Source organism: Motilimonas sp. E26 (assembly GCF_021278025.1).
Classification (GTDB): Bacteria; Pseudomonadota; Gammaproteobacteria; order Enterobacterales; family CBDFNC01; genus Motilimonas.
Map to the genome: position 1 here is coordinate 155,508 of NZ_JAIBHJ010000001.1, position 115,343 is coordinate 270,850.

Below are 115,343 nucleotides of genomic sequence, written 5' to 3' on the forward strand. Positions count from 1 at the left end.
CCTGCGTGGCAGTGAACATGAAGAAGTTGGAGAAATGTTTGCTGCAACTTTTCTAAGCTGCCTGCGTGGCAGTGAACATGAAGAAGTTGGAGAAATGTTTGCTGCAACTTTTCTAAGCTGCCTGCGTGGCAGTGAACTTGGCTGTTATACTTCGCCCAAATCCGGAAGCTTTCTAAGCTGCCTGCGTGGCAGTGAACCTTTTACTTCTGATGGAGCTGGTTCCGCCGCTTTTCTAAGCTGCCTGCGTGGCAGTGAACTTGTGAAAATAACTGTCCTGAAAACACACGAGGTTTCTAAGCTGCCTGCGTGGCAGTGAACTGTAAACAAAAATCAAACAAAGGGGCGGTTATTTTCTAAGCTGCCTGCGTGGCAGTGAACTTGAATAGATACGAACTAGCCGAGCGGTATCGTTTCTAAGCTGCCTGCGTGGCAGTGAACGTCATTGAATACCGTATCACTGGCACACTTGATTTCTAAGCTGCCTGCGTGGCAGTGAACTTTTAGCTGGTCGATTAAAACGCCCTCCATTATTTCTAAGCTGCCTGCGTGGCAGTGAACCACGCTTTAATGAAAGAAGGTTCACAGTCAGATTTCTAAGCTGCCTGCGTGGCAGTGAACGCTCTATGTTATCCGATATAACTCCCGTTGCTTTTCTAAGCTGCCTGCGTGGCAGTGAACTTTCGTATGTACGAAAGAATGAGGGGGTTAGGTTTCTAAGCTGCCTGCGTGGCAGTGAACCGGTGCATCGGTGACACGCTACAGCGGTGAAGTTTCTAAGCTGCCTGCGTGGCAGTGAACTTGACGGCTTTATGACTGGGGCTGTTCTCTACTTTCTAAGCTGCCTGCGTGGCAGTGAACTTTTGAATGCGCATGGTTTGAGCGAAACATAGTTTCTAAGCTGCCTGCGTGGCAGTGAACTTCACTCTCTTTGGTCTGTTTCTGAGCGTTTATTTCTAAGCTGCCTGCGTGGCAGTGAACAAGCAGATCCTGCGTGGGTGCCTGACGAGTACTTTCTAAGCTGCCTGCGTGGCAGTGAACGATAGAGTCTAATTACATGGTTGGCGCACACTTTTCTAAGCTGCCTGCGTGGCAGTGAACGAAATTATAGATGGAGTTTGTAGCACTCCAGATTTCTAAGCTGCCTGCGTGGCAGTGAACACGCAAGCTCATTCGCTAAAAATAACCCATGGTTTCTAAGCTGCCTGCGTGGCAGTGAACATCATTGATAAGCCCGTTGATTTGACTTGGCATTTCTAAGCTGCCTGCGTGGCAGTGAACTTTAACGTACTGCTTCATATTTGAACCTATGCTTTCTAAGCTGCCTGCGTGGCAGTGAACATTGTGTGTCTGCTCGTTTAGAGCTGTCTGTATTTCTAAGCTGCCTGCGTGGCAGTGAACATGGGGGCTTTTTTTGACCCATTTGCCCCATGTTTCTAAGCTGCCTGCGTGGCAGTGAACAACCAGAACAAGGAATACCGCCACCCGTTGAATTTCTAAGCTGCCTGCGTGGCAGTGAACTTTGAAATGTTCTCTGATTTTCTCGATTGTATTTTCTAAGCTGCCTGCGTGGCAGTGAACTACACCGATACGTTAATGATTTGATGGATAGTTTTCTAAGCTGCCTGCGTGGCAGTGAACCAGTAAGTAGATAAATCATGATTTGTCCTTTGTTTCTAAGCTGCCTGCGTGGCAGTGAACTATGAGTGGTTCAACTACTTTACTTCCCAACATTTCTAAGCTGCCTGCGTGGCAGTGAACAGCACTGTTTCAATCGCTTCATAGCGCTGGTATTTCTAAGCTGCCTGCGTGGCAGTGAACACATAGAATATCAGGCAAAAAATAAGTTACAACAGGCAATTAGGTAAGAATATCTATTTTTACCTAATTTTTTAGTACTGTTGTAACTTATTGTTTTAATTTCTAATTTTTAAAGAGCAAAAATAAAGGTTAAAACTGGGGTATACTTGCCAGCTTTTCTTTATTGCAGTGATTTACACTTAAACCATAACAATTAAACGTACCAAGTTGCTGCTCAGTAATTTCTACCTTTTTGATAAACAGTGGAAACTTTCTACTATTAGCTGCATCACGTAGTTTTGTTTCTTGGCTTTCTAACCAAATAAAAGGTAATGAGTTATCTGCTTTAGGTCTGGTTTTTTCAAGTTCAGCTAAGCAGGCATCAAGCGGTTGCCCTGATTTTTCAGCCCAACGTTGTGCTTTACTTAACATATCTTTTTCTATCCGCGCTTCACCTTTAACTTGTTGGCGAACAAATGCAACGTGAGTGGCATTGTCGGGCACTGCTTTAACTGACTTAATATGCACGTAGTCTTCTAAACGATTTAACCATTTTGAAATGTTGAGTTGAGTGAACTGCGATTCCTCATTTGCCAGTAACCTTAATTGATTACCGAGTGGAAATGCATGCTCACTACTTTTTTCAGTACTATAACGTGGAAAACTCACCGCAATTGCCGATTCGTTTTCGGCTACTTTATTATCAACAAGTGCAATATGCACTTGTTGGTAAACCTTTTGCCAGAGAAAGCCGAGAGTAATGTCCGCTTCTGGTAGTAAAGTTATGTCGAGATAATATTTCATTTTCTTTTTACCTATATGAAGTAAAAGACTATTTATCGCTTTCGCCAAAAACACCACCACGCACCAAAATTGCCATAACATAATGCTCGTCTTCTATACGATCTAATTTTGTACCACGTGCCCATTGGTCAAAGAAGGTGTAAAAATCTTGTTTGTCTTTTGGGGTTCTATACGCTTTGCCTAAATTAGTTACTGCTCCATAAGGTTCTATTGCAATTGGACCAGCGGTTTTCTCACTATCGTCAAATTCTGGATACCAAGTATCGATACTGCGTAGTGCATTCCCTACTTTTTGCGAATGCATAGCGGCAATTCCTTGGTTATCGTATAAAATCTTACTTTTTTTACCCTTGCCTTTATCTAGCACTAATTCTTCACTTGGGTAAACTTCTTGCGCCTTGCCAATTTGTACAAAACAATTAACTTCTAACATTAAAAAATCATCATCGCTTGATAATGCCGCAGCAATACGCTCGCCTAACTCGATAACTTGCTTATCTTCATTATCAAAATGGCGCGTACTAAATTGTGTTGCATCAAACACCCAAGACTGTTTGTTGTCTTTATTAAGCGCATTCACTTGTACTTCTATGTTTTCAGCGCCAACACGGTTGCGCCATAAAAAACGAGCATTAGCCAAATTCAATGCATAGCGTTTACCTAACTCTTTAAAACCCTCTCTACCGATGTAATCATGCACTGCGTTACTGTAACTTTGTTTAAATAGTGCATTGTTACACGCGGAAGGTTGATGAACACCACCAAGTACTTTTAATGTAAAATGTAGCTTTAAAGTATCTTGCTCAGGCGCAAGTGCGCAGCTATCGACCGTTTGTAAGTTGGCTTTTTCGACCTCCGCATTTAACTTTACTGGATCACTTTTAATCGCCGCTTTTAAGCGATTTGAAATAGTACCGCGCACCGACTTTTCAATGAGTTTTAGCGCTATTTGGCTAGCGCCATTATTTCGTTCTTCCCATTGGGTGCCATACATATAGCCGTCTGACGGTACTAATTTCTTTTCAAATGCCAATACTGATGCGGTGTCTTGATTTTTAGCCATGATAATTTTCCTTTAATAAATTAAGTTATGCGTAATAAGCGTCTTCAATTTCTTGTTCGGTTTGAATAATTTTTTGAGTTTGAGCACAAAAATATAAGTTATTGGTTTGATCTGTTTGATAACGCCAGAATATTTCATCAATTGATTTAATACTGTGTGGCATTTTAAATTCCCCAAGCGTTACTACACTTTCAGCAAAGCGGTGCGGGGTGTTTGGATCACGTTGGTTTTTAGCTTCACCTAGCTCTGTTAAACCATGAAACCCTGTCGCAATAGGCACAAGCCAACCTTTATTTTTCCGTTTACTTGTCCATATCACTTTTTCTTCATTCATTTCATCTGCTACTTTTTCACAGTGATGATGAATAACGAGATTATCTAATAAAGCATCCATTGCATCTTGCCCCGCTGCCATTGCCTCAACCATTAAGTCTCGGCGTTCAATAATGGCGTAACCGGGCATAAGCTTTCGTGTTAATGCACTAAGATCGGCTGTATTTCCATTTTCAACTTTGAAAAATTGTGGTGCTTTAAAGCTTAAAATATCGCCCCCCGCCATTTTCATCTTACTGTTAAGTAAATGGGTTATTTTTCCTTGTAAAACTTGTTCCTCATCTTTTTCTACTCCGGAGCATTCAAGCACTAATGACACATCTAAATGACAGCGTGCTTCTTCGATAAAAGCACTTCTCGCCCCAGTTTTATCTAATGGATTACCAGTGCCGATAATTGAGTGAACAAAATCATCTGCACCTTTATGGGTTTGTAAATCACATTGGTGACTAATTACGGCAGTACTATTAAATTGAATATCGATATAGCCTTGCGCATTTAACTTACGCTGTAACGCATGCACCGCACCAAGCCATGCTGTCATAGCAGGAAAACCAATTGTAAACGGGCTAGAAAGTGCATTTGCGTTATGTACTTTTATATGGGGTAATAATAACAATCGCTTTATGTTGTTCATTTCAAAAACTCCCTGTTACGTTCAATCACTTCTGCAAAGTGCAAACGCTCAGCATCACCTAATTTGATGGCTTTTTTATCTAGCACCTTTTCATAACTACGTGTTAACCATGCGGATATTTCTGTGATGAGTGAATTTAACCATTGTTCTGACTTTTCTCTTTCACCAGCGTAATCATTATGTAGCCAAGTCAGTTGCACGCTTGACAGTGAAGACGTATCAGCATGGAATTGTGCTTGTGAAACAGCACGCACAGACCACATTTTTTCAATGAGTAAATCGATTATTTGCTGAAGGTTACGGTCTCTCGCATTACGAAGTTTGATATTGTTATAGTCAGTCTGAAATAGTTTATGCAATGCTTTGAAATTATCGGCGTATTCATATTTTTTAAATGACTCGGTAAAAAAATCACTTTTCGGAAAATGTATACTGCGTTTTTCAATACTCGGTGGTAACGATGATAAAAGGTGTGCTTTACCGCCATTTTGATTATTCAAAACACTAATATTTTGCGGTTTAGTTCCACCGTACCCTATTGTGGTTAAGCCATAGATCTCACTGAAATCCTGCTCACTAAATTCATTTTTACGCTTTTTATCACGACGTTCTTTTACTTCGTCTGAAAAACGTAATTTATCTAAACGAGAACGCAATTGATAAACCATGCCTGAATTCGTCAATAGTGATAATTGGTGGTAGCCACCATCAACGGGAAAGTAAACCTGTTTGATTTTAGAGCTGGTTATGCTTTCTGATGCACTTTCAATCATAGCTAAAAAGCCATTTCTCAGCTCTTGATAATTAGTCGACCGAATAGTTAATAATGTTTGAGCTAATTCTGTTTCTTGCTGAATGTGAGTCAGTAAATCCACACCATCTTGCATAGACAAGCTTAAAAATTTATAGACATCTAATGCAGCAGCATTACCTAACGCATCTATCGTTACAACCACATTACCCGTTTTTAAAAAGCCATCTTCCGCTCTGTCTATATCAGCTAAAACAGACGACACATAACCGTTTTTATTTTTTCGGGCACTTGGGTGACTAAAAGTACATGGGTGAGTAGATATAGATATTTGGCCCGCTCTTTTTGCAGCATTAGGTAGCCACTCATCTGATGAAAATAACTTTTCACACGACAATTCCAATTCTTTTATTTCATGCAGTTGCATTCCTGCTTTTACATTCTTTTTTAACCATGCTTCTTTTCGCTCAGAAAAGTAATTTTCTATTGCGGGATCTAGCATTACTGACCTCCTTTGCTATTTACTTTAACCAGACCAAACTGGTCGTTATATTCGTATTGAGCATTTTCACGTTCTACCATATTTATTTCTCCGTAACGTAATGACACCCGCTTAGGTGTAACCAACCACGGCTCACTGAGGTACTTGGTTAACAAGTTTTTATAATTACGTTCAAACCATAAATTTTGTCGTTGTTGTTCTGTTAATTCTATTTTCTTGATGTTTAGCATCGTTTCTCGATTAATCACTTGATCATTAATATCTAGCAAAGCCTTACCCTTTTCGTCTTTTTCAGTGAAGTAGCATTGGTCTGTATTTTCGTTATAAAACAAAAATAAGTTAATACTCGGCTCACTGTTTCTAAACGGTGCTAATACTTGTGGTAATGCCGTTAAATACCATGTTTCATTTAAATAACCCTGCATGGTATTTGCGCCAAAAGCTGAAAAATTTGTCAGTTGCGTTGCAGTAACTTGATGCTCAATAAACGCTAATAATTGCTTATCTTCTTGGGTTGGTATTTTTATACGTGGAATGGCATTTAATCTTTCGCTAATGGACTGTTCGTTTACTAATTTAGTAAGATCATGATGATGTAACTTCTTATCCCAACCATCTTCATAGCCAGGTCTAATAAAATACTTTTCATCTGGTTTATCATTTGCTTGAAAAGCTTTGAAGTTATATTGCATTAATCCAATATTTGGGAGTTGTGTTTCCTCTGTCCTATGGCGACGCACACGCCCAGCTAATTGCACAATTGAGCGATAAGATGAGGGTTCTATAATTGCCCAATCAAAATCATGGTCACGCCCTACTTCTTCTACAGGCGTTGCGACTAAAATAAAAATAATGTTTTTTATTTTAGTCGCCTTTTGGCTAGCAAAATCTAAATGTTGACGAATAACAGAGTCTGAAAATGCTTGCTGTGGTTCGCCAGCTTGCTCTTTACGTTTTAACACTGCATCTAAGTGTTTTTCTTGTTCATGTCGAAGTAATAATACTTGCTGACTATGGTAAGCCATGACTTTTACTTGAATATCTTCAGGGTAATCAGTTTGTAAAAGATGTTTAGTGAGCTCAATACAGGGCGTAATGTTAGCAACACGTACCACCCCAAAAGACACATTTATTTGTGTTTTTGGATCAACACTATGATGTTGTTCATGTTTTGTTAAAATGGCTCGTTTAATGGTTGAAAAATAAGTCGTTTGCTTTGTTTCTGTCGTTAATTGGCTGTTCAAATCTAAATGACAAGTCACTATTTCAGCCTTATGCTTTACAAGCTGTTTAATTAAATTACCACCTCGCTTATTAATAAATTGATTATGACTTTCTTGATATTGCTCGCGTGCAATTTCACTTTTTTGTGTGTTTACACTGCACACTTGCGTTATGAATTCATCTATCCAAGCACAGCCAATTTCAGCTTTTGCATCATCGCGGCTTTTAGCAAAAATTTGCCAACCCTTTTTGTAAGCATTGAAATAACCAAGCGCTAGAGCAGGGGGAATTGTTGCCGATGAGATCATAACTTTTCTACCTAGCATGCCCGCTAAATGAATCAGCCGCCCGATAGCGATTAAATCACTCCCAGTAAAATCGTCTATTTCATCAATTACCAAGTCTGACGACATTAACCGTAAACTAGGTAAAATATAGCGCCCTCCTCGTTTGGTTTCTGTTGCCGCCATTAAATGATCAATGGTGCATGCCAGTACTGGCGCATATAAAAACTGTTTATCTTTAGTGTTTGTTAATACCGTACTTAGCCCTTCTTCTGGTATTTCACAGTCATAATCAATGAATTCCTCTAGTAAGCGTTCTTTAGATTCGGAACCAAATATTTCTTCGCTTATTTCATCTTGTTTAAGCTCACGTTGATTATGCAGCTCAGCGACAGCTCTTGAACCAATTAATACAGCTAAGTCCGCTTTTGTTAAACCAATTCTATCGCGATATTCATCACCTGTTTGCAACGTTAATGTTCTTAAACCGAGAGCAAGAATATAACGTAAACTTTTACCGTCAGCCGATAACGCACGCATTACTTTTGCGTTGGCAAATGTTTTTCCGCAGCCAGTACTTGCCATGTTCACCGCAAAAAAACCTGTAATTCTTTTATCTTGCTGTGTTTTCCATTCATTAATTTTGGCTACGGCTTTGTCTTGCCATTTGAATGCTGTGGGACTTGCTTTTCTTAGTACTTGAATGTCAGTTGAAACTGGAGGCTCTTTTTCAAATGCAGGTAATAAATGCGCGGTATTAAGCGCATTTTTTGCGACACCAACTAAGTGTTCATCAAGTTTTTGCTTTAACTCATTGGTATCCCGATCCGTATTAGCGAATAACCCTGTGTTATCTTGCCAGTTTTTGGCGGCATCTTGTGATGAATAATAGTGATCACCTAACATTAAACATAAACGCGCATGGTGTAACACTAAACGATAACTACCGTCTTTCATCGCAGCTTCAAGTAAAGGTAAGTTGTTTATTAGGCTAGTTGCCCAACGTTTTACTTGTTTGCACCATTCTTTCGATTCAGATAACAAGCCATTAGGGAACTCAAAACAATGTTTAACACGTTTATTGTATTCTCTAGGATCAATTTTGTTTTCATAGCCCCATTCTTGAGTTATGCGCTTCAGCATTGAAGATAAATCAGGTGATTTTTCATCACGCCAGTCACTTTTTATATAGGGCAAGCGGTGATGCGAGACTATTAACCAAGCCAATAGTTTAGCTGCATTGGGCAACATATCTAATGGTGTTAAATTTTGTACTTTAACACTTTGTTTTAATTCGCCTTCACTTAAGCCATTGTCTATCAAATCATTTAACCACATCACATCCATTTTATTGTTTACCAATGAACTCAGTAATAGAACGGAGATCCATTCGTGCCTTAACGGATCACCTTTAAATTTATTTTTACTATTAGGGTTTAACTTCTCTTGAAATAAGCAAGACGCTTTTCCCCAGTCATGAAACAACGCTGAAAGTGCAGTAAGTGACTTAATTAAGGGTAGGTATTTCCAATCATTTTCTATTTCACTGTTTAACAAGTTTCTTCTTGTACTATTAACCGGCACTAGGCCCTCACAATTAAATTTACTTTTATTACCAACCACCCACAAAAACTGGCTTCTTGAACGACTTCTGATCCAGTGGCAACTGACGGCACTGCTTTTGCTGGCTGTTTGACGGAGCATTTTTTTAACGGTCAGTAGGCCGTCTTCAGTGATTAATGTTTGCCATGTGTTATCACCTATACGATTGGCGAAGGCGTCGAGTACACGGCGGGTTTTCTTTAAGGCTTTTTTTTCGCATTGTGAAACGAACGTAACCATCATAGAGGCATTGCTCCTATTGCATAAATCTCGCCACGTACTTCTACACCTATAAAAGGTTTCAATAACGGAAAATAATGTGATTCAATTTGCCAGTAAGGATCCATTTCTTTCAGGGTGAAAATAGCCATGCTGCCTTGCTCGACTTTTGCATGCTTACTACAAAGCCAGAGGTCTGCTGATGGGTCATTGCTTAGCAGTAACATTGCATCTAATAGATATTGCTTACCTTCGAGCTTTAACTTACCCGCCCACATACAAGACGAAGGCAGTTGATAGATTTCTGCAAGCTTAATTGAGTGGCTAGGCATGCAATAACTGGTCATAGGTTTTGTGCTTTAATGTCTGAATTTGGATAATCTTGCAAAGCAATGTTTTTGACTGTTTCAAACATAAAGTCGAGCGCTTTGTGATCGGTAAAGGCTTGCAATACCTGCTGGCGAAACTCTTGTTCAGTTGCGTTTTCTTTGGCACAAATAAACGCCCAAGGCAGGACGATGGCGTCTTTAATTAAATCAGCAACATCAAACACCAAAGCGCCTCTTCTGGTTTTACCGTGCATTACTGCGAAACCATGAGGAATGCCCAGTACCCATAAGCAACTTGCGGCTAGGCCGTAGGCTAAATAATTGCCATGATTAAGAAAATCATTCGCTAGATCTGTACTTTGGTGTTGGCGAGTAAAATGAGTAGTATTGGTATTGTTCGCCGCGTATTTGTATAACACTTTGGTTAGTTGCGCTTCAGTAAGCAGTAAATCAGATTGTTTGGTAGCGGCATCTGTTCGGGTATGGAATGTATCTAACGCGCTTTGTATCTGTTTACTATTAAAGTCGAACCCTTCAGCTTTTAAGTCACGATCTTTTTGCCACACACTTTGTAAGTAACTTATGCGAGCTTGCTGAAATGTCTTTGCAGCTTCCAGCCGCTTTTCATCGTCAAACCAAAACTGCAACCAGCCGTGTAAATATTCTGTTGGCCGATACTCACTTTGTGGTGTAAACCATTCTACTTCACATCCCATGTATAACGGCGTTCCACCGCCACCCGAAAAGCCTACTAATACGCCTGCTTGTGCCAACATTCTCATGGCCGCTTGAGTAATTGATGTACCATTACCTAGTAATAAAACTGTGGTGTTCGCTATGGGAATATTAAAGTATTGGTTTTCATTTTTGGCTTCAGTTAAGTAAAGAACACGGCCATCTTTTTGCATCACCCGGCAGTATTCGAGGTAATAAATATTGGCCCGCTTTGAGTGCAAAATTGCTTTTAAATCACTCGGACTGAAATTATCCATTACTTACCACTCCCACTGTTTAATGATTTGCCTGCAAGCAGGTTCAACAACGATTTGTTGTACTAGCGGATCTTGATGAATGCTATTAAGGCGGTATAGCTGCAATGCATAATTTACTAACGCTTTACGCAGTGGAACGATTAATTTGGCCTGACTCATGCCATAGTCGGTAGCGATAATATGCTGCTGCTCTGGTGTTAAGCGCGGATCAGGAATGATCACTAATTGAGTAGATTCATTCCATAAGCTATCACTTTCGATGGTTTTGGACGCGTGGCCTTCGACATCAGCCACACTGCGAAAACGGCTTAATACAAAATCACTAAAGCGCTTGCTTTGTTCACACCATGCTCTCACGTGCCAGCGCATGCCAGTGAAAACGAGAGTATGCGGGCAAATTAGGCGGCCATCGGTGTTTTCTGGTTGCTGTAACGAGGCATAGTCCACCTCAATACATTCTTGGTTTCGACAAGCTTTAACCAAGCGTTGCAGCATACTAGGCTCAATATTTCTTAATGGTGGCGCAAGGCACTCAATATTGGGCACAACTATATTTAAGCGCTCAAACGTAACGCTTAGTTCTTCATTTTGACGGATCAGATTAAGATATTCCGAGGCTGTGCCTTGGGTTAGTTTCGGTTGAAAAGTATTGCTCGGGCAGTAGCCTTTTTGATTGGCGTCATAAACTAGGTTTGAATGGCTAACTTGCTCTATGTAGGTGTTAATGATCTTTGAAGCTTGTTGACGTCCAATGCCAAATGCCATTTGCAGGTGGTTGGTAATCAAGCGACCTTCCCATAAAGTAATTATTTCGATAAAACGAAACCGAGTGAGTAAGTCAAATTTATAAGGCCAATCGTTTACATGGTTATTCATAAGTCTCCATCACAAGGTGATTGTTATATTTTTTTCAGCGTATAAACCGAACAATATTCACGGTAAGCTTTTCCCATTCTGTTGTCGATTATGTATAAATACACATGTCGCTTTTTCGAGCAGGTAATTGATGTGTATCATGAAAGCATTCCTACCATTCCCTCAGCTGCTGCATTTCCCTTAGCCTTCCCCGTTGCAGCAATAGCGCTTCAAATAGATCATCCACAGAGCTGTTATTGGCATTTAAGCCGGGTAAGGCAATGTTGGCTTCGGCAAAAAAACGTTGTTGGCTGGCGATATCGTTGCCATCAAGCCAAGCATCGCGCCACCAATGGGTAATGCGCAATTTGGCGGCTTTCATTTTTGGCTCTGTCGGCAGGCGATCGCTTTTCTCACCATTTGCTTTGACATCGGTGGGTAATAGGTTCCATAAATCATTATTGGGCCAGCGAGCAAACGGCATGCAGTGATCGATGGCGTATTGGTGTTTTAAGCTTTTGTTGGTCCATACGCAGTTATGAGTATTTCCTTGGCTTTGTTTGAGGGCGTCAAAGCGGCTGCGCACCTCGCTAGTATTGCGCTTTGTTTCTAACCAATTAAGGGCGTTGTATAACACATACTGTTGCGCTGGCGTGTGGTATGCCTGATTACCCGCATAGCTCGCCATGGTTTTCACCCATTCTGAAATTAACACAGGCTCAATCCAGCAAGCGTAGCGGCTGAAAGCTAACCATAAGTGTTCCGGCAGCGAAAATTCGCCCCATTGATTGAGTGTGGTAAGGTCTAAAAACAAGCTGTCAGTGGCTCGTACGCTTTTGCTGTTAACTTCAAACACGCCTTCATCGCTGTTTGGATAAGTAATAAAACGGCAAGGCATGGTTTTAATATTGCTGGCGCTGGCAGATAAAACCTTGTGCATGGCAATGGCGGTTGCGCCTGTGAACAGGTTACCGATGCGGTAGTCCGAACTCTGTAAATGAGTGAGTTTATGCCAGCCATCTTGTTTCATAAAGCCCATGTTGGGGTTGTGGCCGGGGCGCTGAAACAGTTGATGTTTGTCGATTAAGTCTTTGTATTGATGCGCCCAGTATAAGGCGACTAATCCCATGGGTAAGATCACGCGATTGTCTTCACGGCGCAGCACTGCGCCGGGGTGACCGTCGGCAATGCGCAATAACACTCGCATCAGGGCAAGTTTATGGGTGGCCGATTTGCCATCGTTAAGTGCGACATGACGGATAAATGGAAACGCACCTGTACCATCGTCAGGTAGTTGTAATACGACTGTTTGCCATGCCACGCTTTCGCGGCCAATCACGTCTTGGCCTTTATCAGTCACTAGCAATGTGGTTAAACCAAAACGTGTGGCTAATTGCGTGAGTTGATCGCTGCACACGTCAAACATGTTGCGCGCGTCGCCACTGGGGCCATGGCGCAATGAGATCACAAGTTTACCACCGGGTTTAAGTAAGTTGGCTAACTTGCGCAACGAGCGCTCACGTTGCGACTGCGGAATGTGCATCCACACGGCACTGAGTAAAATAAGATCAAAGCTGATTTCTTGCTTAGTGACGGCGTGAAGGTCGGGCAAGGAGTCTTGTAACCAATTAACGTTGAGGCCAAGGGTATGTTGTTTGCCTAGTTCTGCTAGGGTTAATGCTGGCTCAATGGCGGTTATTTGTACGCCATTGGCAGCACCTTGTTGGGCAAGGTATTTACTGTCACGCCCTGCCCCCGCACCAAGATCTAAAATACGCGCATTGGCTTTGTTTAATACAGGAGTTAAATGGGTCAGCCACGGCTGGTGCACCTGTTCAAATGTTTTTGAAAGATACACTTGCGCGAGTTGCTCTGCGTGTTGATTGTAAAAGTCGACAGACATTAGTTAACCTTAGCGTTAAGACTGATAAAGCTTGCGTTTGTGGTTGCTATAAAATCAATCATAACGCTATCAGATAGTATCATTTGATTTTTATAATCCTATTCTAATCATCTGATTTTTAGAGCAATGTCTGATTTAGTTCCAAAAATATACATTGATGTCGTTATTTGCCGGCGGCGCTTACCATTCGCGGTTTAAAACCCACTGCTACGGGTATGTTGAATACGGAGAAGGTTGGTTATGGCGCACAAGTTATCGCAGCATAAATCACAGATAAATGCTGCTTCTACGCTTACTGGCGGCCTAAGCTTATTTGCCATAACACTGGTGTTAACTGCTCAACCATAAACGCTTTACCAAGTAGCTGTTTAATCACTGCTATGTTGGTCAAAGTATGTAAGCTTGGCTTAGTGGTGGTAAAACGGCCACTGCCTGCTAGGGCTATCGGCAACAAAAGTTGATCTGCCAAGTATTCCTCAACCGCTGCTTGCGATTGGATAAATTTTCGTACCCGCCCTGCCGTTCGCTTTGCCACTCGTTCAGCTGATACGCCATATTCGCCCACTCTTTCAAATAGGTTTGTGTGCGTGTCAGCGCGAATGCTCAATTGTAAGCTGTTGCCCGGACCGGGTGATGAAACCTGCTTAACTCGGCTTGTTGCTTGCTGCCAATTAAGCAGTTTTTGCGCGGTCTCAACTTCGCGTTGGCCGATGCTGTCGGGTAATTGACTAAGTAACGCCCTAATGCCGCAGTTTTCCTGTGTTACTGCAAAGTCAGCCCCTGCTTGGCTTAGCTCAATATGCGCCAACTGTAAGCTTGGCTTAATGTTTAGTTGCCATTTACCGCCACCAGCAGGGTAAAAACCATAACCATGTTCAGTCACCTGACAAACCACGCCCATGTGTTGCAAAATGGGTAAGTAAGCATGTTGCAAAAAACACAATGACGGTGATAAACCGTTGTGGGTGCCACCCGAAAACGTTACGTTTGACTCACCCGTAGCCAACGCTAAGGCAGGTAAAACCGTTTGACACACTAATACTGTGCTGCCTGCGGTGCCAATCGCAAACTGATAGTTACCCGCCTTTACGTTACCCGGTGCAAACCGAATGCGCGTTGAGCCCAGCTCAACGCCATCGGTTACGGCGCCACATATTTGTTGTGCCGCTAACACGCAAGTTAAATGCTGGCGTAATAAACCCGGTTTTTTACGCCCTGCGCGAATGTTAATTATCTCAATGTTTTGCTGCGTTAACATGGCTAGGGTAAGGGCACTGCGCAGCACTTGGCCGCCCCCTTCTCCTTGGGCCCCATCAATAATTAAATAGTGCATATTATTAACCTGTCTCACCTGTTAACCTTTTACGCAAACAATTTGCTTTAATGTGTATACCACTTCTACTAAGTCTTTTTGTGCTTCCATTACTTTTTCAATGTCCTTGTAGGCATGAGGAATTTCATCTATCACCGACGCATCTTTACGACACTCTACGCCTTGGGTTGCCGCAATTTGATCGTCTATGTTGTAAACCTTTTTCGCTTGGGTACGTGACATCACTCGTCCAGCGCCATGGCTACAACTGTTAAAGCTTTCAGGATTACCTAAGCCTCGCACAATAAAGGAGCGCGCGCCCATGCTACCTGGAATAATGCCTAATTCTCCTTTTTCTGCTCGTACCGCACCTTTACGCGTAACAAAGCAGTCCTTACCAAAGTGGTGCTCACGTGAGATGTAGTTATGATGGCAGTTCACCGCAAGCTCTGCCGTTGAAAAAGCCACAGGTATCTGCTTTTTAAGGGCGTTAATGGCATTGAACATCATAATTTCTCGGTTTTTCGCGGCAAAGTCTTGTGCCCATTCTACGGCTTCAACGTAATCATCAAAATAATCGCTGCCTTCTTCTAAATAAGCTAAGTCCATATCTGGTAAGTTAATTTGATGGCGCTGCATTTCTTTTTTTGCTAATTCAATAAAGTAGGTGCCAATGCGGTTACCCACTCCACGACTACCGGAATGTAACATGATCCAGACGGCGTCGTGCTCGTCTAAGCACAGCTCTAAAAAGTGATTACCCGTTCCCATCGTGCCAAGATGCTTAACATTGTTTGAGTTTTTTATGGCTGGGTGTTTTTCACAAATGCGGTCAAATCGAGTTTGCAATTTCATCCATTCTGCAGCCACTAGATCTGGGATATTATGCCATGCTCCGCGATCAGCACGACCACGCCCTGTGGTGCGACCATGAGGAACGGCAGATTCAAATCCATGACGGATAGCAGCTAAGTTATCCGGTAATTGACTGGCGGTTAACGTGGTTTTGGTTGCAACCATTCCACAGCCAATATCCACCCCAACGGCGGCGGGGATCACGGCATTAACAGACGGGATCACGCTGCCAATTGTTGCGCCTTTACCTAAATGCACATCTGGCATTACCGCTATGTGTGAATGCACTAAAGGCATACTGGCAATGTTATTTAACTGTTGTTGGGCTTGCGCTTCAAATGGCACGCCTTTGGTCCAAGCTTTAATGGTGGCGCGGTTTGGATGTTCGATCTCATTGTAATTTTTACACATATTTTTTTGTCCTTATGATGTTGATGAAAGCGTTATTCTCTGCTGTTTGTGGCTTATCCTAGCCAAGCTTCACTGTGCCTTTCATTAGTTCTTCTATGCCGCCATAAACGTTGAGGTTGTTGATTTTTTCTGCCACTTTTTCAAGCGCTTCTAATTCTTTCAAGCGCAATAATGTTGGGTTGTTTTCCATCACTTTTGCGGTGTTATGTAAGCTGCGGGTAGCCGATGTTTCTTCACGGCGTTTAATCACATTGGCTTCTGCTGCTTTTTGCGCTTCAACAACCTGATTTAATATGGCCTTCATCTCGCCGGGTAAAATAATGTCTTTCACGCCAACGCTCAGTAAACTCACACCAATTTCGTTTATCTGAGTTGTTACCAGCGCTTTAACGGTTTCATTGATGTATAACTTGTCCAATAAAATGTCATCAAGTGACTGGGTTCCAACCGCTTCGCGCAGCGCCAATTGCAACGTTTTATAAATAAAATCATTCACATTTTCGACGCTACTGGCGGCGCGCTCAACGTCGTTAATTTTGATACTGGCGCTTAAGTTAATTCGTAAGCTAACGCGGTCTTTACTTAAGATTTCTTGTCCCGAAATATCGAGTAACTGCGCTCGGCAATCATAAGTTTTAAGCTCAACATTATGATTAAACTGCCAGAAACCATAGCGTCCTGCAGCTAATTGGTTCATTAACTGGCCATTGATATACAACAAGCCAATGTGGTCTTGAGCAACTTGAAACTCTGCAATGGGCTGTGTTGCCTTATTGTGTTCACTGCGGATCAAACGATTTGCTTGATTGGCACCGGCGCGATTAATTGCGCGCAGCAATGACTCATTCACCGCTATGTTTTCATCTAAACTTACCTTTTCGACGCGAAAATCTGCAGCATCTCGCCATAGGATCATTTGCTCACCAGGTGCTACTACGCCATGTAATAACCCGTTGGCATAAAATAGGCCCACTTCATTTTCGCTTAATTGCCACTGCTCTAAGTGCTGAGCCAAGATTGGATATAGCTTAAGCAAACGCTCTGCGTTAGGCGCAGAAAAGATAAAATCACTTAGCTCAAAGCTGGTAAAGTCCAATTCATTTTTGATATCCCAGAATTGATATTTACCGGTTGTTAATACATCCACTAACTGCTGGTTTTTAAACATCAATACGCGTTGGTTATCAGCAACTTTGATGATTTTTTTGATCCCTTTTAACATTTTATTTCCTTTCACTTTTTCTTTTATATTGTTTTGTTAGCCAGTGTGACGACTTAGTAGATAAGGGCTACACCTTGCACAGTGTTGGGGAGCATCCAGCTTGCCAACACTGATTCTTGTTAAGCGTTTATCAACCATTGGTCGCCTCTGCTGGCTAACCTGGGTACGACTTAATTGTTTTGATTAGGCGGGACTCGAACCCGCAACAAACGAAGTAAAGTTCGTTGCTCTACCATTGAGCTACTTGGTTGGTTGGCATACACAGTCACAATGTTCAGTGCACCGGCGTGATAGATGAATCACAGCCCTTAACCAGACATTGAGATAATTGCAACGGGAATGCCAGAAACGAAAAAAAGAGAAAATTAATTTTTAAGCAACTGTTTTATAATGATAAATAATTATATGAGATATTATTTCTTATTTTGATGCGCTTCATGAAAAACTAAAAAAATATCTTTTTGGATAGGTCTTTATCTATTTGGATTGTGTATTATGAGCCTGAATGTACATTTTACGTTGGATAAGATTGAGGTGTTTGTGAATAAGCCCACCGTTATTGTCAGCTTAGTTGGCACACAGCTAGATTTTGTTGGTAAGCGCATTGACCGCTGGTCACGTTGGCGACCAAATGTAAGCTTATGTAGTCAAGAAGATTTGTTAGTCAGTGAGCTGCATTTAATTCACGATAATCACAGTAAACGCCTTGCAACTAGTGTCAGCGCAGACATCACCTTAGTCTCACCTGAAACCAAGGTGAATTTACACGCCATTAATTTTGCCAATCCGTGGGATTTTGAAGAGGTATATGCCAAGTTATTTGATTGGTGCCAACAACAAGTATTTGATACCGATAAGTTTGATTATTTGTTCCATATCACCACGGGCACCCATGTGGTGCAGATTTGCAGCTATTTGCTGACCGAAAGCCGCCATTTCCCTGGCCGTTTGATCCAAAGCTCGCCGGATCATAACAACAGCAACAAGTCGGTCGGCCGAGTACAAATCATTGATTTAGACTTATCCAAGTATGATCAATTAGCCACTCGCTTTGATGTTGAACATCAGGCTGGCAGCGCCTTTCTTAAAGGCGGCATAGCCACCAAAAATACTAGCTTTAACCATTTGATTAACCAAATCGAAAAGGTAGCAATTCGCTCACTGGATCCAATATTACTGACTGGTCCAACCGGTGCAGGTAAAAGCCAACTAGCAACGCGCATTTATCAATTAAAACGTAAGCGCGCGATGTTAAAAGGCCCGCTGGTATCGGTTAACTGCGCCACGCTAAAAGGGGATAATGCGATGGCCGCATTATTTGGTCACACCAAAGGGGCGTTTACTGGTGCGCAAAAGCCCCGTGATGGTTTTTTACTTTCAGCTCATCATGGTGTTTTGTTCCTTGATGAAATTGGTGAGTTAGGGCTAGAAGAGCAAGCGATGTTATTACATGCCATTGAGAGTAAAACCTTTCACCCTGTTGGCAGTGACACTCCAATACAAAGCGACTTTCAGTTAATCGCGGGCACTAATCGCGACCTAAAAGCTGAAATAGCAAATGGCCACTTTAGGGAAGACTTGTTGGCGCGAATTAATTTATGGACCTACGCCCTGCCCGCCTTGAAAGAAAGAAAGGAAGATATTCCGGCCAATATAGATTATGAATTAGAGTTGTTTAGCCAAAAAAATGGTCGCCGAGTGCAGTTTAATAAAGAAGCTAAACGCGCATTTATTGAATTTTCTATGTCACCAAAGGCTTATTGGACCGGCAATTTTCGTGATTTAAGCTCGGCGATCACCCGGTTATGCACATTAGCTGACAGCTCGCGCATTACAGTAGCAGATGTTGAGGATGAAATTAGTCGGTTACAACAAAGCTGGGGGGAGCCCGTGCCGCTTGGCTTGCAAAGCAATGTACTTGAATGTTTAGCTGACGTTTTGTCTGCTGAGCAAATGGCTACCCTTGATCAGTTTGATTTGCACCAGCTTGGCTTTGTGCTACAGACCAGCCAGCGTCACCCTACTCTTGCTTCCGCTGGGCGCGAGTTGTTTGATAAAAGTCGGCTGTTAAAATCTCAAGCTAATGACTCAAGTCGATTGCAGAAATACTTGGCTAAATTTGGTTTAAAGTGGGCCGATCTGGGCCATTAATTTTGCCTTGCTAAGTTCTATTTATTCGAACATATCATTAGATATTTGGCGTTATTATTTCACTTAACCGCACGATAAACTGGCTTTATTGAATAACGATACCCAATAACTTTGCTGTTTCGCCCCGATGTGGTCGGTTAAGGAGTTGTATTATGATCACAGTGAGAAAAGCCAGTAACCGCGGTCGTGGCGATTATGGCTGGCTTAAAACCCGTTACTCTTTTTCGTTTGCTAACTATTATGACCCGCGCCATATGGGGGTGTCGTCACTGCGAGTGATTAATGATGATGTGATTGCGCCCGGCGCAGGCTTTGATACCCACGGCCATCGCGATATGGAAATAATCACTTATGTTACCTCTGGCACCATTGCCCATAAAGACAGTATGGGCAATGTGACTGAGCTGCCAGCTGGCGAGTTTCAGCTTATGTCGGCGGGCAGTGGTATTCGCCACAGTGAGTATAATGCCTCAGATACGGACGGCTTAACCTTACTGCAAATTTGGATTGAGCCGAATAAATTTGGTGGCCAGCCAAGTTATCAGCAAAAAGCGTTTGGCCGTCGCCAAGGCTTACATGCGGTGATCACGCCTGATGGCAGTAATGAAACCCTTAAGATTAAGCAGGATGCACGTTTGCTGCATTTGTTACTTGAGCCACAGTCAGCAGATAGCTTACTACTCCCACCTGATCGCGTGGTGTATGTGCAGTTATTGTCAGGCTTGCTCACGGTGAACGACGAGCCGCTAACCCCCGGCGATGGCGCGCGCCTTGATAACTTAACCAATATTCATTTTATTAGCGGGAATAAACAAGCCGTTGAGGCTTTGGTGTTTGACTTGCCCGCCTAGGACCTGTTTTAAACATAAGGCTACAAGGGGTAAGGTTAGTTACCCCTTTCAGGCTGAAAATTTTAGTCTTTTTGCCTGATTTCGCGATTCAAAACAAGACTTCTCAAGCGCTTAACAGTAACATTGTCTCAGTTGTTTCAGGTGGATAGCTTTTTCAAGGCTGACCACTTGTTTGTGTTACTACCATGGACTTGGCCCTTGAATAATTCGTCTGTATTGCTGCCCTCTTTTTCTTTTGATAGCCATTGGTATGGCGGTTTTTTCGGCAACAAAATTATCCGTTTGGTATTTTGTGATAAAGGGTTAACCGTCCAAGATAAGCTGATCCCTTGGCAGCAGATCACTGCGCCATTAAGCCTGATCCATGGCACCTTGTTTGATACTTTATGTGTCGAGCAAGGTGACGATACGTTATATATTCCTTGGTTAGCTAAGCGCACGTTTAGCCAGGTTTTTCGTCAAGGTATACAGCATTGGGCCAATTATCACCGCGGCCATTTAATTAATCACGGCAAAGTCTGTGCGGCTTTATTCAAACAAGGCTATTTGCGCCGCCATGACACCCTTACAGCCGTTGCGCAGGCTCAAGCTATTTTAGCGCCTCTGACACAGCCTGAGCGTGATGATCCCCATCAACCGGTACGCCATTTTGTGTTGCTACCTGCATTGCTTGATGATGCCGGTAACCATGCCCTTAAGTTACTTCAAGTTATCGCAGGCTGGAGCGAAGATGATTTGGCTCAGCACCAGCAAACTTTTATCGATCAGCAAAAAATGTTGCATCGTCATTATTTTAATACCGTAGAAAGCAATCCCCTCACGCCACTTCAACAAGATGCGTGTGTGATCAACGAGCGCAGTAACTTAGTTTTAGCCGGCGCGGGAACCGGTAAAACCAGCACCATGGTGGGCCGCGCAGGCTACTTAGTTACCAGTGGCCAGGCGCAAAGCGAACAAATTTTACTGTTAGCATTTGGCCGCAAAGCCGCCGATGAAATGGATCAACGCTTGGCAATGTGTTTGCCTGAACAAACCATTAAGTGCAGCACGTTTCATTCACTGGGGCTGGCGATCATTGCCCAAGTAGAAGGTGAAAAACCTGCTTTGTCGGCGTTTGTGGAAGACAGCACGGCAAAACAAACTTGGCTAATCGAGCAATTTGAACACTTGTTAACGCAGCACGAATATCGTCAACAGGTATGTGATTATTTTGCCGAGCACAGTGTGCCTTGGGTAACGCCGTTTGATTTTGACCAAGCAGGTGATTACTTAAGCTTTATGCAAAAACAAGATATAAGAAGCTTAAAAGGCGAAACCATAGTTGGCCAAGGTGATTTGTTAATTGCCAATTGGTTGTTTCAACAAGGGGTGGAATACGAGTATCAAGCCAGCCCGAATACTGGCCAGCAAGCTTTGATGTCGCCTGCACGTATTTATTTACCCGAGCATCAAATTACGTTGATTAATTGGCTACTGGATGAGCATGATTCTCCGCCTGAGTATCTTGATAAACTTGAATACTTAACTGACAAACAGCGTATAAGCCAACAAACCTTTAAACTTATTTCTCACTACTGTTGCGATCTGCAAAAAGAGAACTTTTTTGATAACTTATCGCAGCAACTCACCGCTCAAGGGGTTATTTTAAAACCCTTGTCGCAGCAAGCCTTGTTTGAGCATTATACCCATGTCGGACTGGTCGATAATTTAGCTGAGCAGTTAAGTCAAATGCTGAGTATTTATAAAGCCTGCTGGCTTGAGCAGTCACAGTTAAACCTACGTTTGGCGGGCCATGATCATCAAGACCAAGTGCGCGCAGCAGTAAACCTATTGCAGCCTCTATTAATGGCCTATCAAAGTTATTTAGCCAGCCGCAACGAAATTGATTTTGATGACATGATTGGCCGTGCCATTAACTATGTGACTGAGGGTCGTTTTGTATCACCTTGGCAGCATATTTTAGTGGATGAGTTTCAAGATATTTCCGAGCCGCGAGCACGCTTATTAAAAGCGCTGCGCGATCTGCATCCACAGGGCTCGTTGTTTTGTGTCGGTGATGATTGGCAAGCCATATATCGTTTTGCTGGCGCAGACGTAAATTTAACCACGCGCTTTGCCAATTATTTTGGCGACAGCGCGATCACCTCGCTGGATAAAACCTTTCGTTTTAATAATAGTATTGCGCAAGTAAGTAGCGATTTCGTTTGCCAAAACCCTGCGCAAATTAAGAAACAACTGGTGACTCACGCCTTAGTGAATGAACCGGCCATTTCCCTGCGCAGCGCAAGCCCAATTGCATTACATGAGGTATTTGAGCAAATTCAGCAACAAAGCCAAGGCAAAGGGAATGCCAGCGTGCTTATTTTAGCGCGCTACCATCACTTATTACCTCAAGCTGGTGCACTCGAGCAGCTTAAGCGCGATTTTTCGCCCCTTGCTATTCGTGCCATGAGTATTCATGCCAGTAAAGGGATGGCAGCTGACTATGTCATTGTGGTGGGCTTAGAGCAGGGCTCGGCAGGTTTTCCGGCCACTAAGAGCACGCCGATATTATTAGATGCGATGTTGCCAAAAGCGGAAACTTTTAATGATGCCGAGGAGCGTCGTTTGTTTTATGTGGCTCTCACACGCGCCAAACATAAGGTGTTTTTGCTGGCAAATATGCAGCGCCCTAGCCCCTTTGTGGTTGAATTGTTAGAGCAAGATTACGACGTATGCACTGAGCACCTCAGTGCCGCACCTGTTACGCCGCTCGCACTGCAAAGCCATCCTTGTCCTACTTGTGGTACGGGGGTGTTGCAAGCTAAACAAGGACCATTTGGTGAGTTTTTCGGCTGTAGTCACTTTCCATTTTGTAGTCACAGCCAAAAGAGTCTAGATATATCGTAAATAAACGGAAACAGGGCTAGTTTCATTAGCCCTGCCTCATTAAAAACTCCATCACTTGGTCCATGTCTAATTCAAAATCATCGGGCCGTACGCCTTTGATAATAAAGTCATCCTCTTCACTTAAATCCATCGCTTTAGATGGCTTATAATCATGCTGCTGCATGCTGAAGAAGGGCCTGACTTTCGGGCAAATAGGATCCTTTGGATTGCTGCTTTCGACAATTGCAAGTTGGTTCGAGTTTAATTCTACTAAGGTACCTACGGGGTAAACCCCCATGCACTTTATAAAGCTATCGACTAGCTCGGCATCGAGATCTTCGTCCTGCGCCATGCGGCGCAATATATTAAATGCCTTGATATGGGCGAAACCATCCTTATAAACCCGGTTTGCCGTGAGTGCATCAAAGATGTCGCAAATAGCGATCATTCTGCCGTACTTAGATATATTTTGGCCACGCACTTTATACGGATAACCTGTACCATTTATTTTTTCATGGTGCAGCGCTGCCACTTCTAAACTGAGCTTACTGATATTTGGCGTTCGCTCAATCACATGTATTGAGTGATTAACATGGGTTTTCATGATGGTAAATTCGTTATCAGTAAGCTTGCCCGGTTTATTTAAAATAGCATCGGGCACCATAATTTTACCCACGTCGTGTAAAAATGCGCCAATAGCCAGCTGGTGAATAATGTTTCGTTCTAGTTTTAAAAATTTGGCGAAAATGGCAATTAACACCGACACTGAAACCGAATGCTCAAGCAGGTATTGATCTTTTTTACGAATATTAATTACGCTGGCCAGGGCATCAGAGTTTTGAAAAATCTCATCAATAACTTTGTTGGTCGCTTCCATCACTGGCGCTAAATCTAATTCACGACCACTTTGCGCATCGTGAAATATTTTCTTTTGTAGCTGTTTTGACTCTTTAAAAATTTCAGTGGCACGCGTCATCCGCTTAATGAAGCCAGCCTGTGATTTTTCGCCTGCGCTGTCTGGATTTTGTACTTCCGGTTCATCATCGTCTATTGCTGTAGGATAACGCGTTTTACTGGTGTCGATCATCACACTAACTACGCCTTTATTGTGCAATGTGGCAACTGTACGCGGCGTTTCTACATAGCAAGCATGGGTAATTTTATAATTTTTGGCTTGCTCAATAATATCGACTATGTAGTGACCTATTTCTAGCTCAGATAGCTTTTTTTCAACGAGCATGGCTCACTCCAAATTAAGTGCGTTTGAACGGCTGGTTTAACGATTGCTACGATTAGCTATATTATGGCGTTTTTTTAGCGGATTGTATGAGGTTATTTGCGGTTTTAACTTATTTGTTTTAATTAAATTGTTAACTAACTTGACACATTTGTACGGGCTCTTGTTGTACACGGCACACTCGGTCGTTCATTACCTTGATAACGTCAAACTGTTGCAGTGCTTTTTGGTGGCTAAATTCATGTTTAGGATCCACCAGCATACATAAACTAACTTGTGAATTGGACTCTAACACCAAGTAACGGGCGCGTTGCTGTGCATTACATGCAAGCTCAATCATTTCGCCCTGCTCTGGTCGGTAACACCCTGCTTGTACTTCAAAAAACCAGCTTTTCGGCATCATAGGTTTATGGAAACGGATCGCGGTAATCGCATTTAAAATCCAATATACTTTTACCGCACTAGGTAGATCATAATCAGAAAGCTGCTCTAACAATTGGTAATATATCGCCGCATCATCAACGGTAAAAGGCATAACAGATTTAGGAAATGCCACCATTTTTTTACGGTTCAAATAAGGCTGAAAAACCAACTCATCACCCAATTCTAAACAGAGTTGGGATTGAGTTTTATCAAATTTCCATAACCAATTATCGTCAGGCTTTAAAATCATAATCTACTCTTTAGTTATTGAATGACTATAGCTATAAAATAAATATGATTATAAATCAAGTGTATTATTTAAAAATCAGTGTTAAGCACTAGTAATTTTCAACAATATTCTTAATTAAGCCTGGACCGTGATAAATAAAGCCAGAATAAACTTGAACCAATTTAGCACCCGCTTGCATTTTTTCTTTCGCGGCAATAACTGAATCAATACCACCAACACCAATAATTGGCATTGCGCCGTTTAATTCTTTATTTAGTATGCGAATAACTTCTGTGCTTAAAGTTTGCACTGGGCGACCACTTAAACCACCCGCCTCACCCGCATGAGGCATACCTTTAACCATGCTGCGCTCTAAGGTGGTGTTGGTGGCAATGACACCATCAATTTGGTGGCGAATAAAACAATCTGAGATTTGCACGATTTCTTCAACGGTTAAATCAGGGGCAATTTTTACAGTTAGCGGAACATATTTATTATATTTTTCGGCTAGTTTTAGTTGGCGATCTTTTAGATCCTTTAATAGATCATCTAACGCTTCACCGTATTGTAGTGTTCTTAATCCTGGTGTATTTGGCGATGAAATATTAACCGCAATGTAAGATGCATGATCATAAACTTTGTCCATACAAATTAAATAATCGTCTTTGCCTTGCTCAACGGGCGTATCAAAGTTTTTACCAATATTAATACCAATAACGCCTTGGTATTTTGCCGCTTTAACATTTTGCACTAATTGATCTACGCCGTGGTTATTAAACCCCATGCGATTAATAATGCCTTCGGCTTCTTTTATTCTAAATAAACGCGGTTTTGGGTTGCCATCTTGTGCACGTGGCGTGATGGTACCTACTTCAACAAAACCAAATCCCATGGCGGCAAAGGCATCAATACATTCACCATTTTTGTCTAAACCAGCCGCAAGCCCTACCGGGTTATCAAAGGTGATACCCATTACTTCCACTGGACGCTTTCTTAAGTGTTGGCGATAAACCATTTCAAGTGGTGTATTTTGAGTTCTTTTAAAATTGTTTATCGCAAGATCATGAGCTTTTTCAGCATCTAATTTGAAGAAAGCTTCTCTGGCAAGACGGTATAACATGTTGACCTCAATATTTTCGTTAAACAAACTTGTGCACTTAGCATGTTGTTACGCCGCACTATGGGCAATAACATTTTTTTCGCACACAATAAAAGGGGCATAAGCCCCTTTATCTTCCCTTTTTAAGTTTGCTAGGCTTTCTCTATACCTTAGTCTAAACCTTTATTCTTGTTCCGTATTGGCCAGACAGTTTAGGTTTAGCAGATTAAGCTCTCGCAGTGCAACCGAGAACTTGGCAAATTCATGAGTTGAGCTAGTTTTGAAATCCGCTAGCATGTGATACCAGCGCGCCAGTAGCCCTTCATGCCTTTGCAACCAAGCGTCGAGTATGTTACCGCAGAAATCACTTTCATGACAGGCAGATAATACCGCAGAAGCAAGGGATCTTTGTTGCCAATCAAGTTCTTCGCGAAATGATGCCCGTGCCAAAGCTTGCCAATGGTTGTCAACGACCAAGCCATTAATTTGCGCCAAGAACCAATGTAACTCCAGTTTTGCCCCTAGGCTGAAGTAAATTTCCGCACACACCATCACGGTGCGCTGATGTTGCTCGGAAATTTGTGCCAGATCCAATGCCGAGAACAACAGTTTTTGCTGACACATAAGTTGTGCTAGCTTTTCTGGCACACCTTGTTCAACCAAGCCATCACTTTGCTCTTTAAGTGTCGCTACTTCATCCTCTACGAGAATATTCAGCAAATTTTCTTGTAGCTGTTCATAAGCCGGTTTGTAAAACTCAATGTTCTCGGAGATGGTCCAATTGCGATTGCGCAAACGCAAGAACCAACGGGTAGCACGACGTATTGTGCGACGCGTTTCACTCATCATGGCAATTTGTGTGGCGGCAGGCACTTTATTATCTAATGCTTCAATGTCACGCCATATAGGATTTAATGAAAACACTTCTCGCGCCATCACATAGCATTTAGCTATTTCAGCATCTGAAGCACCGGTTTCATCCTTTAGCCGCGCAACAAAATTTAGCCCCATGTCGTTAACAATTTGATTGGCTATTTGAGTGGCTATTATTTCACTGCGCAGTGGGTGATTACCCATTTGAGCGGCGTATTTTTGTTGTAACACTCTCGGGAATGCCGACACTAAACTGTTCGCTAAATAACCGTCATCAGTGATTTCAGGGCAATTTAAACTTTCTTTGAGTACCATTTTGCCATAGGCCAGTAGCACCGAAAGCTCAGGACGTGTTAAGCCTTGGTCATGGGCCAAACGCTCTGAAAGCTCGTCTTCGTTAGGTAAGTATTCCAATGCGCGATCAAGTTTTTTCTCTTTTTCCAGACTATGAATAAAGCGGATCTGTTCTTTTAAGCTCTCTGCGCCAAGGCTTTGGGTCACAGAAATTGACTGCGCTTGACGATAAGCATTTTGCAATACTATTTCGCTAACATTAGCGGTCATATCCACTAACAATTTATTACGCTGTTTTAAGGTTAATTCACCATCGCTGACCAGTCCGTTAAGTAGAATTTTAATGTTCACTTCATTGTCTGAACAATCTACCCCACCAACGTTGTCGATAAAGTCGGTATCAATGCGGCCACCATTGGCGGCAAATTCGATTCGGCCTAGCTGAGTACACCCTAGGTTGCCACCTTCGCCCACCACTTTGGCATTAAGCTCACAACCATTGATGCGCACGGCGTCATTGGCACGATCTCCTACTTGGGCGTCAGACTCTTTTGCTGATTTAATGTAAGTACCTATGCCGCCATTCCACAACAGATCAACGGGCATTTTTATCAACTCGCGGATCAATTCATTAGGTGCCATGGCGCGCTGGGTAGTGCCTAACATGGCTTTAATTTCAGGGGTTAAAGTAATGGACTTGGCGCTGCGCAAAAAGATGCCGCCACCTTTGGATATCAGCTTGTTGTTATAGTCTGACCAACTTGAGCCAGCAAGCTCAAACAACCGCTTACGCTCATCCCATGAGCGAGCAGCGTCTGGCTCGGGATCGATAAAGATATGCATGTGATTAAACGCGGCTTGTAACTTAATGTGTTTCGACAACAGCATGCCGTTACCAAACACATCCCCTGCCATGTCGCCAATACCTACACAAGTAAAGTCGGTGGTTTGGCAGTCAATATCCATTTCTTTGAAGTGACGTTTAACAGACTCCCATGCCCCTTTAGCTGTAATACCCATTTTTTTATGGTCATACCCTTGGCTGCCACCCGAAGCAAAAGCATCACCAAGCCAAAAGTTATATTCGGCGCTAATTTCGTTAGCAATATCTGAGAAGGTAGCAGTGCCTTTATCGGCAGCAACTACTAAATAAGGGTCATCTTCATCAAGTCGAACCACTGCTGGTGGCGGTACTATCTCACCATTAATGATGTTATCGGTTATATCCAATAAGGCGCGGATAAAGATGCGGTAGCAGCGTTGCCCTTCAGCAAAAATCGCACTGCGATCACCGTCATCGGGTAGCTTTTTACAGACAAAGCCACCTTTAGCGCCAACAGGCACGATCACAGTATTTTTAACTTGTTGCGCTTTCACTAAGCCCAACACCTCGGTGCGAAAATCTTCTCGGCGATCTGACCAACGCAAGCCGCCTCGCGCAACTTTACCACCGCGAAGATGCACCCCTTCCACGTCTGGTGAATAAACAAATATTTCAAATACCGGACGCGGCCGTGGCATGTCGGTAATTTTGTTCGGTTTGATCTTCATTGATAGATAAGACTTAGCTTTGCGCTTGCCATCAGTTTGGAAATAGTTGGTGCGCACCGTGGCTTGGATCATTTCTAAGAAATGGCGGATGATCCTATCGTCATCTAAATTAACCACGTCGTCGAGTTGCGCGTTAATGGTTTCAATTAGCTTTTCTTGGTTAACGGATTTTTTCTGCTTGGGATTAAACTTAGCGTCAAATAACGCGACAATTAAACGCGACAATTCAGGGTAACGATTAAGGGCTGCTTCAATGTAATTTTGGCTGAATGTGGTGCCGGTTTGGCGCATGTATTTAGCATATGCGCGAAGTACCACGGTTTGTCTGCCGGTTAAGTCTGCCCCCAGCACTAAACGGTTAAAGCCATCATCTTCAAGCTCGCCCGACCATATTTGGGCAAATGCATTTTGAAAATCTTGCTGACGAGTGTCCATGTTCAGCGAGCCTAAGCCTGCATAAGTCATAGAGAAGTCTAAGATCCAGCCAACCGAGCCGTCGCTAATTTTAACCGCATATGGCGTTTCACCTATCACCCGTAGCCCCATATTTTCAAGCATGGGTAATACATCAGAAAGGTGAATGGGGTTATTTTTATGAAACAGTTTAAGTTTAACATTCAGTGAATCGGAGCTTTCTTCTTGGGCACGATAAAACTGCATACCAAGGGGATTATCCTCATTGAGCGCTTCCAGTGCTTGAATATCAGCAAGGGCGCTGCCAGCTAACATGTCTGCTTTGTACGCTCTTGGAAAACCTTGAATATATCGGCCCGCTAAAGTATTACCTTTGGCTTCGCCAAAATGGGTAAATAAGGCAGATTGCACTTTGTCATCCCATGAGCGCGCTGCTTCTATCAGGTTGTTTTCGATTTCTTTCACGTCTACCGGCATCTCACTATTACTCACTCGTACTAGGTATTGTGTTCGGGCTAATACCCCCTCGGTAAAATAGGTATTAAATTCGACTTCGCTATCGGTTTTAAAGTAGCGAGCAAGAATTTCTTGGGTCTTCATCCTTAACGCGGTATTAAATCTGTCTTTAGTGACAAACACCAGACAAGACATATAACGGCCAAACGCGTCTTTACGGATAAAGAGACGGGTCATGTCACGCTCTTGCATTTGCAACACGCCAGTGCCCGTGCTTAGTAGTTCTGACTCTTTGGCTTGCAGTAATTCGTCACGCGGGTAAGTTTCAAGCACATTTACCAAGGCTTTGTAGGCATGAGAGCCTTTTATTAGCCCTGATTTGGCCATAATACTTTCGACTTTATGGCGTACCATAGGAATTTGAGTGGCACTGCTGTTATATAAAGACGAGGCATAAAGGCCAATAAATCGATGCTCACCAACGACTCGGCCTTGTTTATTAAATTGCTTGATGCCGATGTGATCGATATAGGCTGGACGGTGAACGCGGCTTTTGACATTGGTTTTAGTTAAAATCAGCAGCTCTTCACTGGCCGCTTCTTCTTGCGCGGTTTTGGGTAACTGCGATAACAGATGAATTTCTTGACCTTGGCCTTTTTTCATCAAGCCTAAACTGGTATCCATTTTCGGGTTAATTTTATAGTCGCCTTTGACCGCTTCAATGGCGTATTCGCGATAGCCCATCATGGTTAAATTATGTTCAGCTAACCAAGCTAAAAATGACAATACTTGGGTTTTATGCTCTGGGTCGCCATGATAAGCAGACTCTTTTAGTTGCTTGATCACTTTATCCAACTGCTTGCACATAGGTTGCCAATCGTGCACCACAAGTGCGACATCTCCTAGCACGGCTTGTAGATCTTCAGCGAGACAAGACAGACAACTGTTATCGGATTGACGGTCTATTTCAATTAAAAAGACGGTTTCAAGTTTTAACCCTGCAGGATCGCGCAAGCTACTGCTGTCAACAATACTCTCAATGTGGTGATCTTTGCCTCGAACCAAACCCATAGGTTGATGTAACACTAAGTGTGAAGCGATGTTTTGTCGTTTCAAGGTCATTTGCACTGAGTCGACTAAGAAGGGCATATCGTCGACAATAATTTCAATAATACTGTGTGCTGATTGCCATCCGTGCTTTTCTAATGACGGGTTATATACTTTGATGTATGGCTCACTGCTCTGCCTTTGGTTAAGGGAGTTCCAAAGGCCGATGGCGGCTCCGTACATATCACTGTCGTTTCGTTCGACTAAATCATGCTCTGAAATGTGCTGGTAAAGATGTAAAACAAACTCTTGTGCTAACTTAGCTTTAGCAGCAGGTAGTTTATTTTTAACTAAATTAATGACGTTTTGCAGGATAACAGAGCTGGGAGAATCGGGTTTTACCATAATAAACCTCTAAGATATGAATACAGTCAGACACTTACTATTGAATAATAGCCAAACTAATCTTACTTCATAGGGTTTTGTGGTGAATTTATTTGAAAACGGTTAAGAATCGTTTTGATTTGTTAAGTTAAGCAGTTTTTTCTAGAGAAACAAATTTATTGTCTGCGGTTAGGGTCAATTTAAAGCGACCACGTATACCAAGCTGACTCAGCCAAGGAATGAATTTTACAGCAGGTAAGCGAATCGATTTCCCGTTATCGGCGATCACTTGTACATTGCGCACACTGCCGCGATAGAGGGCTTCAAACTCTTGGTAGGTTACGTGAATTGAAAAGTAAAATTCTTGCATCTTATGCTCACAACAAAGACGATAGCTGCGTTAACAGCTATCGTCTAAATGGTTTACTTTATTTGATCTAGACCACGGGTTACTTTCTCGTAGAGATCTTTAGCGAGTTCTGGCTCAGCTAACAGTCGTTGTAATTGCGCCACCATCAAGCCTTGGCGTGTTGCATCAAGGCGTTTGAATTGGATCAGCGGCGTGATCAAACGAGCAGCCACTTGCGGGTTGATCTTGTTAAGCTGCAGTAATACATCGCCTAAGAATGCATAGCCAGAGCCATCTATCGCGTGGAAAGTTGCAGTATTGGCCGACACAAAACTGCCCACTAATGAGCGTGTTCTATTCGGGTTTTTAATGCTAAAACTTGGGTGAGCCATTAACGCTTTTACTTGCGCTAAACAATCTGGCGCAGGGCTGGTGGCCGCTAAAGCAAACCACTTATCCATTACTAGGCCATCATGACGCCATTTACTGTCAAAATCCGCCATCAGTTCAGCAAGACAGTCTAATTGGGCTACATTTGCCGCGCTAAGGGCGGCAAAAGTATCGGTCATGTTATCGCTTTGCTCATAATGCGCTTTTGCCAATTCACTAGCATGCGCTTGCGCGACACGGCCATACAGGCTTAAACAGATGCCCGATAAGTTGCGTTTTTCAACGGCTTGCTGAGTCAGCTCGTATGGCGATTGGCTGCGATTTGCAAGATACAAACACAATAGCTCATCTGACAAGGCGCCAGCCAAGGTATCTAGCATGTCTTTACGCGCTTGTGCAATTGCATCCACATCAACTTGCTCAAACAGCTGCCACAGTGCGCTTTGACTTGGAAATGCCAAAATTTCTGCAATCAGAGCTAAGTCAGGCGTTTCATCGAGTAATAGACTGCGATAGGCATCAATCACAAAATCAGGCAGTTCAATTGCTTGTTGCTGCTGTACCCGAGCCACGTTCGTGATGAGATATTTATTAAATAAGTTTTGCGCGGCATCCCAACGCGCAAACGCATTGGTTGCTGTTTTGATTAGAATAGCTAGCTGTTGGTCACTGTAGCTATAGTGGTATTTAACGGGCGCCGAAAAATCTCTGAATAAGGCTGGCACTGGCTTGTTGGCTACCTGTGTAAACTCAAAAGTTTGCTCAGCCTGGGTGAGATTTAATACTTGGCTAGTATTGCCGTTTACTAAAATGCTCTCGCCCGCTTCACTCACCAGTTCAATATCAACCGGAATGTGCTGCGGTTGTTTTTCATCTTGATCCGCTGTGGGGTCGGTTTTTTGGGTTAAATGCAAACGGTAAGTTTGACTGGCTTGATCGTATTCATCGGTCGCGGTGACCACTGGCGTTCCCGATTGGCTATACCAACGGCGGAATTGCCCTAAATCAACACCTGAGCCATCTTCCATTGCTTTAACAAAGTCTTCACAGGTGACTGCTTGACCATCAAAACGTGACACATAAAGCTTCATACCGGCTTGGAACTTTTCTTCGCCCAACAAGGTATGGATCATACGGATAACTTCCGAGCCTTTGTTATAAACGGTTACTGTGTAGAAGTTATTCATTTCTATCACAGACTCAGGGCGGATCGGATGTGACATTGGGCCAGCATCTTCAGCAAATTGATGGCTACGCATGATTTTTACATTATTAATGCGATTAACCACGCGGCTACCTAAGTCACTGCTGAATTCTTGATCGCGAAAAACGGTTAAGCCCTCTTTTAAACTTAATTGGAACCAATCGCGACAGGTAATACGGTTACCCGTCCAGTTATGAAAATATTCATGACCAATCACTGCTTCAACGCCATCGTAATCGGCGTCAGTCGCTGTTTTGCTATTAGCCAAAACAAATTTTGAGTTGAAAACGTTGAGGCCTTTGTTTTCCATTGCGCCCATGTTGAAGAAATCAACCGCAACAATCATATAAATGTCTAAGTCATATTCGAGGCCAAAGCGTTGCTCGTCCCATTCCATTGAGCGTTTCAATGCGCCCATGGCGTAATCTGCACGATCAAGGTTACCTTTATCGACAAAAATTTCTAGTGCAACATCGCGACCAGAGACGGTTTTGTAGCTGTCTTTTAAAACATCAAAGTCACCCGCAACCAGGGCAAATAAGTAACACGGTTTTGGGAACGGGTCGTGCCATTCCACCCAGTGCTTATCGGCGCCGACTTCACCCTGGGCCATTTTGTTACCATTTGAAAGCAAGAAAGGATAACTGGTTTTATCGGCGGTGATCTTAGTGCTGAATTTTGCTAACACGTCGGGACGGTCTAAGTAATAAGTGATACGACGAAAACCCTCCGCTTCACATTGCGTACAAAGGGCATCGCCTGATTTGTACAAGCCTTCACCTGAAAGATTTGCCGCTGGATCAATTTGTGTTTGGATTTCTAAATCGAACTCTGCAGGTACATTAAATAAGGTGAGGCCCAATTCATTAACTTGATAGTCGCTGTAGTCTTGGCCATCAATTTTAAGATTAAGTAAGGTTAAGTGCTCACCATTTAGGAAGATTTGATCCGCTTGGCTTTGGCGCACAAAGTGCGTTTTTGCGGTAACAATGGTTGCACTGTCTTCAAGCTGAAAATCTAATGCGATCGTGGTGATGGTGTAATCAGGAGATTGATAATCTTTTAAATGCTTAGCTTGAGGTTGCTGTTCCATAACTTGACCTAACAATGAAAAATGGCCTTAAGGCTGACAAAAATTACTCACTGGGTCAATTTTATTTAAGTGTTACTAAAAAAGGGCCAATTTATGGCCCTTTTAGTGTTACCGGTTTCACATTAACCACTCAAAGTTAGAGGGAAATAATGCCAACTAGTTGTGCAAACACAATAGTGATTGCAACGGGAGCGATGAATTTCAAGCAAATGTAAAATACGTTAAACGCAGCGCTGTTAAGCTCTACTTCTTGTTCAATTATATGGCGCTTTACTTTCCATCCAACAAAGATAGCAGTGAATAGACCCGCTAATGGCAACATGATTTTAGAGGTTAAGTAATCGAGCACATCAAAGAAGTTTTCGCCATGTCCAAACAGTGACATTTTGGTCCACTCTGCGCCAGTAAACGAGTAGATAGAGCCTAAGCTTAATACCCAAATACCTAAGCCAGAGACGATAGCTGCAGGCCAACGGTTCATGCCTTTGCGCTCAACTAAGTATGCCGTTGCCGATTCAAGCAAAGCAATAGCCGATGTAAAGGCCGCGAAAACTATCATAACAAAGAAGACAGTGCCAAACAGATCACCCATTGGCATTTTACCAAATGCGATTGGCAGTGTTTGGAACAATAAACCAGGCCCTGCATTTGGCTCCATTCCATTGGCAAAAACAATTGGATAAATTGCTAGGCCAGCCATCAATGCAACCAAGGTATCGCAAATCGCAATCCAGATAGATGTACGCGCAATAGAGACACCTTCAGGAAGGTAAGCACCGTAAATCATCATGATGCCAGACGATAAACTCAAGGTGAAAAACGCATGGCCAAGGGCTTCCAGCACACTTTGAATGGTTAATTTGCTAAAGTCAGGCGCAAACATAAACGCAGCTGCTTCGCCAAAGTTACCTTCAATGGCCGAGTAAACCATGATAATGGCAAGGAGGATAAACAAAGCTGGCATGAGTGCCGTTACCGCTGCTTCTAAGCCCTTATTTAAGCCTTTACCCAAGACAAGCACCGTAGCAACAACCATTAAGCTAGTGCACAAGATAAGCTTGAACGGGTCACTTAGCAGACCGCCAAATAATGCGCCAACCGCATCAGCGTGGGCTGTGCCTGTATCACCCGCCGCGAGCGCCATTGCCGAGAATTGACCATCGCCGGCAAAGAACACGTAAGCAAGCGCCCAGCCTGCAATGACCACGTAGAAGCTCAAGATCAAAAAGCCCGCTAATACGCCAGATGTACCGAGTAAAGACCAATGTGTAGTATGGCCAGACTCTTGAGCAACTTTCGCCGCTGCGTTTGCTGGTGTTGATCGACCACGCTTACCTATAAATGTTTCTGCCATCATCACTGGGATACCAATGAAGAGAATGCAAAGTAAATAAACGATAACGAAAGCGCCACCGCCATTTTCACCCATGATATACGGGAACTTCCAAATGTTTCCTAAACCTACCGCTGCCCCTGTTGCTGCCAATATATAGGCAAAGCGGCTAGACCACCTTCCTGTGACACTCGTATTTGTATTCATTATTTTAATAACTCTTTTTTAATGTTGTGTTTGCAGGCGCAATATAATCATAAAGAACAAACACCTGACAACTAACAAAAAGCTACCAAATAGCAAATTTTAGCTATTTATGCTGATTTATACCGACTTTACCGAAAACTGATTCACTTTAACTGAATAAGTATTCCTTAGTGATATAACTATCATGCTGGTACACGGTGTTTTCTTGCATCATAAGCTAGATATATTATTAAAATGCAGACCATTAAACTACTTTTACCTTTAATTACAGTTTAATATTTCTGTTGAAAAATATTCAATAAGCCGTTATTTCATGCATATTTGCTGAATTAACACTTTAAACAAATATGAGATAAATTTTACATCTGAGTTTTGTTAAATATTGTTAATTTAGTTAACACAGCTTATTAATTATGTTTACTTGGGTATAAACAGTGTCTATGACTAACATAAAACTAAAATACAAAACTATTGTTTATATCAATATTAGGCTTTATAAGCTCACTCAGCTTACACTTTGTCATTCAAGGCAACGTTCTTAAGACATAAAAAAACCCAAACACTAGTTTGGGTTTAATTAGGCACATTTGAGATAGTTGCTAAATTAAGACTTAGCTAAATCTAATGTGATTGCAGCCGCTTCATCTAGATAAGGATCGGGGAGTTCAATATCATCTGGCACATCATCTAACTTAGTCACAGGTTTCTTACCAAGACGCGCAAGACGTTCATTTACGCGTTGCAGCTCTTGAGCCTCTTTTTCTTCGCGTAGACGCACTCGCTCTGCTTCAATTAGGCTGATGGTTTTACGATCTTTCTCTTTTTTATATTCTTCAATGTCTTGGTAAATGTAAGCAAACTCAGGCGATGCTTGCATACGTGCTTTATGATCTTTATCTAGTTTAGGTATCAATGCACTAAAGCTTCCTAACTGACTGTAGTTAGCTGGCTTAATTTGGTCCCAAGGTAGTGCATTATCTTCAACACTCTCCCCTGTTTCAGCGGCATCGATTGCCGTTGGGAAAAGTATGTCTGGTACGACACCTTTATTTTGCGTGCTACCACCGTCAATACGATAAAACTTAGCGATGGTGTACTGCACGTTGCCCATCGGCTTTTCGTAAAAGTCATAAATACGTGACACTTTACGGTGCTGCTGTACGGTGCCTTTACCAAAGGTATTTTCACCTAAGATAAGCGCACGACCATAGTCTTGAAGCGCAGCGGCAAAAATCTCTGATGCTGATGCACTGTAACGATCAACTAAGACAGTTAATGGCCCATCGTAACTAATTTCGCCATCTGTATCGGCATTGACTTCAATACGGTTACGGTTATTGCGCACTTGGACTACTGGACCAGAATCAATGAATAAGCCGGTAAGCAGTGTTGCTTCCGTTAATGCACCGCCGCCATTACTACGCAGATCGATGACGATGCCTTTTACGTTCTCAGCTTTTAGCTTTGTGATTTCTTTGTCAACATCTTGGCTGAGGTTGACATAAAAGCTTGGGATATCAATAACACCAATTTTTTCGTTATTTAAATTGATGACTTCCGATTTGGCGGCGCGATCTTCTAAATGCACTTTTTCACGTACGATAGGAACAATTTTAGTCCCAGCATCGCTGCCTGCTTTCGCGGGTAATACTTCAAGTCTTACGGTTGTGCCTTTAGGGCCTTTAATGAGATCCACTACGTCATCAAGACGCCAGCCAATCACATCCACCATTTTCTCATCACCTTGAGCAACACCGACAATTTTGTCATCGGCGTTAAGGTTTTTCGTTTTGTCAGCTGGACCGCCAGGAACAAGGCTGCGCACAACGGTGTAATCTTCTTCACCTTGTAACACCGCACCTATCCCTTCGAGAGATAGGTTCATTTCCATGTTAAAACGATCAGCGTTACGCGGTGATAAGTAGCTAGTATGTGGCTCAATTGTGCGCGCATATGCGTTCATCACAGTTTGGAACACATCTTCACTTTGCGTTTGAGTTAAGCGTTTGATGGCATTGTCGTAACGTTTGGTTAAGATCTTTTTAATTTCAGGCCATTTCTTGCCAGTTAATTTCAGATTTAATGCATCATGCTTAACTTTTTGACGCCAAATTTCATTCAATTCTGCGGTGGTTTTAGGCCAAGGGGCTTCACTGCGGTCGAACACATATTCATCTGGCGTATCGAATTTGATTTCTTCATCAAGCAACGTCAGAGCGAATTGAAAGCGCTCATAGCGACGTTGCAAGTTAAGGGCAAACATATCGTAAGTCGGCGCAAGTCTGCCTTTACTTAGATCTTCATCTAACTGCAGGCGAAACTTTTCAAATTGCTCTAAATCCGATTCAAGGAAAATATTACGATTATAATCAAGTTGCTTGATGTAACGGTCAAAGATTTCAGAAGAAAGTTCATCGTCAAGTAACATCGACTTATAGTGATTACGACTAAAAAGTTGCGTTACTCGCTTACTTACCGTGGCGTGTTGTGCCTCTTGCTCTAGCTTTGGCAATTGTTCAACTTTGATATTTGGCTGAACAGCAAAACTTAAACCAGCAACACATAAGCTTGTAGCAATCAGCGTTAAGTGAAAAACTTTCTTCATAGGGTAATCCTTGTATTAAAGAATCAGATGTTGGGCTTTCACTTTTAATGTCATACCTGACATTAACTGCACTTGCACATCGTCTTTATTGATATCAACTATGGTAGCAGGTACCGGCGCTTTACCCACAATCACCTTCACTTCTTGTGCTACTTTTAGCTGACCAATTTCTGCTGGCACATAAGTGACTTTTTCAGCAGGTTTTTCTGCTTTTGGCTTACTGCTACGGGCTGGTTTAGCGCTTTTAACCGGCGCTTTTTTAGCTGGATTTTTCGCAGCTTTCTCTTTTTCAGCAGCTTTACGCTCAGCAAACACTTTCGCCTTGCTTTCTTTTAGCGCTTTTTGAGCGTGTTCAATATGCTCAGCTTCAAGTTCATCACCTTCAACGCCGTCAAGATCAACACGTTTTGCACCCGGTTTAACACCGTGCAAATAACGCCAGCTTGATGTGTATTGGCGTAAGGCCGAACGCAATTGGGTTTTACTGACTTTGTCATCTTCGCCTAAACGTTCAGCTAAGTCTTGGAATATACCAATTTTGAGGGGCTTTGCCTCGCCTTCGGCGATAAAGCAAAGAGGGAACATTTCTACGAGATAAGCAATAATTTGCTTGTTGTTAGTCAATTTTTCAGTGTTTTCCATGTAAAACCTAAATCTCACTACGTTTCTATAATAAGCTGTTAGCCAAAACCACATTAGAGCGGCCGTATTTGTGAATGCTAACAAAAATATTCACATTCGACCATGCTTGCGCTGAAGTTCGCTAACCCTATCTCATCCCGCCTCGTAAATCGAACAATAATTAAACTTAGTGACGTGATTATCCCGAAATTGATTCAATCTTAAGCATTTTTTAGTTGCTTGAACTTTTTTTGTGCAATCGACAAGCAACCAGTCATACATTGAACGCTGTTTGAAGATGCATAATTTGTTACGTTTCGTTTCGGTATTAGGCTCACTTTTTTGCTCAGGCTTGTAATAAAGTTGCGTGATTCAGCGCACTCGCTAAAATGTCACTCTTTTTATCTTAAGCATAATCATGATCCTTAACTCTTCTCAGCAATTTAGTTGGCGCAGCATTTTTAACAGCGCAAAACAGTTTAAAAAAGAAATTGTCATTGCTCACATTATTGCCATTTTAGCCACCCTCGCCTCCGTGCCAGTCCCATTATTGATGCCGTTAATGGTCGATGAAGTGTTGCTCAATTCACCAGGCACAGCCATTCGCCTTATGGATCAACTTTTACTCCTTGAATGGCAGCAACCAGCGATATACATCGTTTGTGTATTACTGCTTACCATTTTTCTGCGCACCTTGTCGGTGGCTTTAACCGTTTTTCAATCACGTCAATTCACCATTATAGCTAAACATGTCACCTTTCTGGTACGCCGAGTGTTAGTGAAGCAGATGAATAAGATTGCTATCAGTGAATATGAAACCATTGGCTCAGGCAGTTTAAGCTCGCACTTGGTCACTGATGTAGAAACCTTAGACAAGTTTATTGGGGATACCTTAAGTCGATTTTTAGTCAGCGTACTGGCAGTGCTGGGAACCGCCGTTATTTTACTCTGGCTAAACTGGCAGTTAGGTTTATTTATTTTGCTGTTAAACCCCGTTGTTATTTACTTTTCGACTAAGCTGGGCAGCAAGGTTAAGCACCTCAAACGAAATGAAAACAGCGCATTTGAGCTGTTTCAGCAAGCTGTAGTTGAAACCTTAGACAGTATTTATGAAATTCGCGCAGCCAATAAAGAACGCCATTATATTAATCGCATTACCGATCGCGCTAAAGGTTTACGTAACAGTGCCATTGATTATTCCTGGCGCAGTGAAGCAGCTGGCAGGGCCAGTTTTTTAATTTTTCTCATTGGTTTTGAAGTCTTTCGCGCAACAGCGATGATCATGGTGCTATTTACGGATTTAACCGTTGGAGAGATTTTCGCCGTATTTGGCTACCTATGGTTTATGATGGGGCCCGTTCAAGAGCTACTTAACATGCAATATTCTTATTTTGCTGCCTCAGCCTCTTTAAAACGCCTTAATTCGGTATTAGCCCTTAATACTGAGCCTAAGTACCCGATGACAAAAGACCCCTTTACAAAGGCTTCTGAGCTTTCCCTTTCGATCCGTGACTTGCATTTCTCTTATAATGAAGAGCTAGAGGTGATCCGAGGAATATCATTGGACATTAAGCCCGGTGAAAAAGTTGCTTTTGTGGGTGCCAGTGGCGGCGGCAAATCGACATTGGTCCATTTGTTACTTGGCCTTTATCCCGTGCAGCAAGGGCAAATTTTATTTAATGACGTGGATGTGACCGAATGTGGTTTCGAGACCATTCGCGATCATACCGCTACGGTGCTGCAAAGCCCTAGTCTGTTTAATGACAATATTCGTAACAATTTAACCTTAGGGCAAGAAGTTGACGATGAACAAATTTGGCAAGCCCTAGCCGTGGCTCAGTTAGATGATTTTGTCCGTCAGTTAGACGAGCAACTTGACACTCAAGTGGGTCAACGCGGTGTAAAACTTTCCGGCGGTCAAAAACAGCGGATCGCGTTAGCGCGTATGGTGCTATCTGATCCCAAGTTAGTGATCATGGATGAAGCCACCTCGGCCTTAGATACTAAGACAGAAGCAAATTTACACGGAGCTTTGACTGATTTCCTCAAAGATCGCACCACGATTATCGTTGCTCACCGTTTATCATCGGTAAAACAAGCCGACCGGATATTTGTATTTGAAGACGGTAAAATCAGCCAAACTGGCCAACATTCGGCCTTGGTTAGTCAGCCCGGTTTATACCAAAGCTTGTATGGCAATCACTAATCTCGTGTCATCTAAAGCCAAAAAACTGTACGCGAGAGCTTCATTGGAATTTCCAGTACTTTGAAGTTTTGAGTAATACCACTGCTCAGCGTTTTTTGTTTAGGCATTTACGCTCCAAATTGAGATCAGAGCTGTACTTAAATCAATCTAGATCTTCAACAGAGAGGTGTGGGTAAGTCAACGCCTACGGTACTTCGAGCGAGAATTAATCATTTAAAAAGAAAGCAGCTTATAGCCACTTCCTTTTATCATTTTCTCTTCTTTCCATCTTTTTTAGGTGGCCAGTGCTCGCCAATATAAGCTAATTTTATATATTTCCTATCAGTTAAATCACAGTACTTCATTGCAAAATACGCTCGATTATAATCATCACTATTATCTATTTTTATACTCTGGTCATTGAAGTTTAGTTTTAAATGATATTCAGCATTTATATTATCTTTAGGATACTTTTTAATTTTATTTCCGTGTTCATCCTCTACTATTTCTTCTCGATTTAGGTCATCAAAATCAAAAAAAGGTTTCTCACTTCCTTGTCTTGTACAAGTTAACTTCCGTCCCTTTAATTCCGGCTCTGCAGATTTCTCAGAAATAATTTTCAAATCGTTTTGATTCCGATTCTTATCTTTGGATATATCAAAAAACGCTTGATTCAATGTATTCAAGCCGTGACTAAACTCACTGAGGTAATCCATAAATGTTCCTCGTTTAATAGTCTTAAGCTTATCTTCAAACTGAGGATGGAACTGAATATGTTCATATGTAATTACTGCTTTTTCCGTGAACTCCGCCCTAGTTGTCACACCATTTTTAAAATTAAACGAGTTCTGGTTGCATAAATCAAAGTAGGACGAAATATGTTTTTTATCAGCAATCATAGGCCAATTTACGTTAACCTTATAAGCATATTCAAAAGGTAAATCCTGCAACGGGTTAGCCTGGATAGCACTAACAATTTGTGTTGTATCAAGATACGACTTATGCATGCCTATTGCTTTTTCAAACTCCCCAAGGAAATGAATTGCTGCAGAGGGATCACCCGTTATTTCTAGTAATCGAGTCTGTAAGTCTGAGCCATTAACTGGAAATTCAGAATAATCCGTTGAAAATAATAAACTATGATTCTTTGAAACAGAAAATGAATCGATAACCTGCTCAATATCAGACACATGCGCTGCAAGGCTGTCATAATCTAGTGTATTATTAACATCTATATGATTAAATGAGTATGCACTTGCGTATGACTTCGAACCTTTCATTATCGATCTACACCTTTCATTAAGGTTCGAATATCTTCAGCTTGCTGATCAAAAAAACCTTTTGGCCAATTGGAAAGTTCACCTTTATCACCGATCTCAATCGACTCTACATTACTTTGCTCTTCACCTGAAGAAACAAAGAAAACTCGAGACGCTCCTGTTTCATAGGTTTCACTGAGACGAGCAGCGACTCGAATACCATTAAGCAAATGGTCACTGTGAGTTTCGATAATAACCTGAACACCAGCTTCTGCCGTTTTCTGAATCAGTCGCCCCATATAACTCTGCCCTTTAGGATGAAGGTGCGCTTCTGGATTTTCTATAATCACGAGACCACCAGGTCTAGCCATAACTAAAGAAAGAACTACAGGCAGTGCATAACTCAAACCAAATCCAACATTTGTTGCTCTATAGGTATGACCATCAAATACAAATTGATTCGTTGATATATTAGCATGTGTTATTGAATCGGATTTTACAAAAGTGTCTGGAGATATTTCTCCCATCCATTCTGTAAAGTTATCAATGACTAATCTCGATGTGATTTTATCATGTATTCTCAGGTCACCTTCGCCCAAAGATTTTGATGACTCCAACAAGTTAGTTAAGACTTGAGCTGTATATTCACCATGAATACCCAGCCAGCTTCTTGAACGACGTTGGTTTGAATATGGGTAATTATCGCGAGGCCCCCAACGTTCAGCGCATAAAAAATTAAAGTTGTTCTTATATTTTTCTCTAACTTTATTTGCAACTGAATCAGCCCAGTCTAAGTCCATAGATTCAGAAAACGGTAGTAGGTTTGAATCTTTCTCATACTCTGATAGCGGATCTTGCTCATAGCCCCAAGATAACCTGTGACCATCTATAACCGCTTCAAGTAGTAAAGAGTCTGTATTTGCATCCATATTATGCACTTCTTTATAACTACCCAGCTTTATAAAATCACCGTCAAGCCTCAACGAGCTAGAAAATCCATTTTGTATCAGCAATAATATTGACTGTATAGCAGTACTTTTTCCGACTGAGTTATTTCCACAAAAAACAACTAAATCTTTCATCTTGAATTGAGTATTTTTATAGCATTTAAAATTCGTCAAGTTGATACGTTCAAACATATTATTTACCAATAAATTTTTTGTTAAAAGTTTCTAATATAGGCTCTGCCGTAAATTGCATTCCAGGAACTTCATTTATCATTTCAACGATACTTCTAAACCTATACAACACAGTAATCCTTTTACTTGTAGAGTTAGTTATCGCATATTCAAAACCTCGATTATCCCAGTTATCATTACTTGATTCCCATTGAGAGGTTTTTTCATTATTGACGATTGCTTTCAATAATCGTTCCTTAAAGTATCTAGCGTTATCTACATTAACCATTTTTTGTTTTTCTTCATCTGACATCATTGCAAAAAGAGAAACTAGTGTTTCGAATAATACCTTATTAACTCTACCACCTGACTCTTTTTTATACGTATCATCACCAAAAATTAACGTCAATATTTCGAAAGATGAGGTTAATCTAACCATCAAATCAGAATAAATAGGATCTGCATCTTCAATTCTAGAATTTATAGGATATTTATACTTATTTAAAACTTTCATTGCATGGCTTAAAAAGTCGTCCGTTGTATTATAAGTATAATTTTCGTATCCAAAAATAAGAAATGCCACAGCTCTCAATACATACTCAAGATCAAGCATCCTATTAGAACTAATACTCGCTGGAATTGCACTGAGGAATTCATCTGAATCCGCAACATATTTCAAAAAACGATTAGTAGGACCTTGGTAAAGTGCTGACCTAATCTCTTGTGGACTCAATGTCTTCCCATAAGTATTTATCCTATGGAATATTTCCCTTATCATTGCGTCGCTATCATTAGACATTGGAATTAAGTGCCCAAACAATTGATACTCCCGAATTTTTCGTTGTTCTTTTCTAGGCAGCTCATTAAACGTCAGGTCGTTATAAGCTTTTAGACGCTTTAACCCTTTTAATTCGTAGTCCCCTCTCATGTAACCAATCAGTGCCGTTGTACGCTGTAAACCATCTATAACGACCCATATATAATCCGCATCTACATCTGGATCCGTATTTTCTTTTTCAGCGAAATAAAGTACAGGAATTGGTAGTCCCAAAAGTACCGATTCAATTAGTCGTGATTTATCAGGAACAGGCCATACCCTGTCTCCCCTTTGGAACTCAGGTTGTAAATCAATTTCATTATACTTCACACGGTCAAACAATAAAGAGACTGTTGGGCTAACTTGATTAATCCTGGACATTTCAAAATGAGTAATAATTGAGTCATCATCAGTACTGCTACCTTCATCAGAGTTATCATCTTCATCAGAATTATCATCTTCATCAGAATTAGTACCTTGCTGATAATCACTACCACTTCGCTCATTATCATCTCTATTTTGGTTATCGGAAAAATTATTTTCTGAGACATTTGACAAGTCTAATGTCACAATTGACTCAGATAGCTTAACCTCAAGATCTTGCAACTCCTTTAACACATCGGAAATAGTTTCTACATCACTCTCACCAGGATATTTAGTGAAGATATTAGATAATTTATCCTCTAATATACAAATCTGTTTATTATGTAAAAAGTAAAATTGAGATATGTCGAAGTCTCTATATCTATCAATTCTCCTCTTTAATTCTCTCGTTTCAGAGTTTGATAATTCTTTTAAAGTCCCAATACTATGAGTATTAAAATTTCTTAAATAGATGTGCTTTTTTTTATCGTATTTAAAGTGTTCAACACATGGGAAGTTGGCAAAAATTGTTTCCGGTTGATGACGACTCGAACCAGCTCCATTTAGTGCTTGCTCCACGCTAGCATAACTTTTTTGATGTAATACACTTAGAATTTTTCTAAGTTCAGAGAAAGGACGAGTGCGCTTCCGTGTACCCGTCGTTTTATCAACAATATAACGATTATTATCACGGTCGACTTCAAGGATAACTAATGATTCATTCGATTCATTTATTGGTTGCAGATTCAAACCAATCATTTGTTCTAGATAATCTAAAACGTCTTCAAACTTCATACAAATTCGCCAACTATCAAAGTATTGATTATGTGGACGATATTAGCATGGGTTGACAACTAGGGTAAACGTATGAATGTTTTTTGAGCAATGAGCTGTATTATCTTAGACGAATATCAGCCACTGGGAAGTGGCAGTTAAGCCATCAAGGATGATTTCACGGCGTTTCGTATAAGAAAATATTACTTGGTTCGCTAGGTTGAATACATTTTGTACACTCGTTTGCTTGCCCTTGGTTGACAACAAATAAAGAGTAACTTAAAGAGACGTTGTGAACGTGTATAAAAAGGAGCGGTTAAGCTCCTTTCTTTAAAGTGTTTTGAGGTATATTCGAATGGTTGTGGCTAACCCTTCCGCAGCTAAGTAAGGCACACCATTGCCAATAGTCTTGAACATATCCGACAGAGTCATGGTCGGTGGCAACTGGAAGTCTCTCGGCAAGGATTGGATAGCCAAGGCTTCTGCTGCACTCAGTCTTCGCGATTTGTAAGGGTGCAAGTGCACCTCATTATTACCATAAGCAGCAGTCGGTGAGTACCTAAACCGATGTAATCTCTTGAAAGATTTTTTACTATCATCACCTTCTTGGATAGTTTTGAATTTGTCTGAATACGGTTTGAAATGATGTTTACTATTAGGGTGTTTGCTTACTTCGTTTTTCTTAAACCAATGTTCAACCGTTAGCTCACTAAACTTTGCAAGATGTTTAGGCATCTGACGCTTAGAGTTCTCTTTGTATGCAGAAATTTTCGGCCAAACAGACTTGTCCAGAACCTCTACTTTAGCGAACTTAACTTCACGTTCCCAGTGAAAATCCGCCTTTAGTTGATCATTAGATAACTCAGGGACGACATGCTTTCGGTGTACCCCAAACATCAAAATACGATCTCTGTCTTGAGGAACCCCAAATTCAATACAGTTGGTCAACCTTTCCGTAAGAACATAGCCGGATTCTTGAAGCTTCATCTTCATCACCTCGTAAAACGCTCTATGCTTAACCGTTCGCCAAAGACCCTTTACGTTTTCAAACAAAAAGAAATCTGGTTGATTCTTAATAATTGAGTCGATATAGACCCTAGTTAACACTCCGTTATCACCGTCAGAACCTTTGTTCTTACCCGCAACAGAGAAATCAGGGCATGGGGGCCCGCCAATGAACCCAGTAAGAGCTTCTTTCTTAGCTTTTGTTACCAGTTGAGTTAGGTGGCCTGCCTCCTCACCAGTTACGAGATCATCTATTGAACCATGGTAGTAACCATATTTGGGCTCAGGAATGCCCATTTGTTCTCTGGAGTACTTATATGCGTCCAGAAAAGGCTTATGAAATTCGTTGATAAAACGCACGTCAAAACCGGAGCGTTCGAAGCCCAAATCTAAAAATCCACTACCAGAGAAAAAAGAGAAAATTATTGGTCGTTGTTGAGGTGACAAATGAAAGCCTTTCTAATTGACAACACTATCGGTAAATACTGCCCAGCCTGTCATAATAAATCATAGATACGACGGCTAAAACATGATTCTACTTTAGATAGCGTGTTTCGCGACTGTTACAAGTAGCGACATAAAACATTAGAGAACATATTAACACATTCACACTGTTTTTATATACAGAAAAATAATCCTGCTATGTCTATCCGCAACTAAATTGATGGCTCCAATAAGCCATGATGATAAGACTGCAACCCAAACTGACGTTAGGGTGGTAATCCCTACGAAGCATTAGGTTATTCCATCTGTTGCTAGGTTACCAACTCTGGGTTGGTCCTATTATCAGCCGATTTCTGTTCATCACAGCCAATTTTGCAATTTGCTTCCTTCAGATTTCACCTCACGGTGAGCTCCCTTGCATAGACTAAAAATTCTCGCTCGTCAGAGCCTGTTGAGAACTTTTCCCCTAGACCAACCCCATACTCGGGGCAACAACAAAAAAACCCAGCTCGCGCTGGGTTTTAACTTATTAAGAAAGGTTAACTCTTAGTGGTCTATTGCAGCGCCCGCTCCTTTCGGATAACGAATGCTTTCAACCATGTCTTGCACATCTTGTGGTGTTTCTGCTGTCACTTTGTTCACCGCAATGGCTACTACAAAGTTCAGAATCATGCCAAGGGTACCAATACCTTCTGGCGAGATACCAAACCACCAGTTATCTGGCGTGTTCATTTCAGGGTTAATGAACTTGAAGAACACGATGTAAGCAGTAGTGAATACGATACCTGAAATCATACCCGCAATGGCACCTTCTTTATTCATCTTTTTATAGAAGATACCTAAGATGATGGCTGGGAAGAAGGACGAGGCCGCCAGACCAAACGCAAAGGCAACCACCTGTGCCACGAACCCTGGTGGATTGATCCCCATATAGCCCGCAGCAATAACAGCACCTACAGCACTTAATCGCGCGGCAAGCAGTTCTTGTTTTTCCGTCATATCAGGCTTGAGGCCTTTTTTCAGTAAGTCATGGGCCACCGAAGTTGAGATAACCAATAACAAACCTGCAGCTGTTGATAATGCCGCCGCTAAACCACCCGCAGCTAAGAGTGCAACCACCCAATTTGGTAAGTTTGCTAGCTCTGGTGAAGCCAATACAATGATATCGCGGTTAATGTCCATTTCGTTGCGGGCATCACCTGAGTAGAACATGCGGCCATCACCGTTTTTATCTTCCCACTTAACGAGACCTGTTTTTTCCCAGTTAGTTACCCAACCAGGAGCTTGCTCAGCAGAAACGCCTTTTAAGTCTGGTCCATTGATTGAATCAATCATGTTAACTCGAGCAAACGCTGCAACAGCTGGCGCGGTAGTGTAAAGGATGGCAATAAAGATTAATGCCCAGCCCGCAGAGATGCGCGCATCTTTTACTTTCGGTACAGTGAAGAAACGAATGATTACGTGTGGTAGACCCGCTGTACCCACCATTAGCGCCGCAGTAATAAAGAACACGTCAACCATGGATTTGGAGCCATCGGTATACTGGTTAAAGCCGAGCTCAGCAGACAGTCCATCAATTTTATCCAGTAAGTACATACCAGATCCATCAGCCATGGTGCTACCAAAACCAAGTTGTGGCACTGGGTTACCTGTCATCATAATTGATGTGAAGATTGCAGGTACCATAAAGGCAAAGATCAACACACAATATTGAGCAACTTGAGTATAGGTAATGCCTTTCATGCCACCCATTACCGCGTAGAAAAACACGATACACATACCGATGATGATACCCATGTTGATATCAACTTCGAGGAAGCGTGAAAACACCACACCCACGCCACGCATTTGACCTGCAACGTAAGTAAAGGATACAAAAATTGCACAGAAAACAGCTACCATACGCGCAGTTTGCGAGTAATAACGGTCACCTATGAAATCTGGCACGGTAAATTTACCGAACTTACGTAAGTAAGGAGCAAGACACAAAGCGAGCAGTACATAACCGCCGGTCCAACCCATTAAGTAAACGCCGCCATCATAACCGATAAAAGAAATGATACCGGCCATTGAGATAAACGATGCTGCTGACATCCAATCAGCCGCCGTCGCCATACCGTTTGCAATGGGGTGAACACCACCACCTGCAACATAAAACTCGCCCGTTGAGGCTGCACGTGCCCAAATGGCAATACCGATATATAGAGCAAACGTAATGCCGACTAATATAAAGGTCCAGGTTTGAATATCCATATGTTAACCCCTACTCTTCTACGTTATATTTTTTATCGAGCTGGTTCATTTTTGCTACGTACACAAAAATCAGAACCACGAAGGTGTAAATTGAGCCTTGTTGTGCAAACCAAAAGCCTAACTTAAAACCGCCTAGTGAAATTTGATTGAGTGGCTCAACCAATAAAATGCCAAAGCCATAAGAGACTGCAAACCAAACAGCAAGCAGGATCCCCATGATTTTTAGGTTTTCACCCCAATAGCGTTTTGCCATGTCTTTATTTTCGAAAGCCATTGCGCTCTCCTTAAAATGTTAATAGGTTGTTGCATAAATAACATTAAATGTAAAAACTCAATAAGAAACTTAGACTTTAGTAGAAATTATGTTTTTTCAGTTGCTTATGGCCTGAATTTGTAAAAATTCGTTAGCTAGATCGCTTTAGAGCTCGATGATAAGGATGTTTTTTATTGTAAGAAGGGAGGCAAGCATCTTTTTTCAGGCATAAAAAGCAGAAAAGCCAGCAATCAGCTGGCTTTTCATCGTTTCAAGGTTGTAAAACCTAGAGTAGTTTCTGCCAATCTTTGACCTTAGTATTAAAGAAACCAGAGTCTTCATAAGCTTGTTTAACAAGTCCCTTATCTTTCATTATTGCTATACCGCGATCTAAGGCCTCCGCAACTGCTTTGCCTTGTGGGTGACGTTTTGATATTGCAAAATGACGTGAGCCTTGCAAACCTATTTTTAAATTTGGAATAGGGATGAGCTTGACACCTTCGGGATCAAATGACATGTCAGGCGTGGGTTGAAATGGCGCAAGCAAAAAATCTGCGCGTCCAATATTGACCATTTTAACCATCGACGACCATTTAACCGTGTTGATGAGCTTACGCATTTTCATCGCATTTAAAGTTTGCCAATCAATGATCCAAGCCTTACTTGATACCGCTATCAAACTACGAACTTCGTCCATCCCTTTTGCTTTCAGGGCTGTTTTGTTGCTTTCTATGGTGTATAAGCCTGCCTCAAACTGACCATTTTCTATAATAGGCTCTGACACATACAGTAGCTCTTCACTACTGGTCAGTAAATCTAGCCAAATTGAGTTACCGGCGAGTACTGCACGACCAGCCAATACTTGCTTAATAATACGAGCATGCGAGTCTGCGGTGATAAAACGAACTGGTGTATCAATCCCACCAAACTTAAGCGCTTGTTGTACTAAGACTACTTCGACGACATCACGTCTTGCACCATTACCAACATAGCTCGTCATTGTTAACGGATTACGCCCGGCAATATAGCTTTCGTAATCTGCTTTTACGTCTGCGGGCAACACGATGATCAGTTGGTCAGACTTTTGCGGTGCCGCCCACACTTGTAATGAAAATACACTGAAAAACAGGGAAACAAGTATCAAAAAGGTTTTCACTCAAATCACTCCATATTACCGAAGAAGAAACGCGCTAATAATCTCTAGTGTGACTGTATTTACTCTCAAGTTAAAGACAATAGGTCATTCTTTATGATGGATCTCATATATTTCCCTTAGCCACGACTAGTTAAAAGTTCTGTAAAATACGTAAAATAACATTAATTTCAGTATCTAATGCTACCGTTAGATAAAAAACAGACTGGAATGAAAATATGTTGCACAATATTGAATTTCAAAGCCAAATAAACAAATATTCATCAAACTTTTAAAAAGTGTGGGTTATGCCAATTAGCAAAAAATTCAATGGCTTAATTCAACCCTTTTCAGACGATTTTAGTTCCAGTTTTACTCAACAAATTGCTAGACGAGTTATTTAAAAATGAGCAAAGAACAGATTTTTGAGATTATATTTGGCACCCACAGCGCAGCTGGTCGCCGGTTTGATATCTGCTTAATTGTGGCAATTTTTGCCAGTGTGCTAGTAGTTATTCTCGACTCTGTCCCCATGCTCTCACTACAATATCATCGCTACTTTTATTATGCAGAATGGTTCTTTACACTGCTGTTTACCCTCGAGTACGCGGTACGTCTCTATGTCTCACCTAAGCCTAAAGTATACGCTTTTAGCTTCTATGGCATTATCGATTTGTTGTCTATCCTACCGGCATTTATTTCTTTGTTGTTCCCTGGCGCCAACTATTTGATGATCATACGTATTATGCGTGTATTGCGTATATTCCGTGTGTTAAAGCTGTTTCGCTACCTGCAAGAAGCAAATACCTTATTTCGTTCTTTGATCGCCTCAAAACGGAAAATTTTAGTTTTTCTTTTTTCGGTGGCGTTATTAATCGTCATTTTCGGTTGTTTGATGTACCTCATTGAAGGGCCAGAAAATGGCTTTACCAGCATTCCAAAAAGTATTTACTGGGCCATCGTCACCATCACGACGGTTGGCTACGGTGATATCAGCCCGAGTACTCCGCTAGGACAAACCCTAGCCTCCATTACCATGTTAGTGGGCTATGCCATCCTGGCTGTGCCAACGGGGATTATAACGGCTGAGCTTGCACAAGAAATTCACCGTGAGCGCCACCTTATTCATTGTGATCATTGCGATCGTAGTGGGCATGATCTTGACGCAAAATTTTGCAACCATTGTGGCACTGAACTACCGCCGAAAGGAGTTAATAATTGACCAGCTTAGATACTTTAAGGGGACAGGAACAGCAAGTGAAATAAATAACCGTTAAGATTAGCAAACATTATTACGAAGACAAAAAAAATACTGTAAATAGAAAAAATTGCTTTAAAAACACTCCTTTAATAAGGCAATTTTCAAACTTACAGCTAGGCTTATAAACAGAGCATTCCTCTGGCTACAAACTTCGCTGGGTAAACGGAATCTTTCTTGAATCAGGGATCCATTTTCATATGGGCAGGCAAATAACAGTCTTATAAACGAACTTTAATGGTGTCATTGGAGTTTGCATAACTGAGGGAGTGTAGGTTATGAGCATTTTTGAGCATTATAAATCACGTTACGAAGAAGCAAGAGAAGAAGAGTTCAGCATTAGCGAGTATTTGGACTTATGCCGCGAAGACAGAAGTGTTTATGCCTCTGCGTCCGAACGCCTGCTCATTGCAATTGGTGAGCCAGAGACCATAGATACCGCAAAGGACCCAGTCTTAAGCCGTATTTTTTCCAATCGGTTAATTCACCGCTACCCCGCGTTTAAAGACTTTTACGGCATGGAAGAAGCCATCGAGCAGATAGTTTCTTACCTTAAACATGCTTCACAAGGCTTAGAAGAGCGTAAGCAGATACTTTATTTACTCGGCCCTGTCGGTGGCGGTAAATCATCTTTAGCTGAGAAGCTCAAGCAATTAATGCAAAAAGTACCTATTTATAAACTCAAAGGATCGCCCGTTAACGATAGCCCATTGTGTTTATTTGACCCCGCTGAAGACGGTAATTTACTTAAAAGTGAATACGGTATTCCGCCACGATATTTGCAAAATATTATGTCCCCATGGGCAGCAAAACGCTTAAAAGAATACGGTGGCGACATTAGTCAGTTTAAAGTAGTTAAAGTTTACCCTTCTATTCTCAACCAGTTAGGCATCGCAAAAACTGAACCCGGCGATGAAAATAACCAAGATATTTCATCATTAGTCGGCAAGGTAGATATTCGTCAGTTAGAGCACTACGCGCAAGACGATGCCGATGCTTATGCCTATTCCGGCGCTTTATGCCGTGCCAACCAAGGCTTAATGGAATTTGTCGAAATGTTTAAGGCGCCGATCAAGGTGTTACATCCCCTATTAACTGCGACCCAAGAAGGTAACTATAACGGCACCGAAGGCTTATCTGCCTTGCCGTTTGAAGGTATTATTCTAGCCCACTCCAATGAATCAGAGTGGACAGCATTTAGAAATAATAAAAATAACGAGGCGTTTTTAGACCGCGTATATATAGTTAAAGTCCCTTATTGTTTACGTGTTACTGAAGAAGTTAAAATTTATAAAAAACTCCTTAATAACAGTGAATTAATTGGAGAAAAATGTGCTCCCGGCACATTAGAAACCTTGGCCCAATTCTCTATTTTGTCACGGATAAAAGAGCCTGAAAACTCCAGCATTTACTCTAAGATGCGGGTGTACGATGGCGAAAGCTTAAAAGACACCGATCCTAAAGCAAAGTCTTATCAAGAATACCGAGATTTCGCGGGTATCGACGAAGGCATGACAGGTTTATCGACTCGGTTTGCGTTTAAAATACTGTCTCGTGTATTTAACTTTGATGAAACAGAGATTGCTGCCAATCCGGTGCATTTATTCTACGTACTAGAACAACAAATAGAGCGCGAGCAGTTTTCCAATGAAGTTGCTGAACGCTACTTAGAATTTTTAAAAGGCTATTTAACGCCTAAGTACGTTGAGTTCATCGGTAAAGAAATTCAAACCGCTTACCTTGAGTCTTATTCCGAATATGGCCAAAACATCTTTGACCGTTATGTCACTTATGCCGATTTTTGGATCCAAGACCAAGAGTTCAGAGATCCTGAAACAGGTCAGTTATTTGATCGCGCCGCCCTAAACAGTGAATTGGAAAAAATTGAGAAGCCCGCGGGGATAAGTAACCCGAAAGATTTCCGTAACGAAATCGTCAATTTCGTGTTGCGTGCGCGGGCGGGTAACCAAGGCAAAAATCCCAATTGGACCAGTTATGAGAAACTGCGCACCGTGATCGAGAAGAAAATGTTCTCCAATACGGAAGACTTACTACCTGTTATTTCCTTTAACGGTAAAACTTCTGCCGATGATCAGAAAAAACACGATGATTTTGTTGCCCGTATGATGGAAAAAGGCTACACCCGCAAACAAGTTAGGTTGCTGGCTGAATGGTATTTACGCGTGCGAAAAGCGTCGTAAGCACCATTATTTTAGGGGGACGTTTATGTCACATTTTATTGATCGGCGGTTAAATTCAAAAAATAAAAGCACAGTTAATCGCCAACGCTTTATGCGACGATATAAAAAGCAAATAAAACATGCAGTATCTGAGGCGGTAACCCAAAGAAGTATTCAAGACGTCACTTCGGGTGAAAGTATCAGTATCCCACAAAAAGATTTATCGGAACCTTTTTTTCACCAAGGTACTGGTGGTAAACGTGGCCGAGTTCACCCGGGCAATGACAGTTTTGTCACTGGCGACAAAATTAAACGCCCGCCGCCCCAAGGCGGCGCAGGCAGTGGCGAAGGCGAAGCGAGCGACCAAGGTGAAGGGAGTGATGACTTTGTTTTTCAGATTTCGAAAGATGAATATTTAGATTTATTATTTGAAGATCTTGCTTTGCCTAATCTTGAGCAAAAGCAATTAGACAAACTGATTGAATACAAAACTTATCGCGCGGGTTTTACCTCCGATGGTGTTCCCGCCAATATAAACATTGTACGTTCATTACAAAATTCTTTGTTACGTCGGACTGCGTTAGGTGCGGGAAAAAAACGACGCATCAATGAACTAGAGCAACAGATAAACGAGCTAAGACAAGTAAAAAAGCCAAATCTGATTTTAATAGCAGAATTAGAACAGGAGGTTGAAACCCTTAAAAACAGGGTCCGTCATTTACCTTTTATCGATACCTTTGACCTTAAATTTAATAACTTTGTACAACGCCCGGTGCCCAGTAGCCAAGCCGTTATGTTTTGTTTGATGGACGTATCAGGCTCGATGGATCAAGCGACAAAAGAAATGGCAAAGCGCTTCTACGTTTTACTCTATTTATTTCTCACCCGCAGTTATCAGCATATTGAAGTGGTTTTTATTCGCCATCATACCCAAGCTAAAGAAGTGGATGAGCAAGAGTTCTTTTACTCACAAGAAACGGGCGGCACTATCGTATCCAGCGCGTTAAAGTTAATGCATGAAATAGTGCAAGAGCGCTACCCCGAAAATCAATGGAACATTTATGCAGCCCAAGCATCAGATGGCGATAACTGGGCAGATGATTCGCCAACTTGCAGAGCGCTACTGGAAGATAAGTTACTTCCTTGGCTGCGCTATTACGCCTACATTGAAATTACTAATCGCCCTCATCAGTCCCTATGGCGTGAATATGAGAAATTAACTCAAACACACCCTGAATTTGCGATGCAACATATCCGCAGCATTAACGATATTTTCCCTGTATTTAGGGAGTTATTTAAGAAGCAAGCTGCTTAGGAAGGGAATATGAAAAAAACCAAACATTTACCCCATGGACCGGACTGGGATTTTGATTTGCTTGCCCTTTATGATAAAGAAATTCAACGGGTTGCTAACATTTACCGGCTAAATACCTATCCGAATCAAATCGAGGTAATTACCGCTGAACAAATGATGGATGCCTATTCAAGTGTGGGCATGCCTATTGGTTATCGTCATTGGTCATTTGGTAAGAAATTTATTCAAACCGAGCAAACCTATAAACGAGGCCAAATGGGCTTGGCTTATGAGATTGTGATTAACTCAGATCCCTGCATTGCCTACTTGATGGAAGAAAATACCTTGCCTATGCAAGCGTTAGTCATCGCGCACGCCTGTTATGGCCACAATTCATTTTTCAAAAATAATTATTTGTTCAAAACCTGGACCGATGCCAGTTCAATTATCGACTACTTATTGTTTGCTAAGCAGTATATTGAACAATGTGAAGAAAAGTATGGTATCGATGAAGTAGAAGACATTCTCGATTCATGTCATGCCTTAATGAACTACGGCGTTGACCGATACAAGCGGCCGCAAAAAATATCTCTAAGTGAGGAAAAGCGCCGCCAACAAGAGCGTACGGATTATATGCAAAGCCAAGTTAATGCTTTGTGGCGAACCATACCGATAAAACCCGAAAAAACCAATCCAACCACCGAACGCTTTCCCAACGAGCCGCAAGAAAACATTCTCTATTTTATTGAAAAACATGCACCATTACTGCAGCCGTGGCAACGTGAAATTGTAAGAATTGTACGTAAAATCAGTCAGTATTTTTACCCACAGAAACAAACTCAAGTGATGAATGAAGGTTGGGCTACTTTTTGGCACTACACTTTAATGCAACATTTATACGATGAAGGAAAATTATCAGACAAATTTATGCTTGAGGTAATACATAATCATACTAATGTAACCTTACAACCGCCTTATAACGCCAGTTATTATTCCGGTATTAACCCTTATGCATTGGGCTTTGCAATGTTTACCGATATTAGACGCATTTGTGAACATCCCACCGCGGAAGACAAAGAGTGGTTTCCAGATATTGCAGGTAGCAACTGGCTAGATACCCTGCACTTTGCTATGCAAAACTTTAAAGATGAAAGTTTTATTGGCCAATATTTATCCCCTAAGCTAATACGAGACTTTAAGTTTTTTGGAGTGATTGATGATGACAGTAAAAACTACATTAATGTTGAAGCGATTCACGACGAATCCGGTTACCAGAAAATTCGTCAACAGCTCGCAGAGCAGTACAATTTGAGTAATATTGAACCCAACATACAAGTTTACAGTGTGGATTTAAATGGTGATCGTTCATTGAAATTACGCTATGTGCCGCATCAAAAAATCCCACTTGGTGACAGTACTCAGGAAGTGCTTAAGCACCTTCATCGACTATGGGGGTTTGATGTGTCGCTAGAGCAAGAACAAGATGATGGTAAAGTGCACATTCTGGCCAAGATACCACCAAACCCAACGCTTTCAGATGATTTAAACTGAAACTCATCTAAAAGCTAGGTTGTTGGGTGCTGATGAGGTTAGTCGTTAAAACTCTCAGGCAGCTGGCTTTTTACTAAGCCCCAAAGCTGCGCGCTTTGTTTACCATAATCGCGCACATATTGATGCACGCTATTGTGCTTATCGGCTGCAATGAAATGCTCAAGACCAAGGTAAAAGTCTAACGCCAATTGACGGGCCTGGGGCAAGTCGAAATAGAAAGCACCTAATTTTTGGTATAAATTTTTAAAGCCATTTAGGACTAAAACATAAATCATATTGTCTGAGGCCAATGCCAGCTCATGATAGAAGTAATAATCATATTCAACAAATTGAGCACTGTTTTCATCCACTGAGGGACGTCGCTCAATAATTTCTAGCACTTTCTTTGGGTTACGCTTTAACGCACTACGAATAAAAATGGCACTGATATTTGTACGAGCGGATAACAGCTGATCAATAAGCTGTGGGAATTTGTCACCATCGAGTCGGGCCAATGTTTCCAGAATATTCAACCCTGAAGTTTGCCAAATATCATTTACTTGCGTTGGTTTACCATGTCGAATTGTCAGCCAACCGTCACGCGCGAGTCGTTGTAAAACCTCTCTTAACGTCGTTCTTGTTACGCCTATCATTTCCGACAGTTCACGCTCTGCCGGCAAAATTGAGCCCGGTGGGAAACGTTCATTCCAAATGGAATCGATCAAATATTCTTCTGCTACACCGGCAGGGCTCTGGGCTTTAAATACCATTCTATCCACTCTTGAATAACTTAATGACCTGAGTTAAAGCTGTCATCCTTAAGACCCAAAAGAAAATGGAAATCTAAAGAAAAAATGAACCATTACTTGCATCCATTACTTCGTGACGTAGATCACGTTATTTTTTGTTATCAACTACATCAAAATTGCACCAATCTGGCTACAATACGCGCGATTTAATAAGACGCATATATTGTGCCATCAAATCGGACTGGCAAAAAAAGAATTTTCCCACCAGGACTGAATTCATAACTATACATGCTAGCCGCACCTATTATATTGGACAAAGGAAGTTAATAAAACAATGTCAGACTTACTGATCGCAGGTTGCCGAAATTTCCTCGGTAACGCGCCTAAATGGTACAAATGGACCATTATTACTTTTCTAATAATCAACCCTATCATTTTTGCCATTAACCCGTTTGTAGCTGGCTGGCTGCTGGTGATCCAATTTATTTTCACCTTGGCTATGGCGCTTAAATGCTACCCACTGCAACCTGGCGGTTTGTTGGCCATGGAAGCAGTTTTGGTCGGGATGACCTCAACTAAGGACGTGCAGGAAGAATTAGTGCATAACTTTGAAGTAATATTACTGCTTATTTTTATGGTGGCAGGGATTTACTTTATGAAGAGCTTGTTGCTGTATATCTTCACAAAGCTTTTAATTAAAGTGAAATCGAAAGCATTACTTTCTCTTTCTTTTTGTTTCGCAGCGGCGTTTCTGTCAGCTTTCCTCGATGCGTTAACGGTTATCGCCGTGGTGATCAGTGTCGGTGTTGGTTTCTATAGCATCTATCATAAAGTAGCATCAGGTAAAGATAACAGCGTACTTGACCATGACCATACTTGTGATAATAGCCTACAAGATCAACGTCGTGAAGACTTAGAAACTTTCCGAGCATTTTTGCGCAACTTACTTATGCATGCGGGTGTTGGTTCAGCATTGGGTGGTGTATGTACTCAAGTTGGCGAGCCACAAAACTTGATTATTGCTGAGAACGCTTCTTGGCAGTTCATTGAATTTGCGCTGCGTATGGCCCCAGTGACTGTACCTGTATTTATTTGCGGCATGCTTACGTGTTATATCGTAGAAAAAATGGGCTGGTTTAGTTATGGAGCACAATTACCTGCTGCAGTACGTCAGATCATGGTGGATTACGATAAACAAGCTGATGCAAAAATGAACGAGCGTGATATCGCTAAATTGCTCATTCAAGCCATCATCGGTGTTTGGCTGATTGTTGCATTGGCGCTTCACCTTGCACCTGTTGGCTTGATTGGCCTTTCTGTCATTGTACTTGCGACTGCTTTTACCGGTGTTATTGAAGAGCATGCGTTAGGTAAAGCGTTTGAAGAAGCCTTACCGTTTACTGCCTTATTAGCGGTATTTTTCACTATTGTATCGGTGATTGTAGAGCAACACCTATTCAAACCAGTTATTGAGGCAGTATTAGCACAGGATGGCCATGCCCAGCTTGCGCTCTTTTATGTCGCTAACGGATTATTATCAATGTTAAGTGATAATGTTTTCGTTGGTACAATTTACATAAAAGAAGTAAAAGCGGCTCTCGTTGACGGTCAAATCACTCGTGATCAATTCGACTTGCTAGCGGTTGCCATTAACACAGGTACCAATCTACCTTCTGTGGCAACACCAAATGGTCAAGCAGCTTTCCTATTCCTACTAACTTCAGCAGTAGCACCACTCATACGACTTTCTTACGGCCGAATGGTATGGATGGCATTACCTTATACGATTGTATTGGCAGTAGTAGGTATGGTTGGCATTATGTTTTTCTTAGAGGGCACGACTGATTGGATGTATTTAAATGAACTAATCCATCATCACTCAGCCAAAGAGGCTATCGATGCCGCTGTTAGCGCGCATTAATTCTATTTAGCACCATTAGATGAACGTCTAGTTGTGTAAAGATCATAGTTTTAGTAAATAAAAACCCAGTATAATCACTGGGTTTTTTACTATTCAAGGAACGAAACTTTATGCAGTACCTCAATCAGTTAGCGTCAACACGTGGCCCTTGGTTACTGTTGGCCTTTTCCGCCCTTTGTCTTGAACTCACCGCCCTCTTCTTTCAACATGTAATGGAATTAGAGCCTTGTGTGATGTGTATATATGAACGTATCGCCATGATGGGCATCATCGCTACTGGATTGGTTGGCGCAATCAAGCCTGATTTTTATGCCACTCGCTGGTTAGGTTTTATATTATGGGGTACTAGCGCGTTTTGGGGCTTACAACTTGCACTTGAGCATGTTGATTACCAAATGAACCCTTCTCCTTTCTACACTTGTGACTTTATTCCAAACTTCCCTGAATGGATGCCCTTACATCAATGGGTACCTTGGCTATTTAACCCAACCGGTGATTGTGCCGATATTGTTTGGCAGTTCCTCGGTTATAGCATGCCGCAATGGTTAGTGGTGTGTTTCACCATTTACAGTGTCATTTTCTTAGTGGTGCTGGTAGGCCAATTTGGCAAAAAGAAGTGTTGTGAATAGCAAAGCTTATTAGGAAAAATACCTAATAAAACAAGTGGTAGGGTGCTGCTTGTTTTATTAGTCAGTCTTATCTAGAACAGAGCGGCAACGATAGCCAATTTAAACACTCACCTTTGGGTGTTTCTGAGTTAACACTAAAGTGATTGATGACAATGTTGGCTCTAATCAGCTATCCCTCATCTGTGTAGGCTTCATGACCTAAGCTTTTCTTTCAGAATGAGTGTAGCCTCGTCGTATATTATTATTTTACTCTGCTGGCCAAGTCGCTACGTGATCTTCTAAATCAATATCATCATATTCGGTGATCACTTTACCGCGCACCGAGTGGCCGCCAGCGTGCATAGCACTGCTACTGCCTGTGAGTAAAGGATGCCATTCAGGCAAATCTTTCCCCTCGACAATTCTTCGGTAGGCGCAACTCAGGGGCAACCATTGAAATTGATCTATATTCGCCAATGACACTTTGACGCAGTCAGGCACCAACTTAAACCGTTTCTCATATTTTTTACACTGACAACTTTTAGTGTTGAGTAACTTACAAGCAACATTGGTGTAATGCAGCTCGTCGGTTTCATCATCTATCAGCTTACTTAGGCAGCATTTACCACAGCCGTCGCACAGTGACTCCCACTCTTGTGACGTCATTTGGGCTAAGGTTTTTTCTTGCCAGAATTTAGTTTCTAATTGTTTTATATTAATTTTTTGCTCGGTCATCACATTAGCTCAATAAAAAAGGTGCGCAAATGCGCACCTTAAAAAACACATTATAACGTTCTTACTTAATCGGTGGGTAGGCAATGCTGTCAGCAAGGGTGCCCACTGCCGCTACAAAATAGTTTGAGCGATTCCATTTCATTAAGGTGGCATAGTTATCATAGGCTAAGTATGCGCGGCCATGCTCATCATCGGGCAGTACCAACCATGCTGAAATATCTCGGGTAGGTAAATCTGATCCGTCAGTCTTACGCACGCCCAGCGCTTGCCATTGTGCTAAGGTTTTTTGAGATTGCTTTAAACCGGTGACACTAATATCTAAATTTTCTGGAATTTTAACTTGGCGACCCCAAGTTAAATCATTATTCCAACCTGACATTTTGAGGTAGTTAGCCGCTGAAGCAAATACATCCGACTTAGTTTGCCAAATATCTTTACGACCATCGCCACTGTAATCCACGGCATAGGTTAAAAATGACGTCGGCATAAACTGGCATTGCCCCATGGCACCGGCCCATGAACCTTGCATTTTGTCTAAACTAATGTGGCCTTCATCCAAAATGGTTAATGCCGCTAATAGCTGTTCTTTAAAAAAGGCTTCGCGACGGCCATCGTAAGCTAAGGTGGCTAAAGCTGACACCACATCAAAATTACCAGTATAACCGCCAAAGTTAGTTTCAATGCCCCACAAGGCCACAATAAAACGCGGTTGAACGCCGAAGTCTTTGCCGATTTTTTCTAGCTCAACACGATGTTTTTTGTATAAATCGCGCGCTTGCTTGATCTTCCACTGGGGCACGGCTTTGGGTAAATAAGTGTCTAATGTTTGCTTAAATTCTGGTTGTGATTTATCCAGTTTAACGGCACGTTCGATAAATTTAGCTTGTGATAAGGCTTGCTCGACCACTTGCTCACTTATACCTTGCTCAATGGCTTCAGCCTTAATACCGCTCAGATAAGTTTTATAGTCTGGCTTTTCAGCTGCTTGGGCAAGTACGGCGCCCGAAAAAAGTAAGCTTGTTAACATTAAAAAACGCATAGTCTATTATTTGTCCTTTTTTTGTTGAGCTTTATGTTGCTCTAAATAATTGATTGGCGGTGGCGGCAACTGCAAGTAAAAACCCTCATCGCTAAGGGACTGTTTAACCTTATCGATATCAGCGCGCACTAAATGCTGCTGCTTAGCTAAATTAATCACTAAAACCAACTGCGCCTTGCCAAACATTTTCATTAAAGCTTCTGGTACAGGAGTAAAATCATCTTTCTTGGCTAAATAAAGATAGGTTTCTTCTTTCTTTAAACTTTTATATATCGCACACAACATAAGATGCTTCTTGGTCATTTCTTGCCTAACTTGGAGACAGACTATAACATGACAGGCAATAGGCAATTAATAGATTTAGCAGAATTTTTATTGATAGGAAATCGCCACCGTATGGCCGAGAATAATATTGAGTTAAAAGGCACCAATTTTACACTTTTTGTTTTAAATATCAGCGATAGCAACTTGTCAGATATCCAACATGCATTAGAAAAAAAAGTGCAACAGGCTCCCGCCTTCTTTAGTGGCGCACCTGTCGTAATCAATATTGAAAAGTGTGAAGACGAAATTGATTTTATGGGGCTCAGCGAAGTAATCAAGGGCCAACAATTTGTCTTGGTTGGTATTACGGGAGCTCAAAATGATGCAGTCAAGCAAGCAGCCCGCGAAGCAGGGTTAGCGGTGTTAAAATCCGGCCAAGCCAGTCAGGCTGAAACACCCGCGCCTGTGGCTGAAGCAAAAGTTGAAACGCGTATCGAAACGCAAATAGAAGTTCAGCATCAAGACTCGCCCGCTACCTTATTTCATCAGGGGCAACTTAGATCTGGCCAGCAATTATACGCAAAAGATAAAAATTTGGTCATTATCGGCTCCGTCAGTGCTGGAGCTGAGGTCATTGCAGATGGTAGTATTCATGTTTACGGCCATTTACGGGGCCGTGCAATTGCAGGTGCCAAAGGCGATATAAACTCACGCATATTTTGTCGAAACTTGGAAGCTGAACTAATTTCTATTTGCGGCAATTATAAATTAAGTGAAACGTTACAAGAAGAATGTTGGCAACAAGCTGCCACTGTTTCCCTTGAAAACGATCAATTGAAAATTTCAAATCTAGATTAATCATAAAGGAACATCGGGAATGGCAAGAATTATTGTCGTCACATCAGGTAAAGGCGGCGTTGGTAAAACGACCACCAGCGCAGCAATTGGTACAGGCCTAGCGCAAGCTGGTAAGAAAACAGTGATCGTAGATTTTGATATTGGATTACGTAACCTTGACTTAATAATGGGCTGTGAGCGCCGTGTTGTATATGACTTTGTGAATGTAATCAATGATGAAGCGAACTTGAACCAAGCGCTTATCAAAGACAAACGCATTGAGAATTTATACATTTTACCTGCGTCTCAAACTCGAGATAAAGATGCGTTAACCAAAGAAGGTGTTGAAAAGGTACTAAACGATTTAGCTGAGCGCTTTGATTATATTGTTTGTGATTCACCGGCTGGTATCGAAAAAGGTGCCATGATGGCCCTGTACTTTGCCGACGAGGCAATCATTACCTCTAACCCTGAAGTCTCATCGGTTCGCGATTCGGATCGTATTATTGGCATGCTTTCAAGTAAGTCTCGCCGTGCTGAACAAGGCTTAGAGCCAATTGTTGAACACTTGTTGATCACGCGTTATTCACCGAAACGTGTTAACTCTGGCGACATGCTGAGCGTTGAAGACATTAATGATATTTTAGCGGTCAAGCTACTTGGCGTTATCCCTGAATCGCAGGCTGTACTTAAAGCATCAAACTCAGGCGAACCCGTTATACTTGATAGTGAAAGTGATGCAGGTATGGCTTACCAAGACGCAGTTGATCGCCTTCTGGGTGAAAGCCGCGAATTCCGTTTTATACAAGAAGAAAAGAAAGGCCTACTGAGTCGCATATTTGGAGGATAAGATGTCGTTGCTTGATTACTTTAGATCAAATAAGAATAATACTGCACAGCTCGCAAAGGAACGCCTACAAATTATCGTTGCTCATGAGCGCGGTCAGCGCGCGGGTCCGGATTACTTACCTGAGCTACGCAATGACATTTTGCAAGTGATCCGTAAATACGTAGAAATTTCACCTGAGCAGGTTACCGTGCAACTTGAGCAAAAAGGCTCAAACTTATCGGTGCTTGAGCTCAACGTGATGTTACCTGAAGACAACAAGTAACAATTCTTCAGTTGTTAGTGTTTCGGTATAAAAAACCACACAATTGTGTGGTTTTTTCGTTTACATGGCTGGTATAGGGTTTAAAGTGATTATTCAGCTAAATGCTTTGCCATCAGTTCAAAGCGCCAGCTAGACAATAACATGGGCTTTTCAGCTGTCTCTTTTTGTGCATCTGATAGTTTCCATAACCAAGATAAATATTGGTGAATCGTCTTCTTTGACGCGATCAGCTCAACGGGCAGATCATAAGTGGTTGCGGTTAAGCTAACCGCATCTTTGATCCGTTTGAATTCTTTTTTATAAGCTGGATATTCTATAATAGGTTTGATTTTGTCTGGACAATCATCATTCGCCACAGCCAAGCCTTGTTTCACCAGCTGTAACAAAGTATTACCATGAATCCGAATTTCTTGGTCAGTCACGCCAATGGATGATAGTTGTGCTTTGGTGGTGGGGGCATGTTTAGCGATTTCCCATAAATGGGCTTCTTTAACCACAAAGTTTAACGCATAGTTGCGTGATTGCGCCGTTTGATAACGCCAACTGGCCAGTAGTTTAAAAATAGCTAAACTGCGACGCGAAAGCTTAGACGCATTTTTTAAATCAAGATAGATTTCATCAGGTTGTACTTTTTGCAGACGTTTTTGTACCAAGTTTTGGCATTCTTGCTTGAAAAAATCAGTCATGCCTTTAGTGACCAACTTTTCCGCTAGCTGGTCATAGCATTGTTCAAGGTACACGACATCTTTAATCGCGTAGTCAAGCTGGGCAGGTTGCAGTGGACGCGCTAGCCAATCGGTTCTTGATTCACCTTTGTCTAATACGACACCGGTGAGCTGTGTCACCATGGCGGCGTAACCTAACGAATGGCCCATATTCAAAAAAGCACAAGCCACTTGTGTATCTAAATACTCACCCTCTAGGTTACCCTTGTGGTTGAGAACAATTTCTAAATCCTCACCGAACGAGTGCCACAGGCTGGTTTTTACTGATAGCTGCTGCCAAAACGGCGTTAAATCCCCTACCGCTAACGGATCAATTAAATAAAACTGGCCATCTTGAGCTAATTGTAACAAGCCCAAATTAGCATAAAAGGTACGGGTTCTAACAAACTCGGTATCCAATGCCATTAGGCTTGGTGTTAAGTCAGCACATAATTGCTGTAGCTGACTTTGACTATCAATAAAATTAAATTCCAACTGCTTATCTCTTAACTATCGACCTTTGCCAATTTGGCTAATTCTTCTTCCCTTAAGACACGGCGTAATATTTTTCCGACATTGGTTTTGGGAAGCTCATCGCGAAATTCTACCAGTTTTGGCACCTTATAGGCAGTTAACTCTTTACGACAGTATTGGATTAATTCTTCTTTTGTTAAGGAGCTGTCTTTTTTAACCACAAAAACTTTTACCGCTTCACCCGAGACGGCATCAGGAATACCAATGGCAGCCACTTCCAGCACCTTGGCATTACTGGAAACCACGTCTTCAAGTTCATTCGGAAACACGTTAAAGCCAGAAACCAAGATCATGTCTTTTTTTCTGTCAACAATGTAAATAAACCCTTGTTCATCAATGCGTGCGATATCACCGGTGTTAAGCCATTTATCCTCGGTAATTTCAGGCGTATGTTTTTTACCCCAATAACCAGACATCACCTGAGGACCACGCACTTGCATTTCACCGGGCTCACCTAGGGGGACTTCTTGGCCCGATTCATCAACAAAGCGCACCTCGGTTGAGGGCATGGGCAAGCCAATACTGTGATTATAGCCGTCGAGATCATAAGGGTTTACTGTCACTAACGGCGCGCACTCAGTTAAACCATACCCTTCTAGTAAACGACAACCCGTTAATTGCTGCCACTGCTCTGCGACCGCTTTTTGCACCGCCATGCCGCCGCCAATAGTCAATCTCAATTTACTGAAGTCCAATTGTTTAAAATCCTCACTGTTTATCAGTGCATTAAACAAGGTATTGACGCCAGTAATGGCTGTGTAGGGTACGCTGGCTAAGTCTTTAACAAACGCAGGGATATCTCTTGGATTTGTAATAAGCAGGTTTGTTGCCCCTAAGCGCATGAACAATAGACAATTTACTGTTAAAGCAAAGATATGATAAAGGGGCAATGCGGTAACAATAACCTCTTTGCCTTCCTTTAACACTGGGCCATAAGCGCCAAGGGCCTGCAACAAATTAGCAATAATATTCTTATGGCTAAGCATCGCGCCTTTTGATAACCCTGTGGTGCCACCGGTATATTGTAAAAATGCTAAGTCTTCAGGGCACAATTTAGGTTTTACGTATTGTAAATATTCACCTTTTTTCAAGGCATGACGAAAGGTACTGGCATTAGGTAAATGGTATTTAGGGACCATTTTTTTGATGTACTTCACGACAAAGTTAACCAGCGTGCCTTTTATTGGATTTAGCTGGTCACCTAAACGGGTCAAAATAACGTGCTCAATGGGCGTGTCTTTTACCACTTTTTCTAAGGTATGGGCAAAGTTAGACACGATTACAATGGCCTTAGCACCGGAATCATTTAACTGATGCTTTAACTCACGTGGGGTGTATAACGGATTAACATTAACCACCACCATGCCTGCTCGTAATACACCAAACATCGCTATCGGATATTGTAATAAATTGGGCATCATCAGTGCGACGCGATCGCCCTTTTGCAACTTAAGCTCTTCTTGTAAATAGGCGGCAAAGTGGCGTGAAAGAACTTCTAAACGGCGATAAGTCATCGCCTGCCCCATGTTTATATAGGCCGCTTGGTCTGCATATTTATTAACGCTTTCATCGAGTAAGTCCACCAGCGAATCATATTGCTCAGCGTCAATTTCAGATGGTACATCACTCGGGTAACGCTCTAGCCAAATTTTGTCCATAACTTACTTCATCCTATATCTGGGTGCTTTAATTGTTATCGTTATGTTAATCAGTATATGAATGACTTGCTTAATAACCAAGGTTATTAGCGCTAACAAACTAACATTTAACTAAATATTCTTTTATGGTTTGGGCCACGCCCAGATGGTTTTCCATGTGTACATGGTGGTTGCCTGGTAATTCAACCTTGGTCAGTTGCGTAAATAAGTGCTGGCGTTCTAATAAATGCGTGCTTATTTCAGCATAACCATCGTTGCCGAGAATACACATTGTCGGGCATTTAATGTCTTTTATTAATTGCTGCGCTTGTGACTCAGCCAAACGAAAGGGTGACAAATATGTCAATCTGGGATCATGGCGCCAAACATAGCCTTTCGTCACTGACATTGCGCCACGAGTGGCTAATAACGTTGCATTTTTGGTACTTATCCCTAATGCGCGTTGTTTCGCTTGCACTAATGAACTTAGCAGTCTTGGTTTTGGTAACGAAGAGGCCTGGCGCGACAAAATAGCCTGACGCAAATGCGCAGTGGTGGATGTCACTGATTGAACCAACGGGCCAGCCCCTTCAATCATAATCAAGTGGCTCACTTTTTCCGGAAAAGCCGCTGCCACACAGCTCGCCACTAACGCGCCAAGAGAATGCCCAATCAAAATAACGGGCCGTTTGCCTAGAGCGGTGATCACTTGATAAACATCATCAACCCAATCAGCAAAGTGGTATGCACTATTTCTGTGCTGTGAGTGACCGTGGCCAGGTAAATCGATGCATACAAAACGAAACTGAGTGGTGAGTTGTTGCTGCTCAAACGCCTGCAAAAGTGGAACAAATGACGCGGCATTGTCAAGCCAACCATGCAGACATAGCACGACAGGTAACGCTGGCTCACCAATAGCAAGCGCTGCCAAGGCGCCTTCACGCAATGTAACAAATTGGGTTTCAAGCTTAGGTTGAATCGGAAATAAAACAGCAGTGTCGAGCATTACGCGTAGAGGTCAATACCAAAAGTGCTGGATATTTCTTCTCGCATTTGGGCTTTTTCGATATCTTGATAGGACGCTAATGCCTTTTGGTTTCGCCCATCTGGTTGATCATAAGCCAGTTTGACGGTTTCTATCTCTTGCTCGTTTAATTGAGTTTGCCGAATGGGGACTGGTGACTTAGCGACTTGCTCTGGAGCAGCAGGCACAGCCGGCTGCTTGGGCTTTTGATACCCCGATGAAATACTATCAATATTGTTTGAAATTTGATTAATCATCGTCATCAATCCAACACATCAACTCAATTAATTACTGATATAAAATTTGTTTTGCGTGCTTACAATTATAGCGCGCGAATAAATAAAGTAACTATTCTCTGCCCGGAAGTTTCTTCCACGTCACTTTATCTCGTAAATATACCGGTGTGGCTTGATCCGCCATCACTGTTTGACCATTCAAAAACTGATCCAACGCCGCAGGCAACATAAATTCACTGTGTGGGAATGACACGACCACGGCTTGTTGTAGATCAAATGCCTCCGAAAGCTCAGGATAGGCTTGCCAACCAGTGCCCACTGGCGTCATTGGCAGGTCAAATTTGTCTGCGTATAAGCCAAGTACCGCTGATGGCGGTAATACTTGCTCTTCACCCACTAAGGTCATTAATTGCTGTTCATTAAGCTGATATTCACCCCAATAAACTTCACCCATACGGGCATCTATCGCAGCTAAAACACGGCTAGCACCTTGTTGCTCAAAAGCTTGTTGCGCCATTGCTTGCAAGGTTGAAACGCCAATCATCGGCAAATCAGCGCCAAATGCTAAGCCTTGAGCAATGCCGATACCAATGCGCACACCTGTAAAGCTACCAGGACCTCGGCCATATACCAAAGCGCTCACCTGATGGAGTGAAACCCTCGCTTCTTTTAGCACAGCATCGACCATAGGCAGTATGCGTTGGGTATGCTCTCTTGGGCTCAACATAAAGTTAGCATGAACTTGATCAGATCCTGATAAAGCAACCGAGCATCCCTCTGTAGAGGTGTCCATTGCGAGTAAAATTGTTGGTTTTGTGCTGGCCATAATTAATCCAAGTGTTGCAGAAATTCAGTCACTTTAGTGAGATCCCGAGTACGGGGCATGCAAGGTAAACTATTCAAAAAGATATTGCCATAGTTTCGACTGACTAATCTTGGGTCACAGATAATGACAGCCCCTTTATCTTCCACGTCACGGATTAATCGCCCTACTCCTTGTTTTAACGTGATCACCGCTTGTGGTAACTGTACATGTTGAAACGGCTCTAGCCCTTTAAGCTGGGCATCTTCCATTCGTGCTTTCAATAAAGGATCGTCTGGTGACGCAAAAGGAATCTTGTCGATGATCACTAAAGACAAGCCCTGTCCCCTCACATCGATGCCTTCCCAAAATGCCCCTGTTGCCACTAATAATGCATTGCCTGAGTCAATAAACTCATTCAACAGCGCCTGTTTGCTGCCCTCGCCTTGTACTAAAACAGGCAAATCCAGTAACTCGCGAAAACAATTCGCTAGCTCGTTCATCATGTAATGGCTGGTGCATAAAAAGAAACAACGTCCTTTGTTTTGGGCAATGATGGGCGCTAACAATTTAGCCAGCACCGGCGCGAGGTTTTTTCCGCCAGGCTCAGGTAAAAAGCGCGGCACCGCCAGTAAGCTTTGCTGGGCATAATCAAACGGACTTTTAAGTAATAAGGCTTGTGCATCCGCCAAACCAAGTAATTGCGCAAAATGATCGAACTTTTGATCAACCGCTAACGTCGCACTGGTAAACACCCAAGCGGCGGGTCGCTTAGCCATTTCAGAGGCAAAACGAGTAGCCACACTAAGCGGGGTGATATTAAGGCTAAATTGCATCCGGTTACAGTCAAACCAATAACTAAAGCCTGCCTTGTCAACCGACAGTAATTTCTCAAACTGACTTTTAAATAACACAAGTCGTTCAAAACAATGATCCAACACTTCACTGCGATTTAGGCCTAATTTAGCCACCTCATACACCAGTTGCATCGCTTCCATGAACCTAGCTACTGCTTGCTTCATTTGTTCGTCGCGCAGTTTATCGCGCCAACTGCCACTACCTTTATCAACATTGAAAGCAATGCGTAACTCTTGGATCGACGATTTAAATCGATCACAAGCTTTGCCAAGTTGCGCCATATCGCGTAACTCAGCTCGATAGACATAATCCATGTCTTTACACAGTTCAAATAGCTGGCGACTGGATAATGATTCGCCAAAATATTGGCTAGCGATGTCAGGTAATTGATGGGCTTCATCAAATATATACACGTCGGCGTCTGGGATCAGCTCACCAAAACCGGTGTCTTTTACCGCTAAGTCGGCAAAAAACAAATGATGGTTAACCACCAATACATCGGCTTCGAGAGCACGTTTTCGTGCTTTAATTAGATAGCAATCGTCATAACTGGGGCAATCACGGCCAAGGCAATTATCATTGGTGCTGGTAACCAGTGGAATAATGTCAGCATCTTCTGCCAATTCAGCCAGCTCACCTATATCGCCTTGCTCACTACTGGCTGACCAGGTTTTCACCTTGACCAAATCGGCTAGTAAATTGGTGTCTTGCTGATGACTTTGCAACATAAAGCGGTTCATTCGCTCTAAACACAAATAGTTATTTCGCCCTTTAAGTAATGCAATCACGCCGGTAAAGCCACTGGCATTTAGCAATAAAGGTAAATCGCGCAGATACAGTTGTTCTTGTAGATTCTTGCTGCCGGTTGAGATAACCGTACGCTTACCATGCACCAAAGCTGGTGCTAAATAAGCAAAGGTTTTGCCGGTACCCGTTTCTGCTTCCACCAACAAGGCGCTTGTGTCCTTAATACTCTGGCTCACGGCTTGTGCCATCTCCAGCTGCGGCTGACGCGGCTGGTAACCCTTAATTAATTCAGATAATGGCCCTGAAGCAGAAAAAAATTGAGCAACTGACATAATGTTCCAGCATCAAACAAAACAAGCATTATGCCAGAATAATTATTTGTTGCAGCTACTAGGGTCTGCAGACCCTAGTAAAGCTAAACAAATACATCAATATCCCCTTCGTGGGGTTTTTCAGTCGTTGATTCAACTTTATCCGGATGTTTAGGCAGTTTTTGCTGCGTTTTCAAATGCTTTTTATTTTTTCTCGATGCTTTTCCTGTTTGTTGCGTTTTATGAATATCAATGGTACTGTCTTTATCCGTTACCCGAGGTAAAGGTTTGCTGACCACATCATTGACTAAGCTTTGACCTGACATAAATCACCCCCTTATACTCACTATATCGGCAGGATATTCTATAATTTTAGCTCGTATCGCAGATGATTCACTATTTACAAAAAAACCATTTGCAATTTGAGCCTGCGTTGGTAATGTGTGCTTGTTTTGTTTTTCAATATAAGAATTTAAATGAACCGTAAGCTGACTACACAAGTTGTAATTCATCACCATCATCATCCGAAGTAATCTTCCGGAGGAATGGTTCTGGAAGGCTAATTTTGAGGTACTTCCAGCAGCGGTTTAACAAGAATTTTAAAACCCTCGGAAGGAAACTTCAGAGGGTTTTTTCGTTTTAGCGGGTATAAGGAAAGAGTAATTAATATGTTAGATAAAAATAGACTACGTATCGCGATACAAAAATCAGGTCGTTTAAGCAAAGACTCACAGCAGATGCTTAAAGCTTGTGGCTTAAAAATAAACATGCGCGAGCAACGCCTCATTGCACATTGTGAAAACATGCCTGTTGATCTACTGCGCGTGCGCGATGACGATATTCCAGGTCTAGTCATGGATGGCGTGGTTGATTTAGGTATTATCGGTGAAAACGTATTAGAAGAAGAAAGCTTACTGCGCGCTCAAACCGAAGATCCTGCACAATTTGAATTATTAAAGCGCCTTGATTTTGGTGGTTGTCGCTTGTCACTGGCCGTGCCAGAAGACTTTGATTACCAAGGCCCTGAATCATTACGTGACTTACGCATTGCCACTTCTTACCCTGGCATCTTAAAAGCATTTATGGATAAAGCTGGCGTACCTTTTAGCTCTTGTATGCTAAACGGCTCTGTAGAAGTAGCGCCGCGTGCTGGCTTAGCTGATGCGATTTGTGATTTAGTATCAACCGGTGCAACTCTAGAAGCGAACGGCTTAAAAGAAACCGAAGTTATCTACAAATCTAAGGCGGTATTGATCAAAGCAGCGGGTAAATTTGATGATGAAAAACAAGCCCTAATCAACAAAATTCTCACCCGTGTACAAGGTGTACAACAAGCACGTGAAAGTAAGTATATCATGCTGCATGCGCCTAAATCGCAGCTTGATAAAGTCATTGATTTAATGCCAGGCTCAGAACAGCCAACCGTATTGCCACTGGCGGGAACAACCGATACTGTTGCCATTCATGTTGTAAGCACAGAAAACCTATTCTGGGAAACCATGGAAGAGCTAAAAGAGCTGGGCGCAAGCTCAATTCTTGTATTACCTATTGAAAAAATGTTGGAGTAGTCATGCTTACGGTCAACTGGCAAACGTTAAGTGATAAACAGCAAACTCAGCTGTTATCACGCCCAGCTATAAATTCATCGGCCGATATCACGGCGATTGTCACTGACATTATCGCCAATATTCGCAGCCGTGGTGATGAAGCTTTGTTTGAATACACTAAAAAATTTGACAAAGTAGATTCGAATCAGATTCGTGTTTCTGCGGTGCAAATTGATGCCGCAGAGCAGCGTTTAGGCAGTGATATAAAACAAGCCATTGATGTGGCTTATCAGCAAATTCGTCGCTTTCACCAAGCACAAGTGCAAGACGTTATTCGCGTTGAGACAATGCCGGGTGTGGTGTGCGAAATGCACACCCAAGCGATTGAAGCAGTTGGCCTGTATATTCCAGGTGGCAGCGCGCCATTACCGTCAACGGTGTTAATGGTCGGTGCCCCAGCACAATTGGCAGGTTGTAATCGTTTAGTATTATGTTCACCACCACCACTGGCTGACGAAATTTTGTATGCCGCTAAAATTTGTGGTGTTGATGAAATATACACCGTTGGCGGGGCACAAGCTGTTGCTGCGATGGCTTATGGCACGCAAAGCATTGCTAAGGTAAACAAAATATTTGGCCCTGGTAATGCCTTTGTCACGGAAGCAAAACGTCAGGTCAGCATGGATTTCGCTGGCGCCGCCATTGATATGCCAGCTGGCCCATCGGAGGTATTAGTGATTGCTGATGACAGCGCTGACGCACAATTTATTGCATCCGATCTGTTATCACAAGCCGAGCACGGACACGACTCACAATCGGTTCTTGTGACCACCTGTCCAATTGTCGCAGAAAAAACAGCGCAGGCGGTATTAGAGCAATTAGAACTACTCAGTCGCAAAGATATCGCAGCACAAGCTCTTGGCCATAGCATGATTATTATTGCTAAAGATCTTGAGCAAGCCATCGAAATCTCAAACACTTATGCGCCGGAACACTTAATTGTGCAAACCCGTGATGCACGCAGCCTAGTTGGCCAATTAAAAAATGCTGGCTCTATCTTTTTAGGCCCTTGGACACCGGAGTCTGTAGGCGATTATGCCAGTGGCACTAACCACGTACTGCCCACATACGGTTACACCAAAACCTATTCAAGTTTAGGCATGGCCGACTTTGTGAAGCGTTATACCGTGCAAGAGCTTAGCCAAGATGGCTTACGTAATCTAGCACCAACGGTTACCCGCTTGGCGGACGCCGAAGGCTTAACGGCGCACAAACGTGCGGTTACCATTCGCATGGACCAACTCGCTAAATGCGATCAGGCTGGTGAATAATGAGTATTGAAAAATTAGCAAGACAAACAGTGCAAGAGCTGGTGCCCTATGAAAGCGCCCGTCGCATTGGTGGTAAAGGTGAAGTTTGGATCAACGCTAACGAAGCACCTGATTGCAGTGAATATCAGTTGAACTGCGACCGGATGAATCGTTATCCGGAGTTTCAGCCACCAGAAGTGATCAACGCCTACGCCTCATACACAGGCTTAAATACTGACCAAGTATTAGCAACGCGTGGCGCAGATGAGAGTATTGAACTGCTTATTCGCACCTTTTGTGAGCCAGGTAAAGACAGCATTTTAATCTGTCCTCCTACTTATGGCATGTACAGCGTAAGTGCGAATACTTGTGGTGTGGACATTAAAACCGTGCCACTGCAAGCCAACTTTGATGTGGATTACCAAGCCGTCGCTGACAACCTAGATAGCGTTAAAGTGGTGTTTTTATGCGCCCCTAACAACCCAACCGGTAACATGCTTGATACTAAGCAACTGAAGCAACTATTGGAAAGCGCTAAAGATCGTGCATTGATAGTGGTGGATGAAGCATACATTGAGTTTTGTATCGACCAAAGTCAGGTTGAGTTAATTGAACACTACGAAAACCTAGTGGTTACTCGCACCCTGTCTAAAGCTTTTGCACTGGCTTCTATACGCTGTGGTTTTACCTTAGCGCAGCCTAGCGTGATTGAAATGATGAAAAAAGTCATTCCGCCCTATCCGGTACCCGGTCCAGTGGCACAAATTGCCAGCCAAGCGTTATCAACCGGCGGTCTGCACATTATGGAGCAGCGCGTCACTACCCTAAACGCTTTGCGTCGCGAAGCATTGGCGCAATTAGACAGTTTGGAATGTGTGACTGAATTGTTCCCTGCCACAGGTAACTTTATCTTGGCTCGTTTTGTCGATTCTAAGTTGGCGTTTGCAACCTTGGCCAAGGCTGGCATTATCGCCCGTGACTTTGCCAACAAGCCGCGTCTAGAAAACTGCATCCGTATTACCATAGGTAATAAAGCGGAAATGAGAGCTACCATCAAGGCACTCGCAGCATTATAAAAATTATTGGCCGCCTCTGTGCGGCCTTTTTGCTCTGCCATGCAGAGGGAGAAGTAGTAAATGAGCAAACAAAAATTCCTGTTTATTGATCGTGACGGCACGCTAATTGACGAACCAATCACCGATAAACAGGTTGATACCTTAGAAAAATTAAAGTTAGAGCCAATGGTGATCCCTAACTTATTAAAGCTACAGGATGCAGGCTATGTGCTGGTTATCGTTAGTAATCAAGACGGCTTAGGTACTGACAGCTACCCACAACAAGACTTTGATATTCCACAAAATGCCATGATGGAAATGTTTGCCAGCCAAGGTGTGAAATTTGAGTCGGTTTTACTTTGCCCACATTTCCCTCATGAAAACTGCAGCTGTCGTAAACCACACTTAGGCATGGTGAAAGAATACCTAGCTTCAGGCCGCATTGATTTCTCTGACTCTTACGTCATCGGCGATCGTATTACCGATGTACAACTAGCAGAAAACATGGGCCTTGAAGGCATTCTATACAACAAAGAGACCCTTGGCTGGAATGACATAGCTGCAAAGTTACTGAACAAAGGCAACCGTGTTGGCAGTGTAACCCGAGTAACCAAAGAAACGTCGATAGAAGTTGCGGTTGACTTAGACCAAAGCGGCGGTAATGAAATCAGCACAGGCATCGACTTTTTTGATCACATGCTTGATCAAATCGCGACTCATGGTGGCATCCAGCTAAAAATGAAGGTAAAAGGCGATTTACACATTGACGATCACCACAGCGTAGAAGACACCGCCCTCGCCCTTGGCCAAGCACTACGTGATGCCATTGGTGATAAACGTGGTATTGGCCGTTTTGGTTTCGTTCTGCCAATGGACGAAAGTGAAGCCAGCTGTTCAATGGACTTATCGGGTCGCCCATACCTTACCTTTAAAGCACAGTTTCCGCGCGACATGGTTGGCGCGATGGCCACTGAGATGGTTGAACATTTCTTCTATTCACTGAGCCAAACCTTAGGTGCAACGTTGAACCTTAAAGTAGAAGGTGAGAATACCCACCACATGGTTGAAGGCCTATTTAAAGCGTTCGGTCGTACTCTGCGCCAATGTGTGAAAAAAGAAGGTAATGAATTACCGTCGAGTAAAGGGGTACTTTAATGTCGGATCTTAACGTCGTTATTATTGACACTGGCTGCGCCAACTTATCCTCGGTGCGCTTTGCTATTGAGCGCTTAGGTTACCAAGTCACCGTGTCAAAAGACCCAGCTGTATTACAACGCGCTGACAAGCTGTTTTTACCCGGCGTTGGCACTGCTAAAGAAGCCATGAACAACTTTGTTGAGCGCGACCTTGTTGAGCAAGTGCGCGGCCTCAAGCAACCTGTATTAGGTATTTGCTTAGGCATGCAGCTAATGGCTGAATATTCCCAAGAGGGCGATTTAGCCACCTTAGGCTTGGTCCCTGGCAATGTTGATAAGATGCAAGTAGGGAACTTACGTTTGCCACACATGGGCTGGAACCAAATAACCCCAGTTGATGGCCATCCGCTGTTTAAAGACATTCCTGCGGGCAGCTATTTTTACTTTGTTCATTCTTACGCACTTGCGGTGAACGCTTACACCATTGCCAGTTGTGAATATGGTAATCCATTTACCGCAGCAGTAGGTAAAGACAATTTTTACGGGGTGCAATTTCATCCTGAGCGCAGCGGTAAAGCTGGTGCACAACTGATTAAAAACTTTTTGGAGCTATAAATGATCATCCCAGCACTCGATTTAATTGATGGCAACATTGTCCGTTTGTACCAAGGTGATTACGCCCAAAAAACCATTTATGGCGACGATCCACAAAGCCAATTTAACGACTACAACAGCCAAGGAGCCGACTGGTTACATTTAGTTGACTTAGACGGCGCAAAAGACGTGACTAAGCGTCAACTAGACGTGATTGCGTCATTAATCAAAAACACCCCAGCCAAAATTCAAATTGGCGGTGGCGTGCGCAGCGAGCAAGACGTTATCGACTTACTTAAAGCGGGCGCAGAGCGTGTAGTCATTGGCTCAACCGCCGTTAAACAACCGCAAGTGGTGGTTGAATGGATGAAAAAATACGGCGCTGAGCATATCGTATTAGCACTGGACATCAACATCGACGCTGATGGCAATAAAATTGTTGCCATCGCGGGCTGGCAAGAAGCCAGTGGTCAAACCATTGAAAGCCTCATCGATATCTACTCCCCTGCTGGTTTAAAACATGTGTTATGTACCGATATTTCTCGTGACGGTACCTTAGCGGGCTCAAACGTGGAATTGTACGCTGAGCTGAAACAGCAGTTTCCAAACATTCTGTGGCAAGCTTCAGGTGGCATTGGCGGATTAGATGATATAGCAGCAGTCGCGCGCTCTGGTGCTGATGGTGTGATTGTTGGCCGCGCCCTGTTAGAAGGTAAATTTAATGTTGCGCAAGCCATCGCTTGTTGGAACGAGAATGTAGCCACTAAGTAGCCCATAGCTAATTTATTTGATAACAATCGTTTATCTAAACGATTGTTATCAATTTCACGAATATTATCCCCTTCCTTTAAACAGCCTTCCTGCTTACCTACTCTGCTTATAATTGTTGCTAGGATCTCGGTAACGGCTCAACAAGTGAGCTCCACCTACAACCACTTAATGCTGTTGACATTTTTGTAGACGATGACGGTGAGCCGTGATAGTTTTTGATGACAACGTTATTCAACGAATTTCTCTCGACATTAACAACTCAGTCCACGTATTCAAAGTATGGCAATAAATAAACTGGCCCTAAGGATTCAGTAATGATGCACAATACTAATGACCAGCCCTTAAACCCATTGAAGGCTCAGCCTAAACGCGCGGATGATTTTCCATACTATGCAGGTAATCCTGTGGCATTTAATGGCTTCCAGTGGCTGCTAATCATCCTTAGTCTCGCTCTTGCCTCTTATTGTCTTATGATGCCTTGGCAATGGGCTCAAAATGGCATTGGCGTCTTTGTTTCCGCGTTTTTATTTGCCGGTATCCCTCTATTCGCCTTGGTGATGCTCAATGGACAACCTTGGCGTGCACTTTTTCGCCCCCTGAGATGGCGTGATGGTGCATGGATGATTGGCACGGCTATTGTCAATCTAATCGTTACCATTCTTATCGGCATGCTTTTAAGCCACCTTACTTCCGTCAGTAGCAACCCCGCGATGGAGCAGATACAAAATCAATCAACGCAACAACTCGAAGTGTTTTTTCTGCGTACCATTATTCAACTTTTTGGTGAAGAGTTAATATCTATTGTGCCGTTTCTGGGCTTGATGACGTTATTTAGCTACTGGGGGCTTAAGCGTTCACAATCTTTGGCATTAGCAATATTAGGCACGGCCGTATGGTTTGCTGTGTTACACCTCCCAACCTATGAATGGCGCATATTTCAATGCCTATTGGTGATTGGCAGTGCTCGGATCATTTTGTTGATCCCCTACTTAGTCACTAAGAACATTTTAGTTTGTGCAGGCGCCCATATTATTAATGATTGGCTACTGTTTACGATTTTTCTCATTGGTACAAAATACGCCGCTGTAGGCTAGCAAGGAGAACACCGTGAAGCCAAGTTTTAGGAAAATGGTTAGTCATTTGTTTCGATACCTCACTCCTATTCGTAAATTTAAATACAAGTTTGATAAAGCCGCGAAAAGTGAATGTTTTTCGTCGTCATTTATTCACAGGGATTTCTCCCCTCAACACAATGGAAGCCGCTTATGAACCGCGAAACCAGCTATATCATCCCGTTACTTTTTAGCGCTCTTTGCCTAGGACCACTTGGCAGCGTACACGCTAGCCCTAACCAAGCTACTGTCGAAAAATCGCAAACAAAAATGCACCCCAGCTGGGACAGTGACCACGACGGCATTAATGACTGCGAGAATGACGGTAGTTGTGATCACACCATTGACTATTCTCAACCAAGAGACAATGCCAACAGTGCACATTCTTCAATAGCAGTACAACCAACCTTCGATTGCCAGCAAGAAAAGCTCAGTAGTGCCGAAAAACTAATATGCAGTGACAGCACACTTGCCCAATATGACCAAGCAATGGCGACAACGTTTAAGGCTGCACTAGCCAAAATAGATACCACGGCCGATAGGAAACGTTTTCAAGCAACACAGCGCGGGTGGATAAAAGGCCGTAACGAGTGCTGGAAAGAACCCGACCTTAAACAATGCATTGAGTACAACTATAAGCACCGCCAAGCCGAGATTGAAGCCCAATATAACCTAGTAGGCAGTAGCGTTCCTGTTCATTACACCTGTGAAGAGGGTTCGTCCAACGATTTTGTGGTGACTTATTTTGCAACCACACCGCCCACCGCTAAGGTAGAGCACGGTGAGACCACTCAGTTGCTATTTCGCCGAGAAACGCCCACAGGCCTTGTTTATGATGCTGGTGATTACAAACTGAAGGAACACAACGGCAACGCCAATATTCAGTGGGGCTACAATACCGAAAGTTTAAATTGTGCGGTTAAGCAGTAAAGTACATTAAACACCCAAAGCGGCATTGTCATCTCAATGAGAGCCCATATCTAAAGTCTCAGCTTTACAATCAAATTGCATCAAGGCTGCTCTCTTTTAGCAGGGCAGCCGCCGTTCACGGGTGTTCAGCGTTGAGTTAAAATTTCGACGTTGCTTGAATATCGACTCAATTCACAAGAATGAATTTGCCCTCTTTATTCGCGGCGCAGCCTACGCCTATGACATCAAGCGAGAGTGTCGTAATAGCGAGATAATCAGCTTTGAGTTTAATTGACTTCAATCCAACAGGGCATGAAGTCAATTTCAAGACCCTCGGCGTGTATCCCGTCAATGTATTTTGTTATATATTACCTCGATAAAATGGACGCATAAGTATTAAAAGATGAATATTTATGCAAAATATAAGTCCAAAAATTTACCTGTATGTGAATATGAAGGTGAAGGGAAGTGAAAGAATTGAATATAAAAGAAAAAAATCAAACACTTAGAAAAGAGGGCATGGAATGCTAGCAAAACGTATTATACCCTGCCTAGACGTTAAAGACGGCAAAGTAGTTAAAGGGGTTAAGTTTCGTAACCATGAAATTGTTGGCGACATTGTACCTTTAGCTAAGCGCTATGCTGAAGAAGGCGCAGATGAACTCGTGTTTTATGATATTACGGCCAGCTCTGACGCGCGCGTGGTAGATAAATCTTGGGTAAGTCGCGTTGCTGAAGTGATCGATATTCCGTTTTGTGTCGCTGGCGGTATTAAAACCGAAGACGATGCTAAGCGCGTACTTGAGTTTGGTGCCGATAAAGTATCGATTAACTCCCCTGCTCTTGCCGACCCAAGCTTAATAAATCGTTTAGCTGAAAAATTTGGCGTGCAATGTATCGTTGTCGGCATCGACTCTTACTATTGCGATGAAACCAAAACCTATCAAGTAAAGCAGTTCACCGGTGATGAGTCGCGCACCGTGACCACACGTTGGAACACCTTTGATTGGGTTAAAGAAGTGCAAAGCCGCGGCGCGGGTGAAATTGTATTAAACGTGATGAACCAAGACGGCGTGCGCTGTGGTTACGATTTAGAGCAATTATCTCGCGTACGTGAAATTTGTCAGGTGCCATTAATCGCCTCTGGCGGCGCAGGAGAAATGGTCCACTTTGCGGATGTATTCAACAAAGCTGATGTCGATGGCGCACTCGCTGCCAGTGTATTCCATAAAGCCATCATTAATATCGGCGAACTTAAAGCCTACCTAATATCTCAAGGTGTTGACATAAGATTATGATAAACGAAGAAAAATTAAATGCCCTAGATTGGGAAAAAGTAGATGGCTTAATGCCAGTAATAGTACAAGATGCGGTTTCAGCACAAGTGCTCATGCTAGGCTATGTCAACCAAGAAGCCCTAAGCGTCACTATCGAATCCGGTAATGTAACCTTCTTTAGCCGCACTAAATCGCGCCTTTGGTGTAAAGGTGAAACCTCTGGTCACTTTTTAAAAGTGGTGGAAATCACCCCTGATTGTGACAACGATACCCTATTGATCACAGCTAACCCGATTGGCCCAACTTGTCATTTAGGTAACGTGAGCTGTTTTGAAAATGAACAGCAGCCTGCCATGACCTTTATTGCCCACTTAGAGCAATTTTTGGCCGAGCGTAAAGCCGCTGATCCAAGCGAAAGCTACACAGCAGCGCTTTTTGCTAAAGGCACTAAACGCATCAGCCAAAAAGTCGGTGAAGAAGGCGTCGAAGTCGCCCTAGCTGCCATGGCCAAAGATCGCGAAGAGCTGATTTGTGAAAGCGCTGACTTGCTATACCACCTAACGGTATTACTGCAAAACGAAGGTGTAGCGTTAGAAGAAGTGGTTAACCAACTTAAATCACGCCACGGTAAAAAAGCTGTGCGTTTTTAATAATTTGAAATAAAACCTGCTATTTTTAAAAAACCGCCGTCGGCGGTTTTTTTTAAAACATATTTTAGCATTACCGTCCTTATCTACCATTGAAAAGTAGGCCATCTGCCAAAGGTTGGTTTACGCTATTACCTCTCGAGGTAAAGTCACTGCTACATCCTGCTCAATAAGTGGTTATTAAACTATGGCTCAGGATGTGAGTTATCGAAAAAAGGGGGGATATCCTGTTATATGTAAAACAATAAGTGATTTCATACTCCATTTTGATACAATAGAAACCAGTAAAATCCAACTAAGACAGTGAGATAGCTATAGTGGAAAGCGAGAAACAAGCCTTTAGCGGGCTAGACCCAAACGAGATGTTCGAGTCGATAGATTTAAACAGCTTTGATGAAGCCTTCAGTGATTTCTCGAACTCCCTAAATTCTTTCTATCACCGCTATAGCTCAGATACCCCCCCCAGACAAATGCGCCACTTTGATAGTTTCGATGCCGAGTCGCTAGATGAAAGCGACCGCCTTTTTGTCGAAAAAGCACTAGCTTCAGCCAACTTTAATGAACACTCATTAAGAGATGAGTGGTAGTAACTGGACACCCACCTAAATAATTAGGCCAGAAGCAGGCAGGATATCAAGTAGTGCAATAAAGTGGTGGCTGTCCCGTTATCCCCCTGTCCCGTTATCCCCCTCCGTTATCCCCCCTTATCCCTTATCCCGACAGAGGTTAAATAAGCACAAACAGATAGTTCGCGTGCGTAGCGATTACAGTTTCCATCTAGGGTGGTAGGCCATGCCATTAATAATTCAGGTATTATCTGATCCACATCTGTCAAAATGCTATCTATACTTACGCCATATGCTATTTGTAAAAAGTGGTGTTATGCCCTTACTACGCTTTGGTCTCTTGTATTTATTCTTAATTAGCAGTGCTGCTTCAGCTTGCGACTTAACCATGGGATACCGAACGACCAGCCGCCTTCCTAATATACAGGCTGCGCCCAATAACAATGGTTTATATCTAGATTTGTACAGTGAGGCAGCCAAACGGATTAATTGCACATTAAAAGTTGTTCGAGCCCCTAAAAATAGAATTATTCGCGGAATAAAAATGGGCAACATTGATTTCTATCCTGGCTACACCTTTGAAGAACAACGTACTGAGTACGCATATTTTATTCCAAATGGATTGCCCGCTAAGCCGATTGGCCTCAGCCGGATTGAAATGCCTGAAGTACACAGCTATGAAGATTTACAGGGTAAGACTTTATTGGTCGCATTAGGGGGAGTGATGGCTGATGCCAAGAAGTATGGTATCAGCTTAAGAACGCCCGCTGAGTTGAGCTTTCCTAAAGCCATTCAATTCATTCTTGACAAAAATGCAGATTTTTTCAAAGACGAAGTTGGCCTAGCTTACTATGTCAAAGATCATCCTAGAAAAAACGAACTAAGACTACATACAGATTGCTGTGGCCCTTTAACAGAGTTTACCCTAGGCTTCTCAAAAACATCACCATATTACAAGGAGATAAAAAACCCTGCTTACAATGAGAATGAAGCGCTATCCCCTCATAACTTTCCTGTGACGCTACATCCCCACTCCATTGCTTATCAATTTCAACAAGCTCTACAGCAACTACAAGCAGAAGATTTCACCGGCAAGTTATACAAACAATACTATGGTATTCATCCTTCTACACTCGGCATGCGACTTGATAATAGAAAATAAGCTGCGTTTATCCGCTTGAGTAAGCTAGGAAATAAGCTGGGGAAATAAGCTGGGACATCCACCTAAATTAATAGGCAATTTTATACCAAGCCACCACAACAATTGCCAAATCTTGTTTGCTGATTTGCGAAAAGCATGGTTCGTTTATAACTGGAAATTGAACTGAAATGCTAAATTCTGAGCAGATTGATAAAATCAGGCATGACTGCAGCAGCTCATGGAAGCTGGCTAGATAATTTTTTTATGCGGCAGGTTAGAATTATCCAGGCCCACTCAGTTGGTTACATGCTGCTTGCCCACGAGTCCAGCAGTGGCCTGTTCGAATGCTATAGCTAGTGAGGCGTTCCCAACTGCCTGCGGCACTGCCAAAGCTTCGGCTAAAGTGACTGACTAGTTGAAGCCAGCTATCTTGTTCAATTCCAAGCTCATGCAATAACCTTGGCTCGTCAACAGGAATGTAGCCGCGCTTGTCATCGCGAATCGCGCGTCCTGTCCAGTCAACCAGTTGCAGGTATTCTTCAAAGTAGAAAGGTATTTCATGGGGCTTGCGTGTATCAAATTGCCGTTCAAAGGGTAGCAATTCGGATTTCACTATCCCGCCATTCTGTTGCGCTTGATATTGTTGTATACGCTCGTAAATCGAGGTGTATTCTTGCTCGTCAACACGCTGGCACATATCGGCGCGGATGGGGTTTAAATCAACGTAAGTCATGCAAGTAAGCAGGGCTTTTTCATCGAGCAAAGCTTGGCTTTTAAAGCGCCCCTCCCAAAAATGCCCTTTGCAGCTGTCTTCTTGATTGGCCTTGCGCGCAATATCTTCATTTAAACAACGCATAAACCAGCTAATGTCTTTAAGCCGATTGCGCCATTTTTCAATTAGCTCAACCACGACCGCTTGCTCTGCACGACTTTGCTCTTTTCCGCTTAACCAATCAACCACCAACATGGGCATGGCAAACAGCTGCTGCCAACGAGCAGCAACTTCACTATCTGATAGGTCATTGTTTTCGTACAAATTAATATGCAATATCAGATGGTAATGATTGCTCATAATCGCGTAAGCACAGATATCTACGGTGAAAATACTGGCCAGTTGCTTAAGCTTCTCAAGCACCCAAGGCTTGCGGTGCTCGTAACTTTGTTTGGTGTAGTGATCGATACCGCATAGAAAAGCGCGACGTACGCAGCGACTGGTAACATGATAGTATGGCGTTGATTCAGGGCAGATCAACTTCCCGCGAGGTAAAGTCATGGCCACATCCTGCTCAATTAGTGGTCTGTTAACTATGGCTCAGGATATGAAGTAGTGCAAAAAGTGGTGGCGGTCCCGTTATCCCCAGTTAGCGCAAAAAGAGGTGGATGTCCTGCTATTCTCCGTTATTCCCGTGGTAAACTTACGGGCACCACGATTTTTGGATGCTTCCCATGGAATTTGTACAAAGACTAATAACACTGCGTAAAGAGCGTGGTTTGACTCAACAATCGCTAGCTAATGCTATTGATTTACACGTGAATCAGATTAAGAGGTACGAGGCAGGTACAGCACAACCTACCCTGGACACACTGGTCAGACTGGCTAAAAAACTCAGCCAATTCGATGAATCCGAGATCATGGTGGCTAAAGAGCTGTTAGAGGGTTTGATTCTTAAGCACAACGCCAAGCGAGCTTTTGCTAATCAGATTCAGGAGGCGAAGTAGTGACCTCTTCCAAGCAGCTAAATAAAATCAGTAAATTTCTCAGCTTTGTATTACGCCATAAACCGGAAGCTATTGGTCTTACACTTGATGATAATGGCTGGGTCAATATTGACAACCTAATCAACAAAAGCAATAAATCTGGCGAAGTAAGCAGTATAAACAGAGAGCTTATTCAAGAAGTTGTTGATACCAGCGATAAGAAACGATTTATTTTTTCCGACGATGGGCAGAATATACGCGCTAACCAAGGGCATTCTATACAAGTGGACTTGCAACTAAAGCCAGTAACTCCACCTGAGTTTCTATACCACGGCACAGCGACTCGTTTTCTAGAAAGCATTGTGGAAGAAGGATTAAAACCACAAGAGCGTCAGCATGTTCATTTATCAACGAACATTGAAACAGCTACCGCTGTCGGGCAACGCTATGGGAAACCAGTTATTCTAACGATTAAAGCCCTACTCATGCATAAACAGGGCCTTGTGTTTTATCGGTCTGAGAATGGGGTTTGGCTTACTGATAACGTGCCAGTACCTTTTTTACAAACTCCTTGAATTGTTTTCTACTTTCAAACATTCACAAAAAGTGGTGGCTGTCCCGTTATCCGGTCCCGTTATCCGCTGCTGCCAACGCGCTGCAACTTCACTATCAGATAGATTGCGGTTTTCAAGCAAATTAATGTGCAATATCAAATGGTAATGATTGCTCATAATGGCGTAAGCACAGATATCTATGGTAAAAATGCTGGCGAGTTGTTTGATTTTATCCAACACCCAAGGCTTGCGATGCTCGTAACTCTGCTGAGTATAGTGGTCAATACCACATAAAAAAGGCACGGCGCGCACAGCGGCTGGTGAGATGGTAATACGGAGTTGATTCAGGGCAGATCAACTGCCCGCGAGGTAAAGTCATGGCCACATCCTGCTCCATAAGTGGTTTTTAAACTATGGCTCAGGATGTGAGTTAGCGCAAAAAGAGGTGGATGTCCTATTATTTCTGTAATGATTGCTCATAATGGCGTAAGCACAGATATCTATTGTAAAAATGCTCGCCAGTTGCATTAGCTTATCCAACACCCAAGGCTTGCGGTGCTCGTAACTTTTCTGGGTGTAGTGATCGATAGGCACGGCGCACACAGCGACTGGTGACATGGTAGTACGGCGTAGATTCAGGGCAGATCAACTGCCCGCGAGGCAAAGTCATGGCCACATCCTGCTCCATAAGTGGTTTTTAAACTATGGCTCAGAATGTGAGTTAGCGCAAAAAGAGGTGGATGTCCTGCTATTCTCCGGATGTGAGTTAGCGCAAAAAGAGGTGGATGTCCCGTTATTTAGTTACCGGTCCATTAATGAACCAGCGGCAAATCTTTACAGCAGATCTAGCCTTTTGCGCTGGCTTTTTGCGCCATCAAATAGCTTGGTTATTTAGATGGCTGTCCGGTATTTCCGTATTTTTTTCGGTTTCCGATGCTAAGCTTTCTTTATCGTTTGATAGAGCTGTGTTATTACCAAATACCTCTCCATATAATTCCCAAAAGAGTATGACCCTGTTTCAAATCGCTCTTGATTGTTAGCAACAAATTTAATAGTTGGGAGCAACTCTTCCATAATTGGTTCAATATCTTGAGGCTTTTTTTCCAACTTCCGTTCTATGGTTTTAAGAAACCTAGCCGTTGAACTGTACGCCTCACCATCTTCAAACTTACAATCTTCTATGTAGCCCTTAAATGCTAGCATGTAGTAGCGAAATGGAACCTCAGGCATAAATGATAAGTCATTAATCGAGGTAAACGGATCTATTCGAAAAAGAGCCTTTGCTTCATCAATACTGATTCCATTAAAGTGCTCAAAGGCATCTTTCATATCATAGTCGTTCTCGTAATCACCCCAGTCTTTTACATTCGGTATGTTCAATATTTAGTGCCTCTGTTAACTACAACTTGGATTCTGCTGACATTTAACATCATATTCAAACATTACATCTCTGATTTCTCCTCCCAAGTCATCGATTATGTCCTGATGACGCCCTGGGCTCCACATTTCATCGTACTGGGACTGTAAATTTTGACAATTTCGTTTCCAGTCTATTTTTGCTTTGAGATCGGTACAGTAATCCCCCGTTTTTGGCGGAAGAGCATGACGAGAGCACTGGTATTTATACCAGTCGTGCTCCATCTGAGACCACTTTTCTTCTGCTTCAGTTCTTTCACCCCTCAACTTTGGCCACTCATCACGCTCTTCACTCTCCTCTTCTCCCTCAGCCCTATATATGGCCTCTAAAAGCTGGGACACCCACCTAAATATTCCAACTGCATTGCCAGCTTCAAACACCAAGCCACCACAACAATTGCCAAATCTTGTGTGCTGGTTTGCGACAAGCAAGTCTACTGTCAGTTCGTTATTAACTGAAAATTGGAATGAGATGCTAATGCTGAGCGGATTGATAAAAATCAAACATGACTGCACCAGCTCATAGAAACTGGCTAGATAGTATGGTTATGCGGCGGGTGGCGTTTTTTCAAAATAGTTGTACCACTGCACTGTCATTGCCGAACAACCTTATTATTCCACCAACAACACCTCTTGCTGGTTCACCTGCCAAAGCTCATGTTTGGCCATTACTTTACTGAACATTTTGCTTTGTAAATACAAGTTTAGCCACTGGCGTAGTTTCGGATACGGAGACTGCAAATACCATTGGCGCTCTACCCGCGCAAATTGGCGAATAAACGGTAATATGGCAAGGTCGGCAAGGCTTTCACGCTCACTCATTAAATAGCGATGCTGCGATAAACGCACCTCTAACTGTGCGATGTAGCTTTCACAACCGCTACGACACTTGTCTAAGGTTGGCTCATGATAACGCTTGGCCGCTCGGTATTGCTCAAGACACGGCTTAAATTCACTGTCAAACTGATAAATTAAAGTGCGCATTTCATCTAAGTGCGCGGCGTCACCACTCATTAATAAATCTGCTGGGTCTTGTTCGCTTAGCGCCCACAACATCACTTCCAGGCTTTCTTCTATCACCATGCCATCACGGGTAACTAATACCGGCACCGTGCCCTTAGGCGAAGCAGCTAACATTTCAGCAGGTTTATCCTTTAATACAATATCACGCAGCAGTACCGGCAATTGTGCTTGATATATGGCCATTCTGGCGCGCATGGCAAAGGGGCAATTGCGCAGTGAGTAGATCACGGGCAATGGTTTGTTTTTATTAGTCATATTTTCATTTTCCATGGCTATTAACATCGCCTTTACATGAAGACAACAAGGATAAATGCCCCGCAAAGATATTCATTGGCACCAGATACGGGTAACATTCGCCCTTTAATGTTAACCGAGACCTTGTGAAGTGATGAAGCCAAAGATTGAATTATTAGCCCCCGGCGGTGATATTGACGCCATTAAAGCCGCAATTATTGCGGGTGCTGACGCCGTTTATTGCGGCTTAGACAGTTTTAATGCGCGTAATCGCGCGGCCAATATTTCGTTCGATGAACTCGTTGGCGCCATCAGACTTGCCCATCAATATGATTGCCAGATCTTCTTAACTCTCAACATCGTGATTTTAGAGCACGAATTTAAAAGCTTGGTTAAATTGCTCAACCGCTTAGTGAATACGACCCTTGACGGCGTGATAGTGCAAGACATCGGCTTATTGTATGTACTTCGTGAATACTTCCCGACGCTGGATATTCACGCATCTACCCAGCTGACCACCCATAATGCCGGGCAAATTCCCTTTCTGAAACAGCTTGGCGCCAGCCGCGTTAACTTATCACGCGAGCTAAACTTACGTGAAATCACCGCACTGGCTAAAGTCGGCCAGCAGCACGATACCCTACTAGAAGTGTTTGTCCATGGCTCGCTGTGTATCGCGTTTTCTGGCCTGTGTTATTCCACCTCGGCCAGTGCCGGTAACTCGGGTAACCGCGGGCGTTGTAGCCAAGCCTGTCGCGAGGAATATGAAACCACCGAGTCAGGCAACAACTTCCCACTCAACATCAAAGACAACTCGGCATTTTTTGATTTACCCGCGTTGATCAATGCTGGCGTGTATTCGTTTAAAGTGGAAGGACGCATTAAAGGGGCTAACTACGTTCACACGGTGATCGACAGCTTTCGTAAACAAATTGATGGTTATATTGAAACGGGCGAGCTCACCCAAGATGGCGAACGGCTATATAAAGTATTTAATCGTGATTTTACCAATGCCTTTTTACGGGGTGATTTAAATCAGTCAATGTTTATTGATAACCCACGGGATCATTCAAAACAGCATGCGGTGGAAAAATTCAAAGCCAGCCAAGGCGACGCCATTTCAGTGGTGCAGATTTTTGATGCCAAGCAGCAACTCCATGCCGACAAACAACAAATAAATGCCAGCGTTGATGAAAAAATCGCCCACTTGAGCATCGATAAAATCAAGCTCACCCTGCAGTTTGCCAGCGAACAAGGCCAGCCGTTAACCTTAACCGTGACCACAGCGCAAAATGACCATTTAATCAATGCCGACAATGCAACTAAAACCACTGTATTGACTTCACAAAGCCCTATGCAGCCCAGTGAAAAGTTAAGCGTCGATCAAGAAGCAATCGAAAAGCGTTTTAAAAACATTGCCAACGCAAACTATGAATTAGTGGCTCTTGATACGGCTGCGTTAACCGACGGCTTAAGCATTCCATATCGCGAGGTTACCCAGCTTAAGAACGACCTGTTGGCTTACTTAAATGAAGGCATTGCAACAGTACCCGAAGTAACCCTGCCGAAACTTGAGCATCACCCTAAGCCCAGCGGGCAAGCGCCGTCACTTTCGATGCTGATTTGCGACCCAGCCGATGCCGCGCTGGCAAATGTGACCGATGGCGATATTTACTTTAAGCTGCCCGATGCGTACAAGCGTGGCTGCACTAAATATGTCGATTTCTTACTAGAGAATCCAAGGCTGATCCCGTGGTTTCCCGCGGTGTTAATTGGCAAAGACTTTGACGTAGCGTTGAATATTTTAGAACAAATTAAGCCGCCGTTAATTGTCACCAACAACACCGGCATTGCTTATCACGCCCAGCGCCTTGGCATTAATTGGATCGCAGGGCCGCTGCTCAATACCACCAACTCGTATGTATTGTTGTCACTGCAACAAAATTTCGATTGTCGCGGCGCGTTTATTTCTAACGAAATCAGCAAGCAGCAAATTCGTCACATTGCAAGACCGAAGAATTTCAAAATGCTCTACAGTATTTATCACCCGATTTTGCTAATGGCGAGCCGTCAGTGCTTTTTCCAGCAAAGTGTGGGCTGTGAAAAGCCGCGCATTGATAATGGCTGTATGCTGTCATGTGATAAATCCACCAGCATTAAAAACCTGAAAGGGGATTCATTTGCTATCGATAAGCAAAAAGCGGGATACCCAAGTATTTATAACCAAGATCAGTTTTTAAATACCGAGATTATTGATGATCTTAGTGATTTGTTTGATGGCTTTATGATTGATCTAACGGATATTGGTGCAGGTGATAGGCAGTCGCCGGACAAAATTACATTGATCAAACAATTTGAAGCCTTGCTTAGTGGTCAATCTGAGGCCAGTCAGGTTTTAGCGAGCCTAGTGCCTGAGTCGACTTACCAGCAATATCAAAACGGCTTGTAAATGAACCATGAATAAGAAGTGCGTCACGCACTTCTTGTTCAAGTTTTTAATACAGCCCTAATGCAATGCCGCTCTAAACGCGAGCTTGCTGCAAATTTCACCTTCAGCAACCAGTATTTGCTCTAAGCGTTCGTCCACTTCAGCCTTATCAAAATATTCATACGCCAGTTCAATAAATAAGTTTTTGTGCTTTTCTTCTGATTTGGCAATGGTGACATAAAAATCTTTTTCTTTACCCTCAGGTAAGGCTTGAGCCACTAAGTCAAAACGTTCGTGACCGCGCGCCTCTATTACCCCCGCCACAATCAAACGATCCATGAAAAATTCATTACTGCCGTTACGAAATAACGATCTCACTTGTTTGATGTAGGGGTCTTTTTCGTCTTTGGCTAAGTTCACGCCGCGCGCTTGTAATAACTTAACCACTTGCTTGAAATGGATCATTTCTTCAATCGCCAAATCCGCCATGGCGCGTACTAATGTTTGGCGGTCGGGATAATGAGATAACATCGCCATCGCCATGCCTGCAGCCTTTTTTTCCGCCCCAGCGTGATCTTGTAAAAACGCGTCAAAATCAGCTAACACGGCTTCGGTCCATGCAAAGGGGGTATGGTATTTTAATTCAAACATAATGTTGGCTCTGCAAAATGGGGGGATTCTACCTGCTAGTAGTGCAACGTTTCAACCTTCCCTCCTTGGGTTGATTCAACTTTCAACGGGTGCTTTATTTGCTTCCATGCCGTTACTTTGCCCGCCATATTGATACGCTCAAATCCATCGTTAACATCAAGGGCTCTCGGCGGCGCTAAAAAATCATATAAAGATCGGTAACTTTGCGGCTCGGCAACATTAATAATCAGTAAAGCTTCGGCTCGATTACTAAAGTGGGCTTTCACTTGCGCGAGATGACGCGCATAGCAAAGAGCCAAAAAGTTATCGTCATGGATGTTTTCTAAGGTCAACGGTGAAAATACCCTTTTATAACAGCGTTTTAAAATAGGGTTAAACCCGCCATCTTCACGCATTAAATTAGTAAACATGCGTAATAATAATTGTCGTATTGAAGGGATCCAATCTTTTAGCTCCCGTGTTAAATAAACAAATTTAGCATCAGGATAAAGTATATCTAGCTCTGCATAATCGGCAAATATCGGCGTGTCGGCTAACACTTGGGCATGCTCAAAGGCGCTGCGAGTATAAGCTGTGTGAGCAGTTGTAAATCCCATTTTTAATGTTGCCAAACAAACACTGGTTGTCGCGGTGCGCGGTAACCCAATTATGAAAACCTTTTTCGATTTAAGCATTTTTCCTTCCAGTAAAACCCTGTAACATAACGCCAAAATATTGCATCCGGTATAATAACAATTATGCATATTGGTTATATAAATTGCATAATGGATAATACTCGCCATCCCCAGTTTTAGTATTTAAAGAAGAATTGAGATCAACGGATGATTACGTTCAATAAATTATATCGTCAGCTTACCTTATTATTCGTCATCTGTTGCTTTTCAAAATTAAGTTATGGTCATGAAGTTACCCATTCAACAGTTGAGCTTAGTGCCCAAGAGCAAGCTTTTATTCAAAGCAACCCTACTATCACCTTAGCAAGTGGTGACTCGTTTGAACCTTTCACCATATTGAATGCCGATGGCAGTGTAAGTGGTTTTGACGCCGATTTGCTTGAACTCATTAGCGAGCGAACGGGATTAAAAATCAATCTTGCATTAGGCAACTGGGAAGAGATGCAAATACGCGCAAAACGCCGAGAGTTTGACGGCATTAGTACCGCAAGCCCAGGCGATGAGCGCAAAACCTATTTGAACTTCTCTCAACCTTATACCAAGTTATATTCAGTTGTGCTGGTGCAAAAACATAATCCTCTTAATATCCGCAATATTGATGACCTCGACAATAAACGCATTGCTCTGCAAAAAGGTAACCTCACCTTTGAACGTATGGCAAAGGAAACTGGCATGAAGATGACCCCTGTTTATGTTGATAGTATTCATGACATGATTAAAGCGGTCGTCTCTGGTCAAGCTGATTTCACTGTGTTAGATGAGTCATATGCATATGTGGCACAACTAGTTGGTTTAGAAAAATTAATAGAGCTTGGCTTTGTGCTTGGCAAGAAGCCCTTTGAACTCGCCTTCGGCCTACGCAATGATAAACCTGAGCTAGTCAGCATTATCAATAAAGGCTTAGCCAGTGTTACCGCTAATGAAATGCTAGTGCTGCGTAATCGCTGGTTAGGCGGATTTGGCAGCGACCGCTACGGCGATATAAATACCATCCCATTTAGCCCCAAAGAAGCACAATTTTTAAAACAGCAACAACGCATTACTGTCTGTGTCACACCAAATACAATGCCCTTCGAATCAATGGATAAAGGCAAACATGGCGGAATGAGTAAAGACTATTTAGCCATACTTACTCATCGTCTAGGCTTGAAAACAAACATCTACTCTACCCGCTCTTGGCAAGAAACTATCCAGGGTTTAACCAAGGGTCAATGTGATATAGCAGCCCTTGCGATGCAACCTAGTCGTAATCACCATGCTATTGACTACACAGCTCCCATTATAACCAGTCCAATCAATATCATCACACAACAAGAAAATCAGAGCATCGACGACATTAATTCTTTAGCAAATAAAAAAGTCGCCATGGTTCACGGTACCCAGTTGGTTGAGTTCATCCGTAAGCATTACCCTTACATACAAGTTATTGGTACAGACAATTCGCAGCAAGCTTTGGAATCCGTCAATACAAAGCAGGCGGACGCTTACATTGGCTCTGCCGTTATTGCCCGACATATAATGCTTACTCAACCAAATTTCAATTTAAAGGAGGTGGATGTCATTCCATATGAAATGAAACTGAGTGTGGCAGTTCGAGCTGGTTTACCCGAACTGACAAGCCTATTTCAAAAAGCCATTAATTTAATGGATAAAAAAGAAAACCAACAAATTTATAATAAATGGGTCACGACTCAATACGAGATAAAAAACCATTACCAAGGCGTCATAAAAATAAGTTTAGGCTTATTAAGTATCATTATTGCCGTGCTGCTGTGGAATTATTCTTTACGCAAAGAAAAGCATAAAACTGCCCTTGCTCTAGAGCAGGTAAACCAAATGAACCAATTACTGGCGAAAAAAAATGATGAGCTTGCCTTGCTCGCCAATACCGATGAGCTTACCGGTCTCTGGAATAGGAAAAAAATTAATGAAACCTTAAGTCATGAATTTTCATTGGCGCAACGTAATCAATATGATTTTGGGGTGATCTTAATTGACATAGATTTATTTAAAAGTATCAATGACAGCCATGGCCATCAAATTGGTGATGAGATCCTTATCGAGTTTGCCAAACAATTACGCTACCTTGCTCGCGGGTCTGATTTAGTGGCTCGCTGGGGCGGTGAAGAATTTTTAATTATCTGTCCCCTCACGATAGAGTCTGAATTGTTGCAAATAGCAGAGCGCCTGCGCAAGAAAATCTCGATACTGAAGTTTGAACACATTGAATCGTTAACCGTTAGCATGGGCGTAGCAGGTTACCGTAATGAAAAAAGTTACCAAGCACTGCTAAAGCGAGCGGACCATGCCCTATATCAGGCCAAGCATGAAGGCCGAAATCGTGTCGTACTCGCTTAACTATGTTAGATAAACACTCATACAGTGAAATACAACAGATCATCATATAGCCTCAGTTTTGCTGAAGACTATCAGGGGAAAATAAACATATTTTACCTATCCAGTGCGCGCGTTACCTAATCCCTGAGTGATTTGGTTTTGATTACTCGTCAGGTAGTCAATATCCTCTAGATATGCCAAATGATGGCCTGCTGCGATATGCTGTTGAAAGTCGAGATTGCCTTGCTCGGCTTGCACTTGCATAAAGTTCACTAACACTGTCAAACGCTCAATCATATTATCGACCAGCGTTATACGCTGCTGATGCGCTAAGCCATAAGCCTGGCAAAATAATCGCGCTCGGCTGATTTGTTCATTAAGCGTTCCTATTGCATCATCAGGGTGGGTTTTAAAAGGCGCCCAACAATAGATGGCATAAGCTAAGTCCCAGATTCTCGGCCCGGGGTGAGCGGTGTCAAAATCGAATAAACCGACCACTTGCTCACCTTCGAAAGCCACATTGTAAGGAGCATAATCACCATGACAAATCACTTCAACAGGCTCTCGCACCGGCAACATCCAGCCTGTGTGACTTTCTTTTACTGGCCAATTTGCACTGCAATCATGAAGTTGGCGTAAAAACTTGGCTGCACTGCGCAAGGTATCACAAGAAGCAAACGGCCCAGCTAGGTGCCCATCACATATCTCTCCAGCCACTAAAGTCAAAATCTCACGACCATCAGGTGTCATGCCTAAACATTCAGGTACGCCAGTAAATTGTTGCTCAGCTAAATAGGCTAAAAACTGATGGACCGCAGGTGTCCAGCTGCCCGTTTCCCGGTACACACGGCTGTGTTGTAAGATAACTTTGTTGTTACCGCCGTGTTTATTGGGTAATTGTTCATCCGTTGGTTTTAATGGTGTCATACGGCCTGTGATTGCTGCTTGTTGAATTGTTGTTTGGTGATGCGATAGAGACAATGTGGCGCTAATGGATGCTCAGGTGCTAATTTTGGGTGCAAAAAATTTTGCTCTATATTAATCATTCCCAATTTAGTCATTACCCGCTGTGAGGGTAAATTTGTTAAGGTTGTAAAAGCATAAATAGCGGGTTGGTCAAGCTGTTCAAACGCAAATGCTAACGCGGCTTGCGCACCTTCTGGCGCATACCCTTTACCCCAGTGTTGCTTTGCTAAGCGCCAACCCACTTCAATAAAGGGCGTATTGGGAATGGCATCCTCTTGACAATGTAAGCCAATAAAACCAATGAATTCGCCCGTTTCTTTTAATTCAACAGCCCAAAACCCCCAACCGTTATCGGCAATGAGTCCTTTCGCTTTATCCGCCAAGGCGTCACTGTCAGCACGTGTTAGGATATTGGGAAAATAGCGCATTACATTTTCATCAGCACTCATTTGCGCAAAAGGCGCATAATCTTCATCTTGCCACTGCCTTAATATCAGCCTCTGGGTGCCTAGACTTGTTATCATATTATTTCTTACCTATTGAACCCTATGAATAATATCTAATAAATTCAAACAATTGACAAGACAGTATTGAGAATAAAAAAGGTGAAGCACAGCTTCACCTTTTTCGTTGTTAATTTGAACTAATTTGCTCAAATATTATTGCGTCACTTCACAGCCCAGCGGACTGTTTGAGTTAAGATAAACAATATCGCCCGTTGGTGCATAATCAGAAGCAACCACTGAGCCTTTGTTTTTGAAGTAAGAATAAAGTACTTCAGCATCTACATAACCACTTTGTACTGGATTTAATGTTGGGTAGCCATCGCCACCCGCTGCGTTGTAACTTGGTACACTAAAACTATAAGTATCAGCAGCACTGAATGCTTTACCATTAATCTCACTAATATCGACCGTCTTTGCCGTACAGTCTACAGCCATTTTCACGCCTACAACTTGCGCATAGGCACCCGAGCCACGCTGTAAAGACATTACCGTACCGAGGTAATCGCTAATTTCAGCCCCCGTCATGCTACTGTAAGTGACGGTGTTGCCAAACGGTTGCACGGTAAGTACATCACGGTAGGTAACATTACCTTCAGCAATTGAAGCACGAACACCACCTGAGTTCATCACACCAAAATCAGCATTCACTTTTTCGGCCTGAGCTTTAGCAATTAAGCGGCCTAAATTAGTTTGTTGGTAACGTACGTTCGCACGCTCTCCGTCCAACAATGCATCTGTTGTTGCAATTACCTCACTTAGTTTACCTTGGCCTTTATCTTGGTATGCCTGCAGCGTCTGCTTTAGCTCGGCATCAGGCACAATTTCTTCACCAATATAAACTTTGATTTTATCGCCATTTTCATCGCGCTGATCTTCACCGTTAGCATCAGTCAGGGTTTTCTTAAGGTTAACTGGGATCAGTTCATAACTTGCAAGCTTTAACTTACCAGCAATGTATTCAAAGTCAGCACGGCCCACATACTTACCCCATTCGTGGGCTTGCATGATATAAGCGCCTTTTTGTTGATCAGGGGCGCAAGCACCGCCAGGTTTATAATCCGCGTAGTCATCTGAGCCAGGCTCCATGCAAACAGGGTTTTGCGAGTGACCACCAATAATACCGTTTAATAAACCTTCATCTAACGAGCGCGCCAACGCCACATCACCTGGCGCATTACTGCCATACTGAGCATTTGCGTAGTGACCCATGTGCGTTGCTGCAAAGATAAGATCTGCTGCCTTGGCCGCTTTAATTTCAGCAATCACTTTTGCTATTTCTGTTTGTGGATCAGTAAAAGTTAATTCACTGATAAATTCAGGGTTACCAATTTTAGCAGTATCTTTCGTGGTCAGGCCAATCACCGCCACTTTTAATCCGTTCACTGCAAATACTTGGTATGGTTCAAAATAGCGTGTACCGTCGGCTTTATAAATATTAGCCGCTAACATAGGAAAGTTAGCTAATGCGCGCTGTGTGTCTAAGACACTTAATGGATTGTCAAACTCGTGGTTACCTACCGCCATGGCATCATAACCAATCGCATTCATACCGACAAAATCTGGTTCCGCGTCTTGTAAATCTGACTCAGGTACACCTGTATTGATGTCACCACCCGAGAGTAATAGTGCTTTACTGCCGTTGGCTTCAATTTCGCTGCGTAAACGATCAACCAGCGCCTTTCTTGCGGCCATACCGTATTCACCGTCAGAGTTATGCCAAAAACGTCCATGATTATCATTGGTATGAAGAATAGTAAATTTGGTACACGGCACACCATCACACGTATTGGGTGCGACCACTACCGGCACTTCTGCCTCAGGTGTTTTTACTGCTGTCTTATCATCACTACTGTTACAACCAGTTAACGCAAGCATTAATGCACTGGCAACAAGCCCATGTTTAAAATTAAACGACATACTTTTTTAGTCCTTTATATAGTAAAAATAATTACTCTCCCAACAATAAACACCTGCTTATATAACGCTAAACTAGCAGCGTTGTGCAGTTTGTTTCACCGAGGTTGAAGTAAAATCACAGTTACTATGCCGCCTGAATATGAACTTTTTTAGACACTCGTTCACAATTATTTAAAATAAACAGGGGGAATTTTTTAATATTAACCAGTACTGTTGATTGGTGATATTTTTGTAATTTAAAGGGGTATTTTAAGCTGCGATGGGGAAAATAGATTGGTAAAAAAATATAGAATAAATCAATGGGTAAAAACCCATTGATTTATTTAAAGAGTTAAGCCTTTTGCCAAATAACTTCTACGCCATCAGTTCCTGCTATAGCCGTTTCTAATAAAACCAAAAGCGCATGGTCTGCGCCTTCGTCTTTAAATAGTTCTAATTGCGCAGGACTGATCCAATAATCTTGATCGGCACTGTCCTCTTCTTCTAATTGATCAATTAAAAATTGTAGTTGTGACTCTGTCAGTTCGCCTAGTAACACATTCGTTTCTTTATTTAATAGTTTGATCATAATACTTCCTTAAATCGTTATTGTTTGTGGGCTAATCCAGCCAAGTTAGCAATATTGGTGTCAAAGCCATCAATACTTTGCTGATTCTTCTTCAACCAGTACGCCTCGATACCTTGTTCTCCTTGTTTCTCAGACCAGTCGGCTAACGCCGTTCGCTGTTGCTTAAAATCAAACAAAGGTACCGACATGCCGCAAGATGATTGCACTAAATCGATATCTAACAAATACAATTGGCGCGCAGCAATACTGGCGGGGAACAATGATATATAAGACTGCCATAATGGGTCATTTCGATGTAGCACCTGAGCCTGACCATAAAGGCGTAAAATAATTGGTGCGCCTGCAAAAGCACAAAACATGATTGTCATTCTTGGGTTAATTTGCACATGAGCCGACGTTTCATTACCACTGCCAGTCAGGTTAAGCCAAATAACTTGATTTTTATTCACCACCCGAAATGAGTCAGCGCCTTTTGGTGAAACATTAACCCGACCTTGCTCGGCAGCGGTGCCGACAAAAAACATCTGCTGTTGGGCAATAAAGTCACTATGTTTGTCTTGTAGCTCAGTAAACTGCTGTCCCATAAACACTCCCAATCTACCATTGTTTGCCACCAATACGTTGGCAACAGCTCAGTTGTCATATTTATATCAAAATAATTCAACAAGCTAAACAAGTTTAAACTTGAAGTACAGCATATTACGCTTTCATTTACTGGCCTTAACTGCAAGAATTCATCTGCGTAAGGATTACAGAAATGATGAGAATATAATGTTTAAACACATGGCAATACTTAGCCTTTTCGCGTTACTAACTGGCTGTTCAAGTTTTTCAAATACCCATTTTGCAGATCTCTATGGCCCAGCATTGGTGCGCGATCGTATGGTCAACCAACAAAGTAGCGACGCAATATTTTATCACCAAACAGTGCGACCAATTTTGGATCAGCGCTGCGTGGTTTGCCATGGTTGCTACGATGCGCCCTGCCAGTTAAAGCTCACCTCGCCGGAAGCCATTGAACGAGGCAGCTCTAAAGATAAAGTATTTAGTGGCACGCGTTTATTTGCCGCTACGCCGACACGCTTGTATGAGGACGCTGCCACCACCGAGCAATGGCGTAAAAAAGGCTTTTCTCCGGTATTAAATGAAAGGGAACAAACCGAGCAAGCCAATGTGGCCGCCAGTTTGATTTATCAGGCTCTGCTACTAAAACAAAAACACCCTTTAGTTGATACTCGCGCTCATGCTGACGCGTTTGATTTTTCATTAGATCGCAACCAACAGTGCAGCACCATCGAAACCTACCAAGACTTTGCTAGCAATAACCCACTGGCAGGAATGCCTTATGGTTTACCAGCCATTGCTGTCGATGAACAGCACCAACTAACAACTTGGATTAAAAATGGCGCCAAAATGGCTGCAAAACCGCCCTTAGCCAACCCTATACTACAAGAGATAGATCTATGGGAGCGCTGGCTTAACCGCCCTTCCCTTAAATCACAACTTGTTGCACGTTATATATTTGAACACCTTTATCTTTCTCACCTCTACTTTTCAGCATTAGCCAATACCGCAAATAGTCCTGAATTTTTTACTCTAGTGCGCTCAAAAACACCACCCGGTCAGCCAATTGAACGGATTATTACTCTACGGCCTTATGATGACCCCAAGGTCGAGCGGGTCTATTACCGTTTTCAACGCGAGCGCGAGACCATATTAGCTAAAACCCATATGCCTTACGCTCTTAATGAACAGCGTATGGATCAGCTAAATCAATTGTTTTATCGCGTCGACTATCAAGTCACGGCTCTTCCAAGTTATGAACCAAGTGTTGCTGCCAACCCATTTATAGCTTTTGAAGCTCTACCAGTAGCAGCGCGTTATCGCTTTATGCTCTTGGAAGCACAGAACACCATAATGGCATTTATTAAAGGCCCTGTTTGCCGAGGTCAAATGGCGTTAAATGTCATCAACGACCATTTTTGGGTGTTTTTCTCTGAAGGGAGCTGGGAAAACAGCGAAGGGTTAGCCCAGTTTTTAGCGCAACAAAAAGACCATTTGCGGATCCCTGCTGAGTCGGCCAGTAATTCAACGGTGCTCAGTAGCTGGTTCACCTATTCAAAAGCGCAAAAACGCTACCTTAAAGCGAAACAAGGTGCTCTTGCACAAGCCTTTGAGAATGGCGAAAAACTCGATTTAGATTTGGTTTGGGACGGAGAAGAAACAAACACTAACGCTGCCCTAACTGTATTCAGACATTTTGACAATGCATCTGTTGTGAAAGGCTTAGTCGGGCAAGCGCCAAAAACAGCTTGGTTAATCGACTACCCGATACTGGAGCGTATTCATTATTTACTTGTCGCTGGGTTTGATGTCTACGGTAATGTTGGTCATCAACTGAATACTCGCCTTTATATGGATTTCTTACGCATGGAAAGCGAGTTCAACTTTCTCGCTTTATTGCCACCGGACTCACGTATATCAGAGCGCGATCACTGGTACCGCAATACCAGTGATAATATTCAAAAATACCTTAAGGCCGAGCAAAGTCAGTTTCATTACCCAAGTGATGTTACCTACCAAACTAACCAGCATAAACTTGAGTTGTTTAGCATGCTAAAAGCAAAGCTCGGCCCTGTGTTAAAAAATAACTACGACTTACAGCAAGTGGATGTTAGCGCCAGTGAATGGGCAAACCTTGCCACACTATTTGAACTGCCAAGCACTGCTGTCAATCAGTTAGCCGAGGTATCGGTGTTATTGGTACAAGATGGCAAGCAACAGCGACTCTATACCCTGATTAAAAATGCAGCTTACAGCAACATGTCCAGCTTGCTTAGAGATAGCAATAATCGCTTACCTGGCGAAGATAACCTGACGGTTGTTCGAGGGCTTATAGGTGACTACCCAAATGTGTTTTTGCATATTCAAGCAAGCCAAATCCCACAGTTTGTCAGGACATTACAAGAAATAAAGTCAGACCAAGATTACAGCCAACTGCTTGACCAATACGGCGTGCGGCGCTCCAGCCCAGTATTTTGGGCTATAAGTGATCGGGTATTAAATCAAGTAATGAAAGAGCAACCCATTTCAGGCGGACTTCTCGATTATAATCGCTTAGAAAATCGTTAATTTTTTTTGCAAACCCATTGTGGGATTTGACTAATCTATAAGTTAACAAGCATCATGGCTTTGTAGTGGGTAAATGTAAAAAAGGCCTGTCTTGTAACAGGCCGTTCAATATAATATTGGTTCCAGTATTTAGCTTAAATCAGCTCTGGAATACTGCTTTCTAAGTTGGATTCCGTTTCCGTTTTGCCATAACCAAAACCACGTAAGCCAACCACATGTACGTGCTCATTGTTACCGTGGGTTTTACGAATAAGCTTATAGGTGGTGCCATTTTCGGGGCTGATATTCTCCGGCGCGGCGATAATCAACTGCATGTTTTGACGCTCACAGAGCTCAAATAAGGTAGAGATAGAGCGAGCATCCAAGCGCGCAGCTTCATCTAAGAACAATAAGCGACAAGGTAGCACATCACGGGCGCGGAAACGGCGTGACTCTTCTTCCCACGAATGCAGCACCATCAACAAGATGGCTTGGCCAGTACCTATCGCTTCACCCGTTGATAATGCACCACTTTCTGCGCGAAGCCAGCCTTCAGTGCCGCGGCAAACTTCAATTTGCATTTCAAGGTAGTTGCGGTAATCCAATAAAGCTTCACCTAATACCTGATGGCTGCGCTCACCTTGATCTATGTGCGGATTTAAGCGTTGGAACAGTTTCGCCATCGCTTCCGAGAAGCTCAATTCATTGTTACCAAACAAATCTTGGTGCTGCGCGCCCTGCTCGGCTAACGCGTTAAGTAGCGTTGAGTAGGCCTCTCGTAACGATACATTTAAACGTACGCCCGCTACCTGACCAAATGCCACACTTTGCAACCCTTGGTTTAGGGCGCGAATGCGGTTTTGCTCACGGCGAATGGTGTTGTTGATCTTACTGGCCACTTCATGAGCCGAAATCGACAAGTGAGATTCACGTTGCTTGAGCTCATCGGTTAAGCGCGCTAGCTCAATTTCCATTTCTTCAATCGCTTCAACGGGGTCGTCACTGCGAATAATGTCATGACGAATACGCTGTTTCAGGTGCTGATAGACCGACACATAAAACATTACCTTACGCTCAGGCTGGCGACTATCTTCTGAGTAACGCAGTGCGTCGCGTAGCTCTTCATCATGAGCCACCGACATTCTCAACGTCCCTAATGCCTTATCCGACATGGATTTCAGTTCATCGCTATCTAGGTATTTCAGCTCAGCGCGATCAAGACGGCGTGCCACGTCATTTTGCTGCGCTAAGGTTTTAACTAGGCTCCAGCCGGATTTTTGCTTAACTAAGGCGGCGCGAGCTTGGTGATAACCTTTCTTCACCGACTTTTCGCTAGCGGTTAAGGTCGACACTTCTTTTTCAGTAACTTTTAAATGCGCGCCGCTGCTGTTGCGTTTATTGCGAGTTTCAATTAAGTCTTGTTGTACTTGCTCTTTATTGGCTTTTGCTTTGGCTTCACTGTCGTGACTCAGCACCACGCCTAAGGCCGCTAATTCGCTATGATTTTCTTGCAAGGTTTGTTGTTTAGCTTTCAGGCTTGCAGACAACGCCACCTGCGTTTGTTGCTCTTGATTTAAACGCTCGCGACATTGTTTTTCTTGCGCTTGGGCTTGCTGGCGCGTTTTCTCTGCCAACACGAGTTTGGCTTTTAGCTCATCGTTAATTTGACTGGTTTGATCCAATAATGCTTGCGCATCGTGATACGAGAAATGAGCCAAACGGGCATGTAATTGCTCTAAGTGATAACACTGGCGTTTTTTCGCCGCTAACTGTGCATCCACTTGTTCCAGTGTGGCTTTTAGCACTTCAATGTCTTGTGGATCGTATTGCAGGTAGTCCACATGAGCGGCTAAGCCAGCCAACGCACTCTTATGCTGAGTTAAAAATTGCACGGCCTGACGCAGTTGCTCGGCCATCTCTTGCGCATTTTCCAATCGAGCCGTTACGGTATCATCACCAATCAAATAAGCCAGTGGCTGGATTTTATCCAACAGTTGCAGCTGAGCTTTAATGTTCTTGAGGGTTTGCAGTAATTGTGTTTGTTGCTGCTGCGCACTTTGGTTTTGCTGCTCTAACGCGCGAATTTCTTGCTTATTCGCTTCTAATTGCGCTTGCGGATCTGCTTCAAATACGACGGCCAGATGCGTTGCGATAAAGTCATTAAATTGATTGTATAAACGCAGTTTCTTTTGCTGCTCAAACGACACGCTGCCAAATTCTTCAATCAAGCTATCACGGGCTTTTTCAAGCTCTGCAATCCGCGCTTCACGCGCTGCGCGGCCAAACAGTGGCGTTTTTGGATGAGGTGAATAACGAAGCTGCCTAGCACCTTCACGTACCAATACCGCTTCACCTAAATCAGTGGCGTTAAATAACTCTTCATCAAACGCATCGGGATCGCCTTGGATCAGGTATAAGTCTTCTGGGCAGTTTGCGACATTTTTCAGCTTTTCAATTGCCGCTTCTAAATCACGTACCACCACACCATAACGCGCGGGGCCGTATAGCGCAGAGTAATAAGGCGCATCTTCCAGCGGGATATCATCATAAACATCACTGAGTAATACGCCGCCCAAATCAAGGGCAATACTGCCTAAGGTTTCGTCTGTTTCCCCGCCAGCATTTTGCAAACGACGAATTTGCTGTTCAAGCTCGCTCTTTTGCTGTTGTAACTGCTCTTTACGCTGTTTCAGTGTTTGTTCTTGCTGCAAAGTATGCTGCATCACAGCGCTGACGCTGCCGGCATCTTCAAGGCTTTGCTCTGAAGATTGCTCCAGTTTTTGTTTTTCCGCCTGAGCCACCAGCCATTTTGGCGCAAACTGCGTTAGGCGCTGATTACTTGCCGTTAACGAGGCTAATTTTTCTTTGTTGGTGGACAGCATATCGGCTAATTCAGCTTGCTGTGCTTGCTGGGTTTCTTGCTCTAACAACCAATGGGCTTGTTGCTCGGCCACTTGCTGTTCTTGCTCAAGGTTTACCGATGTTTGACTGGCATAATCGGCTACCCATTGCGTAACTTGATCTTGCTGTTTTCGCTGGCGCAAGGCATCTTGTAAGCTGCGCTCAATTTCAGTTTTACGATTAGTCACGCCGACATATTCTTGCTGGCGTTGCAGCTGCAATTTGGCTTGGGTGAAGGCTTGTTTACGATCGACACTTGGCTCTATTTGCGTTAAATAGCCCAAGGCTTGTTCAAATTTTTCCAGCGCCGCATTAGCCATTTCTAGGCGGTGCTTAGCCTCTAAGACTTGATGAGTTAACTCTTCTTCTTGCCCTTTAAACAAAGCCAGTTTGTCTGCTGCTAATTCCGGCACTAAATCAGGCGTATCGCAGCTTAATTTCGCTTGCTCTAGCGCCGCCACCGCTTGCTTGTATTGAATGGCACGGGTTTGCTGAATATCCAGCGCTTGTTGATAGTCACTTAATTGGGTTTTCAGTGAGTCAACCTCTGCTTCCGCCGCTTGTTTACTGGCTTCAGTTTCAATAAACAGAATATTGGCTTGTTCGAGTTTTTCCTGTTGTTCTTCAAGCTGCGCTAGGGTGATATCGATTTCAGCTTGGTATTGGCTAATTTTGCTTTGTAGCGCCACCGCTTGGATGACTTTTTGTAACATGTCGCTGGCATGCTCTAGTTCTTTTTCTAACATGCTTTCGCGGTTAGTCAGGTTTTCCAGCTCGTGTTGCAAATAAATAATGCGGCCTTGCTCTTCTTTGAGCAAACGCTGCGTGTCTTGTAATTTGGCGCGATGGCTGAGCGCTTCATCAGAGAATGCTTGGCGCTGACTGCCTAAACGAACATATTCCGCCGCCACGTAATGGGTGGTTTCGGTGATCAGGTTCTTAAATAAATCGCGATCACTTTGAGTTTGTTTAATGCGCTCTAAGGTGTGACGGTTTTCTTTGATCGCCGCTTCCATGTCTTGGAAGGCTTTGCGAATGCCGCTGTTTTCAGGCAATAAATAATCGCGTAACGAACGGGTAATGGTGCTGGAAATACCGCCGTATAATGAGGCTTCAATTAAACGATAAAACTTACTGCGATCTTTTTGGTCACGCATTTTTTTCGGAATAACGCCCATATCAAACAAAAAGTTATGATATTCGTTAATCGAATTATATTTAGTAACACGAGCACCGCCAATCTCAGCAGCGGCGGCGCGCAGCTCGCTAAATTGCCTCACCCGAGCTTGGCCAGTGGCTAAGGTTTCGAGTAATAATTCGGTCGGTTTAATCTCTTCAGGTAAGTCCATTAACGCAAACGGCGTAATGTTCACTTTTTTATCACGCCCTGCGATTTGTTCTAAATGCACGCCGAGCCAAATCACTTGGTCGTGAGAGTTACGCACCTGTAGCATGCTGTAACAAGGGCCTGATTTTAACTTACCGTATAAGCCTTTATCCCGTGAGGCATTAGAGCTGCCTGCTTCGGTGGTGTTACGAAAATGCAGTAAGGTTTGGTCTGGGATCATCGCCGTAATAAACGCCGCCATGGTGGTGGATTTACCTGCGCCGTTACCGCCTGATAACGTCGTCACCAGCTGATCTAACTCAAAGGTTCTGGCAAAAAAGCCGTTCCAATTAACCATGGTTAATGATAAAAACTTGCCGCGATTTGCCATGATTATACCTCTAACCCTAATTGTTCTTCGTTATCACTGTCTGCATCATCGGATTGTTGCAGTTTTTCATCCGTTGGCATGTCGTCGTCATGCACTATCGCTTCTCCTTCACGAATTAAGCGCATTTGCACTTCACGTGGGTCTTCGTCGGTGCGCACATCGGCGCCAAAACGAAAGATTGCTTCGTTTAGGGTGAATTTATCCACTCCGCCAATTAACGTAACCATGCCTAAACGGCGAAAACGGCGCAGACAACCTTTTACTTTCTCTTTTAACTTTTGCTTATCTAAATCTGAGCCGCCACTGCGCTGGTTCACCATGCGTAATAACTGCGTTTCATCTGCGAGGTTAGCTAGCTCTTCTAATAATTCCGTTAAGGTAAATACCCCTTCATTGGCTAAACGCTCTGGGCTTAAATACAAATAGCACAGCACTTTGCCAACTAACATATCAAGCTCAGACAATACGCTGCGACCTAACAAGGCGTTAGATTTGGGCCTTAAATAGAAAAACCCTTCAGGGGCTTTAATTAATTCCACTTGATAACGGCGATAGAAGAACTCTAACGCTTCATAAGCATCGGCTAGGTATGAATGGGCCTGAAAATCATCACTACAGATATGCCGGCCACTGCGCAACTGCGCATCAATTTGCGGAAATAAAGGATTGGCCACCGCGCGGGCCAGATCCTGGGAAATATATTGTTCTGTGCTGTCGTTTAGATCGGTTATTTGCATCTGTCACTAACTCCTGCCTTTACTGGCAAAAAGCAAAAAATAAAAAAGTTGTTAAGTAAAAACTCAATGCTATTGGCCATCAGTGTCATAGGTATCAATATGATGCGCCTGAATTTTAGCCCCAGTGGTATTAATCGGACGCCATGGCGCCTGTGCCCCGGTAAATTTCACTTCCGCACTCGATAAGCCCAGTTTACAGGCCTCATCAATCACTAAACGGGCAATATCAAAATGCTGCACACTGGGGTAATCGGCCAAGAAATCCCGTAACACCATGGCTAATTCAAGGGGCTGTTGATTGTCTTTAAACTGCGCCAAGTAGGCTTCTACTCGCCCAGCCACTTCATTTTGAATATCAACCAACTCTTGGTATTCCATTTCTTGTGGAACTTCACCGGTGATGGTTTCATCGCGGAAACTCAAGGTTTCATCGCGCAGCTCAAGAATACGGTCTTCTTCGGCTATCACTAAATGCCAGTTATGTTGACTGAAATTTTGTACCGACTCGCGTAAACGTTGACTAAAGGCGCGGTTTTTGTCCATGTCGATGGCGGTGCGAATAAACTTATGCACATGGCGATCGTAGCGGGTCCATAAATCGATAGACTGTTGACCCCAAGCAATGATGCCATCTAAGCGGGCTTGTAAGTTAAACACTAACACTTCAATGTGTTCGTAGTCTTCATTGCCGTGCACGGTTTCTTGAATATTAAGCAAACCCGACTGCAGCTTATCGCCCGCTGAGGTGAGTGTATCTTGCAATTCACGTAAATGACTGCTGGTTTCGGCTAATAGCTGCTCACAGGCGCTAATAGCTTGGCTCCAGTTTTGGTGCAGTAACTGGGCAATGTTATCTTTCGCTGCTTGTTGTTGGCTGTCCATGGCGCGCTGGGTTAAATCGATGCGCTCAAAAATATCTTCCACTGAGTATTTCAGTACACTGTAAACCGACTCATCCCAATATTGTTCATCACCGCCCTGCTTAGCCGCGTCATATACTTTGGTAATTTCAGCCGCAACTTGGGTGAGTAGAATAGACAATTTGACATTGGAATAAGTTTTTTGCTGGGCATAAAAGTTAACAATGCCCAGCGCTAAGGGCGTTAATCGATACAGGCTTGCGGTGTCCATGGTATCTGCGCCAAAGCGATTAAATAATTGTTGGCGACAAAATTCATTCACCGCGTTGTTAGCACGCTCGGTCTGAGTTTCATCCACTTGGCCAAAAATGTCGCTCACCAAACGAAACGCATCATGAAGCTGTGCTTCCGTTAATTCAGCCCCTAACTCTTGCTCTGCTACCACAGATACGGCAATCAAAAAGGCTAGTCGGTCAGAAGACAGATTTAAGCAAAACGCCTCTTGCTTTACCCAACCAACGAGCTCAGGTAAGTTCTTTTGTGCTGCTAGCGTGTATTTTTTGGTCATCGTGTTCCCAAATTTACCAAACGAGTTCAATCTATACCGCGCGACTCAAGTAAACTTGGGGAACGCAGTAATATCTGTATAATTGCTAAGAATCAAAAAGATAAAGTCGAAAGCCTGCTATAAATAAGGCCTTTGTTACCTTTTAACCGCGAAATAAAGCTATATTAAGCAGATTAAATAAGGCCGCTATTTTGGCACAAGCCGGCGCTGCATAAAACTGGTAATATTTGCGCAATTTCGCAAACGGAGATATTGCTGTGTTTTTACTCAAAAAGTGGTTAGGCGGATTGCTTAAACCCCTGCCATTTTCACTTATTCTGCTTACCTTTGGTTTATTACTGTTGATAATGACCAGCAAACAACGCTTTGGTAAATTTGTCCTCTGCTTGGGTTTGATAACGTTATTAGCATTTTCATCTGAGCCTGTCAGTGGCTATCTTATTGCCAGCCTAGAACGCCAATATCCAGCCTTTAACATTGAGCAAAAAGTTGACACCATTTTAGTGTTAGGCCACGGTGGCCTTGCCGATCCTGATTTAGCCATTACTGGCCAGCTGTCTGGCACTGCCATCTCGCGCTTTGCCGAAGCGTTTCGCATTTGGCAGGCTAACCCACAAGCAACCATTGTTGTCTCCGGCTCGAATTTTGGCGATAGCAAAACCCATGCTGAGTTAATGGCAACCTTAGCACTCAGTTTTGGCGTACCCGAGGCGCAGATTAAGCGTTTAGACTACACTCGCGACACTCCCGATGAAGCCAAAGAAATGGCGCGATTAATCAAAGATAAACAAGCGGCACTGGTCACGTCAGCAAGCCACATGCCCCGCGCCATGAAACTGTTTGCCCAGCAAAACTCACAGCCTATTGCCGCACCCGCCTATTACAAGCAGCGCAACTCAACATTACCCGAGCCAAGCAATAGGATGATCCCAAGTGCCTACTATTTAGAGCGCTCCGAGATGGCTGTGCATGAGTATTTAGGCATTTGGTGGTCAGAATTACGACAAAACATCAAATAAAGAGTGATTTGGGTCACATTTATTGTATTTATGAAAATTAATTACACATTTATTTGTTCAAATCACTACTTATAAGCCAACGGCCTTTTTATAATCGGCGGCAGATTTGGAAAATAATTTACTATTCATTTGATAATCATTGGAGAAATGGACATGAGAACACCTCTAGTTATGGGTAACTGGAAACTAAACGGCACTAAAGAATCAGTTGCTGAGTTACTAAACGGTCTAGCTGGCCCTGCTGCTAAAGCAACAGGCGTAGAAGTAGCAGTATGTCCTCCTGCCATTTTCTTAGGCCAAACTGAAGCGCTTACTAAAGACGGCGCAATTGAATTTGGCGCACAAAACTGTGACCTAAACGTAGCGGGCGCATTCACTGGTGAAACATCAGCGGTAATGGTTAAATCATTCGGCGCGAAATACAGCCTTGTTGGCCACAGTGAGCGTCGTACGCTACACGCTGAAACTGACGAAGTAGTTGCTGCTAAATTCAAAGTGATCCAAGACAACGGCCTAGTACCTGTACTTTGTATTGGTGAAACCCTTGAAGAGCGTGAAGCTGATAAAACTAACTCAGTAGTTGAAACGCAACTAGCAGCAGTTATCGCAGCGCACGGCGTGGCTGCACTTGAAAACTCGGTAATCGCGTACGAGCCAGTATGGGCTATCGGTACAGGTAAAGTAGCTTCTAAAGAGCAAGCTCAAGAAGTTCACGCGCACATCCGTCAATGGCTAACAGCGCAAGATGCTAACGTAGCGGCTAAAGTACAAATTCTTTACGGCGGCTCTGTTGGCCCAGCGACTGCAGCTGAGCTATTTGCACAACCAGACATCGATGGTGGCCTAGTAGGCGGCGCTTCTTTAAAAGTGGCTGATTTCACCGCTATCATCGAAGCTGCTCAAGCTTAATATTAGATTTTAAATCTGATTAAAAAGCGCCTAGCGAGTTAACTCGTTAGGCGCTTTTTTGTAGGGGCTGAGCTTGCTCAGCGAACATCACAAGTTCTCTGAGCAAGCTCAAGTCCTACAAAAAAGCCAATCAACTTGCTCAACATACAAGGAGAAATATACTCGTTTGCTTATCCAGAGCTCAGGTTAAGTAGCTTTTCTACCGCATCATTCACCAACTGCTCTCGCCTATTCCAGTCATTGCCATCAATCACGACAAATCGCAAGCCTAAACATTCTAGTTGCGTTTTTAAAAACTCAAACATATCAACGCGAAATGATTCGCCATAACGAGTACCATCGTCAATCCAAGGTACATCAGGCGATAATAATAAGTATAAATCAGCGAAATCCTGTAACGGGTAGTCCTGACTATCCACCTCTCCCATTAACAATCGCTGCCAAGCCATGGTTTGGATCAGATCGGTGTCTTCTATCAGATAAGGCCCAGCGTGCTTAGCAAGCGCATTACGCATTGCAATGTGAGTGCGTGTTAAGCTACGAAAATCTTGCCGCGTCCAGTTCTGTCCTTGCTTGAGGGAAGCATCATAAATACGACCATATTCCGTCATCAGATTGCTCAATTGACCACTAGGATCAAGCCGTTGTGCCAACCGCGCTGACAAAGTCGACTTGCCCGTGCTCTCAGGCCCTAAAAACGTAACACGACGCTGAAAATGAGCCCGTACGGCGGTGGGTATATAACGCCAATGTTCATGGGGGGCATTTCTGATCATAGTAGCTGAAATGTTAACGCTACTGCGGCCAAGTGGCACCGCAACAGCGCCAATTTCGTAAGCAAGTTGTACCACGTAATCTTCCCCACCAAAAACATAGTCAAAAGGGCCAAATGGGCTAAGCGCATCACGCCATTTTGGCCAAAAGTCGGGGTCGTCCTCCGGCTGTTGAGGTAATGAATCATCAAAAAGTTCACGCACCTGAATGTTCTCGCTAACACTGCTTCTCACCCAGTGGCTACGTAAACGGCCATCAATTGGCTCTTGGCTAACTGCGCATACTAATACGGTGAGCTCATCCACAAGTTGAGCTGCGGTGTCAATCACCCACAGATGACCATGATGAATAGGCATGAACTTGCCAAGATATAAGCCTCTAGTCACGTGATGCTCTCTGCCATTGTAATAAACCTAAGATAGCAAGTATCAAAAACACGCCATACAGCGCAGCTGTGGGTAGTAAACCTTTCACTATAAACAGTCCAATGGCTAACACGTCAACGGCAATCCACAGATACCATGATTGCAAATGTCGGCGCATCAATAATATTTGCGCAGTGACACTCAACGCCGCAATTGCACCATCCCAAAATGGATGTGTTGCATCAGTATATTGTTGCATCACCACGGCTAAAATAAGCCACAATGCACTTGTAGCCAACAATCCCTGACTAAAATGACGATAATTTAGATAGGCCACTTGAACCTTGCCATCAGGGGCTTTATGTTTCAGCCAATAAAACACGCCATAACATTGCGTGATAAAGAAAAATACTTGTAATAATGAATCACTATAAAGTTGATAATCAAAGAAAATTTTGGCGTAAAGCACCACCATAATGAAACCAAACAGGTAGTTCCACAGCGACCGTTTAATGATCAAATAAACATTAAGAAACCCACAAGTCACGGCAATATACTCAATGGCGCTACTGCCTATCATTTGTTGTATAAAATCCACTTATCAACTCCATTTGTGATGGCTATCTAGCCACATATCAATTTATATAAACGCGGCTAAGGTTATGTATTTTATCACTGAAATCACTTTTTCTAGGCAATAAAAATAGCTAAGGGGATTTTATATAATTTAAAATGAAAAAGAAGGGAAAGAAGGGAACGGTTGATACCGGCAGATTTCTTAAACGAAAAAACAAATTAGCGATCAACCGCGCCTAAGTAAGACGCGATTTTATTGGAAAAGTTAAGAATAATAAGCTTCAACAGTGCCTTTTAGGGTGATCAAAAGCGGTTGACCACGGCGATCTAGCGCCTTCGGCGAAGGAATTTTAACCCAACCTTCACTGATGCAATATTCTTCAACATCAAAACGCTCTTTGCCGTTAAGTCGAATGCCAATATCGTGCTCAAAAATCTCTTCTACATAATTTGGACTACGTGGGTTACAAGATAGGCGATCAGGTAAATCTGGTTTCGATAGCGTGTCGTTCATGTTCATGACCTAAAAATATAAAGTGCGTTATTGTAGACAATGTCAGCGTGGCGCTCAAGCAGATGTCATCGTCAAATAACTGCTACGGTTAACTTAAACTTCAGCCTTAAATTATTTAACCCTTGAGGTTTCAAAAATTCCTTGATAAGTTCAAGGAATGAAAACATTTAATTCACCTACCATTTCCTTTTTCTGGTGGCGCTCTTTTTAGAGCGGCGCGGAATTTTCACATTCTTAAGCTGCTGGTAGGTAGCTAAGAATGTCAGATCTTTTTTATCTCCAGTAGCATTTTTTCACTTGGAGATATTCATGAACATAGCAACTAAACCTGAGATTATTTTAACCGGCGATAGAGCAACTGGGCCGCTGCATTTAGGCCATTATGTTGGCTCTCTTCAACAGAGAGTATTACTGCAGTCGCAACACCAACAAACAATACTGGTGGCCGACATGCAAGGCCTAACTGATAACGCGCATAATCCCGCGAAGGTATCATCCAATATCCTTAATGTGGTTGCTGACTACTTAGCGGTTGGCATCGACCCAGACCAAACCACCATTTGTCTACAATCCCAATTACCTGCCCTTGCCGAGCTAACCATGTACTACAGTAATTTGGTGTCTATTGCTCGCCTAGAGAGAAACCCCACTGTCAAAACAGAAATTCAAAGTAAAGGCTTTGACCGTTCAATCCCCGCCGGTTTTTTAACTTACCCAATTTCTCAAGCGGCTGATATCACTGCATTTAACGCAACTCTGATACCAGTCGGCGACGATCAACTTCCGATGATCGAACAAACTAACGAAATAGTAAGAAAAATTAATCACCTAGCAAACAAAAAAGTCCTGACAGAATGTCGACCACTGCTCAGTAACGCGCCGAGATTACCCAGCACAGATGGTAAAAATAAAATGTCTAAAACCATGGGCAATACTATTAACCTTGGCGCGTCTGAACAAGAAATCAGTGCCGCGGTAAAAGCCATGTATACAGATCCAAATCACCTAAGGGTACAAGACCCAGGTCAAGTTGAAGGCAATGTCGTGTTTACTTACTTGGATGCTTTCCATCAGGATAAAAACACTGTTGAACAGCTTAAAAGCCAATATCGCCATGGTGGATTGGGTGATGGCACAACAAAAAAGATATTAGAAGAATGCCTACAAGAGCTGCTTCGTCCAATACGCCATAAGCGGGCAGAATATTTAAACGATAAGGCGCAATTATTGGCCATTTTAAAACGTGGCAGTCAAACCTCAAAAGAGCAGACCGAGCAAACACTGCTTGATGTTAAGGCGGTATTTGGACTAAATATTTTTTGAACTAAGGGCCGCCATCCAACCTTAGGCTGTTGCACCACAAACTACTGGTGGTGCAACTCTATCTAGCCACTTTACTTAGTGGCATAGTGAAAGACGCGAAAAGGCGCTAACACACTAGAAATGACCAACAAAGATCAACAGGCCGTAGGAAGCTGTTAATTATCAGTACAGGATCGCCACGCTAGAATAACCTTGCAATCGCCATACTGCTTAGCTGTAGCTTAGCCCAGGGCTAGCAACTGCTGCTGCAAACTTGCTACTTCGTCGCGCATTGCCGCCGCTTGTTCAAATTCCAAGTTTTTGGCATGTTCAAACATCTTGCTTTCACATTCAGCGATTTGTTTTAGCAAGGTTTGCGGGTCAACTATCTTATACTCACCCTTCTTCTCTGCGACTTTATTGAGTTTACTATTCCCTGTGCCCATCGCCATAATATCCAAAATGGCTTTATTCACCCCTTTTGGTGTAATGCCATTATCAAGGTTGAATTGATGCTGAACTTTGCGGCGACGCTCAGTTTCATCAATGGCCTTACGCATTGATTTAGTCATACTGTCTGCGTATAAAATGGCTTTACCTTTAACGTTTCGAGCCGCGCGACCAATGGTTTGGATTAACGAACGTTCCGAGCGTAAAAAACCCTCTTTATCAGCATCTAGGATCGCCACTAACGATACCTCAGGCATATCTAAACCTTCACGCAGTAAGTTAATGCCGACAATCACATCAAACACCCCCAAACGTAAATCACGAATAATCTCCACCCGCTCAACGGTGTCGATATCAGAGTGTAAATAACGCACTTTTACGCCATGGTCGGCTAAGTATTCGGATAAATCTTCCGCCATCTTTTTAGTCAAAGTGGTGGCGAGCACGCGCTCTTTTTGCGCAACCCGTACACGAATTTCCGACAATAGATCATCCACTTGAGTCGCCACTGGCCGGACTTCAATTTCAGGATCAAGTAAACCGGTTGGGCGAATTATCTGCTCGGCAAACTCGCCATTGGTTTGCGCTAACTCATAATTGCCCGGAGTCGCTGACACATATAAGGTTTGCGGCGCGATGCGTTCAAACTCATCAAACTTTAATGGTCGGTTATCCAGCGCAGAGGGTAAACGAAAGCCATATTCAACAAGGGTTTCTTTACGAGATCGGTCACCTTTATACATCGCGCCAATTTGCGGCACCGTGACATGACTTTCATCAATGATCATCAAGCCATCGGCAGGTAAATAATCAATCAATGTCGGCGGCGCATCACCTGGCGAGCGGCCAGATAAATAACGGGAGTAGTTTTCTATACCAGAGCAGTAACCCAACTCTTGCATCATCTCAATATCGTATTGCACCCGCTGGGTAATACGCTGCTCTTCAATTAACTTGTTATTGTCGAGTAACTGCTTTTTACGCTCACCCAGCTCAACTTTAATATTCTCAATCGCATCTAATATAGTTTGCCGTGGCGTCACATAGTGAGTTTTAGGATAAACCGTGATCCGAGGTACATCTGTTAAACTCTGGCCCGTTAGCGGATCGAACAAGCTTAGGCGCTCAACCTCGCCATCAAACAACTCAATACGCACCGCATGTTTATCCGATTCAGCCGGAAAAACATCTATCACTTCGCCACGCACGCGAAAGGTACCACGACTAAACGCCATATCATTGCGGGTATATTGAATTTCCGCCAAGCGACGTAAAATATCACGCTGATCAATTATATCACCCGTGGTTAAGTGCAACATCATCGACAAGTAGGATTGCGGATCACCAAGGCCATAGATGGCGGAGACAGACGCCACGATGATGACATCACGGCGCTCCATTAGCGCCTTAGTCGCCGAGAGCCGCATCTGTTCAATGTGATCATTGACTGATGCATCTTTATCAATAAAAGTATCAGTGCTGGGAACATACGCTTCAGGTTGGTAATAATCGTAATAAGAAACAAAATACTCGACAGCATTGTTCGGAAAAAACTCTTTCATTTCACCATAAAGCTGCGCTGCCAAGGTCTTGTTTGGCGCCATAACTATAGTTGGCCGGTCTAACGTTTTGATCAAATTCGCCACCGTGAACGTTTTACCCGAGCCCGTGACCCCAAGTAGCACTTGATGCGCTAAACCGTCATTAAAACCTTCAACTAAAGTGCTGATGGCCTCTGGTTGATC

General features: G+C 42.8%; 91 protein-coding genes, 1 pseudogene, 1 CRISPR repeat array and 1 other annotated feature (1 of these 94 only partly in view). Of the genes and pseudogenes, 33 read left to right on the forward strand and 59 right to left on the reverse strand.

Features of this window, described 5'->3' with window-relative positions:
• Positions 1–49 precede the first annotated feature (49 nt).
• A CRISPR array of direct repeats spans positions 50–1,818; the repeat unit is 28 nt; unit sequence TTTCTAAGCTGCCTGCGTGGCAGTGAAC.
• A gap of 129 nt (positions 1,819–1,947) precedes the next feature.
• From cas6f to K1M91_RS00685, 12 genes are all read right to left on the reverse strand, one after another.
• On the reverse strand, positions 1,948–2,601 hold the full coding sequence (gene cas6f / locus K1M91_RS00630; protein ID WP_232799620.1) for a type I-F CRISPR-associated endoribonuclease Cas6/Csy4: 654 nt from the start codon (positions 2,599–2,601) through the stop codon (positions 1,948–1,950).
• Between the two features lie 28 nt (positions 2,602–2,629).
• On the reverse strand, positions 2,630–3,664 hold the full coding sequence (csy3, locus tag K1M91_RS00635; RefSeq protein ID WP_232799621.1) for a type I-F CRISPR-associated protein Csy3: 1,035 nt from the start codon (positions 3,662–3,664) through the stop codon (positions 2,630–2,632).
• Positions 3,665–3,689: 25 nt separating this feature from the next.
• The gene (csy2, locus tag K1M91_RS00640) at positions 3,690–4,616 is read right to left on the reverse strand and encodes a type I-F CRISPR-associated protein Csy2 (RefSeq protein ID WP_348983254.1); all 927 of its coding nucleotides are present in this window, start codon (positions 4,614–4,616) and stop codon (positions 3,690–3,692) included.
• A 14-nt stretch (positions 4,617–4,630) separates the two neighbouring features.
• Entirely contained in the window at positions 4,631–5,887 is a 1,257-nt protein-coding gene (gene csy1 / locus K1M91_RS00645) for a type I-F CRISPR-associated protein Csy1 (protein WP_232799623.1), read from the reverse strand.
• Complete coding sequence (cas3f, locus tag K1M91_RS00650; protein ID WP_232799624.1) at positions 5,887–9,240, reverse strand: type I-F CRISPR-associated helicase Cas3f; 3,354 nt, start codon at positions 9,238–9,240, stop codon at positions 5,887–5,889. Before cas3f ends, csy1 begins: the two co-directional genes overlap by 1 nt.
• The gene (locus K1M91_RS00655) at positions 9,237–9,563 is read right to left on the reverse strand and encodes a hypothetical protein (protein WP_232799625.1); all 327 of its coding nucleotides are present in this window, start codon (positions 9,561–9,563) and stop codon (positions 9,237–9,239) included. The genes cas3f and K1M91_RS00655 overlap by 4 nt, the downstream gene beginning before the upstream one ends.
• Positions 9,560–10,537, reverse strand: coding sequence for a type I-F CRISPR-associated endonuclease Cas1f (gene cas1f, locus K1M91_RS00660; protein ID WP_232799626.1), 978 nt, complete (start codon positions 10,535–10,537; stop codon positions 9,560–9,562). The genes K1M91_RS00655 and cas1f overlap by 4 nt, the downstream gene beginning before the upstream one ends.
• A gap of 3 nt (positions 10,538–10,540) precedes the next feature.
• The gene (locus tag K1M91_RS00665; RefSeq protein ID WP_232799627.1) at positions 10,541–11,413 is read right to left on the reverse strand and encodes a WYL domain-containing protein; all 873 of its coding nucleotides are present in this window, start codon (positions 11,411–11,413) and stop codon (positions 10,541–10,543) included.
• Between the two features lie 151 nt (positions 11,414–11,564).
• Positions 11,565–13,295 (reverse strand): class I SAM-dependent methyltransferase, encoded by a 1,731-nt coding sequence (locus K1M91_RS00670; RefSeq protein ID WP_232799628.1) that lies wholly within the window; start codon positions 13,293–13,295, stop codon positions 11,565–11,567.
• Positions 13,296–13,587: 292 nt separating this feature from the next.
• Complete coding sequence (rtcA, locus tag K1M91_RS00675) at positions 13,588–14,628, reverse strand: RNA 3'-terminal phosphate cyclase (RefSeq protein WP_232799629.1); 1,041 nt, start codon at positions 14,626–14,628, stop codon at positions 13,588–13,590.
• A gap of 21 nt (positions 14,629–14,649) precedes the next feature.
• Positions 14,650–15,873 carry an RtcB family protein gene (locus K1M91_RS00680; RefSeq protein WP_232799630.1) on the reverse strand — a complete coding sequence of 408 codons (1,224 nt, stop codon included), beginning with the start codon at positions 15,871–15,873 and terminating at the stop codon, positions 14,650–14,652.
• Between the two features lie 58 nt (positions 15,874–15,931).
• Positions 15,932–17,095, reverse strand: coding sequence for a slipin family protein (locus K1M91_RS00685; protein WP_232799631.1), 1,164 nt, complete (start codon positions 17,093–17,095; stop codon positions 15,932–15,934).
• A gap of 495 nt (positions 17,096–17,590) precedes the next feature.
• On the opposite strand from K1M91_RS00685, the gene rtcR reads away from it, so the two are divergent.
• The 3 genes from rtcR (at position 17,591) to K1M91_RS00700 (ending at position 22,986) form a co-directional block, all read left to right on the forward strand.
• Positions 17,591–19,246 carry an RNA repair transcriptional activator RtcR gene (gene rtcR, locus K1M91_RS00690; RefSeq protein ID WP_232799632.1) on the forward strand — a complete coding sequence of 552 codons (1,656 nt, stop codon included), beginning with the start codon at positions 17,591–17,593 and terminating at the stop codon, positions 19,244–19,246.
• A gap of 152 nt (positions 19,247–19,398) precedes the next feature.
• On the forward strand, positions 19,399–20,097 hold the full coding sequence (locus tag K1M91_RS00695) for a pirin family protein (RefSeq protein ID WP_232799633.1): 699 nt from the start codon (positions 19,399–19,401) through the stop codon (positions 20,095–20,097).
• Positions 20,098–20,295: 198 nt separating this feature from the next.
• Positions 20,296–22,986 carry a UvrD-helicase domain-containing protein gene (locus tag K1M91_RS00700; RefSeq protein ID WP_232799634.1) on the forward strand — a complete coding sequence of 897 codons (2,691 nt, stop codon included), beginning with the start codon at positions 20,296–20,298 and terminating at the stop codon, positions 22,984–22,986.
• A gap of 25 nt (positions 22,987–23,011) precedes the next feature.
• On the opposite strand, the gene K1M91_RS00705 is transcribed toward K1M91_RS00700, so the two are convergent.
• The 9 genes from K1M91_RS00705 to proQ form a co-directional block, all read right to left on the reverse strand.
• Positions 23,012–24,205, reverse strand: coding sequence for an HD-GYP domain-containing protein (locus K1M91_RS00705; protein WP_232799635.1), 1,194 nt, complete (start codon positions 24,203–24,205; stop codon positions 23,012–23,014).
• A 130-nt stretch (positions 24,206–24,335) separates the two neighbouring features.
• Positions 24,336–24,875, reverse strand: coding sequence for a cell division protein ZapC domain-containing protein (locus tag K1M91_RS00710; protein WP_232799636.1), 540 nt, complete (start codon positions 24,873–24,875; stop codon positions 24,336–24,338).
• Between the two features lie 88 nt (positions 24,876–24,963).
• Positions 24,964–25,974 (reverse strand): quinone-dependent dihydroorotate dehydrogenase, encoded by a 1,011-nt coding sequence (gene pyrD, locus K1M91_RS00715; protein ID WP_232799637.1) that lies wholly within the window; start codon positions 25,972–25,974, stop codon positions 24,964–24,966.
• 162 nt (positions 25,975–26,136) lie between these two features.
• Positions 26,137–30,993: an NAD-glutamate dehydrogenase gene (locus tag K1M91_RS00720; RefSeq protein ID WP_232799638.1), complete on the reverse strand. Its 4,857-nt coding sequence runs from the start codon at positions 30,991–30,993 to the stop codon at positions 26,137–26,139.
• A gap of 127 nt (positions 30,994–31,120) precedes the next feature.
• Positions 31,121–31,342, reverse strand: coding sequence for a DUF2835 domain-containing protein (locus tag K1M91_RS00725; RefSeq protein ID WP_232799639.1), 222 nt, complete (start codon positions 31,340–31,342; stop codon positions 31,121–31,123).
• Between the two features lie 53 nt (positions 31,343–31,395).
• Entirely contained in the window at positions 31,396–34,008 is a 2,613-nt protein-coding gene (pepN, locus tag K1M91_RS00730; protein WP_232799640.1) for an aminopeptidase N, read from the reverse strand.
• Between the two features lie 136 nt (positions 34,009–34,144).
• On the reverse strand, positions 34,145–35,548 hold the full coding sequence (locus tag K1M91_RS00735) for a sodium-dependent transporter (RefSeq protein ID WP_232799641.1): 1,404 nt from the start codon (positions 35,546–35,548) through the stop codon (positions 34,145–34,147).
• Between the two features lie 604 nt (positions 35,549–36,152).
• Positions 36,153–38,153 (reverse strand): carboxy terminal-processing peptidase, encoded by a 2,001-nt coding sequence (gene prc / locus K1M91_RS00740; RefSeq protein WP_232799642.1) that lies wholly within the window; start codon positions 38,151–38,153, stop codon positions 36,153–36,155.
• Between the two features lie 15 nt (positions 38,154–38,168).
• Entirely contained in the window at positions 38,169–38,795 is a 627-nt protein-coding gene (proQ, locus tag K1M91_RS00745) for an RNA chaperone ProQ (RefSeq protein WP_232799643.1), read from the reverse strand.
• Between the two features lie 397 nt (positions 38,796–39,192).
• On the opposite strand from proQ, the gene K1M91_RS00750 reads away from it, so the two are divergent.
• Positions 39,193–40,980, forward strand: coding sequence for an ABC transporter ATP-binding protein (locus K1M91_RS00750; RefSeq protein ID WP_232799644.1), 1,788 nt, complete (start codon positions 39,193–39,195; stop codon positions 40,978–40,980).
• 248 nt (positions 40,981–41,228) lie between these two features.
• On the opposite strand, the gene K1M91_RS00755 is transcribed toward K1M91_RS00750, so the two are convergent.
• The 7 genes from K1M91_RS00755 to K1M91_RS00785 form a co-directional block, all read right to left on the reverse strand.
• Positions 41,229–42,239, reverse strand: coding sequence for a hypothetical protein (locus tag K1M91_RS00755; protein ID WP_232799645.1), 1,011 nt, complete (start codon positions 42,237–42,239; stop codon positions 41,229–41,231).
• Positions 42,239–43,357: a DUF3696 domain-containing protein gene (locus tag K1M91_RS00760; protein WP_232799646.1), complete on the reverse strand. Its 1,119-nt coding sequence runs from the start codon at positions 43,355–43,357 to the stop codon at positions 42,239–42,241. The genes K1M91_RS00755 and K1M91_RS00760 overlap by 1 nt, the downstream gene beginning before the upstream one ends.
• A gap of 1 nt (position 43,358) precedes the next feature.
• Complete coding sequence (locus tag K1M91_RS00765; RefSeq protein WP_232799647.1) at positions 43,359–45,311, reverse strand: DUF262 domain-containing protein; 1,953 nt, start codon at positions 45,309–45,311, stop codon at positions 43,359–43,361.
• 309 nt (positions 45,312–45,620) lie between these two features.
• Positions 45,621–46,742 carry a DNA cytosine methyltransferase gene (locus tag K1M91_RS00770; RefSeq protein WP_232799648.1) on the reverse strand — a complete coding sequence of 374 codons (1,122 nt, stop codon included), beginning with the start codon at positions 46,740–46,742 and terminating at the stop codon, positions 45,621–45,623.
• A gap of 543 nt (positions 46,743–47,285) precedes the next feature.
• The gene (locus K1M91_RS00775; protein ID WP_232799649.1) at positions 47,286–48,992 is read right to left on the reverse strand and encodes a sodium:solute symporter family protein; all 1,707 of its coding nucleotides are present in this window, start codon (positions 48,990–48,992) and stop codon (positions 47,286–47,288) included.
• Positions 48,993–49,002: 10 nt separating this feature from the next.
• Positions 49,003–49,266, reverse strand: coding sequence for a DUF4212 domain-containing protein (locus K1M91_RS00780; protein ID WP_232799650.1), 264 nt, complete (start codon positions 49,264–49,266; stop codon positions 49,003–49,005).
• 265 nt (positions 49,267–49,531) lie between these two features.
• On the reverse strand, positions 49,532–50,401 hold the full coding sequence (locus tag K1M91_RS00785) for a hypothetical protein (RefSeq protein ID WP_232799651.1): 870 nt from the start codon (positions 50,399–50,401) through the stop codon (positions 49,532–49,534).
• A gap of 382 nt (positions 50,402–50,783) precedes the next feature.
• Here K1M91_RS00785 and K1M91_RS00790 point away from each other — a divergent pair, with 382 nt between their 5' ends.
• The 4 genes from K1M91_RS00790 to K1M91_RS00805 all read left to right on the forward strand — a co-directional run bounded on the left by K1M91_RS00790 (position 50,784) and on the right by K1M91_RS00805 (position 56,660).
• Positions 50,784–51,599: an ion transporter gene (locus K1M91_RS00790; protein ID WP_232799652.1), complete on the forward strand. Its 816-nt coding sequence runs from the start codon at positions 50,784–50,786 to the stop codon at positions 51,597–51,599.
• Positions 51,600–51,913: 314 nt separating this feature from the next.
• Positions 51,914–53,836, forward strand: coding sequence for a PrkA family serine protein kinase (locus K1M91_RS00795; protein ID WP_232799653.1), 1,923 nt, complete (start codon positions 51,914–51,916; stop codon positions 53,834–53,836).
• Between the two features lie 25 nt (positions 53,837–53,861).
• Positions 53,862–55,130 (forward strand): YeaH/YhbH family protein, encoded by a 1,269-nt coding sequence (locus K1M91_RS00800; protein ID WP_232799654.1) that lies wholly within the window; start codon positions 53,862–53,864, stop codon positions 55,128–55,130.
• Between the two features lie 9 nt (positions 55,131–55,139).
• Positions 55,140–56,660, forward strand: coding sequence for a SpoVR family protein (locus tag K1M91_RS00805; RefSeq protein WP_232799655.1), 1,521 nt, complete (start codon positions 55,140–55,142; stop codon positions 56,658–56,660).
• A 38-nt stretch (positions 56,661–56,698) separates the two neighbouring features.
• Here the strand turns inward: K1M91_RS00805 and fadR are convergent, their stop codons facing one another.
• Positions 56,699–57,409, reverse strand: a complete 711-nt coding sequence (gene fadR / locus K1M91_RS00810; RefSeq protein WP_232799656.1) for a fatty acid metabolism transcriptional regulator FadR — start codon at positions 57,407–57,409, stop codon at positions 56,699–56,701.
• Positions 57,410–57,722: 313 nt separating this feature from the next.
• On the opposite strand from fadR, the gene nhaB reads away from it, so the two are divergent.
• Both nhaB and dsbB read left to right on the forward strand, forming a co-directional pair.
• The gene (gene nhaB / locus K1M91_RS00815; RefSeq protein WP_232799657.1) at positions 57,723–59,309 is read left to right on the forward strand and encodes a sodium/proton antiporter NhaB; all 1,587 of its coding nucleotides are present in this window, start codon (positions 57,723–57,725) and stop codon (positions 59,307–59,309) included.
• 110 nt (positions 59,310–59,419) lie between these two features.
• Positions 59,420–59,938 carry a disulfide bond formation protein DsbB gene (gene dsbB / locus K1M91_RS00820; protein ID WP_232799658.1) on the forward strand — a complete coding sequence of 173 codons (519 nt, stop codon included), beginning with the start codon at positions 59,420–59,422 and terminating at the stop codon, positions 59,936–59,938.
• Between the two features lie 246 nt (positions 59,939–60,184).
• Here dsbB and K1M91_RS00825 read toward each other — a convergent pair whose 3' ends face one another.
• From K1M91_RS00825 to K1M91_RS00835, 3 genes are all read right to left on the reverse strand, one after another.
• Positions 60,185–60,652 (reverse strand): YcgN family cysteine cluster protein, encoded by a 468-nt coding sequence (locus K1M91_RS00825; protein ID WP_232799659.1) that lies wholly within the window; start codon positions 60,650–60,652, stop codon positions 60,185–60,187.
• A 61-nt stretch (positions 60,653–60,713) separates the two neighbouring features.
• Complete coding sequence (locus tag K1M91_RS00830; protein WP_232799660.1) at positions 60,714–61,691, reverse strand: lytic murein transglycosylase; 978 nt, start codon at positions 61,689–61,691, stop codon at positions 60,714–60,716.
• A gap of 6 nt (positions 61,692–61,697) precedes the next feature.
• Positions 61,698–61,976: a YcgL domain-containing protein gene (locus tag K1M91_RS00835; protein WP_232799761.1), complete on the reverse strand. Its 279-nt coding sequence runs from the start codon at positions 61,974–61,976 to the stop codon at positions 61,698–61,700.
• A gap of 111 nt (positions 61,977–62,087) precedes the next feature.
• On the opposite strand from K1M91_RS00835, the gene minC reads away from it, so the two are divergent.
• The 3 genes from minC to minE are packed head-to-tail and all read left to right on the forward strand — an operon-like array spanning position 62,088 to position 63,904.
• Entirely contained in the window at positions 62,088–62,813 is a 726-nt protein-coding gene (gene minC / locus K1M91_RS00840; protein WP_232799661.1) for a septum site-determining protein MinC, read from the forward strand.
• 19 nt (positions 62,814–62,832) lie between these two features.
• Positions 62,833–63,642, forward strand: a complete 810-nt coding sequence (minD, locus tag K1M91_RS00845; RefSeq protein WP_232799662.1) for a septum site-determining protein MinD — start codon at positions 62,833–62,835, stop codon at positions 63,640–63,642.
• Between the two features lies 1 nt (position 63,643).
• On the forward strand, positions 63,644–63,904 hold the full coding sequence (gene minE / locus K1M91_RS00850; protein WP_232799663.1) for a cell division topological specificity factor MinE: 261 nt from the start codon (positions 63,644–63,646) through the stop codon (positions 63,902–63,904).
• 89 nt (positions 63,905–63,993) lie between these two features.
• On the opposite strand, the gene rnd is transcribed toward minE, so the two are convergent.
• The 7 genes from rnd to K1M91_RS00885 form a co-directional block, all read right to left on the reverse strand.
• Positions 63,994–65,103: a ribonuclease D gene (gene rnd, locus K1M91_RS00855; protein WP_232799664.1), complete on the reverse strand. Its 1,110-nt coding sequence runs from the start codon at positions 65,101–65,103 to the stop codon at positions 63,994–63,996.
• Positions 65,104–65,114: 11 nt separating this feature from the next.
• Complete coding sequence (gene fadD, locus K1M91_RS00860) at positions 65,115–66,800, reverse strand: long-chain-fatty-acid--CoA ligase FadD (protein WP_232799665.1); 1,686 nt, start codon at positions 66,798–66,800, stop codon at positions 65,115–65,117.
• A gap of 100 nt (positions 66,801–66,900) precedes the next feature.
• Positions 66,901–67,785 carry an alpha/beta hydrolase gene (locus K1M91_RS00865; protein ID WP_232799666.1) on the reverse strand — a complete coding sequence of 295 codons (885 nt, stop codon included), beginning with the start codon at positions 67,783–67,785 and terminating at the stop codon, positions 66,901–66,903.
• A complete protein-coding gene (locus tag K1M91_RS00870) occupies positions 67,785–68,060 on the reverse strand; it encodes a hypothetical protein (protein ID WP_232799667.1) in 276 nt (91 codons plus the stop codon). The genes K1M91_RS00865 and K1M91_RS00870 overlap by 1 nt, the downstream gene beginning before the upstream one ends.
• A gap of 91 nt (positions 68,061–68,151) precedes the next feature.
• A complete protein-coding gene (gene tsaB / locus K1M91_RS00875) occupies positions 68,152–68,865 on the reverse strand; it encodes a tRNA (adenosine(37)-N6)-threonylcarbamoyltransferase complex dimerization subunit type 1 TsaB (protein ID WP_232799668.1) in 714 nt (237 codons plus the stop codon).
• Positions 68,866–68,867: 2 nt separating this feature from the next.
• The gene (locus tag K1M91_RS00880; protein WP_232799669.1) at positions 68,868–70,778 is read right to left on the reverse strand and encodes an ATP-dependent DNA helicase; all 1,911 of its coding nucleotides are present in this window, start codon (positions 70,776–70,778) and stop codon (positions 68,868–68,870) included.
• An 83-nt stretch (positions 70,779–70,861) separates the two neighbouring features.
• A complete protein-coding gene (locus tag K1M91_RS00885) occupies positions 70,862–71,083 on the reverse strand; it encodes a hypothetical protein (protein ID WP_232799670.1) in 222 nt (73 codons plus the stop codon).
• Between the two features lie 182 nt (positions 71,084–71,265).
• Positions 71,266–71,395, forward strand: a sequence feature (His leader region).
• A gap of 30 nt (positions 71,396–71,425) precedes the next feature.
• Between K1M91_RS00885 and hisG the strand changes: the two genes are divergently transcribed.
• The 12 genes from hisG (at position 71,426) to K1M91_RS00945 (ending at position 82,843) form a co-directional block, all read left to right on the forward strand.
• On the forward strand, positions 71,426–72,325 hold the full coding sequence (gene hisG, locus K1M91_RS00890) for an ATP phosphoribosyltransferase (protein ID WP_232799671.1): 900 nt from the start codon (positions 71,426–71,428) through the stop codon (positions 72,323–72,325).
• Between the two features lie 2 nt (positions 72,326–72,327).
• Positions 72,328–73,635: a histidinol dehydrogenase gene (gene hisD, locus K1M91_RS00895; protein WP_232799672.1), complete on the forward strand. Its 1,308-nt coding sequence runs from the start codon at positions 72,328–72,330 to the stop codon at positions 73,633–73,635.
• On the forward strand, positions 73,635–74,690 hold the full coding sequence (hisC, locus tag K1M91_RS00900) for a histidinol-phosphate transaminase (RefSeq protein WP_232799673.1): 1,056 nt from the start codon (positions 73,635–73,637) through the stop codon (positions 74,688–74,690). The genes hisD and hisC overlap by 1 nt, the downstream gene beginning before the upstream one ends.
• A 60-nt stretch (positions 74,691–74,750) precedes the next feature.
• Positions 74,751–75,824, forward strand: coding sequence for a bifunctional histidinol-phosphatase/imidazoleglycerol-phosphate dehydratase HisB (gene hisB, locus K1M91_RS00905; RefSeq protein WP_232799674.1), 1,074 nt, complete (start codon positions 74,751–74,753; stop codon positions 75,822–75,824).
• The gene (gene hisH, locus K1M91_RS00910; RefSeq protein ID WP_232799675.1) at positions 75,824–76,420 is read left to right on the forward strand and encodes an imidazole glycerol phosphate synthase subunit HisH; all 597 of its coding nucleotides are present in this window, start codon (positions 75,824–75,826) and stop codon (positions 76,418–76,420) included. Before hisB ends, hisH begins: the two co-directional genes overlap by 1 nt.
• Entirely contained in the window at positions 76,421–77,170 is a 750-nt protein-coding gene (gene hisA / locus K1M91_RS00915; protein ID WP_232799676.1) for a 1-(5-phosphoribosyl)-5-[(5-phosphoribosylamino)methylideneamino]imidazole-4-carboxamide isomerase, read from the forward strand.
• 314 nt (positions 77,171–77,484) lie between these two features.
• Positions 77,485–78,264, forward strand: a complete 780-nt coding sequence (locus tag K1M91_RS00920) for a CPBP family intramembrane glutamic endopeptidase (RefSeq protein WP_232799677.1) — start codon at positions 77,485–77,487, stop codon at positions 78,262–78,264.
• A gap of 171 nt (positions 78,265–78,435) precedes the next feature.
• Positions 78,436–79,212: an MliC family protein gene (locus K1M91_RS00925; RefSeq protein ID WP_232799678.1), complete on the forward strand. Its 777-nt coding sequence runs from the start codon at positions 78,436–78,438 to the stop codon at positions 79,210–79,212.
• 503 nt (positions 79,213–79,715) lie between these two features.
• A complete protein-coding gene (hisF, locus tag K1M91_RS00930; protein WP_232799679.1) occupies positions 79,716–80,489 on the forward strand; it encodes an imidazole glycerol phosphate synthase subunit HisF in 774 nt (257 codons plus the stop codon).
• Positions 80,486–81,118 carry a bifunctional phosphoribosyl-AMP cyclohydrolase/phosphoribosyl-ATP diphosphatase HisIE gene (hisIE, locus tag K1M91_RS00935; protein ID WP_232799680.1) on the forward strand — a complete coding sequence of 211 codons (633 nt, stop codon included), beginning with the start codon at positions 80,486–80,488 and terminating at the stop codon, positions 81,116–81,118. Before hisF ends, hisIE begins: the two co-directional genes overlap by 4 nt.
• Positions 81,119–81,432: 314 nt before the next feature.
• Complete coding sequence (locus tag K1M91_RS00940) at positions 81,433–81,702, forward strand: hypothetical protein (RefSeq protein ID WP_232799681.1); 270 nt, start codon at positions 81,433–81,435, stop codon at positions 81,700–81,702.
• Positions 81,703–81,907: 205 nt separating this feature from the next.
• Complete coding sequence (locus tag K1M91_RS00945) at positions 81,908–82,843, forward strand: transporter substrate-binding domain-containing protein (protein WP_232799682.1); 936 nt, start codon at positions 81,908–81,910, stop codon at positions 82,841–82,843.
• A 259-nt stretch (positions 82,844–83,102) separates the two neighbouring features.
• Here the strand turns inward: K1M91_RS00945 and K1M91_RS00950 are convergent, their stop codons facing one another.
• Positions 83,103–84,095, reverse strand: a complete 993-nt coding sequence (locus tag K1M91_RS00950) for a transposase (protein WP_232799683.1) — start codon at positions 84,093–84,095, stop codon at positions 83,103–83,105.
• 173 nt (positions 84,096–84,268) lie between these two features.
• Between K1M91_RS00950 and K1M91_RS00955 the strand changes: the two genes are divergently transcribed.
• The gene (locus K1M91_RS00955; RefSeq protein ID WP_232799684.1) at positions 84,269–84,541 is read left to right on the forward strand and encodes a helix-turn-helix transcriptional regulator; all 273 of its coding nucleotides are present in this window, start codon (positions 84,269–84,271) and stop codon (positions 84,539–84,541) included.
• A complete protein-coding gene (locus K1M91_RS00960; RefSeq protein ID WP_232799685.1) occupies positions 84,541–85,095 on the forward strand; it encodes an RNA 2'-phosphotransferase in 555 nt (184 codons plus the stop codon). Before K1M91_RS00955 ends, K1M91_RS00960 begins: the two co-directional genes overlap by 1 nt.
• On the opposite strand, the gene K1M91_RS00965 is transcribed toward K1M91_RS00960, so the two are convergent.
• The 5 genes and pseudogenes from K1M91_RS00965 to K1M91_RS00985 form a co-directional block, all read right to left on the reverse strand.
• Positions 85,081–85,377 carry a hypothetical protein gene (locus K1M91_RS00965; protein WP_232799686.1) on the reverse strand — a complete coding sequence of 99 codons (297 nt, stop codon included), beginning with the start codon at positions 85,375–85,377 and terminating at the stop codon, positions 85,081–85,083. The two genes, K1M91_RS00960 and K1M91_RS00965, sit on opposite strands and share 15 nt — an antisense overlap.
• A 165-nt stretch (positions 85,378–85,542) precedes the next feature.
• Positions 85,543–85,744, reverse strand: a pseudogene (locus tag K1M91_RS00970) (transposase); the annotation flags it as partial.
• A 266-nt stretch (positions 85,745–86,010) separates the two neighbouring features.
• Positions 86,011–86,454: a hypothetical protein gene (locus K1M91_RS00975; RefSeq protein WP_232799687.1), complete on the reverse strand. Its 444-nt coding sequence runs from the start codon at positions 86,452–86,454 to the stop codon at positions 86,011–86,013.
• Positions 86,455–86,469: 15 nt separating this feature from the next.
• Positions 86,470–86,871, reverse strand: a complete 402-nt coding sequence (locus K1M91_RS00980; RefSeq protein WP_232799688.1) for a hypothetical protein — start codon at positions 86,869–86,871, stop codon at positions 86,470–86,472.
• 231 nt (positions 86,872–87,102) lie between these two features.
• Positions 87,103–87,768, reverse strand: coding sequence for a glutathione S-transferase (locus K1M91_RS00985; protein ID WP_232799689.1), 666 nt, complete (start codon positions 87,766–87,768; stop codon positions 87,103–87,105).
• A gap of 133 nt (positions 87,769–87,901) precedes the next feature.
• Between K1M91_RS00985 and K1M91_RS00990 the strand changes: the two genes are divergently transcribed.
• Entirely contained in the window at positions 87,902–90,196 is a 2,295-nt protein-coding gene (locus K1M91_RS00990) for a DUF3656 domain-containing protein (protein WP_232799690.1), read from the forward strand.
• A gap of 57 nt (positions 90,197–90,253) precedes the next feature.
• On the opposite strand, the gene K1M91_RS00995 is transcribed toward K1M91_RS00990, so the two are convergent.
• Together K1M91_RS00995 and K1M91_RS01000 are read right to left on the reverse strand one after the other, a co-directional pair.
• Positions 90,254–90,826 (reverse strand): tRNA-(ms[2]io[6]A)-hydroxylase, encoded by a 573-nt coding sequence (locus tag K1M91_RS00995; RefSeq protein ID WP_232799691.1) that lies wholly within the window; start codon positions 90,824–90,826, stop codon positions 90,254–90,256.
• Between the two features lie 35 nt (positions 90,827–90,861).
• Entirely contained in the window at positions 90,862–91,500 is a 639-nt protein-coding gene (locus K1M91_RS01000; RefSeq protein WP_232799692.1) for a sulfotransferase, read from the reverse strand.
• 147 nt (positions 91,501–91,647) lie between these two features.
• Between K1M91_RS01000 and K1M91_RS01005 the strand changes: the two genes are divergently transcribed.
• Positions 91,648–93,858, forward strand: a complete 2,211-nt coding sequence (locus K1M91_RS01005) for a transporter substrate-binding domain-containing protein (RefSeq protein ID WP_232799693.1) — start codon at positions 91,648–91,650, stop codon at positions 93,856–93,858.
• A 96-nt stretch (positions 93,859–93,954) separates the two neighbouring features.
• Here K1M91_RS01005 and K1M91_RS01010 read toward each other — a convergent pair whose 3' ends face one another.
• The 5 genes from K1M91_RS01010 to K1M91_RS01030 form a co-directional block, all read right to left on the reverse strand.
• On the reverse strand, positions 93,955–94,764 hold the full coding sequence (locus K1M91_RS01010) for an aminoglycoside phosphotransferase family protein (RefSeq protein WP_232799694.1): 810 nt from the start codon (positions 94,762–94,764) through the stop codon (positions 93,955–93,957).
• The gene (locus K1M91_RS01015) at positions 94,761–95,327 is read right to left on the reverse strand and encodes a GNAT family N-acetyltransferase (RefSeq protein ID WP_232799695.1); all 567 of its coding nucleotides are present in this window, start codon (positions 95,325–95,327) and stop codon (positions 94,761–94,763) included. The genes K1M91_RS01010 and K1M91_RS01015 overlap by 4 nt, the downstream gene beginning before the upstream one ends.
• Before the next feature lie 135 nt (positions 95,328–95,462).
• Complete coding sequence (gene ushA / locus K1M91_RS01020; protein ID WP_232799696.1) at positions 95,463–97,226, reverse strand: bifunctional UDP-sugar hydrolase/5'-nucleotidase UshA; 1,764 nt, start codon at positions 97,224–97,226, stop codon at positions 95,463–95,465.
• Positions 97,227–97,557: 331 nt separating this feature from the next.
• Complete coding sequence (locus tag K1M91_RS01025) at positions 97,558–97,794, reverse strand: hypothetical protein (protein ID WP_232799697.1); 237 nt, start codon at positions 97,792–97,794, stop codon at positions 97,558–97,560.
• A gap of 17 nt (positions 97,795–97,811) precedes the next feature.
• Positions 97,812–98,378, reverse strand: a complete 567-nt coding sequence (locus tag K1M91_RS01030; RefSeq protein WP_232799698.1) for a pyridoxamine 5'-phosphate oxidase family protein — start codon at positions 98,376–98,378, stop codon at positions 97,812–97,814.
• Positions 98,379–98,565: 187 nt separating this feature from the next.
• Here K1M91_RS01030 and K1M91_RS01035 point away from each other — a divergent pair, with 187 nt between their 5' ends.
• Positions 98,566–100,926 carry a fatty acid cis/trans isomerase gene (locus K1M91_RS01035; protein WP_232799699.1) on the forward strand — a complete coding sequence of 787 codons (2,361 nt, stop codon included), beginning with the start codon at positions 98,566–98,568 and terminating at the stop codon, positions 100,924–100,926.
• A 134-nt stretch (positions 100,927–101,060) separates the two neighbouring features.
• Here the strand turns inward: K1M91_RS01035 and mukB are convergent, their stop codons facing one another.
• The 3 genes from mukB to mukF all read right to left on the reverse strand — a co-directional run bounded on the left by mukB (position 101,061) and on the right by mukF (position 107,689).
• Positions 101,061–105,524 carry a chromosome partition protein MukB gene (gene mukB / locus K1M91_RS01040; RefSeq protein ID WP_232799700.1) on the reverse strand — a complete coding sequence of 1,488 codons (4,464 nt, stop codon included), beginning with the start codon at positions 105,522–105,524 and terminating at the stop codon, positions 101,061–101,063.
• 2 nt (positions 105,525–105,526) lie between these two features.
• Positions 105,527–106,261, reverse strand: a complete 735-nt coding sequence (gene mukE, locus K1M91_RS01045; protein ID WP_232799701.1) for a chromosome partition protein MukE — start codon at positions 106,259–106,261, stop codon at positions 105,527–105,529.
• Positions 106,262–106,330: 69 nt separating this feature from the next.
• A complete protein-coding gene (gene mukF / locus K1M91_RS01050; protein ID WP_232799702.1) occupies positions 106,331–107,689 on the reverse strand; it encodes a chromosome partition protein MukF in 1,359 nt (452 codons plus the stop codon).
• A gap of 257 nt (positions 107,690–107,946) precedes the next feature.
• Here mukF and elyC point away from each other — a divergent pair, with 257 nt between their 5' ends.
• Together elyC and tpiA are read left to right on the forward strand one after the other, a co-directional pair.
• A complete protein-coding gene (elyC, locus tag K1M91_RS01055; protein ID WP_232799703.1) occupies positions 107,947–108,708 on the forward strand; it encodes an envelope biogenesis factor ElyC in 762 nt (253 codons plus the stop codon).
• Positions 108,709–108,861: 153 nt separating this feature from the next.
• Complete coding sequence (gene tpiA, locus K1M91_RS01060) at positions 108,862–109,617, forward strand: triose-phosphate isomerase (RefSeq protein WP_232799704.1); 756 nt, start codon at positions 108,862–108,864, stop codon at positions 109,615–109,617.
• 170 nt (positions 109,618–109,787) lie between these two features.
• On the opposite strand, the gene K1M91_RS21495 is transcribed toward tpiA, so the two are convergent.
• The 3 genes from K1M91_RS21495 to K1M91_RS01075 all read right to left on the reverse strand — a co-directional run bounded on the left by K1M91_RS21495 (position 109,788) and on the right by K1M91_RS01075 (position 111,846).
• A complete protein-coding gene (locus tag K1M91_RS21495; protein WP_232799705.1) occupies positions 109,788–110,777 on the reverse strand; it encodes an AAA family ATPase in 990 nt (329 codons plus the stop codon).
• Complete coding sequence (pnuC, locus tag K1M91_RS01070) at positions 110,770–111,354, reverse strand: nicotinamide riboside transporter PnuC (protein ID WP_232799706.1); 585 nt, start codon at positions 111,352–111,354, stop codon at positions 110,770–110,772. Before pnuC ends, K1M91_RS21495 begins: the two co-directional genes overlap by 8 nt.
• A gap of 243 nt (positions 111,355–111,597) precedes the next feature.
• Positions 111,598–111,846: a DUF3297 family protein gene (locus tag K1M91_RS01075; protein WP_232799707.1), complete on the reverse strand. Its 249-nt coding sequence runs from the start codon at positions 111,844–111,846 to the stop codon at positions 111,598–111,600.
• A gap of 309 nt (positions 111,847–112,155) precedes the next feature.
• On the opposite strand from K1M91_RS01075, the gene trpS reads away from it, so the two are divergent.
• Entirely contained in the window at positions 112,156–113,169 is a 1,014-nt protein-coding gene (gene trpS, locus K1M91_RS01080; protein WP_232799708.1) for a tryptophan--tRNA ligase, read from the forward strand.
• A 221-nt stretch (positions 113,170–113,390) separates the two neighbouring features.
• On the opposite strand, the gene uvrB is transcribed toward trpS, so the two are convergent.
• Positions 113,391–115,343: the 3' portion of an excinuclease ABC subunit UvrB gene (uvrB, locus tag K1M91_RS01085; protein ID WP_232799709.1), read on the reverse strand. Its footprint extends 45 nt past the window's final position; the window shows 1,953 of its 1,998 coding nt (coding positions 46–1,998); its start codon lies off the right edge, out of view; it ends in the stop codon at positions 113,391–113,393.

Coding starts and splice junctions, on each gene's coding strand:
- trpS (WP_232799708.1), top strand. CDS start 112,156: ATGAACATAGCAACTAAACCTGAGATTATTTTAACCGGCGATAGAGCA.
- K1M91_RS00750 (WP_232799644.1), top strand. CDS start 39,193: ATGATCCTTAACTCTTCTCAGCAATTTAGTTGGCGCAGCATTTTTAAC.
- hisC (WP_232799673.1), top strand. CDS start 73,635: ATGAGTATTGAAAAATTAGCAAGACAAACAGTGCAAGAGCTGGTGCCC.
- K1M91_RS00655 (WP_232799625.1), bottom strand. CDS start 9,563: ATGACCAGTTATTGCATGCCTAGCCACTCAATTAAGCTTGCAGAAATC.
- pepN (WP_232799640.1), bottom strand. CDS start 34,008: ATGGAACAGCAACCTCAAGCTAAGCATTTAAAAGATTATCAATCTCCT.
- K1M91_RS00795 (WP_232799653.1), top strand. CDS start 51,914: ATGAGCATTTTTGAGCATTATAAATCACGTTACGAAGAAGCAAGAGAA.
- K1M91_RS00800 (WP_232799654.1), top strand. CDS start 53,862: ATGTCACATTTTATTGATCGGCGGTTAAATTCAAAAAATAAAAGCACA.
- hisH (WP_232799675.1), top strand. CDS start 75,824: ATGTCGGATCTTAACGTCGTTATTATTGACACTGGCTGCGCCAACTTA.
- K1M91_RS00775 (WP_232799649.1), bottom strand. CDS start 48,992: ATGGATATTCAAACCTGGACCTTTATATTAGTCGGCATTACGTTTGCT.
- K1M91_RS01005 (WP_232799693.1), top strand. CDS start 91,648: ATGATTACGTTCAATAAATTATATCGTCAGCTTACCTTATTATTCGTC.
- K1M91_RS00805 (WP_232799655.1), top strand. CDS start 55,140: ATGAAAAAAACCAAACATTTACCCCATGGACCGGACTGGGATTTTGAT.
- K1M91_RS00760 (WP_232799646.1), bottom strand. CDS start 43,357: ATGTTTGAACGTATCAACTTGACGAATTTTAAATGCTATAAAAATACT.
- csy3 (WP_232799621.1), bottom strand. CDS start 3,664: ATGGCTAAAAATCAAGACACCGCATCAGTATTGGCATTTGAAAAGAAA.
- proQ (WP_232799643.1), bottom strand. CDS start 38,795: ATGGAAAACACTGAAAAATTGACTAACAACAAGCAAATTATTGCTTAT.
- K1M91_RS00720 (WP_232799638.1), bottom strand. CDS start 30,993: ATGGTAAAACCCGATTCTCCCAGCTCTGTTATCCTGCAAAACGTCATT.
- fadD (WP_232799665.1), bottom strand. CDS start 66,800: ATGGACAAAATTTGGCTAGAGCGTTACCCGAGTGATGTACCATCTGAA.
- nhaB (WP_232799657.1), top strand. CDS start 57,723: ATGTCAGACTTACTGATCGCAGGTTGCCGAAATTTCCTCGGTAACGCG.
- hisIE (WP_232799680.1), top strand. CDS start 80,486: ATGATAAACGAAGAAAAATTAAATGCCCTAGATTGGGAAAAAGTAGAT.
- K1M91_RS00780 (WP_232799650.1), bottom strand. CDS start 49,266: ATGGCTTTCGAAAATAAAGACATGGCAAAACGCTATTGGGGTGAAAAC.
- K1M91_RS00950 (WP_232799683.1), bottom strand. CDS start 84,095: ATGACTTTACCTCGCGGGAAGTTGATCTGCCCTGAATCAACGCCATAC.
- hisA (WP_232799676.1), top strand. CDS start 76,421: ATGATCATCCCAGCACTCGATTTAATTGATGGCAACATTGTCCGTTTG.
- K1M91_RS00955 (WP_232799684.1), top strand. CDS start 84,269: ATGGAATTTGTACAAAGACTAATAACACTGCGTAAAGAGCGTGGTTTG.
- K1M91_RS00710 (WP_232799636.1), bottom strand. CDS start 24,875: ATGATTTTAAAGCCTGACGATAATTGGTTATGGAAATTTGATAAAACT.
- mukB (WP_232799700.1), bottom strand. CDS start 105,524: ATGGCAAATCGCGGCAAGTTTTTATCATTAACCATGGTTAATTGGAAC.
- minE (WP_232799663.1), top strand. CDS start 63,644: ATGTCGTTGCTTGATTACTTTAGATCAAATAAGAATAATACTGCACAG.
- K1M91_RS00830 (WP_232799660.1), bottom strand. CDS start 61,691: ATGCGTTTTTTAATGTTAACAAGCTTACTTTTTTCGGGCGCCGTACTT.
- tsaB (WP_232799668.1), bottom strand. CDS start 68,865: ATGGCCAGCACAAAACCAACAATTTTACTCGCAATGGACACCTCTACA.
- fadR (WP_232799656.1), bottom strand. CDS start 57,409: ATGGTATTTAAAGCCCAGAGCCCTGCCGGTGTAGCAGAAGAATATTTG.
- K1M91_RS00985 (WP_232799689.1), bottom strand. CDS start 87,768: ATGACTAATAAAAACAAACCATTGCCCGTGATCTACTCACTGCGCAAT.
- K1M91_RS00735 (WP_232799641.1), bottom strand. CDS start 35,548: ATGAATACAAATACGAGTGTCACAGGAAGGTGGTCTAGCCGCTTTGCC.
- K1M91_RS00880 (WP_232799669.1), bottom strand. CDS start 70,778: ATGTCAGTTGCTCAATTTTTTTCTGCTTCAGGGCCATTATCTGAATTA.
- K1M91_RS00685 (WP_232799631.1), bottom strand. CDS start 17,095: ATGTTAAAAGGGATCAAAAAAATCATCAAAGTTGCTGATAACCAACGC.
- hisF (WP_232799679.1), top strand. CDS start 79,716: ATGCTAGCAAAACGTATTATACCCTGCCTAGACGTTAAAGACGGCAAA.
- K1M91_RS00665 (WP_232799627.1), bottom strand. CDS start 11,413: ATGAATAACCATGTAAACGATTGGCCTTATAAATTTGACTTACTCACT.
- K1M91_RS00725 (WP_232799639.1), bottom strand. CDS start 31,342: ATGCAAGAATTTTACTTTTCAATTCACGTAACCTACCAAGAGTTTGAA.
- K1M91_RS00835 (WP_232799761.1), bottom strand. CDS start 61,976: ATGTTGTGTGCGATATATAAAAGTTTAAAGAAAGAAGAAACCTATCTT.
- K1M91_RS00995 (WP_232799691.1), bottom strand. CDS start 90,826: ATGTTTGAATTAAAATACCATACCCCCTTTGCATGGACCGAAGCCGTG.
- K1M91_RS00765 (WP_232799647.1), bottom strand. CDS start 45,311: ATGAAGTTTGAAGACGTTTTAGATTATCTAGAACAAATGATTGGTTTG.
- K1M91_RS00755 (WP_232799645.1), bottom strand. CDS start 42,239: ATGAAAGGTTCGAAGTCATACGCAAGTGCATACTCATTTAATCATATA.
- minD (WP_232799662.1), top strand. CDS start 62,833: ATGGCAAGAATTATTGTCGTCACATCAGGTAAAGGCGGCGTTGGTAAA.
- K1M91_RS00825 (WP_232799659.1), bottom strand. CDS start 60,652: ATGACCGAGCAAAAAATTAATATAAAACAATTAGAAACTAAATTCTGG.
- prc (WP_232799642.1), bottom strand. CDS start 38,153: ATGAAGAAAGTTTTTCACTTAACGCTGATTGCTACAAGCTTATGTGTT.
- K1M91_RS00695 (WP_232799633.1), top strand. CDS start 19,399: ATGATCACAGTGAGAAAAGCCAGTAACCGCGGTCGTGGCGATTATGGC.
- K1M91_RS01000 (WP_232799692.1), bottom strand. CDS start 91,500: ATGCTTAAATCGAAAAAGGTTTTCATAATTGGGTTACCGCGCACCGCG.
- cas3f (WP_232799624.1), bottom strand. CDS start 9,240: ATGATGGTTACGTTCGTTTCACAATGCGAAAAAAAAGCCTTAAAGAAA.
- rtcA (WP_232799629.1), bottom strand. CDS start 14,628: ATGCACTATTTAATTATTGATGGGGCCCAAGGAGAAGGGGGCGGCCAA.
- K1M91_RS01025 (WP_232799697.1), bottom strand. CDS start 97,794: ATGATCAAACTATTAAATAAAGAAACGAATGTGTTACTAGGCGAACTG.
- mukF (WP_232799702.1), bottom strand. CDS start 107,689: ATGACCAAAAAATACACGCTAGCAGCACAAAAGAACTTACCTGAGCTC.
- mukE (WP_232799701.1), bottom strand. CDS start 106,261: ATGCAAATAACCGATCTAAACGACAGCACAGAACAATATATTTCCCAG.
- K1M91_RS00990 (WP_232799690.1), top strand. CDS start 87,902: ATGAAGCCAAAGATTGAATTATTAGCCCCCGGCGGTGATATTGACGCC.
- K1M91_RS01010 (WP_232799694.1), bottom strand. CDS start 94,764: ATGACACCATTAAAACCAACGGATGAACAATTACCCAATAAACACGGC.
- minC (WP_232799661.1), top strand. CDS start 62,088: ATGGCCGAGAATAATATTGAGTTAAAAGGCACCAATTTTACACTTTTT.
- K1M91_RS00870 (WP_232799667.1), bottom strand. CDS start 68,060: ATGATTAATCAAATTTCAAACAATATTGATAGTATTTCATCGGGGTAT.
- csy1 (WP_232799623.1), bottom strand. CDS start 5,887: ATGCTAGATCCCGCAATAGAAAATTACTTTTCTGAGCGAAAAGAAGCA.
- cas6f (WP_232799620.1), bottom strand. CDS start 2,601: ATGAAATATTATCTCGACATAACTTTACTACCAGAAGCGGACATTACT.
- K1M91_RS01075 (WP_232799707.1), bottom strand. CDS start 111,846: ATGAACGACACGCTATCGAAACCAGATTTACCTGATCGCCTATCTTGT.
- K1M91_RS00705 (WP_232799635.1), bottom strand. CDS start 24,205: ATGCTCGTTGAAAAAAAGCTATCTGAGCTAGAAATAGGTCACTACATA.
- hisB (WP_232799674.1), top strand. CDS start 74,751: ATGAGCAAACAAAAATTCCTGTTTATTGATCGTGACGGCACGCTAATT.
- K1M91_RS00670 (WP_232799628.1), bottom strand. CDS start 13,295: ATGTCTGTCGACTTTTACAATCAACACGCAGAGCAACTCGCGCAAGTG.
- K1M91_RS01035 (WP_232799699.1), top strand. CDS start 98,566: ATGTTTAAACACATGGCAATACTTAGCCTTTTCGCGTTACTAACTGGC.
- K1M91_RS00945 (WP_232799682.1), top strand. CDS start 81,908: ATGCCATTAATAATTCAGGTATTATCTGATCCACATCTGTCAAAATGC.
- K1M91_RS00885 (WP_232799670.1), bottom strand. CDS start 71,083: ATGTCAGGTCAAAGCTTAGTCAATGATGTGGTCAGCAAACCTTTACCT.
- hisG (WP_232799671.1), top strand. CDS start 71,426: ATGTTAGATAAAAATAGACTACGTATCGCGATACAAAAATCAGGTCGT.
- K1M91_RS00790 (WP_232799652.1), top strand. CDS start 50,784: ATGAGCAAAGAACAGATTTTTGAGATTATATTTGGCACCCACAGCGCA.
- hisD (WP_232799672.1), top strand. CDS start 72,328: ATGCTTACGGTCAACTGGCAAACGTTAAGTGATAAACAGCAAACTCAG.
- dsbB (WP_232799658.1), top strand. CDS start 59,420: ATGCAGTACCTCAATCAGTTAGCGTCAACACGTGGCCCTTGGTTACTG.
- rtcR (WP_232799632.1), top strand. CDS start 17,591: ATGAGCCTGAATGTACATTTTACGTTGGATAAGATTGAGGTGTTTGTG.
- K1M91_RS00920 (WP_232799677.1), top strand. CDS start 77,485: ATGATGCACAATACTAATGACCAGCCCTTAAACCCATTGAAGGCTCAG.
- pyrD (WP_232799637.1), bottom strand. CDS start 25,974: ATGTTATACCGTCTTGCCAGAGAAGCTTTCTTCAAATTAGATGCTGAA.
- ushA (WP_232799696.1), bottom strand. CDS start 97,226: ATGTCGTTTAATTTTAAACATGGGCTTGTTGCCAGTGCATTAATGCTT.
- K1M91_RS01015 (WP_232799695.1), bottom strand. CDS start 95,327: ATGATAACAAGTCTAGGCACCCAGAGGCTGATATTAAGGCAGTGGCAA.
- K1M91_RS00680 (WP_232799630.1), bottom strand. CDS start 15,873: ATGTGTAAAAATTACAATGAGATCGAACATCCAAACCGCGCCACCATT.
- tpiA (WP_232799704.1), top strand. CDS start 108,862: ATGAGAACACCTCTAGTTATGGGTAACTGGAAACTAAACGGCACTAAA.
- K1M91_RS00865 (WP_232799666.1), bottom strand. CDS start 67,785: ATGCTCGACACTGCTGTTTTATTTCCGATTCAACCTAAGCTTGAAACC.
- cas1f (WP_232799626.1), bottom strand. CDS start 10,537: ATGGATAATTTCAGTCCGAGTGATTTAAAAGCAATTTTGCACTCAAAG.
- K1M91_RS01030 (WP_232799698.1), bottom strand. CDS start 98,378: ATGGGACAGCAGTTTACTGAGCTACAAGACAAACATAGTGACTTTATT.
- K1M91_RS00925 (WP_232799678.1), top strand. CDS start 78,436: ATGAACCGCGAAACCAGCTATATCATCCCGTTACTTTTTAGCGCTCTT.